This is a genomic window from Streptomyces sp. Rer75 (assembly GCF_013414305.1).
Taxonomy (GTDB): Bacteria; Actinomycetota; Actinomycetes; order Streptomycetales; family Streptomycetaceae; genus Streptomyces; species Streptomyces himastatinicus.
On sequence record NZ_CP058693.1, the window covers coordinates 862488 to 977830 of the forward strand.

The 115343-nt window shown below is 73.3% G+C and carries 99 protein-coding genes, 2 pseudogenes and 1 riboswitch (2 of these 102 cut by a window edge); of the genes and pseudogenes, 52 read left to right on the forward strand and 49 right to left on the reverse strand.

The annotated features are described in order from the left end of the window. The 4 genes from HYQ63_RS02955 to HYQ63_RS02970 all read left to right on the forward strand — a co-directional run. Positions 1–268: the 3' end of an aminotransferase class IV gene (locus HYQ63_RS02955; RefSeq protein ID WP_179939684.1), read on the forward strand. Its footprint begins 575 nt before the window's first position; 268 of the gene's 843 nt are visible here — the last part of the coding sequence; the start codon falls outside the window, past its left edge; it ends in the stop codon at positions 266–268. Beyond that, positions 265–768, forward strand: a complete 504-nt coding sequence (locus tag HYQ63_RS02960; RefSeq protein WP_179932364.1) for a carboxymuconolactone decarboxylase family protein — start codon at positions 265–267, stop codon at positions 766–768. The genes HYQ63_RS02955 and HYQ63_RS02960 overlap by 4 nt, the downstream gene beginning before the upstream one ends. A gap of 92 nt (positions 769–860) precedes the next feature. Continuing rightward, the gene (locus HYQ63_RS02965) at positions 861–1478 is read left to right on the forward strand and encodes a hypothetical protein (protein ID WP_257231565.1); all 618 of its coding nucleotides are present in this window, start codon (positions 861–863) and stop codon (positions 1476–1478) included. Between the two features lie 73 nt (positions 1479–1551). After that, a complete protein-coding gene (locus HYQ63_RS02970; protein WP_179932365.1) occupies positions 1552–1842 on the forward strand; it encodes a DUF1876 domain-containing protein in 291 nt (96 codons plus the stop codon). A gap of 17 nt (positions 1843–1859) precedes the next feature. Here the strand turns inward: HYQ63_RS02970 and HYQ63_RS02975 are convergent, their stop codons facing one another. Further along, positions 1860–2570 carry a FadR/GntR family transcriptional regulator gene (locus HYQ63_RS02975; protein WP_179932366.1) on the reverse strand — a complete coding sequence of 237 codons (711 nt, stop codon included), beginning with the start codon at positions 2568–2570 and terminating at the stop codon, positions 1860–1862. 156 nt (positions 2571–2726) lie between these two features. Between HYQ63_RS02975 and HYQ63_RS02980 the strand changes: the two genes are divergently transcribed. After that, positions 2727–3989: a cellulase-like family protein gene (locus tag HYQ63_RS02980; protein ID WP_179932367.1), complete on the forward strand. Its 1263-nt coding sequence runs from the start codon at positions 2727–2729 to the stop codon at positions 3987–3989. A 25-nt stretch (positions 3990–4014) separates the two neighbouring features. Here the strand turns inward: HYQ63_RS02980 and dgoD are convergent, their stop codons facing one another. Beyond that, a complete protein-coding gene (gene dgoD, locus HYQ63_RS02985; RefSeq protein ID WP_179932368.1) occupies positions 4015–5160 on the reverse strand; it encodes a galactonate dehydratase in 1146 nt (381 codons plus the stop codon). A gap of 180 nt (positions 5161–5340) precedes the next feature. On the opposite strand from dgoD, the gene HYQ63_RS02990 reads away from it, so the two are divergent. Genes HYQ63_RS02990 through HYQ63_RS03000 form a run of 3 tightly spaced genes read left to right on the forward strand, consistent with a single transcriptional unit; the run spans position 5341 to position 10382 of the window. Further along, the gene (locus tag HYQ63_RS02990) at positions 5341–7830 is read left to right on the forward strand and encodes a SpoIIE family protein phosphatase (protein ID WP_179932369.1); all 2490 of its coding nucleotides are present in this window, start codon (positions 5341–5343) and stop codon (positions 7828–7830) included. Between the two features lie 45 nt (positions 7831–7875). Further along, positions 7876–9219, forward strand: coding sequence for an MFS transporter (locus HYQ63_RS02995; RefSeq protein WP_179932370.1), 1344 nt, complete (start codon positions 7876–7878; stop codon positions 9217–9219). Beyond that, positions 9210–10382, forward strand: coding sequence for an anhydro-N-acetylmuramic acid kinase (locus HYQ63_RS03000; protein WP_179932371.1), 1173 nt, complete (start codon positions 9210–9212; stop codon positions 10380–10382). The genes HYQ63_RS02995 and HYQ63_RS03000 overlap by 10 nt, the downstream gene beginning before the upstream one ends. Before the next feature lie 6 nt (positions 10383–10388). On the opposite strand, the gene HYQ63_RS03005 is transcribed toward HYQ63_RS03000, so the two are convergent. The 5 genes from HYQ63_RS03005 to HYQ63_RS03025 all read right to left on the reverse strand — a co-directional run bounded on the left by HYQ63_RS03005 (position 10389) and on the right by HYQ63_RS03025 (position 17190). After that, positions 10389–12239: an ATP-binding SpoIIE family protein phosphatase gene (locus HYQ63_RS03005; protein ID WP_179932372.1), complete on the reverse strand. Its 1851-nt coding sequence runs from the start codon at positions 12237–12239 to the stop codon at positions 10389–10391. 43 nt (positions 12240–12282) lie between these two features. After that, a complete protein-coding gene (locus HYQ63_RS03010) occupies positions 12283–12969 on the reverse strand; it encodes a class I SAM-dependent methyltransferase (RefSeq protein ID WP_179932373.1) in 687 nt (228 codons plus the stop codon). A 144-nt stretch (positions 12970–13113) separates the two neighbouring features. Continuing rightward, positions 13114–14991 carry a molecular chaperone DnaK gene (gene dnaK / locus HYQ63_RS03015; protein ID WP_179932374.1) on the reverse strand — a complete coding sequence of 626 codons (1878 nt, stop codon included), beginning with the start codon at positions 14989–14991 and terminating at the stop codon, positions 13114–13116. Between the two features lie 67 nt (positions 14992–15058). Continuing rightward, positions 15059–16462 (reverse strand): Si-specific NAD(P)(+) transhydrogenase, encoded by a 1404-nt coding sequence (gene sthA, locus HYQ63_RS03020; RefSeq protein ID WP_179932375.1) that lies wholly within the window; start codon positions 16460–16462, stop codon positions 15059–15061. Positions 16463–16503: 41 nt separating this feature from the next. After that, on the reverse strand, positions 16504–17190 hold the full coding sequence (locus HYQ63_RS03025) for a YoaK family protein (protein ID WP_179932376.1): 687 nt from the start codon (positions 17188–17190) through the stop codon (positions 16504–16506). A 162-nt stretch (positions 17191–17352) separates the two neighbouring features. Between HYQ63_RS03025 and HYQ63_RS03030 the strand changes: the two genes are divergently transcribed. Then, on the forward strand, positions 17353–18387 hold the full coding sequence (locus HYQ63_RS03030) for a dipeptidase (protein ID WP_218929539.1): 1035 nt from the start codon (positions 17353–17355) through the stop codon (positions 18385–18387). Between the two features lie 59 nt (positions 18388–18446). Here the strand turns inward: HYQ63_RS03030 and HYQ63_RS03035 are convergent, their stop codons facing one another. Continuing rightward, on the reverse strand, positions 18447–19880 hold the full coding sequence (locus tag HYQ63_RS03035) for a cytosine permease (protein WP_179932378.1): 1434 nt from the start codon (positions 19878–19880) through the stop codon (positions 18447–18449). 92 nt (positions 19881–19972) lie between these two features. Next, complete coding sequence (locus HYQ63_RS03040) at positions 19973–20890, reverse strand: flavin reductase (protein ID WP_218929540.1); 918 nt, start codon at positions 20888–20890, stop codon at positions 19973–19975. 180 nt (positions 20891–21070) lie between these two features. On the opposite strand from HYQ63_RS03040, the gene HYQ63_RS03045 reads away from it, so the two are divergent. From HYQ63_RS03045 to HYQ63_RS03070, 6 genes are all read left to right on the forward strand, one after another. Then, a complete protein-coding gene (locus HYQ63_RS03045) occupies positions 21071–22246 on the forward strand; it encodes an LLM class flavin-dependent oxidoreductase (protein WP_257231567.1) in 1176 nt (391 codons plus the stop codon). Then, positions 22239–22865 (forward strand): amino acid synthesis family protein, encoded by a 627-nt coding sequence (locus HYQ63_RS03050; RefSeq protein ID WP_179932380.1) that lies wholly within the window; start codon positions 22239–22241, stop codon positions 22863–22865. Before HYQ63_RS03045 ends, HYQ63_RS03050 begins: the two co-directional genes overlap by 8 nt. Continuing rightward, entirely contained in the window at positions 22862–23413 is a 552-nt protein-coding gene (locus HYQ63_RS03055; RefSeq protein WP_179932381.1) for an amino acid synthesis family protein, read from the forward strand. Before HYQ63_RS03050 ends, HYQ63_RS03055 begins: the two co-directional genes overlap by 4 nt. After that, positions 23410–24231, forward strand: coding sequence for an alpha/beta fold hydrolase (locus tag HYQ63_RS03060; protein ID WP_179932382.1), 822 nt, complete (start codon positions 23410–23412; stop codon positions 24229–24231). The genes HYQ63_RS03055 and HYQ63_RS03060 overlap by 4 nt, the downstream gene beginning before the upstream one ends. Then, the gene (locus HYQ63_RS03065) at positions 24228–25715 is read left to right on the forward strand and encodes an aldehyde dehydrogenase (RefSeq protein WP_179932383.1); all 1488 of its coding nucleotides are present in this window, start codon (positions 24228–24230) and stop codon (positions 25713–25715) included. The genes HYQ63_RS03060 and HYQ63_RS03065 overlap by 4 nt, the downstream gene beginning before the upstream one ends. A gap of 105 nt (positions 25716–25820) precedes the next feature. After that, positions 25821–26501, forward strand: coding sequence for a GntR family transcriptional regulator (locus HYQ63_RS03070; protein ID WP_063731268.1), 681 nt, complete (start codon positions 25821–25823; stop codon positions 26499–26501). 41 nt (positions 26502–26542) lie between these two features. On the opposite strand, the gene HYQ63_RS03075 is transcribed toward HYQ63_RS03070, so the two are convergent. The 3 genes from HYQ63_RS03075 to HYQ63_RS03085 are packed head-to-tail and all read right to left on the reverse strand — an operon-like array spanning position 26543 to position 29716. Beyond that, a complete protein-coding gene (locus HYQ63_RS03075; protein WP_009712462.1) occupies positions 26543–27217 on the reverse strand; it encodes a GntR family transcriptional regulator in 675 nt (224 codons plus the stop codon). Between the two features lie 36 nt (positions 27218–27253). Continuing rightward, positions 27254–28324 carry an exo-alpha-sialidase gene (locus HYQ63_RS03080; RefSeq protein WP_179932384.1) on the reverse strand — a complete coding sequence of 357 codons (1071 nt, stop codon included), beginning with the start codon at positions 28322–28324 and terminating at the stop codon, positions 27254–27256. 12 nt (positions 28325–28336) lie between these two features. Next, positions 28337–29716 carry an MFS transporter gene (locus tag HYQ63_RS03085; RefSeq protein ID WP_179932385.1) on the reverse strand — a complete coding sequence of 460 codons (1380 nt, stop codon included), beginning with the start codon at positions 29714–29716 and terminating at the stop codon, positions 28337–28339. 209 nt (positions 29717–29925) lie between these two features. On the opposite strand from HYQ63_RS03085, the gene bglX reads away from it, so the two are divergent. The 5 genes from bglX to HYQ63_RS03110 all read left to right on the forward strand — a co-directional run bounded on the left by bglX (position 29926) and on the right by HYQ63_RS03110 (position 36191). Then, the gene (gene bglX / locus HYQ63_RS03090) at positions 29926–32238 is read left to right on the forward strand and encodes a beta-glucosidase BglX (RefSeq protein ID WP_179932386.1); all 2313 of its coding nucleotides are present in this window, start codon (positions 29926–29928) and stop codon (positions 32236–32238) included. Between the two features lie 184 nt (positions 32239–32422). Next, entirely contained in the window at positions 32423–33346 is a 924-nt protein-coding gene (locus HYQ63_RS03095) for an AEC family transporter (protein WP_179932387.1), read from the forward strand. Positions 33347–33587: 241 nt separating this feature from the next. Continuing rightward, positions 33588–34412 (forward strand): SigB/SigF/SigG family RNA polymerase sigma factor, encoded by an 825-nt coding sequence (locus HYQ63_RS03100; RefSeq protein WP_179932388.1) that lies wholly within the window; start codon positions 33588–33590, stop codon positions 34410–34412. Between the two features lie 154 nt (positions 34413–34566). After that, positions 34567–35403, forward strand: coding sequence for an SDR family oxidoreductase (locus HYQ63_RS03105; protein WP_179932389.1), 837 nt, complete (start codon positions 34567–34569; stop codon positions 35401–35403). A gap of 98 nt (positions 35404–35501) precedes the next feature. After that, positions 35502–36191, forward strand: coding sequence for an HdeD family acid-resistance protein (locus tag HYQ63_RS03110; RefSeq protein WP_179932390.1), 690 nt, complete (start codon positions 35502–35504; stop codon positions 36189–36191). Between the two features lie 416 nt (positions 36192–36607). Here HYQ63_RS03110 and HYQ63_RS03115 read toward each other — a convergent pair whose 3' ends face one another. Beyond that, positions 36608–37765 carry a hypothetical protein gene (locus HYQ63_RS03115; protein WP_179932391.1) on the reverse strand — a complete coding sequence of 386 codons (1158 nt, stop codon included), beginning with the start codon at positions 37763–37765 and terminating at the stop codon, positions 36608–36610. Between the two features lie 234 nt (positions 37766–37999). Here HYQ63_RS03115 and polX point away from each other — a divergent pair, with 234 nt between their 5' ends. Both polX and HYQ63_RS03125 read left to right on the forward strand, forming a co-directional pair. Further along, positions 38000–39745: a DNA polymerase/3'-5' exonuclease PolX gene (polX, locus tag HYQ63_RS03120; RefSeq protein ID WP_179932392.1), complete on the forward strand. Its 1746-nt coding sequence runs from the start codon at positions 38000–38002 to the stop codon at positions 39743–39745. Further along, entirely contained in the window at positions 39742–40536 is a 795-nt protein-coding gene (locus tag HYQ63_RS03125; protein WP_179932393.1) for a uracil-DNA glycosylase, read from the forward strand. Before polX ends, HYQ63_RS03125 begins: the two co-directional genes overlap by 4 nt. A gap of 71 nt (positions 40537–40607) precedes the next feature. Here HYQ63_RS03125 and HYQ63_RS03130 read toward each other — a convergent pair whose 3' ends face one another. Together HYQ63_RS03130 and HYQ63_RS03135 are read right to left on the reverse strand one after the other, a co-directional pair. Further along, positions 40608–42245: a S1 family peptidase gene (locus HYQ63_RS03130; protein ID WP_179932394.1), complete on the reverse strand. Its 1638-nt coding sequence runs from the start codon at positions 42243–42245 to the stop codon at positions 40608–40610. Between the two features lie 199 nt (positions 42246–42444). After that, a complete protein-coding gene (locus HYQ63_RS03135; RefSeq protein ID WP_179932395.1) occupies positions 42445–42804 on the reverse strand; it encodes an L-rhamnose mutarotase in 360 nt (119 codons plus the stop codon). Between the two features lie 205 nt (positions 42805–43009). Here HYQ63_RS03135 and aroQ point away from each other — a divergent pair, with 205 nt between their 5' ends. Continuing rightward, positions 43010–43483: a type II 3-dehydroquinate dehydratase gene (gene aroQ / locus HYQ63_RS03140; RefSeq protein ID WP_179932396.1), complete on the forward strand. Its 474-nt coding sequence runs from the start codon at positions 43010–43012 to the stop codon at positions 43481–43483. Between the two features lie 34 nt (positions 43484–43517). Here aroQ and HYQ63_RS03145 read toward each other — a convergent pair whose 3' ends face one another. Beyond that, entirely contained in the window at positions 43518–44306 is a 789-nt protein-coding gene (locus HYQ63_RS03145) for a DeoR/GlpR family DNA-binding transcription regulator (RefSeq protein WP_179932397.1), read from the reverse strand. Positions 44307–44479: 173 nt separating this feature from the next. Here HYQ63_RS03145 and HYQ63_RS03150 point away from each other — a divergent pair, with 173 nt between their 5' ends. Then, on the forward strand, positions 44480–45373 hold the full coding sequence (locus HYQ63_RS03150) for an SIS domain-containing protein (RefSeq protein ID WP_179932398.1): 894 nt from the start codon (positions 44480–44482) through the stop codon (positions 45371–45373). Positions 45374–45565: 192 nt separating this feature from the next. Continuing rightward, the gene (locus HYQ63_RS03155) at positions 45566–46408 is read left to right on the forward strand and encodes a class II fructose-bisphosphate aldolase (protein ID WP_179932399.1); all 843 of its coding nucleotides are present in this window, start codon (positions 45566–45568) and stop codon (positions 46406–46408) included. Positions 46409–46421: 13 nt separating this feature from the next. On the opposite strand, the gene HYQ63_RS03160 is transcribed toward HYQ63_RS03155, so the two are convergent. Beyond that, entirely contained in the window at positions 46422–46880 is a 459-nt protein-coding gene (locus HYQ63_RS03160) for a GNAT family N-acetyltransferase (RefSeq protein WP_179932400.1), read from the reverse strand. 110 nt (positions 46881–46990) lie between these two features. Between HYQ63_RS03160 and HYQ63_RS03165 the strand changes: the two genes are divergently transcribed. Beyond that, positions 46991–47404: an STAS domain-containing protein gene (locus tag HYQ63_RS03165; protein WP_179932401.1), complete on the forward strand. Its 414-nt coding sequence runs from the start codon at positions 46991–46993 to the stop codon at positions 47402–47404. Here HYQ63_RS03165 and HYQ63_RS03170 read toward each other — a convergent pair. The 4 genes from HYQ63_RS03170 to HYQ63_RS03185 form a co-directional block, all read right to left on the reverse strand. Further along, the gene (locus HYQ63_RS03170) at positions 47315–48304 is read right to left on the reverse strand and encodes a sigma-70 family RNA polymerase sigma factor (RefSeq protein WP_179932402.1); all 990 of its coding nucleotides are present in this window, start codon (positions 48302–48304) and stop codon (positions 47315–47317) included. The genes HYQ63_RS03165 and HYQ63_RS03170 overlap by 90 nt on opposite strands. Before the next feature lie 91 nt (positions 48305–48395). Then, positions 48396–48635, reverse strand: a complete 240-nt coding sequence (locus HYQ63_RS03175) for a DUF6296 family protein (protein WP_063731218.1) — start codon at positions 48633–48635, stop codon at positions 48396–48398. Between the two features lie 135 nt (positions 48636–48770). Next, on the reverse strand, positions 48771–53207 hold the full coding sequence (locus tag HYQ63_RS03180; RefSeq protein WP_179932403.1) for a cation-transporting P-type ATPase: 4437 nt from the start codon (positions 53205–53207) through the stop codon (positions 48771–48773). A 103-nt stretch (positions 53208–53310) separates the two neighbouring features. Beyond that, a complete protein-coding gene (locus HYQ63_RS03185; protein WP_179932404.1) occupies positions 53311–53607 on the reverse strand; it encodes a hypothetical protein in 297 nt (98 codons plus the stop codon). A gap of 19 nt (positions 53608–53626) precedes the next feature. Here HYQ63_RS03185 and HYQ63_RS03190 point away from each other — a divergent pair, with 19 nt between their 5' ends. After that, positions 53627–53920 (forward strand): hypothetical protein, encoded by a 294-nt coding sequence (locus tag HYQ63_RS03190; protein WP_179932405.1) that lies wholly within the window; start codon positions 53627–53629, stop codon positions 53918–53920. Positions 53921–54422: 502 nt separating this feature from the next. Continuing rightward, positions 54423–55022, forward strand: coding sequence for a LuxR C-terminal-related transcriptional regulator (locus HYQ63_RS03195; RefSeq protein ID WP_257231570.1), 600 nt, complete (start codon positions 54423–54425; stop codon positions 55020–55022). A 61-nt stretch (positions 55023–55083) separates the two neighbouring features. On the opposite strand, the gene HYQ63_RS03200 is transcribed toward HYQ63_RS03195, so the two are convergent. Continuing rightward, on the reverse strand, positions 55084–55872 hold the full coding sequence (locus HYQ63_RS03200) for an Fpg/Nei family DNA glycosylase (protein WP_179932406.1): 789 nt from the start codon (positions 55870–55872) through the stop codon (positions 55084–55086). Positions 55873–55966: 94 nt separating this feature from the next. Between HYQ63_RS03200 and HYQ63_RS03205 the strand changes: the two genes are divergently transcribed. Further along, positions 55967–57121: a PP2C family protein-serine/threonine phosphatase gene (locus HYQ63_RS03205; protein ID WP_179932407.1), complete on the forward strand. Its 1155-nt coding sequence runs from the start codon at positions 55967–55969 to the stop codon at positions 57119–57121. A 39-nt stretch (positions 57122–57160) separates the two neighbouring features. Here the strand turns inward: HYQ63_RS03205 and HYQ63_RS03210 are convergent, their stop codons facing one another. Continuing rightward, a complete protein-coding gene (locus tag HYQ63_RS03210; RefSeq protein ID WP_179932408.1) occupies positions 57161–57895 on the reverse strand; it encodes a Mut7-C RNAse domain-containing protein in 735 nt (244 codons plus the stop codon). 76 nt (positions 57896–57971) lie between these two features. Beyond that, on the reverse strand, positions 57972–58835 hold the full coding sequence (locus tag HYQ63_RS03215; RefSeq protein ID WP_179932409.1) for a YihY/virulence factor BrkB family protein: 864 nt from the start codon (positions 58833–58835) through the stop codon (positions 57972–57974). 1034 nt (positions 58836–59869) lie between these two features. Here HYQ63_RS03215 and HYQ63_RS44295 point away from each other — a divergent pair. From HYQ63_RS44295 to HYQ63_RS45855, 3 genes and pseudogenes are all read left to right on the forward strand, one after another. Continuing rightward, positions 59870–61027 carry a sensor histidine kinase KdpD gene (locus HYQ63_RS44295; protein WP_257232560.1) on the forward strand — a complete coding sequence of 386 codons (1158 nt, stop codon included), beginning with the start codon at positions 59870–59872 and terminating at the stop codon, positions 61025–61027. Next, a pseudogene (locus tag HYQ63_RS44300) lies at positions 60949–61152 on the forward strand (response regulator); the annotation flags it as partial. The gene HYQ63_RS44295 and the pseudogene HYQ63_RS44300, both read left to right, overlap by 79 nt. A 126-nt stretch (positions 61153–61278) precedes the next feature. Beyond that, positions 61279–62178, forward strand: a complete 900-nt coding sequence (locus HYQ63_RS45855) for a PP2C family protein-serine/threonine phosphatase (protein WP_373689197.1) — start codon at positions 61279–61281, stop codon at positions 62176–62178. Here the strand turns inward: HYQ63_RS45855 and HYQ63_RS03225 are convergent. From HYQ63_RS03225 to HYQ63_RS03250, 6 genes are all read right to left on the reverse strand, one after another. Beyond that, positions 62167–63057: a MauE/DoxX family redox-associated membrane protein gene (locus tag HYQ63_RS03225; RefSeq protein ID WP_179932410.1), complete on the reverse strand. Its 891-nt coding sequence runs from the start codon at positions 63055–63057 to the stop codon at positions 62167–62169. The genes HYQ63_RS45855 and HYQ63_RS03225 overlap by 12 nt on opposite strands. Then, on the reverse strand, positions 63054–63707 hold the full coding sequence (locus HYQ63_RS03230) for a cell wall protein (RefSeq protein ID WP_179932411.1): 654 nt from the start codon (positions 63705–63707) through the stop codon (positions 63054–63056). The genes HYQ63_RS03225 and HYQ63_RS03230 overlap by 4 nt, the downstream gene beginning before the upstream one ends. A 10-nt stretch (positions 63708–63717) precedes the next feature. Next, positions 63718–64140 carry a septal ring lytic transglycosylase RlpA family protein gene (locus tag HYQ63_RS03235; RefSeq protein WP_179932412.1) on the reverse strand — a complete coding sequence of 141 codons (423 nt, stop codon included), beginning with the start codon at positions 64138–64140 and terminating at the stop codon, positions 63718–63720. A gap of 75 nt (positions 64141–64215) precedes the next feature. Next, complete coding sequence (locus HYQ63_RS03240; RefSeq protein ID WP_179932413.1) at positions 64216–65373, reverse strand: acetyl-CoA C-acetyltransferase; 1158 nt, start codon at positions 65371–65373, stop codon at positions 64216–64218. 36 nt (positions 65374–65409) lie between these two features. Further along, a complete protein-coding gene (locus HYQ63_RS03245) occupies positions 65410–66033 on the reverse strand; it encodes a TetR/AcrR family transcriptional regulator (protein WP_373689019.1) in 624 nt (207 codons plus the stop codon). A 60-nt stretch (positions 66034–66093) separates the two neighbouring features. After that, complete coding sequence (locus HYQ63_RS03250; protein WP_179939695.1) at positions 66094–66882, reverse strand: SDR family oxidoreductase; 789 nt, start codon at positions 66880–66882, stop codon at positions 66094–66096. A 54-nt stretch (positions 66883–66936) separates the two neighbouring features. Between HYQ63_RS03250 and HYQ63_RS03255 the strand changes: the two genes are divergently transcribed. From HYQ63_RS03255 to HYQ63_RS03265, 3 genes are all read left to right on the forward strand, one after another. Next, positions 66937–68094: an acyl-CoA dehydrogenase family protein gene (locus HYQ63_RS03255; protein WP_179932414.1), complete on the forward strand. Its 1158-nt coding sequence runs from the start codon at positions 66937–66939 to the stop codon at positions 68092–68094. Between the two features lie 46 nt (positions 68095–68140). Beyond that, positions 68141–69121 (forward strand): acyl-CoA dehydrogenase family protein, encoded by a 981-nt coding sequence (locus HYQ63_RS03260; protein ID WP_179932415.1) that lies wholly within the window; start codon positions 68141–68143, stop codon positions 69119–69121. Positions 69122–69219: 98 nt separating this feature from the next. Beyond that, complete coding sequence (locus HYQ63_RS03265; protein WP_179932416.1) at positions 69220–70224, forward strand: LacI family DNA-binding transcriptional regulator; 1005 nt, start codon at positions 69220–69222, stop codon at positions 70222–70224. A 49-nt stretch (positions 70225–70273) separates the two neighbouring features. Here the strand turns inward: HYQ63_RS03265 and HYQ63_RS03270 are convergent, their stop codons facing one another. Next, the gene (locus HYQ63_RS03270) at positions 70274–71011 is read right to left on the reverse strand and encodes a PaaX family transcriptional regulator C-terminal domain-containing protein (RefSeq protein ID WP_179932417.1); all 738 of its coding nucleotides are present in this window, start codon (positions 71009–71011) and stop codon (positions 70274–70276) included. A gap of 136 nt (positions 71012–71147) precedes the next feature. Between HYQ63_RS03270 and HYQ63_RS03275 the strand changes: the two genes are divergently transcribed. The 4 genes from HYQ63_RS03275 to HYQ63_RS03285 all read left to right on the forward strand — a co-directional run bounded on the left by HYQ63_RS03275 (position 71148) and on the right by HYQ63_RS03285 (position 75172). Then, positions 71148–72803 (forward strand): acyl-CoA dehydrogenase family protein, encoded by a 1656-nt coding sequence (locus tag HYQ63_RS03275; RefSeq protein ID WP_179932418.1) that lies wholly within the window; start codon positions 71148–71150, stop codon positions 72801–72803. A gap of 786 nt (positions 72804–73589) precedes the next feature. Continuing rightward, the gene (locus HYQ63_RS44310) at positions 73590–73721 is read left to right on the forward strand and encodes a hypothetical protein (protein WP_257231571.1); all 132 of its coding nucleotides are present in this window, start codon (positions 73590–73592) and stop codon (positions 73719–73721) included. Between the two features lie 49 nt (positions 73722–73770). Then, positions 73771–74541: a DUF4239 domain-containing protein gene (locus HYQ63_RS03280; RefSeq protein ID WP_179932419.1), complete on the forward strand. Its 771-nt coding sequence runs from the start codon at positions 73771–73773 to the stop codon at positions 74539–74541. Positions 74542–74551: 10 nt separating this feature from the next. Beyond that, complete coding sequence (locus tag HYQ63_RS03285; protein ID WP_218929541.1) at positions 74552–75172, forward strand: MFS transporter; 621 nt, start codon at positions 74552–74554, stop codon at positions 75170–75172. Between the two features lie 78 nt (positions 75173–75250). Here the strand turns inward: HYQ63_RS03285 and HYQ63_RS03290 are convergent, their stop codons facing one another. Then, positions 75251–76102 (reverse strand): metallophosphoesterase, encoded by an 852-nt coding sequence (locus HYQ63_RS03290; protein WP_179932420.1) that lies wholly within the window; start codon positions 76100–76102, stop codon positions 75251–75253. A gap of 108 nt (positions 76103–76210) precedes the next feature. Here HYQ63_RS03290 and HYQ63_RS03295 point away from each other — a divergent pair, with 108 nt between their 5' ends. Next, positions 76211–76672, forward strand: coding sequence for a universal stress protein (locus tag HYQ63_RS03295; RefSeq protein ID WP_179932421.1), 462 nt, complete (start codon positions 76211–76213; stop codon positions 76670–76672). A 105-nt stretch (positions 76673–76777) separates the two neighbouring features. Continuing rightward, complete coding sequence (locus HYQ63_RS03300; protein WP_179932422.1) at positions 76778–77014, forward strand: dodecin; 237 nt, start codon at positions 76778–76780, stop codon at positions 77012–77014. Position 77015: 1 nt separating this feature from the next. Here HYQ63_RS03300 and HYQ63_RS03305 read toward each other — a convergent pair whose 3' ends face one another. The 5 genes from HYQ63_RS03305 to HYQ63_RS03325 form a co-directional block, all read right to left on the reverse strand. Then, positions 77016–78083: a phosphatidylinositol-specific phospholipase C domain-containing protein gene (locus HYQ63_RS03305; protein ID WP_179932423.1), complete on the reverse strand. Its 1068-nt coding sequence runs from the start codon at positions 78081–78083 to the stop codon at positions 77016–77018. A gap of 100 nt (positions 78084–78183) precedes the next feature. Beyond that, the gene (locus HYQ63_RS03310; protein WP_179932424.1) at positions 78184–80016 is read right to left on the reverse strand and encodes a transketolase; all 1833 of its coding nucleotides are present in this window, start codon (positions 80014–80016) and stop codon (positions 78184–78186) included. 74 nt (positions 80017–80090) lie between these two features. After that, complete coding sequence (locus tag HYQ63_RS03315; RefSeq protein WP_179932425.1) at positions 80091–81407, reverse strand: NAD(P)/FAD-dependent oxidoreductase; 1317 nt, start codon at positions 81405–81407, stop codon at positions 80091–80093. A gap of 297 nt (positions 81408–81704) precedes the next feature. Further along, the gene (locus HYQ63_RS03320; RefSeq protein ID WP_179932426.1) at positions 81705–82901 is read right to left on the reverse strand and encodes an FAD-dependent monooxygenase; all 1197 of its coding nucleotides are present in this window, start codon (positions 82899–82901) and stop codon (positions 81705–81707) included. Between the two features lie 165 nt (positions 82902–83066). Beyond that, positions 83067–83933, reverse strand: coding sequence for an Fpg/Nei family DNA glycosylase (locus HYQ63_RS03325; RefSeq protein ID WP_179932427.1), 867 nt, complete (start codon positions 83931–83933; stop codon positions 83067–83069). Positions 83934–84105: 172 nt separating this feature from the next. Between HYQ63_RS03325 and HYQ63_RS03330 the strand changes: the two genes are divergently transcribed. The 6 genes from HYQ63_RS03330 (at position 84106) to gntA (ending at position 94092) form a co-directional block, all read left to right on the forward strand. After that, positions 84106–85392 carry a hypothetical protein gene (locus HYQ63_RS03330; RefSeq protein WP_179932428.1) on the forward strand — a complete coding sequence of 429 codons (1287 nt, stop codon included), beginning with the start codon at positions 84106–84108 and terminating at the stop codon, positions 85390–85392. A gap of 81 nt (positions 85393–85473) precedes the next feature. Beyond that, entirely contained in the window at positions 85474–86526 is a 1053-nt protein-coding gene (locus HYQ63_RS03335; protein WP_179932429.1) for a LacI family DNA-binding transcriptional regulator, read from the forward strand. A 131-nt stretch (positions 86527–86657) separates the two neighbouring features. After that, positions 86658–88103 (forward strand): lipase maturation factor family protein, encoded by a 1446-nt coding sequence (locus HYQ63_RS03340; protein WP_179932430.1) that lies wholly within the window; start codon positions 86658–86660, stop codon positions 88101–88103. A 99-nt stretch (positions 88104–88202) separates the two neighbouring features. Continuing rightward, a complete protein-coding gene (locus tag HYQ63_RS03345; RefSeq protein WP_257231572.1) occupies positions 88203–92843 on the forward strand; it encodes an HAD-IC family P-type ATPase in 4641 nt (1546 codons plus the stop codon). Between the two features lie 146 nt (positions 92844–92989). Continuing rightward, the gene (locus tag HYQ63_RS44315) at positions 92990–93118 is read left to right on the forward strand and encodes a hypothetical protein (protein WP_257231573.1); all 129 of its coding nucleotides are present in this window, start codon (positions 92990–92992) and stop codon (positions 93116–93118) included. 221 nt (positions 93119–93339) lie between these two features. Continuing rightward, positions 93340–94092: a guanitoxin biosynthesis heme-dependent pre-guanitoxin N-hydroxylase GntA gene (gene gntA, locus HYQ63_RS03350; protein WP_257231574.1), complete on the forward strand. Its 753-nt coding sequence runs from the start codon at positions 93340–93342 to the stop codon at positions 94090–94092. 75 nt (positions 94093–94167) lie between these two features. Here the strand turns inward: gntA and HYQ63_RS03355 are convergent, their stop codons facing one another. Continuing rightward, a complete protein-coding gene (locus HYQ63_RS03355) occupies positions 94168–95184 on the reverse strand; it encodes a cation diffusion facilitator family transporter (protein WP_257231575.1) in 1017 nt (338 codons plus the stop codon). Positions 95185–95488: 304 nt separating this feature from the next. Here HYQ63_RS03355 and HYQ63_RS03360 point away from each other — a divergent pair, with 304 nt between their 5' ends. Continuing rightward, complete coding sequence (locus HYQ63_RS03360; RefSeq protein ID WP_179932431.1) at positions 95489–95740, forward strand: hypothetical protein; 252 nt, start codon at positions 95489–95491, stop codon at positions 95738–95740. A gap of 38 nt (positions 95741–95778) precedes the next feature. Here HYQ63_RS03360 and cobN read toward each other — a convergent pair whose 3' ends face one another. Continuing rightward, entirely contained in the window at positions 95779–99408 is a 3630-nt protein-coding gene (gene cobN / locus HYQ63_RS03365) for a cobaltochelatase subunit CobN (RefSeq protein WP_179932432.1), read from the reverse strand. A 52-nt stretch (positions 99409–99460) separates the two neighbouring features. Beyond that, positions 99461–99533: riboswitch (cobalamin riboswitch) on the reverse strand. Between the two features lie 180 nt (positions 99534–99713). Here cobN and cobG point away from each other — a divergent pair. The 3 genes from cobG to HYQ63_RS03380 are packed head-to-tail and all read left to right on the forward strand — an operon-like array spanning position 99714 to position 103353. Then, a complete protein-coding gene (gene cobG / locus HYQ63_RS03370; protein ID WP_257231576.1) occupies positions 99714–101171 on the forward strand; it encodes a precorrin-3B synthase in 1458 nt (485 codons plus the stop codon). Between the two features lie 8 nt (positions 101172–101179). Then, the gene (locus tag HYQ63_RS03375) at positions 101180–101821 is read left to right on the forward strand and encodes a precorrin-8X methylmutase (RefSeq protein ID WP_039940486.1); all 642 of its coding nucleotides are present in this window, start codon (positions 101180–101182) and stop codon (positions 101819–101821) included. Next, the gene (locus HYQ63_RS03380; protein WP_179932434.1) at positions 101818–103353 is read left to right on the forward strand and encodes a precorrin-2 C(20)-methyltransferase; all 1536 of its coding nucleotides are present in this window, start codon (positions 101818–101820) and stop codon (positions 103351–103353) included. Before HYQ63_RS03375 ends, HYQ63_RS03380 begins: the two co-directional genes overlap by 4 nt. A 12-nt stretch (positions 103354–103365) precedes the next feature. On the opposite strand, the gene HYQ63_RS03385 is transcribed toward HYQ63_RS03380, so the two are convergent. Continuing rightward, the gene (locus tag HYQ63_RS03385; RefSeq protein WP_179932435.1) at positions 103366–104124 is read right to left on the reverse strand and encodes a cobalt-precorrin-6A reductase; all 759 of its coding nucleotides are present in this window, start codon (positions 104122–104124) and stop codon (positions 103366–103368) included. 35 nt (positions 104125–104159) lie between these two features. Here HYQ63_RS03385 and HYQ63_RS03390 point away from each other — a divergent pair, with 35 nt between their 5' ends. Continuing rightward, positions 104160–105338: a cobalt-precorrin-5B (C(1))-methyltransferase gene (locus HYQ63_RS03390; protein ID WP_373689020.1), complete on the forward strand. Its 1179-nt coding sequence runs from the start codon at positions 104160–104162 to the stop codon at positions 105336–105338. A 17-nt stretch (positions 105339–105355) separates the two neighbouring features. Here the strand turns inward: HYQ63_RS03390 and cobM are convergent, their stop codons facing one another. The 9 genes and pseudogenes from cobM to HYQ63_RS03435 all read right to left on the reverse strand — a co-directional run. Next, positions 105356–106126, reverse strand: a complete 771-nt coding sequence (gene cobM / locus HYQ63_RS03395; RefSeq protein WP_179932437.1) for a precorrin-4 C(11)-methyltransferase — start codon at positions 106124–106126, stop codon at positions 105356–105358. Continuing rightward, positions 106123–107355 carry a precorrin-6y C5,15-methyltransferase (decarboxylating) subunit CbiE gene (cbiE, locus tag HYQ63_RS03400; protein ID WP_179932438.1) on the reverse strand — a complete coding sequence of 411 codons (1233 nt, stop codon included), beginning with the start codon at positions 107353–107355 and terminating at the stop codon, positions 106123–106125. The genes cobM and cbiE overlap by 4 nt, the downstream gene beginning before the upstream one ends. A 49-nt stretch (positions 107356–107404) precedes the next feature. Continuing rightward, a complete protein-coding gene (locus HYQ63_RS03405; RefSeq protein WP_179932439.1) occupies positions 107405–108154 on the reverse strand; it encodes an acyltransferase in 750 nt (249 codons plus the stop codon). A 59-nt stretch (positions 108155–108213) separates the two neighbouring features. After that, on the reverse strand, positions 108214–108936 hold the full coding sequence (locus HYQ63_RS03410; RefSeq protein ID WP_179932440.1) for a (2Fe-2S)-binding protein: 723 nt from the start codon (positions 108934–108936) through the stop codon (positions 108214–108216). Then, on the reverse strand, positions 108937–109932 hold the full coding sequence (meaB, locus tag HYQ63_RS03415) for a methylmalonyl Co-A mutase-associated GTPase MeaB (protein ID WP_179932441.1): 996 nt from the start codon (positions 109930–109932) through the stop codon (positions 108937–108939). Continuing rightward, complete coding sequence (gene scpA, locus HYQ63_RS03420) at positions 109932–112172, reverse strand: methylmalonyl-CoA mutase (protein ID WP_179932442.1); 2241 nt, start codon at positions 112170–112172, stop codon at positions 109932–109934. The genes meaB and scpA overlap by 1 nt, the downstream gene beginning before the upstream one ends. Next, a complete protein-coding gene (mutA, locus tag HYQ63_RS03425) occupies positions 112172–114070 on the reverse strand; it encodes a methylmalonyl-CoA mutase small subunit (protein WP_179932443.1) in 1899 nt (632 codons plus the stop codon). The genes scpA and mutA overlap by 1 nt, the downstream gene beginning before the upstream one ends. Positions 114071–114418: 348 nt before the next feature. Beyond that, positions 114419–114759: pseudogene (locus HYQ63_RS03430) on the reverse strand (cytochrome P450); the annotation flags it as partial. 444 nt (positions 114760–115203) lie between these two features. Continuing rightward, positions 115204–115343, reverse strand: the end of a protein-coding gene (locus HYQ63_RS03435; RefSeq protein ID WP_179932444.1) for an endo alpha-1,4 polygalactosaminidase. Its footprint extends 679 nt past the window's final position; only the last 140 of its 819 coding nucleotides appear in the window; its start codon lies off the right edge, out of view; the stop codon is at positions 115204–115206.

Here is a 115343-nt window from a genome sequence, read left to right on the forward strand (position 1 = left end):
CCTGCCGCTGCTGGCGGGCGTCACCTCGGCCCTGATCCAGGAGCGCGCGGCGGAGCTGGGGGTCCGTACCGAACACCGCCGGTGTCCCGTCCAGGAGCTGGACGGGCGCGAGGTGTGGCTGGTCAACGCGTTGCACGGGATCCGTCCCGTGACCGCATGGCTCGGCCGTCCGCTGCGCGCGGGACCGGCCCTGCGCGCCGCTTCCTGGCAGAGCTGGCTCGACAGCTGTGCCGATGTCCTCATGCCGACGAACGGAGTTCACCGATGACCGCGACCGCACCCGGCCCGCAGGCCACCACCGCCCGGCTGGAGCTGAAGAAGCTGGCCCCGAAGGTGTCCGCCGCGATGGGCGCCCTGCACGCGGCGGCCGTCGAGGCGGCGCAGGAGGCGAAGGTCGAGCCCGAGCTGCTCGAACTGGTCAGAATCCGCGCCTCCCAGCTCAACGGCTGCGCGTTCTGCCTGGACATGCACACCAAGGACGCCCGGGCCCGGGGCGAGACCGAGCAGCGCATCTACGCCCTGAACGCCTGGCGGGAGACCCCGTTCTTCAGCGAGCGCGAGCGGGCCGCGCTCGCCCTGACCGAGGCGGTGACCGACGTCCAGGACGGCCACGTGCCGGACGAGGTCCACCGGGCCGCGTGCGAGGTGTTCGACGAACCGCAGGTGGCGGCGTTGATCTGGGCCGCGGTCGTCATCAACGCGTACAACCGCACGGCGATCAGCGCCCGGATGGTGCCCGGCGCGTATCAGCCCGCCCCTCGCACCTGACCCACTGCCCGTCGCGTGGCGCCCCGTGCGGCACCCCCGGCGCCCGGCGGCGCCACGCGACGACGTCAGCACTTGCTGGAGGCCTTACGACCATGAACACCCACGGACCGCGGGGCGCTTTCGGACCCCATCCGCCCCTGCTGGGCCGTCCGGCCCGGGGGCGCAACCCGCTGCGCAGGCGGACGGACCGGGTCCAGTCCTGGTTCAGCCTGCTCTTCCTGCTGGTCCTCGTGCTCGGCCTGCCGATGGCCGCGGTCAGCGCGGGGAACGCCGCGCACGCGTCGCAGATGCGTGTCGTGCACGACCAGGAAGCGGCGCGGCACCAGATCACCGCGCGGCTCGCCGAGTCCCCTCCCGGCGGGCCGGGCCAGTCGGAGGCCACCGAGCTGAGGATGGCGAAGGTCAGCTGGACCGGTGACGACGGCGCCCGGCACGCCGGTGTGGCCACGGTGCCCGGCGATGCGGACGCGGGTACGGAGGTACGGGTCTGGGTGGGCCCGGACGGGGATCTCGCCCAGCCGCCCACCTCCCCCTCGACCGCGCGCACGATGGGCTGGTTCACCGGCATGCTGACCGCGGCGGCGGTGGCCGGGGCGGCGTTCGCGGGGCGGGCCCGGGTCCGGCAGGTGCTGGACCGCCGCCGGGACGCGCAATGGGAGGCAGAGTGGAAGGTGGTGGAACCCGCGTGGTCCGGCAGGAACCGTCGCTGACCGCTCTCCGGCCGCCGACCACTCCCCGGCCGCTCCGCCGCGGGTCCGGCAAGCGAGGTGATCGGAGCAGACGATGCCGCACACAGTGGAGTGGAAGGTCCATCTCTATCTCTTCGAGGACGACGAGGGCCGGACGAAGGCGCGCGTCGAGCTGGACACCGGTGCCGCGGCGCTCACCGGCCGCGGAACGGCACAGCGCAACCCGGAGGACCGGGACATCCCCGTGATCGGCGACGAGCTGGCCGCGGGCCGGGCCCTCAGCGATCTCGGGCACCAGCTCTTGCGGGCCGCCGAGCACGACATCGAGAGCGAGGAGCCACCGGCGCCGCGCAAGCCCCGGCCCGGATACGGCTGGGTGGTCTGACCTCGGGGCCCGACCGGTCAGTCACCGGGTGGCCGGGAGGCTGCCGCGCCGACGTCCTCGGCCGCCTTGGCGAGCAGATCGAGCATGGCCAGCTCCGCGCGCGGGGCGTCCCGGTCGCGCACCGCGTCCAGCACCCGGCGGTGGCTGGGCACGGGGTCGTCGGCGTCCCCGTGGGCGTGCACCAGCCGGTCGCGCTCGCGCAGCCCGGGTTCGAGGATCAGATCGAACCGGGCGAGGAGGTCGTTGCCGGTGGCGGCGAGCAGCGCCCGGTGGAAGGCGGCGTCGGCGTCCGCCTCGGCGGCCAGGTCGCCCCTGGCCCCTTCCATCGCGGCGAGCGCCGCGTCCAGCGCGGTCAGGTCGGCGTCGGTGCGGCGCAGCGCGGCGCGGTGGGCCGCGGCGGGCTCCACGACGGAGCGCACATCGGTGAGGTCGCGCATCAGCCGCTCGCCGTCGCCGCCCGCCATGCGCCAGCGGATCACATCGGCGTCCAGCAGGTTCCAGGCGGAGCGGGGGCGGACGTAGGTGCCGCGCTTCTGCCGGGCGTCGACGAGCCCCTTTCCGGCCAGCACCTTCAGGGATTCCCGCATCACGGTGAGGCTGACGTCCAGTTCGTCGCCGAGCGCCCGTACGTCCAGGACGTCGCCCTCGGCCCAGTGGCCGCCGACGATGCGGGCGCCCAGCCGCTGGACCACCTGGCCGTGCACACCGCGGCCGGAATAGGACGCCATGGGGTTCTCCTCGGGGGGGAAGTCACGTTGTCACGGGCACAGTTCCGGGCACTCCGGCCCTGAGCATTATTTATGAATACATCTTGACACCCCTCAGGCCCGCCCGGACGATGAACCGACCTCACCGACGAGCACGCCGACCGCGGGGAGCCCCCTGTGACGCAGTCGCCGCACGCCCATCTCCCGGCCACCCTCACCATCTCCCTGTGGGACTTCAGCTGGTACACCCGTACCGGCCCGGGCGAGCCCTTCGCCGATCTGGACCGCGCCTTCGAGGACGCCGTCGCCCGCGGCTACAACACGGTGCGCATCTGCGCGATGCCCTACCTGCTCTTCGGCTCGGGGCTCGACACCAGCCGGCTGCGGCTGCGCCCGCTGGGCGGCGACTACGGGCAGCGGATGCGCTGGTACGACGTGGGCGGGGTCACCGAGATCGACGGGCGCGCCCATCTGCGGGCGCTGTTCGAGGCGGCCCTGCGGCACGACTGCTACGTCATCCTCTCCAGCTGGGAGTACCAGCAGAGCCCGTCGTTCGCCGAGGACCGCGCCTGGTACGACGCCCTGATGGCGGTCGATCCCGAGCGGCGCGCCGAGGTGCTCGCGGACGCGCTGGCCGATCTGATCGACTTCCTCGTCGTCCACGGGCTGGACGACCGGATCGCCTTCACCGAGCTGCACAACGAGGTGCAGGGGACCCGGCTCACCGACGGTCTGCGGGGCGAGGACAGGGTCGTCGCGCTGCGCCCGCGGCTGGAGCGCGGTCTCGCCCGGTTCAGGGAGCGCCACCCGAACCGGCCGGTCACCGTCAACTACGCGATGGTGCCGGTCGGTTCGCTGCGCGGGGTGCCCCGCGAGGTCGACGTCGCCGTGTTCCATCCGTACGTCTACGGCGTGCTCGGCGAGCTGATCGACACCTTCGCGATCCGCGACCGCGCCCGGCCCTTCCCCCAGCCGCGGGCCCGCCGGGAGCTGCTGCGCCCCGGCGCGCCCGATCTGGCGGACTGGGTGCCGCCGGAGCGCGACCGGTGGCGGCTGGCGGCCACCACGGTCGGGCCGCGGGAGATCTACGTCCACGACTGGTGCGATCCGGCCAAGTGGGACGCCTGGCTGTACGAGCGGTACGCCACCCACCGGCTGGCGATGGAGCAGAAGCTGGTCACCTGGATCGAGGCCGCCGCGGACTGGGCGGCGGACACGGGGGTGCCCCTGGTCTTCGGCGAGGGCTGGATCGGCTACACACCGCTGCACGGCACGTTCGAGGAGGGCCCGGTGGGGGCCGCGTTCTGCCGCCGAGCCGTGACCGAGGCGGCGCGGGTCGGGGCGTGGGGCGCGGTGGTGTGCTCCAACGCCGCGCCGCAGCACCCGATGTGGCAGGACATCGCGCTCCAGCGGGAGTGCAACGCCGTCCTGCGCGGCTGAGCGCGGCGCGCTCACCCGGGCGCGGTCACCACTCGGCGAACGAGCCGTCCGGGTGGCGCCAGATCGGGCCGCGCCAGTCGGGGGCCGCCCCATCGGCGGCGCGCACGGCCCGCTCGTCGACCTCGATGCCGAGCCCGGGGGCGGTCGGCCGGTTGATGTGGCCCTCGTGGAAGCGGAACACCTCGGGGTCGACGACGTAGTCGAGGACTTCGGCGCCGTCGTTGTAGTGGATGCCGATGCTCTGTTCCTGGATCAGGAAGTTGGGGGTCGCGAAGGCGATCTGGAGGCTCGCGGCGAGCGAGACCGGGCCGAGCGGGCAGTGCGGGGCGAGGGGGATGTCGAAGGTCTCGGCGAGCGCGCCGATGCGCCGCACCTCGGAGATGCCCCCGGCGTGCGAGAGGTCGGGCTGGAGCACCGCGACCCCGGCCTGGAGCGCGGGCAGCACGTCGGTGCGCGAGTAGAGCCGTTCCCCGGTGGCGATGGGGACGGGCGAGGAGGCGACGATGTCGCCGAGCAGATGGGTGTACTCGGGAAGCACCGGCTCCTCGGCGAACAGCGGGCTGTACGGGGCCAGATGGGGCAGCGTCTTGCGGGCGGCCGCGGCGGTGAAGCGGCCGTGGAAGTCCACCGCGAAGTCCCGGTCCGGCCCCAGGGCCTCCCGCGCGGCGGCGGCGCGGGCCACGACGGCGTCGATGTCGGAGACGGTGGGCAGCCGGTTCATCCGCCCGGAGGCGTTCATCTTCACCGCGGTGAATCCCGCCTCGACCTGGGCGGTGACCGCCTCGCCGATCGCGCTGGGCTCGTCGCCGCCGACCCAGCAGTAGGCGCGGACCCGGTCCCGTACCGGCCCGCCGAGCAGGACGTGGACGGGCACGCCGAGGGTCTTGCCCGCGATGTCCCACAGCGCCTGGTCGAGCCCGGCGACCGCACTGGAGAGCACCGGGCCGCCCCGGTAGAAGGAGCCCTTGGTCATGAGCTGCCAGTGGTCCTCGATCCGCGCGGGGTCCTTGTCGACGAGGAGTTCGGCCAGCTCGTGGACGGCGGTACGGACGGTGGCGGCACGGCCCTCGACCACCGGCTCGCCCCAGCCGACGACGCCCTCGTCGGTCTCCACGCGGCACAGCAGCCAGCGCGGCGGGACGGCGAAGGTCTCCACACGGGTGATGATCACAGGTTGCTCCTCAGGAACTGGTTTTCAGCACGCTCCACCCGCCGTCGACCACCAGCGAGGCGCCGGTGAGGCCGACCCAACCGATATTAAATATGAATTAATGGCCGACGCCAAGGGGCCCAGTGAGCCGGGCGGAGTAAAATTCGCTGCACGTGCCGGTACGAGGCGAGAGCGCATGCAATGGGCGACACCACCTTCCGCGGATGGCCCCACCACCTCCCCGACCTGATCTCGGAGGCCACCTGTGTGGTGGACGAGCGGGGCGTGCTGACCGGCTGGAGCCTCGGCGCGCAGAACCTCCTCGGACACCGGGCCGAGGACGTGGTGGGACGCCCGGTGGCCGAGCTGTTCGCCCCCGGCGGCCCGGGGCCGCCCCGCTTCGACGCGCACACCTCCGCAGGAGGCGGCCCCGCGGTGCTGCGCCACCGCGACGGCCACGACGTACGCACCGTCCTGTGGGCCCAGCCGTGGTCCCCGGGCGACGGGCGCCCCCACTGGCTGCTCCAGGCCACCCGCGAGGAGGCGGTGCGCCGCCAGGACATCGGCCGCGCGCTCCTGGACGGCCTGGGCCTGGCCTCGCCCGTCGCCATGAGCGTCTACGACGCCCAGTGCCGCTGCCTGATGCAGAACGCCGCGCTGCGGCGGCTCAGCGGCGTCCAGGACGAGGAGCGCCTGGGGCGCACCCTGGGCGAGACGGTCTCGCGGGTGGACACCTCCGGAATCGAGGCGATGCAAGCCCGGGTGCTCCGCCAGGGCGTCGCGGTCGCCGACATCGAGGTTCGGGGCCGGGTGCCCTCCGACCCGGACCGGGAGCGCGTCTGGTCCAATTCGGTCTTTCCGCTCAAGGACCGCTCCGGCGAGGTGTTCGCCGTCTGCCACGCGGTGCTCGACATCACCGAGCGGCACCGCGCCCGGGAGCGGCTCGCGGTGCTGAACGACGCCAGCGCCCGCATCGGCTCCACCCTGGACCTGCTGCACACCGCCCAGGAGCTGGCGGACGTGGCGGTGCCCCGGCTCGCGGACTTCGCCTGCATCGACCTGATCGACTCGGTCTTCGACGGCGAGGAACCGCCCATCGGGGCGGTGGCGAGCGAGAGCGTGTTCCGGCGCGCCGCGCACCAGTCCATCGTGCCCGGCACCCCGGAGGCGGTGGCCGACGTGGAGGACGTGGACGTCCACGCGTCCGCCCCGGACTCCCCCTTCGCCCGCGCCCTGGCCACCGGCACCTCCGTCCTGGAGTCGGTGAACGGCCGGGATCCGGTCCCCGGCTGGCTCGCCGACGATCCGAAGCGGGCCGAGGGCATCAAGCGGTGGGGCATCCACTCCTGGATGGTGGTGCCGGTACGGGCGCGCGGCAGCACCCTCGGAGTGGCGGTGTTCCTGCGGCGGCAGCACACCGATCCCTTCGAGCAGGACGATCTGCTGCTGGCCGACGAGATCGTGGCCCGCGCCGCGGTGTGCATCGACAACGCCCGCCGCTACACCCGCGAACGCGGCACCGCCCTCGCCCTCCAGCGCAGCCTGCTCCCCCAGCGGCTCCCGGCCCAGGCGGCGGTGGAGGCCCGGTCGCGCTATCTGCCGGCCGGCAGCCGCCTGGGGGTGGGCGGCGACTGGTTCGATGTGATCCCGCTGTCCGGGGCCCGGGTGGCACTCGTCGTGGGGGACGTGGTCGGCCACGGCATGAAGGCCGCCGTCACCATGGGGCGGCTGCGCACCGCCGTCCGCACCCTGGCCGACCTCGACCTTCCTCCCGACGAACTGCTGGCCCACGTCGACGACCAGGTGCGGCGGCTGGTCGACGAACAGGCCGCCGAGGGCCAGGAGCCCGGCGATGCCACGGGCGCCGCGGCCGGTCCCGCGCCCGAACCGGCCATCGACGCCTGGGCCTTCGGCGCCACCTGTGTGTACGCGGTCTACGACCCCATCACCCGGCACCTCACCTTCGCCCGGGCCGGGCACCCCCCGCCCGCCGTCATCACCCCGGGCGGCCGCGCCGCGTTCCTGGACTCCGCGAACGGGCCGCCACTCGGCGTGGGCGGGCTGCCGTTCGAGGCCACCGAGGTCCAACTGCCCGACCACAGCCTCCTCGTGCTCTACACCGACGGCCTGGTGGAGTCGCGCGACCACGACATCGACGCCGGGCTCGACCGGCTGCGCCGCGCCCTGGACGACGGCTGCCGCGATCTGTCGCTGGACGCGGTGTGCGACACCGTCGTCTCCCGGCTGATCCCGGGTCACCCGTCCGACGACGTGGCGCTGCTGGTGGCCCGCACCCGGGCGCTGAGCGACGACCACTGCGCCGTCTGGGACCTGCCCGCCGAACCCGCGGTCGTCTCCCAGGCCCGGGCCCACGTGGCGCGCCAGCTGTCACGGTGGGAGCTGGGCCGTCTCGTGGACACCACCCAGGTCGTGGTCACCGAGTTGCTCACCAACGCGATCGTGCACGCCCGCAGCCCGATCCAACTGCGGCTGGTCAGAAACCAGTCGCTGATCTGCGAGGTGTCCGACAGCAGCGCGGCCGCCCCGCATCTGCGCCGGGCGGGGCGGCTGGACGAGGGCGGCCGCGGGCTGTTCCTCATCGCGCAGCTCAGCCAGCGCTGGGGCACCCGGTACTCCGGTGACCGCAAGACCATCTGGGCCGAGCAGCCGCTGAACGGTCCGCGCCGGTAGTCACTTCCGGTACGTACCCGCCCCGGGCGGGTACGGGATGGTGATGTGAGCGCTTCAGTCCCCGGTCCGGCCACGCGCCGCGCCCTGCTGGCGGGTTCGGTCGGCAACTTCATCGAGTGGTACGAGTTCGGTGTCTACGGCTTCTTCGCGACGGTCATCGCCGCGAACTTCTTCACCCCCGAGGGCGGCAGCGCCATCGAGGGCCTGGTCAAGACCTACGCCTCGTTCGGGCTCGCGTTCTTCTTCCGGCCCATCGGCGCCGCCGTCTTCGGCCGCGTCGGCGACCGGATCGGACGGCGTCCGACCCTGATCCTGGTGCTGCTGCTGATGACCGGCGCCACCACGCTCATCGGCCTGCTGCCCACGTACGACACGGTCGGCGCCGCCGCCCCGTGGCTGCTCACCCTGGTGCGGATCCTGCAAGGGCTGTCCGCGGGCGGGGAGTTCGGCGGGGCGGTGTCGCTCATGACGGAGTTCGCCCCGCCGGGGCGCCGCGGGCTGTACGGGGCGTGGCAGTCGTTCACCGTGGCGCTGGGGCTGCTCGCGGGTGCCGGGACGGCCGCCGTCCTGGCCACCGCGCTGAGCGAGGAGGCCCTGAACGACTGGGGCTGGCGGCTGCCGTTCCTGCTGGCCCTGCCGATCGGGCTGACCGCGCTGTGGCTGCGGCTGAGACTGGAGGAGACCCCGTCGTTCCGCACGACGAGCGCGCGGGCCGCGCCGGGTGAGGCCGCGGCCGGGCGCCGCGAGACGGCCGGGGCCATCGTGCTGGGCGCCGGGCGCATCATGGGTTGGGCCGCGGCCGGGTACACCTTCCTGGTCGTCATGCCCTCCTATCTCCAGGCCACCCTGGACGCCACGTTCCAGCAGGCGCTGATCGCCACCGTGGTGGCCAACGCGGGGTTCGCGGCCGCCATCCTCCCGGCGGGGCTGCTCAGCGACCGGATCGGACGGCGCCCGGTCATGCTGACCGGCGCCGCCCTGGTGACCGTGCTCGCCTTTCCGCTGCTCAACCTCCTTCAGGACCCGCACAGTTCGGCGCTCGCCCAGGGCGTGGCCGTCCTTGTGGCGGGCGCGGTGGTCGGGCTGATGGCGGGTCCCGGACCGGCGATGCTCGCCGAGATGTTCCCGACCCGGGTCCGGTACACGGGGCTCGGGCTGGCGTACGCGCTGTCGAACGCCGTGTTCTCGGGGTGCGCCGGGCTGATCATCACCGAGGCCATCAAACGGACCGGCGAGGCGGACATCCCCGCGTACTACGTGGCGGCGACCGGCGCCCTCAGCGTGATCGCCCTGGCCACCCTGCGCGGCGACACCCACCGGGGCACGCTGCGGGAGGAGGAGCCGCACCTGCCCCGGGACGATACCGAGGAGGAGACCCCATGCGCGTGATCGGACTGATGTCGGGCACATCGCATGACGCGGTGGACGCGGCGGCCGCCGATCTGGCCCTCGACGGCGACACCCTGGTGCTCGCCCCGCTGGGCCTGATCGGCGCCGCCTATCCGGACACGTTACGGGCGGCGCTGGCCGCCGCCCTGCCACCGGCGGCGACCACCATGGCGGACGTGTGCGCGCTCGACACCCGGATCGGCCAGGCGTTCGCCCGGCTCGCCGTCCGCGCCGACCGGGAGCTGTGCGACGGGCGTGCCGACCTGATCAGCTCGCACGGGCAGACCGTGTACCACTGGGCCGAGGACGGCCGGGTGCACGGCACGCTCCAGCTCGGGCAGCCCGCCTGGATCGCCGAGGCCACCGGCGTGCCGGTCGTCTCCGATCTGCGCAGCCGGGACGTGGCCGCGGGCGGCCAGGGCGCTCCGCTGGTCAGCCTGGTCGACACGCTGTGGCTGCGCGGGCGGCCCGGGGTGTGCGCCGCCCTGAACCTGGGCGGCATCGCCAACCTCACCGTGGTCCCCCGGGCCGGGGAGCCGCTGGCGTTCGACACCGGCCCCGCGAACGCCCTCATCGACGCGGCGGTCGGGGACCTGACGGATGGCCGGCTCGACCACGATGCGGACGGCGCCCTCGCCGCACGCGGCACCGTCCATCCCGGACTGCTGGAGCGGCTGCTGGCCGAGCCGTACTACGCGCTGCCGCCGCCCAAGACGACCGGCAAGGAACTGTTCCACCTCCCCTATCTGCGGGCCGCGTTGGCGGCCACCGGCCCGGTGGCGGACCACGACGTCGTCGCCACCGTCACCGAGCTGACCGCCCGTACCGTGGCCGACGCGGCGCGCTCCGTCCATGCCACCGAGGTGATCGCCTCCGGTGGCGGCGTCCGCAACCCGAGCCTGATGGCCGCGCTGCGCCGCACGCTCGGCCCCATCGCCCTGCGGGTCTCCGACGACCTCGGGTTTCCGGCCGCGGCCAAGGAGGCGTACGCCTTCGCCGTCCTGGGGTTCCTGACCGCCCACGGCCTGGCGGGCACGGTGCCGAGCTGCACCGGCGCCCGCCACCCCGGCATCCTGGGGTCGATCACCCCGGGGCGGCGGCCGCTCGTCCTCCCGCCGCCGGACCGGCCGGCGCCGTCCCGGCTGGAGATCTTCCGCCGGTGAGGGGCCTCAGTCCTCCGGGATCTCCATCCGGAGGTCCCGGGGCAGCTGCTGTTCGAACCACACCAGCTTGCCGGTGCTCAACCGGGTCGCACCCCAGCGCCGGGAGAGCTGGTTGACCAGGAACAGGCCACGGCCGCCCTCGTCGCCCGGGCGGGCGTGCAGCATCCTGGGCACGAACGGCGAGTCGTCGCCCACCTCGCAGCGCAGCACATCGGTGCGCAGCAGCCGCAGCGTCACCGGCCGGGAGGCGTAGCGGACGGCGTTGGTGACCACTTCGCTGACCATGAGTTCGGTCGGCTCCAGCAGCGAGTCCAGATGCCAGCGGTGCAGGGTGCGGCGGGTGAGCCGTCGGGCCCGGCCCGCGGTCTGCGGCTTCGGATCCAGGAACCAGTAGGCGACGTTGTACGACGGGATGCCGTCGAAGCGGGCGGCGAGCAGCGCGATGTCGTCGTCCCGGTCCCTGGGCCCGACGGCGCCCACCGCCGCGTCGCACAGCAGCTCCAGCGGCGGGGGGTCGAGCACCTGGGCGGTGGTGTGCAGCCGGTCGCGCAACAGCTCGACCCCGGTGGACACATCGGTGTCGCGGGACTCCACGAGACCGTCGGTGTACAGCAGCAGGGTGGCCCCGGTGGGCGCGAACATCTCCACGGTCTCGAAGCTGACACCGCCGACTCCCACCGGCGGGCCGGGCGGGATCCGCAGCACCCGGCCACGGCCTCCCGGCTGGAGCAGCACCGGGGGCGGATGACCGGCGTTGGCCATCAGCAGCCGGTGCGCGATGGGGTCGTAGATCCCGTAGAGACAGGTGGCCATGTGCTGGCTGCCCAGCCGCTGGGCCTGCTCGTCGAGGTGGTGCAGCACCTCGTCCGGGGACAGATCGAGACCGGCGAGGGTCTGCACGGTGGTGCGCAGCTGACCCATGATCGCGGCGGAGGTCACGGAGTGGCCCATGACGTCGCCGATGACGAGGGCGACACGGTTGCCGGGCAGCGGGATCGCGTCGTACCAGTCGCCGCCGATCCGCGCGGTCTTCGAGGAGGGGAGATAGCGGGTGGCCAGCCGGACGCCGATGGGTTCGGGCAGCGAGGCGGGCAGCATGGTGCGCTGGAGAGCGTCGGCGACGGACACCTCGCGCGCGTAGAGCACCGCCTTGTTCATGCCGAGGGCGGTGTGGGTGGCGAGCTGGGAGGCGACCAGCAGATCGTCGCCGGTGAAGGGCGGCCGGTCGGGGTGGCGTACGAGGACGGCGGCGCCCATGACGGTGTGTTCGCGGCCGCGCAGCGGGGCGATGATCAGCCGTCGGCCGGGCGGCACCGGGCCGGGGCCGCCCACCGCGGGGCTCAGCAGCTCGGCGACCGCGGCGGCGATTCCGGGGACGTCCCCGAACGCGGGGCGCCCGGCGGCCAGCAGTTCGGCGAGCCGGCCGGTGACGGTGAGCCGGGCGAACCCGGGCGGGGCTCCCGGCCCTGCCGCCGGTGCGGCTTCCGGTCCGGCTTCCGGTCCGGCGGCGTGCGGGCGCAGGACGAGCGGTCCTGGCGGCTCCTCGTCCCCGGCGGGCAGCGGTTCGCGCAGATGCACCACGGCCGCGTCGGCGAAGGCGGGCACGGCGGCCCGGCACAGCTCGTGCAGCGTCTCGTCGAGGTCCATGCCACGGGCGATCTGCCGGGTGGCGGTGTCGAGGTAGCGCAGCCGGTCGGTCTGCGGCCCGGTGCCGTACGCCGCCTCCTCCCGCAGATGCTCCACGCCGGGCGGGTCCGGGCCGGGCTGCGGCGGCGGGGACCGGCGGGAGGGCGCGGCGGGCCCCACGGCCCGGCCGCCCGGCCGGTCCGGGCCTTCCTGGGGGGTGGGGTGCGCCATCAGCTGTGCCGTTCGTCGCGGATGCGGTACGGACGCGGACTCCTCAGCCGCCCCGTCGGCACCGGAGGAAGATCTGTTCCTCGGGCGGGACGTCCGAGGAGGCCGGTGCGTAGGTGTAGGACGACTCGCCGACGATCTCGAAGCGGGCCGCCTCGATGACCTCGCGCAGATCGTCCCGCAGATAGCCGGTGACCCGGATGGTGGAGCGCAGGAAGGGGATCGAGAAGTCGTCCACGTCGGCCTCCACCATCGACAGGGCGAACAGCCCGCCGGGCGGCAGCAGGCGGTGGATGGTGCCCAGCGCGAGCGGGATCTCGGCGCGGGGCAGCATCAGCAGCGAGAAGAACGCCGTGACCGCGTCGAACCGGCCGAGGTCGAGCGGACCCCCGGGCCGCAGATCGGCGATGTCCGCCTGGTGGAAGGAGGCATCGGGGACATAGGACCGGGCGAGCCGCACCATCCCGGCGGACAGGTCGACACCGGTGACCCGGAACCCGGCGCCGGTCAGCTGGCGCGCGGTGGGCAGCCCGGTGCCGCAGCCCAGGTCGAGCACCCGGGATCTGCGCGGGAGCAGGCCGATCAGCCACTCGCCCGTGGCGAGCTGGCCGTCCTTGTGCGGGAACGCCTCGTCGTAGCGGTCGCCGATGGCGTCGAACGCCTCGGCCTGGCCGGTGCGATCGAGCCGAATGTTCCCGTAGCCGGTGTCGCCGGTCCCGTTGTTCACGGACACATCCCCGGAGTTTTCGATGTCACCCCCCATTCTCCTCGCATTCCGGGCCCGTGCCACGGCCCGGGCACACCTCCCCAGGGGGTGTCTCACCGATCATGCCGGGCTCCCGACGCCTGGCATGATCGGCGAGACATTCCCTAACGGTCAGCCGGTGCTCCCCTTCGGCTTCTCGTCGTCCACGATCTCCGCGTCCACGACCTCGTCGGCGTCCGCCTGCGACTGGTCCTGGCCTCCGCCGCCGCTCCCGCCCCCGGCCGGGGTCCCGGACTGCCCTTGCGCCTGGGCGTAGAGGGCGGTGCCGATCTTCTGTCCGACGGTGGCTGCCTTGTCGGTGGCGTCCCGGATCGCGGCGGTGTCCTCGCCCTTCAGCGTCTCCTTCAGCTCCGCGATCGCCGTCTCGGCCTCCTCCCGGACGTCTTGCGGCACCTTTCCGGCCTGGTCGCGCAGCAGCTTCTCGGTCTGGTACACGAGGGCTTCGGCCTGGTTGCGGGTCTCGGCGGCCTCGCGGCGCTTGTGGTCCTCCTCCGCGTACTGCTCGGCCTCGCGCATCATGCGGTCGATGTCGTCCTTCGGCAGCGCGGAGCCACCGGTGACGGTCATCCGCTGCTCCTTGCCGGTGCCCAGGTCCTTGGCGGAGACGTGCATGATGCCGTTGGCGTCGATGTCGAAGGCCACCTCGATCTGCGGCACCCCGCGCGGGGCGGGCGGCAGGCCGGTCAGCTCGAACATCCCGAGCTTCTTGTTGTACGCCGCGATCTCGCGCTCGCCCTGGAACACCTGGATCTGCACCGAGGGCTGGTTGTCCTCGGCGGTGGTGAAGACCTCCGAGCGCTTGGTCGGGATCGTCGTGTTGCGCTCGATCAGCTTCGTCATGATGCCGCCCTTGGTCTCGATGCCCAGGGACAGCGGGGTGACGTCCAGCAGCAGGACGTCCTTGACCTCGCCCTTGAGGACACCGGCCTGGAGGGACGCGCCGATGGCGACGACCTCGTCCGGGTTGACGCCCTTGTGCGGTTCCTTGCCGGTCAGCTCCTTGACCAGGCCGGTCACCGCGGGCATCCGGGTCGAGCCGCCGACCATGATCACATGGTCGATGTCGGAGGTCTTGACCCCGGCGTCCTTGATCGCCTGGTGGAAGGGGGCCTTGCAGCGCTCCAGCAGGTCCTCGGTCAGCTGCTGGAACTGCGAGCGGGTGAGCTTCTCGTCCAGGTGCAGCGGGCCCTCGGCGGACGCGGTGACGTAGGGCAGGTTGATCGCGGTCTCGGTCGCCGCGGACAGTTCGATCTTGGCCTTCTCGGCGGCCTCGCGCAGCCGCTGCACCGCCATCTTGTCCTTGGCCAGATCGACCCCGTAGTTGTTCTTGAACTGCTTCACCAGGTGGTCCACGACGCGCTGGTCCCAGTCGTCGCCGCCCAGGTGGGTGTCGCCGTTGGTGGCCTTGACCTCCACGACGCCCTCGCCGATCTCCAGCAGCGAGACGTCGAAGGTGCCGCCACCGAGGTCGAAGACCAGGATCCGCTGGTCGTTCTCCCGGTCCAGGCCGTACGCGAGGGCGGCCGCCGTGGGCTCGTTGATGATCCGCAGCACCTTCAGCCCGGCGATCTCGCCCGCCTCCTTGGTGGCGGTGCGCTGGCTGTCGTTGAAGTACGCGGGGACGGTGACGACCGCGTCCGTGACGTCCTCGCCGAGGTACGCCTCCGCGTCCCGCTTGAGCTTCTGGAGCACCCGCGCGGAGATCTCCTGCGCGGTGTAGCGCTTGCCGTCGATGTCGCCCGTGGCCGGGAAGTGCCAGCGCTCCTCCCCCATGTGGCGTTTGACCGACCGGGCGGTGCGGTCCACGTTGGTCACCGCCTGGCGCTTGGCCACCTCGCCGACCAGCACCTCGCCGTTCTTCGCGAAGGCGACCACCGAGGGGGTGGTCCGGGCGCCTTCGGTGTTGGTGATGACGGTGGGCTCACCGCCTTCGAGGACCGCGACCACCGAGTTCGTCGTCCCCAGGTCGATACCGACTGCGCGGGTCATCTCGAACCACCTCCCGATACGCCTCCAAGTATCCCAAAAGATGCGTTTCGGGGGCGGTGGGCCCGGGTCAGTCCCCGAGGTGGTCGACCTCGCGCATCCGGTTCGTCGCGTCGAGGGCGGCGACCTTGTAGGACTCGGCGAAGGTCGGATAGTTGAACACCGCGTCGACCAGGTAGTCGACGGTCCCGCCGCAGCCCATCACGGCCTGGCCGATGTGGATCAGCTCGGTCGCGCCGGTGCCGAAGCAGTGCACCCCGAGCAGCCGCCGGTCGTGCGGGGACACCAGCAGCTTCAGCATGCCGTGCCCGTCGCCGACGATCTGGCCGCGGGCCAGCTCGCGGTAGCGCGACACCCCGACCTCGAACGGCACCTTCGCGTCCGTCAGCTGGTCCTCGGTCCGGCCGATGAAGCTGATCTCCGGGATGGAGTAGATCCCGATGGGCTGGAGGTCGTGGATCGGGTTCACCGGCTCGTCGCACGCGTGGTACGCCGCGCTGCGGCCCTGCTCCATGGAGGTCGCGGCCAGCGCCGGGAACCCGACCACGTCCCCCACCGCGTAGATGTGCGGCACGGCCGTCCGGTAGTGCTCGTCCACCGCGATCCGGCCGCGCCGGTCGGCGGCGAGCCCCGCCCGCGCGAGGTCCAGGCCCTCGGTCATCCCCTGCCGCCCCGCGGAGTACATCACCGCGTCGGCCGGGATCTTCTTCCCGCTCTCCAGCACGGTCAGGGTGCCGCGCTCGTGCCGCTCGACGGCCGCGACCGTCTCGCCGAAGCGGAAGGTGACGGCGAGGTCCCGCAGCCGGTACCGGAGCGCCTCGACGATCTCGACGTCGCAGAAGTCCAGCATGCCGTCCCGCTGCTCGACCACGGTGACCTTGCTGCCCAGCGCGGCGAACATCGACGCGTACTCGATGCCGATCACCCCCGCCCCCACGATGACCATGGAGCGCGGCACCCGCTCCATGCTGAGGACGCTGTCGGAGTCCATGACCGTGCGCTCGTCGAACTCCACGCTCGCCGGGCGGGCCGGGCGGGTGCCGGTGGCGATCACGATGTGCCGCCCGGTCAGCAGCTGTTCCCGGCCGGAGGCGTCCGTCACGGCCACGGTGTGGTCGTCCACGAACCGTCCGGTGCCGGAGAACAGCGCCACCCGGTTGCGGGAGAGCTGATTGCGGACGACGTCCACCTCGCGGCCCACCACGTGCCGGGTGCGCGCCGTCAGATCCGCGACCGTGATCTCTTCCTTGAGCCGGTAGCTCTGGCCGTACAGATCCCGCTGGGTCAGCCCGGTGAGGTAGAGCACCGCCTCGCGCAGGGTCTTGGACGGCACGGTCCCGGTGTGCAGGGACACCCCGCCCACCATGTCCGGCCGGTCGACGACGGCGACCCGGCGGCCGAGCTTGGCCGCCGCGATGGCGGCCTTCTGACCGCCGGGGCCGGATCCGATGACGAGCATGTCGAAGTCGGTCACGGGAGGAGTCTGTCACCCGGGCACACCCGCCGGAAGGCCGCTCAACCGCTCAACCTCCCCCATACGGCGCCCCCTTGAGGGATGAAGGACCCCAGCAGGACCAGCGCGACCAGCCCGGCGGGCAGGCCGGGCGCGGCCGGAGCGGCGTACGTGACCAGCAGTCCGCCGAGCGCCGCGCCCACGACGAGGGACGCGAGCAGCGCCAGGCTGACCCAGCGCACCCGGCCGTCGCGGGCCACGTCGACCAGCAGCCCGGTCAGGGTGCCGGTGAGGTAGGTGGTGGACATCCCCGGCGGTCCGACGGCGCGCACCAGACCGCTCTGGCCGCCCATGGCGAGCGCGGCCACCGCGAGCAGCCCCAGCCGCGCGCCCCCGCCCGGGTCGCCGCCCGCCGTGGCCCACACCGCCCACAGCCCGCCGAGCGCGAGCACCTCCACGCCAAGCGCCCAGCGGGTCCGCCGTACGGGCCGCTCGCCCCGGACGATACGGGCGCTGAGCAGGGCGCCCGCGACGAAACCGGCCACCGCGACGGCGGCGTCCCGGGCCCGGTCCGGGTCCTGGACGCCCGCGGAGATGCCGAGGAGGGAGAGGTTGGCCGTCATGACGCTGGTGAAGACGCCGCCGAGGGCGAGGAAGCTGATCGCGTCCATCGCCCCGGTGGCCACGGTGAGCGCAACGGCGGCCGCCACCAGGCCGCCGTCACCGGTGGTCTTGTCGCCTTCCGCCATCGGCCACCTCCGGGCGCCCCGGGTGCCCCGCCCGGGGCGTGGGAAAACAGCGCGCCGCGATTCCGGGCCGGGGATCCGGGCCGGGATTCCGCTTCCCGTACCGCCACGACATCGTTAGGTTCGGGGTGCCCCGCCCCGTAACGCCCCCTGAACCGTGGAGGAATGCCACACGTGTCCCGCGAACTCCATCACCGCGCGGTCGTCGCCGACGCCCACAACGATCTGCTGATCGCCGTCGCCGCCCGGCCGCCGCGGCGCTGGGCGTCCTTCTTCCGGGAGCAGTGGCTGCCCCAGCTGCGCGAGGGCGGGGTGGACCTCCAGGTGCTGCCGGTCTTCATCGAGGACCGGTTCCGCCCCGAAGGCGCGCTGCGGGAGACGCTCCGCATGATCGAGTGCGCCCATACGCTGGCCGAGGGCAACCCGGACGAGGTACGGCTGTGCCTGGACGGGTCCGACATCGACGCCGCGCTGGCGGAGGGCAGGATCGCCCTGGTGCTGGCGCTGGAGAGCGCCCCCGGCCTCGACGCCGACGTGGAACTCATCCCGACCGTCCACCGCTTGGGCGTGCGGGTCGCGTCCATCGCCCACTGGGGGCGCAGCGCGCTGGCCGACGGCAGCGGCGAGGACGCCACCGGCAGTCGGCTGACGGCGGCCGGGGTGGAGGCGCTGCGGGAGATGGAGCGCCTGGGCATCCTCTTCGACGTCTCGCATCTGAGCGCCTCGGGCGTCGCCCATGTGCTGGAGCTGGCCACCCGCCCGGTGCTGGCCACCCACTCGTCGGCGCGTGCGCTGCTCGACCACCACCGCAATCTCACCGATGAGCAGATCCGCGGGATCGTGGCCACCGGTGGCATGGTGTGCGTGAACTTCCTCGGCGAGTTCCTGGCCACCGACCCGGACGAGCGCACGGTGGAGCGGCTGGCCGACCACATCGCCCACATCGCGGAGGTCGCCGGGCCGGACCGGGTGGGTCTGGGGCCCGACTTCATCAAGGAGGTCAGCGCCGATGTCAGCCCGCCGTGCTGCGAGGACCTGGAGTACGCCGAACTGGTCGTCCCGGGCCTCGAAGGGCCCCGCGGCCTCCCCCTGGTCACCGAGGCGCTGATCGACCGGGGCTTCTCCGAGGCCGCGGTCCACCAGATCCTCGGCGGCAATGTGCTGGACCTGTTCCGCAAGGAGCTGGGCCGCCCCGCGTGAGCCGCCGCGGAAGCGGGCGGCACCGCCACCGCGATGCCGCCCGCTCCTCTCGGGGCCGGTCAGGACCTCGCCACCGCCGCGGGTTCCGCGGGCGAACCGGCCGGGGTGTCGGCGTCCGCGCCTGCCCGTACCCACAGCGGCTTCAGCCGGTAGGTCAGCAGGTACAGCACCACGGAGGCGCCCGCGGCGACGTACATGCTCAGGTCGCCCGCGCCGGGGTACGCCGAGGCGAACGCCCCGGTGTACAGCTTGGACTCCCAGAAGGGTATGGACGCCACCACGCCGCCCGCCCAGGCGACGAAGCCCCAGGAGAGCACCCGCCCGCGGTCGTACAGTTCGGCGATCCGCGCCGGGTCGGAGCGGCCGCCCAGCCAGTAGTCCAGGAGCAGCACGGTGGCGAAGGGCGCGATGAAGTACGCGGTGAGGTTGAGGAACACGGAGAACTTCTCCTCGATCCCCGACTCGCCCCACAGGCTGATCACATAGGCCAGCAGACAGATGACGGTGACCGCCTGGGTCCGGGTGACCGGCACCTTCAGGGTCTGCACGGAGATCGCGCCGCCGTAGACGTTGAGGAAGTTCTGCGCGAGCGCCGAGAGACCGACCGCGATGAGCGCGGGGACGGCGAACGGCCCGGCCAGTTCGTGGAGGGCGGTGATGGAGTCGGTGCTGTTGGCGTTCGAGCCGACCAGGACGCCCAGGATGCCGAGCCAGGCGATGGTGACGAAATTGCCGAACCCGGTGTACCAGGCGGTGCGGTTGACCACCTTCGGGGTGTCCGGCAGATAGCGCGAGTAGTCCGAGGCGAACGGCGCCCAGGCGACGAGGAAGGAGAGGAACCAGCCGCAGAAGGTGATCCAGCCGCCCGTGTCACCGATGTAGCCGGACGCCTTCGGGTTGGCGTCGAAGGTGCCCGCGCCGCGCACCAGGGCCACGACCGTGATCATCACAAACAGCGGGGTCAGCACATAAGTGAGCACACGCTGAAGGAAATTGATCATGTTGTAGCCGAAGATGGACACCACCAGCTCGATGACGGTGAGCAGCAGTCCACAGAGCCAGTAGGGCAGATGCGTCAGCTCGGCGATCGCCTTGCCGCCGAGGATCACGGTGACCGAGGCCCAGCCGACCCCGGCGAACACATTGATGTACGCCACCGGCAGAAAGTTTCCGAAGAAGCCCAGCGGCCCGCGCGCCTGGATCTGCTGCGGCACCCCGAGCCGTACGCCCATCTTGGACATCACGGCCATCAGCACCGACCCGACCCCGGCCCCGACGACGATTGCCGCGACCGCGCCGGTGAAGCTGAGGCCCAGGCTGATCGCGCTGAATCCGAGCAGGATGATGGGGAAGTTGAGGCCGGCGGCGAACCAGACGAAGAACTGTGAGCTGGGTTTGCCGTGCCGCTCGTTGTCGGGGATGTGGTCGACCCCGAAGGGTTCGACTTTGGTGACGGCGCTGCCGTAGACCGGCGCCGCATCGTCGTGGGTCATGGGCGTGCTCCTGGGGACAGGGGGGAGATCTGGGCGTCAAGGGGTGGCGATGAGCGGAGGGAAGGGTGGGTCCAGGCGCGGCCGGGGGCGTCTCACCACGGCAAAGGCGCTGTGTTCGAGATATCGAAAAACCCACCGCCACTGTAGACCAGAGGTGCCAGGTCCTCGTGACGGGCCGCGACCACCCGGCCGGTGAAGACGGTGTGGCTGCCCGCTTCCAGCCGTTCGCCGATCTCCACCTCCAGCTGGGCGCAGGACCCGTCGATCAGCGGTGCGCCGTGAGCGCCCGCGGTCCAGGACAGCCCGGCGAACTTGTCGTCCGACTTGGACGCGAAGACCTTGGCGACGTCGAGCTGGTTCGCGGCAAGGATGTTGATGCCCAGATGGGTGGCCCGGTGCAGCGCGGGGTGGGTGGTGGAGCTGCGCTGCACGCACACCAGCACCATCGGCGGGTCCAGCGAGATGCTGGAGAAGGCGTTGACGGCCAGCCCCCTGGGCGTACCGGCGTCGTCGGTGGTCACCACGGTCACGCCGGTGATGAACTTGCGGTGCACCCCGCGCACCAGATCGGCGTCGACGGCGGCCTCCTGGGTGGTGGTGATGATCCCCAGCGCCTCCAGCAGTTGGCGGGGGTCCCAGGTCACCCATTCCTCGGCGATCACACCGCCGTCGAAGTGGGTGAACGTGGCGCCGGAGACCTCGACCGGGCGGCCGGTGGGCGGCACGCCGAGGAAGTCGCCGGTATGGCTGCCGGTGCTGCGCCAGCGGATCGCCAGCTCCTCGCCGTCCTCCACGATCTCCTCGATCTCGGTGTGCAGATCGGGGAACGCCTCGCGGATGGCGCGCACGGAGTTCTTGAACTGCTCGCGGTCCTGGGGCGCGGCGGCGGGGCCGCGGCGGCGTACGTAGCCGGGGCTGAGCAGTTCGTCGAGCGCCTCCACCCGGCCCTGGTCCCAGGCGGCCTGCCAGGCGGAGCGGATGCGGGCGGTGCGGTCAAGAGTGTGCGTCATGACGGATCCCTCATTCAGCTCTTGTATGGCAGAGGACGGTAGGAACGCCATCCACCACTGTCAACACCTTGGGACAAATGAGCCGGGAAAGAACCGCTCTCGCACCAAATACACAGGTCAAGGTTGTTGCCTGGACGTTAACCCTTGACGGGTCTCAACCGGACTCCTAGCCTCCCTGCCATGGCACAGCGTGACCCGGAAGAACAGGACGGACGCTGCATGCGATTCTCGATATTCCACAACCTCGGAGCACCGGGCCGGCTCGGCTCCTACGCCGAAGTCATGGACGAGGCCCGGGAGTTCGCGGTCGCCGCCGACCAGGCGGGCTTCTGGTCCACCTGGTATACCGAGCACCACTTCGGTCACGAGGCGATCGAGATCACCCCGAACCCGGTCCTGATGGGCGCCGACATCGCCGCCCGCACCGAGAACATCCGGATCGGCCAGGCGGCGAACATCGCCACCTTCTGGCATCCGCTGCGGCTCGCCGAGGACATCGCGATGCTCGACCAGCTATCCGGCGGCCGGGTCGAGGTGGGCCTCGGACGCGGGCTGTACGGGCGCGAGGCGCTCAATCTGAACGCGCTCGCCGATCCGCGCGACCAGGAGCAGAACCGCGCGCTGTACGACGAGACCGTGGAGATCCTCCGCAAGGCGTGGAGCGGCGAGTTCTTCTCGCACCACGGCCGCTTCTACGAGTTCCCCGCCCCGGGGGTGAAGTGGAACCACCCCCTCTCCCCCGCCACCCCGGACTACATGGAGGACGGGGTCATCACCAAGATGCAGGTCACGCCGCACCCGTTGCAGCGCCCGCATCCGCCGCTGTGGCAGGTCATCGACAGCCCGCGGTCGATCCGGGCGGCCGCGGCCGACGGGGTCCAGGGGATGTTCTGGCTGCCGCCGGTCTCGGCGCTCAAGGAGCGCTTCGAGCTGTACCGCTCCACCGCGAGCCAGGCGTCCGGCCGCCCGTACGCGCTCGGCGAGGGCATCGGCCTGGTACGGGACGTGTACGTCGCCGACACCATGGAGCAGGCCCGCGCGGACTTCGAGGAGGCGCTGATGACCACCTACCGGTGGATCATGCACTTCCGGGGTCTGGGCAACCTGATGGAGGCGGGCGAGGAGCTGACCGACGCCCACGAGCTGTCCTTCGACTTCCTGGCGGAGCGCAATCTGCTGGTCGGCACCCCCGAGTACGTCTCCGAGAAGATCGCCGAGCTGCGGGAGGAGGTGGGCTTGGAGCATCTGCTGCTGTGGACCACCCACCCCGGCCTGGAACACCGCAGGGCGATGCGCAGCCTGGAGCTGTTCGCGGAGAAGGTCATGCCGCGGTTCACCGGCGGCGGCCATGAGTGACCTGGGCCTGCGCAAGGTCGTCAGCGTCACCGACGAGCCGCTGCTGGAGCTGGGACGGCCGGTGGCCGTGCCGGTGCGCCGGGTCGCGGCGGCCGCGGTGATCCGTAACCCGTGGGCGGGCCTGGGCCTGGTCGCCGATCTCCAGCCCGAGGTCGAGCGGATCGCCCCGGGGCTGGCGCGGCTGCTCACCGACCGGGTGAGCGAGGCGCTGGGCGGCGTGGACCGCGTCGAGTCGTTCGGCAAGGCCGCGATCGTCGGCCTGAACGGGGAGATCGAACACGGCGGGGCGCTGATCCACACCCCGTTCTTCGGCAACGTCCTGCGGGAGCTGACCGAGGGCACCTCGATCATCGTGTTCAGCGACGACCGGCTTCCGGCGGGCGAACCGCTGACCGTACCGCTGTGGCACAAGACGGCGGCGGCCACCCGCTCGCACTACCAGACGTGCCAGATCCGCATCCCCGACGCGCCCCGGCCCGACGAGATCGTCGTCATCGCGGCCGGTGCCTCCGGCCCCCGGCCCAACGCGCGCATCGGGGACCGGGCCACCGATCCCGTCATCCGCCTCGCCGACCTCGAAGACCGCGAAGGCCCGAAAAACATGGAGACCGTGACGTGAACGTCCGCAAGATCATCACCTTCACCGAGGACATCCACAGCGAGGGCGGCCGCCCCGTGGACCCGCCCGCCCGGACCGCGGTGGTGCTCGCCATCATCGAGAACCCCTGGGCCGGGCAGGGCTATGTGGCGGATCTGCTGCCGGGCATCGACGAGGTGGCGCCGAAGCTCGGCGAGCTGCTGGCGCCACGGGTGGTCGAGGCGCTGGGCACGCCGGTCGAGGCGTACGGCAAGGCCGCCGTCGTGGGCCTGGACGGGGAGATCGAGCACGGCTCCGGGCTGATCCACACGCTGAAGTTCGGCGACCACTTCCGCCGCGCGGCGAAGGCGACCACCCTGCTGCCGGCCGTGGAGAAGCGCGCGGCCGCTGGCACGGTCTTCGACATCCCGCTCAAGCACATCACCGATGCCACGATCCGCTCGCACCACCAGAGCATCGAGGTGCGGGTGGCGGACGGACCGCGCGCCGACGAGATCGTGGTCGGGCTCGCGGCCGCCGCCCAGGGCCGCCCCCAGGCCCGGCTGGCCCCGCTCGCCACGGAGCAGTGAGCACCGTGGGTACGCCCGGCGCGCGCTCCACCACGCCGGTCGCGCTGGGCCACGAGACGCACGGCGCCGGGCCCGGCCTCGTCCTGCTGCACGGCGTCGGGCTCGACCGGAGGATGTGGGAGCGGTGCCTGCCCGCGCTCACGGCCCGGCACCGGGTCACGCTGGTCGACCTGCGCGGCCACGGCGCCTCCCCGGCCGCGGCCCCCGGGGTGTCGCTCGCCGAGCTGACAGCGGATGTCGCGGCCCTGCTGAGCGGGCCCGCGCACATCGTCGGCTTCTCGCTCGGCGCCCTGGTGGCCCAGCAGCTCGGCCTGGACCGGCCGGACCTCACCGCCTCGCTGACGCTGGTCAGCTCGGTGGCGGGGCGGTCGGAGGACGAGCGCGCGGCGGTGGCGCGGCGGCGGGAGGTGGCGGCCCGGGACTTCGGGGCGTCCGCGTGGGCGGCGGTCGACCGCTGGTTCTCGCCCGGCTGGCGGACCCAGGAGCCCAATCTGGCGCGCCGGGTGCTGGACACGCTGCTGGCCAACGACCCCGTCTCGTACCTCGCCTGTTACGACGTCTTCGCGACCGCCGACGCCGGGCTGTGGCCGCTGCTGCCCCGGATCACCGCCCCCACCCTCGCGGTGACCGGGGAGGACGACCCCGGCTCGACCCCGGCCATGTCGCACCGGCTCGCGCGGCGCATCCCCGGCGGCCGGGCGGTGATCGTGCCCGGGGCCCGCCATCTGCTGCCGCTGGAGTGCCCGGAGCGACTCGCCGACACGATCCTCACCCATACCGGAACCCCCACCGGACATCAGGAGTGCCACAGCTCATGAACCGCCTGCCGCGCCATGACCACTACATCGCGGGCGAGTGGACCGCCCCCGCCGACGGCGACTGGTTCGCCAGCGTCAACCCGGCCACCGCCGAGCCCTGGTACGAGGCGGCGAACGGCACCGCCGCCGATGTGGAGCGCGCTGTGAGCGCCGCCCGCGCCGCCTTCGAGGATCCGCGCTGGCGCGATCTGAGCCAGACCCGGCGCGGCCGGCTGCTGCGCACCCTCGGCGATCTGATCGGCGAACACGCCGAGGAGCTGGCCCGCACCGAATCCCTGGACAACGGCAAGCTGCTGCGCGAGATGCGGGCCCAACTCGCGGGCCTGCCCGAGTACTTCTATTACTACGCGGGGCTCGCCGACAAGATCCAGGGCGAGGTCATCCCGGGCGCGAGCCGCGAACTGCTCAACTACACCCTGCGCGAACCGGTGGGCGTGGTGGGCGCCATCACCCCCTGGAACTCCCCGCTGCTGCTCACCGCCACCAAGCTGGCCCCGGCGCTGGCCGCCGGGAACACGATGGTCATCAAGCCCTCGGAGCACACCTCGGCATCGCTGCTGGCGCTCGCCCCGCTCTTCGAGCGGGCGGGCTTCCCGCCGGGCGTGGTCAACGTGGTCACCGGCTTCGGCGCGACCGCGGGCGGCCCGCTGACCGAGCACCGGGACGTGGCCAAGGTGAGCTTCACCGGCTCCACCGGGACCGGCCGCCGGATCGCCCGTACCTGCGCCGACCGGCTGATCCGCTGCACCCTGGAGCTGGGCGGCAAGTCCCCCAACATCATCTTCCCGGACGCCGACCTGGGCTCGGCCGCCATGGGCGTGATCGCCGGGGTGTTCGCCGCCGCGGGCCAGACCTGTGTGGCGGGCAGCCGGGTGCTGGTGCACCGCGAGGTGTACGACGAGATCCTGGAGCGGGTGTCGGCACGGGCCGCCACCATCGCGATCGGCGATCCCCTCGACGACGCCACCGAGCTGGGCCCGCTGGCCATCGCCGAGCAGCTGGAGAAGGTCGAGTCGTACGTCGAACTGGGCCGCTCCGAGGGCGGAAAGGTGGTCTGCGGCGGGGCCCGGCCGGACACCGGTCTCGGCGGGTACTTCTACTCCCCCACCGTGTTCACCGGCGTCGACAACACCCTGCGGATCTGCCAGGAGGAGATCTTCGGCCCGGTGGCCACCGTCATGCCATTCGACTCCGAGGAGGAGGCCCTGTCCATCGCCAACAACTCGGCGTACGGCCTCGCGGCAGGCGTGTGGACCCGGGATGTGAACCGGGTGCACCGGATGGCCGCCCGGCTGGAGGCGGGCACGGTGTGGGCCAACACCTACCGTTCGATGTCGCCGATGTCACCCCGGGCGGGCTTCAAGAACAGCGGCATGGGCACCGAACACGGCACGGAGGTGGTCCGGGAGTACACCCGGCTGAAGAGCGTGTGGATCAACACCAGCGAGGAACCGGCCGGGGATCCGTTCATCCTCAGGTCGTGACGTAGGAACGGACGGGAGCGCTCTTGTATGGCAGATCACACGCGCCTGCCCTTGACCGACGGCGAGGTTGACGGGGAGAGAGCGCCCCGCCTACGGTTCCGTGCCATGCAACAACCCACAGGCAAGCGGCTTCAGCAGACCAGCATGCAGGCGCGGGTCGCCGAAGAGCTGCGGCAGATGATCATCAGTGGCGAACTGCCGCCCCGCTCCAGCCTGTCCGAGATGGCGCTGTCCGAGACCTTCGGGGTCAGCCGGACGCCCATCCGCGAGGCCCTCAAGCAGCTCCAGATAGAGGGGCTGGTCGAAGTCCGGCCGCGGGTCGGCACATTCGTCGCCGTACCGTCGCGCCGTGAGCTGACCGAGCTGTTCCAGATGAAGGAGCTGTTCGAGGGCGCCGCCGCCCGGCTGCTCGCCTTCCGTGGGAACGTGCCCGAGGTGGACCAGCTGGAGGCCAGCATGCGGGCGGCTGACCAGGCCGTCCAAGACGGCGACGCCGAACGGTACGCGGCACTGGTCCATGAGTTCCACGACCTGATCGTCAAGGGCGCGGACAACAGCAAGCTGGAGGGGCACTACCGCACCCTGATGAACCAGCTCGCCTACGCCCGGCTGGTGCGCACCTCGCTGTCCCGCCCCGGGCGGCTCATCGAGTCGGACTCCGAGCACCATCGCGTCCTCAGCCTGATCCAGGCCAAGGACGGCGACGGTGCCGAGCGGGTGATGCGCGAGCACGTCCGCGCCAGCCACCAGGCGCTGATGCAGGGCATGGACGAGCGCGGGGTCTGAAGGCCCCCGGCGCGGCGACCGGGGGCACGGTCCGCGGACGGTCAGCCGTCGGCGGAGGCCCGTGCGGCGCGCAGCGCCGAGCGGAGCCGGTTCTTGGCGCCGAGGAGGTGCTCCCGCAGGGTGGTGACGGCGGTCTCGGTCTCGCCGCTGCGCACGGTCTTCAGCAGGTCGACATGGGCCTCGGCGGAGGGGTGGAGATCGACGTCCTGGGCGTTGGTCACGTCGAGGACGACGCCGAAGGTGGGCCGGTACTGCTCCCAGACCGCGACCAGCCGGCGGTGCCCGGACAGCACGTAGAACTGGGAGTGGAACTCCAGGTCGGCGAGGGCGAAGTCGCTGGGCGCGGAGCGGTCGGCGGCGTCCCGCATCCGGTCGACGAACCCCTGGGCTCGGTCCCAGTCGCCGGGTTCGGCCCGGCCGATGGCGAGGGTGAGGGCGAGGGTCTCCAGGGATTCCCGCAGCGTGTACAGCTCGTCCACGTCGTCCTCGGTGAGCCCGGTGACGAAGACCCCGCGGCGGCGGGATTCGACCAGCCCCTCGGCTTCCAGCTGCCGCAGCGCGTCGCGGACGGGGCCGCGGCTGACGTCGTACTGCTCGGCGAGGGCACCTTCGACGAGGTGGGTGCCGGGGCGCTGTCGTCCTGAGATGATGAGGACGCGCAGTTCGTGTGCGACCAGATCGCCGAGGGACTGCTGCTGTAGCGAGGTGATGGGCACCGACGGGCTCCTTCTGGGGGGCGGAACGTCCTTCAGTCAACGGTTAACCGTTGACTCATTATTCCTCCTCAGGGCCGCTTCGGAAACGGTGGCGAAGGCGATGCCGCGCCGCTGCCAGGTGTACACGACGGCGACGCCGTCCGCCCAGGGCACGACCGCCGGGTAGGAGAACTCGCTGTGGCCGTCGGTCCGCACGCCCGTCTCGTCCGGGACGATGGCGCCGGGGCGGGAGACCGGGCGGTCCTCCAGCACCACCGCCCGGCGCCAGGTGATCCCGTCGCCCTCGGAGACGGACAGCACCAGCGGGGTACGCGCGCCCCACTCGGCGGCCACCGGGTTGTGCGCCAGCACCACCCGGCCGTCGGCGAGCCGTACGGCGTCCAGACCGCTGTTGTTGTTCGGTACGCCCAGCGGGCGCGCGGTCGACCAGGTGGCACCCCCGTCGTGGGAGGCGCTGCGGCAGACCCGGCCGCAGGAGCTGCGCAGCAGCATCCGCACCTCGCCCGGGGCGCTCTCCCACAGCGCGGGCTGGATGACCCCGGCGCCGGGGAACGCCGGGCGGTCCAGGGGGACGGGCGCGGAGCGCCGCCAGCTCGCGCCGCCGTCGTCCGAGCGGTCGGTGAACGCGTCCCAGCGGCCGCCGGCGCTCCGTGGCTCCTCGACGGACGCGGGCGCGAGCCAGCCGCCGTCGGCGAGGCGGATCGGCTTGTTCTTCACCGGTCCGCGGCCACCGGCCCCGTCCGCGCCCGGTACGAGCTCGGCGGGGGCGGACCAGCTCAGGCCGCCGTCCCGGGAGCGCAGCACCCGGGTGCGCCAGTCGGGGATGCGGTGGCCGGTCTTGTAGAAGAGCAGCACCTCGCCGTGGCCGGTGGCGAACAGGACGGGGTTCCAGTGCGGCAGCCCCGCCTCGTCCGCCACCTTCACCGGCGCGCCCCACCCGTCGCCGGTCCGCCGCGCCAGCCAGATCGCCACGTCGGCCGCGCCCTCCCGGCTTCCGGCGAACCAGGCGGCCAGCACATCGCCGTCCGGCAGCGAGAGCAGGGTGGAGGCGTGGCAGTGCCCGAAGCGGGGGTCGTCGCGCAGGACGAACTCGCGGTGGACGGTCATGGCCGGCTCCTGTCAGGGCGAGACCGCGTCGGTCTCCGGCACCTTGGCGTTCCCCGTGTCCGGCGCGGGCGCGGGCTCGGACCCGGCCGCCATCGCGGAGCTGGTGTCGACCAGGTCGCGGCGGGAGGTCTCGGGGGTGAAGAAGTACGCGGCGGCCGCCGAGACCAGGGCCACGGCGCTCGCGTACGCGGCCACCGGGACCCAGTTGTCGCCGCCGCCGGTGAGCGCGGTCGCGATGAACGGGGTGAGGCCACCGGCCACGATCGCGCCGAGCTGGGCGCCGACCGAGGCGCCGCTGTAGCGGACCTTGGAGCCGAACAGCTCGGTGAACAGGGCGGGTTGGACGGCGTTGCAGGCATTGTGGGCGAGGTTGATGACCAGGCAGTACGCCAGCACGATGAGCACCGCCGAGCCGGACTTCAGCAGCCAGAACGCGGGGAAGGTCAACGCCGCGGCGGCCAGGCCGCCGTAGACGTAGACCGGGCGGCGGCCCACCTTGTCGGACAGCGCGCCGAAGAAGCCGTGGGCGGGGAAGGCGAGCACCGAGGCGATCATGATGGCGGTGGTCAGCGTGGCCTTCGGGATGCCGAGGTGTTCGGGCCCGTAGGACACCGCGAAGACGGTCAGCAGGAAGAACGGCACGCTCTCGCTGAACCGCAGCGACATGATCAGCAGCACGCTCCGCCAGTCGTGGCGCAGCACGTCGAGCAGCGGCGCCTTGGCCTTGCCCTCCTCGTGCTTGACCTGCTCGAACACCTCGGATTCGCCGAGCCGGCCGCGCATCCAGAGGCCCACGCCCACCAGCACCGCGCTGCACAGGAACGGAACGCGCCAGCCCCAGGACTGGAACTGCCCGTCGGGCAGGATGCCCATCAGCGCGAACATGCCCGTGGCCAGCAGCTGTCCGGAGAAGCCGCCGGTGTTGGGCCAGGCGCTGAAGAAGCCGCGGCGGTGCGCCGGGGCGTTCTCGACGACCATCAGCATGGCGCCGCCCCATTCGCCGCCGACCATGAAGCCCTGGATGAAGCGCAGCACCACGAGAAGCACCGGTGCCCAGATGCCGATGGTGTCGTACGTTGGCAGAAGACCGACGGCGAAGGTGGCGGCGCCCATCCCGCACAACGTCGTGACCAGCGTGGTCTTCCGGCCGATGGTGTCGCCGAGGTGGCCGAAGACGAAGCCGCCGAGCGGGCGGGCGATGAAGCCGATGCCGAAGGTGGCGAACGAGGCGAGGGTGCCCGCGAACGGGCTCAGGCTCGGGAAGAAGAGATCGCCGAACACCAGCGCGCTGGCGAGGCCGTAGAGCAGGAAGTCATAGAACTCGATGGTGTTGCCGATGAAGCTCGACAACACGGTGCGACGGAGTTGGGCGGACGCGTGGCGTGAGGTCATGTGTTTCTCCTGCTCTGGGCCTCATTGCCCGGGACACTGGTTAACCGTTCACGGTTAACCGTGGCGATGAGTATGGGATCCCGCACCACGCCCGTCAATAGGCACCCTTGACGCCCCGGAAACGACTCCGTAACTTCAGTTCGACTTTTGAAAGATCGAACCGTCGAACACCCTCAGAACTCTTCAAAACTCTTCAAGGGGCGAAGAACATGAATGGTGTGCGCAGACGAACGGTGCTCGCCGCGGCCGGTGGCACGGCCATCGCGGGCAAGGCCGCAACCGGCACCGCCCAGGCCCGGGAGCGGCCGGGCCCCGGCGAGCGGCCCGCGGCGGAGCCCGCCCCGTACGAGGCCAAGGTCCAGGCCCTGCTGGGGCGGATGACGGTCGAGGAGAAGCTGGGCCAGCTCCAGCAGCTCGCCTGGACCGGCGACACCGGGCCCGGCGGCGGACAGACCGCCGAGGCGGAGAAGGCGGCCCGGCAGGGACGGCTCGGCTCCGTTCTCAACATTTACGGGGCGAAGACCACCAACACGCTCCAGCGGATGGCCGTCGAGGAGTCACGGCTGGGCATCCCGCTGGTGTTCGGGCTCGATGTCATCCATGGCATGTGGACCACCTTCCCCATCCCGCTGGCCCAGGCCGCGAGCTTCGACCCGGCGGTGGCCGCACGGGACGCCGAAGTGTCCGCGAAGGAGGCCCGTTCCAACGGGGTGCACTGGACGTTCTCCCCGATGATGGACGTCACCCACGAACCGCGCTGGGGGCGGATCTCCGAGGGCAGCGGCGAGGACCCGCATCTGACGGCCGCCCTCGCCGCCGCCAAGACCCGCGGCTACCAGGGCGAGGACCTGGGGGCGAAGGACCGGCTCGCGGCGTGCGCCAAGCACTTCGTCGCGTACGGCGGCGCCGAGGGCGGGCGCGACTACAACACGGTGGACGTCTCCGAGGCCCGGCTGCGCAACCTCTACCTCGGGCCCTTCCTGGCGGCCGTGGACGCCGGGGTGGCCACCGTCATGGCGAGCTTCAACACCATCGGCGGGGTCCCCGCCCACGGCAACCCACACACCCTCACCGACATCCTCAAGGACGAGTGGGAGTTCGGCGGCGTCGTCGTCAGCGACTACAACGGCGTTCAGGAAATGACGGTCCACGGCTTCGCCGCGGACCATGCCGACGCCGGACGGCTGGCGCTCAACGCCGGGGTCGACATGGAGATGGCCAGTACCACCCTCGCCGACCACGGCAAGCGGCTGCTGCGCAGCGGCGCGATCACCACCGCGCGGCTGGACGACGCGGTGGCCCGCATCCTGCGGCTCAAGTTCCGGCTCGGGCTCTTCGAACACCCCTACGTGGACGAGGACACGGCGATCGAGGAGCCCACCAAGGCGTCCCGGGCGGCGGCCCGCGAGACGGCCGCGCGCACCATGGTGCTGCTCAAGAACACCCCGGCCGGGAAGGAGAAGGGGGCGCTGCTCCCCCTCAGCCCGTCGGCCTCCTCCATCGCCGTCGTCGGGCCCTTCGCCGACTCCACCGATCTGCGCGGCTCCTGGGCCGGGCCCTGGGCGGACGCGTTTCCGCCGGTCACCGTCCTCGACGCGGTCAAGGACGCCGCGCCGAAGGCCCGGGTCACCCATGCCCCCGGTGTTGACCCGGCAGGCAAAGACTCCGGCGACACCGGCGGCATCGCGAAGGCCGCCGCGGTCGCCAGGGCGGCCGAGGTGGCGGTCGTCGTGGTCGGGGAGGCCTCGGCGCTCAGCGGGGAAGCGGCCGTACGCAGCGACATCAGCCTGCCCGGACAGCAGGAGAAGCTGATCGCGGCGATCGCGGACACCGGCACGCCCTTCGTCGTGGTCCAGGTCAGCGGGCGCCCGCTGACGATGGGCGGCTGGCTGGACTCGGCACCCGCGGTGCTCCAGGCGTGGCATCCGGGCATCGAGGGCGGAAACGCCATCGCGGACGTCCTGTTCGGCACCGTGAACCCGGGCGGCAAGCTGCCGGTGTCCTTCCCGCGCTCGGCCGGGCAGATCCCCATCTACTACAACCACGAGAACACCGGACGCCCCTACGACCCGGACAACAAGTACACCTCCAAGTACCTGGACCTCGCCGACGGCCCGCAGTTCGCCTTCGGCCACGGCCTCAGCTACACCACCTTCGACATCGGCGAGCCGAAGCTGTCCGTCAGCCGTATCGCGGCCGACGCGCTGCGCAAGGGCGACACCGTGGAGGTGGCGGTCACGGTGCGGAACACCGGGAAACGCGAGGGCGACGAGGTGGTGCAGGTGTATCTGCGCGACCCGGTGGCGAGCCTGGTGCAACCGGTGCGGCGGCTGTGCGGCTTCCGCCGGGTGACGCTCGGCGCGGGGAAGTCCACCACCGTCCGCTTCCGGCTGGGCGCCGAGGACCTGGGCTTCTGGACCCACGACCGGGACGGCACGTTCACGGTGGAGAAGGGCGAGATCCAGATCTACGCGGGCAACAGCGCACGGGCGAGGAGTGAACGGACCCTGACGATCACATAGTGGGACGGCGTCCCGTCTTCTGCACAGGCACACCGGGTTACTTGTAGGGTGCATGCTGACAACTCCAGCCCGGGAAGACACCGAAGATGACCGCCGCGCCCTGCCCCTTGCCCCGCATCCCGAGAAGCCACCCCGCTCCGCGGCACCTCGCGGTCCACCGGAACCCCGGCCGGGCGGAGGTCCCGTGGGCGGTGTGATCACCGGCTTCGGCGTCATCGCGAGCATCATCGTCACCGGCTATGTGCTCGGCCGCCGCGGAGCGCTGGGCGGGCAGGGCCGGGAGGTCCTGACCAAGCTCTCCTTCAACGTCGCCTCCCCCGCGCTGCTGTTCACCACCCTGGCCCACGCCGACCTCTCCGTCATCGTCTCGACCCCGCTGCTCGTCACGGCCCTGAGCACCTTCGTGGTGGCGGGCGCGTTCGTCGCGGTCGGCGCGGTGCGCAAGTGGAGCGTGGGCCGCACCACGATCGGCGCCCTGTGCGCGAGTTATGTGAACGCGGGCAACCTCGGCATCCCGATCGCCATGTACGTCCTCGGCGACGCGTCCCTCATCGCCCCGGTGCTGCTGTTCCAGCAACTGGTGATGACACCGATCGCGCTCACCGTCATCGACCTCAGCCGCCCCGGGGACCACCCGCCCTCGATGCTGCGCCGGCTGACCAGCCCGTTCCGCAACCCCATCGTGATCGGCTCGCTGTCCGGGGTCGCGGTGGCCGCCACCGGGTGGCGGGTGCCCGGGCCCCTCATGGAACCGTTCTCCCTGGTGGGCAGCATGGCCGTACCCGCCGTGCTGCTGGCCTTCGGGATCTCGCTACCGGGCAGTGCGCTGCCCGGGCGCGGCGAGGAGCGCGGCCCGGTGCTGCTGTCGGTGGCGCTGAAGTCGTTCGGCCAGCCGGTGGTGGCCTGGGCCATCGCGGCCGGTCTCTTCGGGCTCGCCGGGACCGCCCTCTTCGCGGCCGTCGTCACCTCCGCGCTCCCCGCGGCGCAGAACCTGTTCACCTACGCCGTGCGCTACGAGACGAGCACCATCCTGGCCCGCGAATCCATCCTGCTGTCCACGGTGCTGGCCGTACCGGTGCTCTTCACGGTGGCGGCGCTGCTGGGCTGAGGGCTCGGCGCCGCCGGGCCGAGGGCGGCGCCCGGCGGGGGTGTCCGGCCCGGAATCGGGTGGGGTTTACCCCTGGAGGCCCCGGGCAGGCGGTTATTCGTGCTTCGGACCGGAGGCACGCACCGCGGGAGCAGTCCGACCGCTCCAGGACGCGGCCACCGGTCCGTATCCTGCGCGCTCCCGCACGGCAGCGGCCACGGTCCCAGGCGACCCCGTCAGCCCCTTGCAGGAGGTGTGTGACATGACGACCGCAGCGCAGCACACGGCACGTCCCCGCTCCGGCTCCTCGAAGCACCCGCATGACGACGCCCCGGACACCAGCGCCGAGTTCCACGAGATGGCCCGCCTCCCCGAGGGCCCCGAGAAGGACGCGCTGCGGCAGCGGGTGGTGGAGGCGTGGATGCCGATGGCGCAGCGGCTGGCCCGCCAGTACCGCAACCGCGGCGAATCCCTGGAGGACCTGGAGCAGGTGGCCGCGCTCGGCCTGGTGAAGGCCGTCAAGCGGTACGACCCCGAACACGGCACGGCGTTCGCGGGATTCGCGGTGCCCACCGTCGTCGGCGAGATCAAGCGCCACTTCCGGGACCACCTGTGGGTCCTGCACGTGCCGCGCCGGGTCCAGGAGCTGCGCAACCGGGTGCGGGCCGCACACCGGGAGCTGTCCCACTCCCTCGACGACGCCACGGTGCCCACCGAGGCCATCGCCGAGCGCACCGGCCTCAGCGAGAAGGAGGTGCGCATCGGCATGGAGGCCATGGGCAGCTTCACCCCGCTGTCCCTGGACGCCCAGCTGACCGGCGCGGACGACGGCTACTCGCTGGCGGACACGCTCGGCGGCCAGGAGCCCGCGTACGACCGGGTGGTGGACCGCGAGGCGGTGCGCCCGGGGCTGGGGCGGCTGCCCGCCCGGGAGCGCCAGATCCTCTACCTGCGGTTCTTCTGCGACATGACCCAGAGCCGGATCGCCGAGCAGCTGGGCATCTCCCAGATGCATGTCTCCCGGCTCATCAACCGCACCTGCTCGACGCTGCGCGCCCAGGCCCTGGCCGAGCCGAGCGCCAACTGAACGGCGTGCCGCCCACCGCTCCCCCGCGTTGCGCCGCTGGAACGATGTGCATCGCCTCAGCGGGTGACCGTGGCGCCGTGGAGAGCGCCCGGCTCCGCTCCGGACTGCGAGGGTCGGGGCGCGGATCACCGTTGCCCAGCGAAGGAGTACGCCCGTGACCACCCTCCAAGGCCCGCCCGCGGTGTCCGACCTCAAGCTCCTCCGGGGCCAGAAGGCGCTGGTGACCGGGGGGAACTCGGGCATCGGCAAGGCGACCGCGATCGCCCTGGGGCGCGCCGGCGCGGATGTCGTCGTCAACTACGTCTCCGACCGGCCGTCCGCCGAGGCCGTCGTGAAGGAGATCGAGGGCCACGGTGTGCACACGTACGCCCACCAGGCGGATGTGTCGCAGGAGGACCAGGTGGTGGACATGGTGTCCGCCATGGTCGACCGGCTCGGCACGATCGACATCCTGGTCGCCAACGCGGGCCTCCAGCGTGACGCCCCGACGGTGGAGATGACCCTGCCGGACTGGGAGAAGGTGCTCTCCGTCAACCTCACCGGTCAGTTCCTGTGCGCCAGGGAGGCGGTCAAGGAGTTCCAGCGGCGCGGGGTCGTTCCGGAGGTATCGCGGGCGGCCGGGAAGGTCATCTGCGTCAGCTCGGTCCACCAGATCATCCCCTGGGCCGGACATGTCAACTACGCGTCGTCGAAGGGCGGCGTGGCGATGATGATGCAGACCATGGCCCAGGAGCTGGCGCCCGAGAAGATCCGGGTGAACGCGATCGCGCCGGGCGCCATCAAGACGCCGATCAACCGTGACGCGTGGGACACCGAGGACGCCAGGACCGCCCTGCTGGAGCTGATCCCCTACGGCCGGATCGGCGATCCGCAGGACATCGCGAACGCCGCGGTCGTCCTCGCGTCCGACCTGTGCGACTACGTCGTGGGCACCACGCTCTACGTGGACGGCGGGATGACCCTCTTCCCCGGCTTCGCCACGGGCGGCTGACCGCGGCGCCACCGGCCGCCACCGGCCACCACCAGGCGATTCGGCGCGCGTGGAGCGAGGATGGTGGTGTCACCGTTTCCTCAAGGAGGTGAACGACGATGACGTTCCCCTCGGACAACTCACGGGACGCCGACCAGCGGAATGAGCGCGGTGAGCGTCCCACCGGCCCGGAGGGGCCCTTCACCGGTCTCCTGGGCACCCTGTCGGACGCCGCCTGGCAGGTTCTGCTGACCGCGGGCCTGGCCGCGATCGTGCTGGGGCTGCTGGTGCTGGTGTGGCCGGCGGCCACCCTGGCGGTGGTCGGCGCCCTGTTCGGTGTCTATCTGTTGATCAGCGGCATCTTCCAGCTGGTCGGGGCCTTCGGGGCACACACCCCGCAGTCGATGCGGGTGCTCGGCTTCGTCAGCGGAGCGGTGAGCGTGTTCCTCGGCCTGCTCTGCTTCCGTGGTCCGGCCCAGTCGGTCCTGCTGCTCGCCCTGTGGATCGGATTCGCCTGGCTGCTGCGGGGTGTCATGCACACCATCACGGCCGTCCAGGACGAGGGGATCCCCGCCCGCGGCTGGCAGATCTTCCTCGGCGTCGTCAGCGCCCTGGCCGGAATCGTGCTGATCGTGTCGCCCTTCGGCTCCATCGCCGCGCTCACCCTGGTGACCGGCGTCTGGCTGATCGTTCTGGGCATCATCGAGGTCATTCACGGGATCCAGCTGCGAACCCGGCTCGGAGGCCAGGCGCCCCGCAAGGCACATCACGGCTTCCGGTTCCGCCAGCAGCCCCATCCGCAGCCGTAAGTAAAAACCGCCGCGACAGCCGCCCCGAGCGGCTGTCGCGACAACCAAGAGGGGGCTGGCTAGTGAGTCTGCACCCACCACGCCATCAGACCGATGGCCGCGGTGCCGCATGCATACGACGCGCCCCGCACGAAATTCGCGGCGGCGAGCCGACCGTATCGACGCCATCTACTACTGGAACGGCTGGGTACCGGTGGGCGAACCTCCATCGTCTGCTGCATTGGGAGCCCCTTTCGTGACCGTACGGACAGTGACTGTCCGACAGGGGGGAACGACGCGCTGAAGAAAGCATACAAAAGTGTGAACTTCCCTCAGGTGTCTGACTCGCCGAGAAAATAGCTTTCGACATGATTTCAGATCGCGTGCGCCCGGGGGCTCCTGACGGCACGGCGCTCAGTCCCGGCTCCTGACGCCGCTCAGCCCGGCCCGTGCCAGCGCAGCACCGCGCCCAGCCCTCCGGCGGGCCCCGCCAGGCCCTCGGGGACCAGCAGCACCTCGGTGTCGGCCACCGCCGCGGACCGCATCAGCGCGTCGTCCGCGCGCGCAGGTTCGGGCGCGCGCACGCCCAGCGCCCGCACCTGGGCCCGCTGCACCGCCACCTGATCGGCACCGGGGCCGATCCACACCTCATGGCGCATGTCGCCGCCCGCCTGGCCCAGCAGCAGGGTGGCCGCCTGATGGCTGCGCACCGCCTCCACCACCGCGGGCACCCCCTCCGCCGCCCCGCTCGGCGCGGAGCCGTCGTGGCCGGTCGCGGCGTGCCCGCCGGGGCGGCCGCGCCCGGCGCGGAAGAGATCGAGTACGGCTTCCAGATGGGCGCGGGCGTGGTCCGCGCGGGCATGGTCGATCTCCGCCTCCAGGAGGTCCCGGGCGGACCCGGGCGCCCGGCTGCCGTGCCGCGCCTCCACCGCCCGGTCCCGCAGCGGCTCGGGCAGCCGGTCGCGGACCGCCCTGCGCTCGCGCGGATCGCCCGCCAGCACCAGCAGGGGCGCGCCGCTGTCCGGCCACTGCCGTACCAGTTCCTCGGCGACGAGGTCCGCGGTGTGCTCCCAGCCGTTCTCGACCCGGTTGCGGTAGTGCCACTCGTACCGGTCGGCGGGCACCGACCGGTGGCCGCGGCCCCGTGGCGCCCCGCCCGTGGCGCGGCACACCGGGCGGGCTCCGCCCTCGTCGCGCAGCTCCAGGTCGGCGCCCGTCCGGTCGACGTACGCCACCAGGCACGACGGCCACTCGCCGCGCAGCGACGCCAGCGGCGCCACCCGGGGCAGCGGCGACCAGGATGTGACGACGTCGCCCGGGGACGCGGCCAGCGGCAGGTCGAGCACCACTTCGCCGTCCGACGCGAACAGCGCCCGTCCGGCGGAGGCGCTGGCCGCCCGCTCACCGGCCAGCCTGCTCACCACCGCCTCACGGGTGCGGGGGTCGGCGCCCTGGGCGGTCAGCTGACCGGCCACGAAACGCTCCCGCAGCCGGCGCCGCGTGGGGGCGTCCTCCGTCGCACGCGAGGTGTCGAGGTAGACGCACGCCCAGGGACCGGGACGATCGAACAACGGCTTCAGGAATCCAACGTCCATGACCTCCCCCAAACCGGGGAAACACACGACCCGGACGGGCGTCCGGATCGCCGCGCCACTTCGGCCGCGTAGGCCCGCGCCGCTTCGGCCGCGTGGGGCGCTACACGAACCAAGCATCCCTCCAGCTCTCCGGGATCGCCAGGGGGTGTCTTGTCGATCAGGCCGGATCAGCGAGCATGATCGGCAAGGCGCTCCCTGGGGCCGTCCGGCCGTACCGCGACTAGAATCTGTCCCATGGCTCGCTCCAACGAGGAGGTCGAAGCCCTCCTGCGCGAGTACGCCGATCTCCTCCTGATCACGGGCGGGGACGCGTTCAGGGCGCGCGCCTACGAGAAGGCCGCACGGTCGATCGGCGGCCATCCCACCGATGTGTCGGGGCTCGATGTGAAGGGGCTGCGGGAGATCCCCAACGTCGGCAAGTCGATCGCCGAGAAGGTCGTCGAGTATCTGCGCACCGGACACGTGCCCGCCGTCGAGGAAGCGCGCGCCGCCATCCCGGCCGGGGTGCGGGAGCTGACCGCGATCCCGGCGCTCGGGCCGAAGAAGGCCATGCTGCTGTACGAGGAGCTGAACATCGCCTCGATCGAGCAGCTGGCCACCGCGATCGAGGAACACCGGCTGCGCGACCTCAAGGGCTTCGGGCCGAAGTCCGAGGAGAACATCCTGCACGGCATCGGGCTGCTGCGGGCCGCGGGCGGCCGGGTCCCGCTCGACGAGGCCATGGACGTCGCCGACGACATCGTGGCCGCGCTGTCGCAGGTGCCGGGCTGTGAGCGGGCGGCGTACGCAGGGTCGCTGCGCCGCATGCGGGAGACCGTGGGCGATGTGGACATCCTGGTGGCGGCAGCCGAATCAGCTGCCTTCATGGACGCGTTCACCGCGCTCCCGTACACCACCGAGATCATCGCGCACGGCGAGAAGAAGACCTCGATCCGCACCACCAAGGGGCTCCAGGTGGATCTGCGGGTGCTGCCGCTCGACTCCTGGGGCGCGGGGCTGCTGTACTTCACCGGATCCAAGGCCCACAACATCCGCGTCCGCGCGATCGCGGTGCGCCACGGCCTCAAGCTCTCCGAATACGGCCTCTTCGAGACCAAGAGCGGAAAGAAGATCGCCTCCCGCAGCGAGGAGGACGTGTACGCGCGGCTCGGCATGGACTGGATCCCGCCGACCCTGCGCGAGGACCGCGGCGAGGTGAAGGCCGCGCTGGAGGGCCAACTGCCCAGGCTGGTCGGCGAATCCGATCTGCGTGGCGATCTGCACACCCACACCGATCTCACCGACGGCCTCGAACCGCTGGAGAACATGATCGCCACGGCGGAGCGGCGCGGTTACGCGTACTACGCCGTCACCGACCACGCGCCGAAGCTCTACATGCAGCAGATGACGAAGGAGAAGATCCTCGCCCAGCGGGAGCGGCTGCGCGCCATGGACCGCGGACGCGGCCGCCGGGACATGCGGCTGCTGCACGGGGTGGAGCTGAACATCGACGCCGACGGCGAGGTGGACTGGCCCGACGACTTCCTCGAGGGCTTCGACCTGTGCGTGGCCTCGGTGCACACGCAGTTCGGCCAGGACCGGGACACCATGACCCGGCGGTTCCTGCGGGCCTGCGAGAACCCGCACGTCAACATCATCGGCCATCCGACGACCCGGATCCTCGGCAAGCGGCCCGGCGTCGACGCCGACCTGGACGCGGTGTTCGCCGCGTGTGCCCGTACCGGCACCGCGCTGGAGATCAACGCGCATCCGAACCGGCTGGACCTGTCGGACGAGAACATCCTGCGGGCGAAGGAGCACGGCGTGGTGTTCGCCATCGACAGCGACGCGCACTCGACGCTGGACCTCGCCAATCCGCGGTACGGGGTGGGCATGGCCCAGCGCGCCTGGCTGACCACCGACGATGTCATCAACACCTGGCCGCTGACCCGGCTGCGGCGTTTCCTGCGCAAGGGATCGGGGCAATCGCGCGACGTATGACCGCAACGTTTTCCCCTTCCGAACCCGCCCGCCGGGCGCCCGGAGCCCGCACCCTCGCCGAGCTGGACGAACGGGTGAGCCGGTGCCGCGCCTGCCCGCGTCTGGTCGCCTGGCGGGAGGAGGTGGGCCGTACCAAACGGGCAGCCTTCGCCGACTGGGACTACTGGGCCCGGCCGGTGCCCGGGTTCGGCCCTCCGGACGCGGCGCTCGCCATCGTGGGGCTCGCCCCGGCCGCGCACGGCGGCAACCGCACCGGCCGGATGTTCACCGGCGATCGCTCCGGCGACTTCCTGTTCGCGGCACTGCACACCGTCGGCCTGGCCAACCAGCCCACCGCCACCCACCGCGACGACGGTCTCGCACTGCGCGGGGTCAGGATCACCGCGCCGGTGCACTGCGCCCCGCCCGCCAACCGCCCCACTCCCGGGGAGCGGGACACCTGCCGCCCGTGGCTGGTGCGGGAACTGCGGCTGCTCCGGCCGACCCTGCGGGCCGTCGTGGTCCTCGGGGCGTTCGGCTGGCAGGCCGCCCTGCCCGCGCTGAACGCCGCCGGATGGGCCGTGCCCCGGCCGCGGCCCGCGTTCGGACACGGCGCGCGGATCACGCTGGAGGCCACCGACGGGGGCGCCCCGCTGCGGGTGTTCGGCTGCTATCACGTGAGCCAGCGGAACACCTTCACCGGCCGTCTCACCCCGGCCGTGCTGCACGATGTGCTCGGCGCGGCGGCGGAGGCGGCCGGGCTGCTGCCTCCGCCAGCCGCTCCCCTGGCCTCCGCCCCGGAGGGCGGCTGACAGGGAGAAGGTGAGGCCCCGGGCACTGGGGCAGGAGGGCGCCCGGGGCCTCGTTCAGGGGGCGGGGCGGGTCAGTTGAGCCCGGCCCCACTGGCGGCGTCACCGGCGGCGTCACCGGCTCCGGCGCCGTCCTGGTCGTCGCCCGTACCGGCGCCCGCGCCGGCGTTGGCGCCCGCGTTCGCACCGGCATTCGCACCGGCGTTCGCAGCACCCGCGCCCGCGTTGGCACCCGCTTCGCCACCGGCACCGGCGTTCGCGGCGCCCTCGTCACCGGCACCGGCGTTCGCGGCACCTTCATCGCCCGCACCGGCGTTCGCGGCACCTTCGCCACCGGCATCGCCCGCGCCACCGGCGTCACCCGCGCCGCCGTCATCGGCGCCGATCACCGCGCCGGTGGCTTCCAGGGCGCCGGTCACCGGCTGGAAGAACGTCTCGCCGCCCTGGGTGCAGTCGCCGCTGCCGCCGGAGGTGAGGCCGACCGCCGCGTCCCCGGCGAACATCGCGCCACCGCTGTCGCCCGGCTCCGCGCACACGTTCGTCTGGATGAGGCCGTTGACGATGTCGCCGCCGCCGTAGTTCACCGTGGCGTTCAGGCCCGTGACCTCGCCGTCGCTGACGCCCGTCGTGCTGCCGGAGCGCTGCACCTCGAGGCCCACGCTGGCCTCGACGGCCCGGCCGATCGCCTGGTTGCTGCCGTCGGCGAGCTTGACCGCGCTCTCGGGCTGGGTGGTCGCGTCGTCGTACATGACGAGCGCGAAGTCGGTCTCGGGGAACTGGGTGTCCTGGACCGTGCCCAGCGCCTGGGCACCCGCCTGGTCCGCGGTCCAGGTCTCGGACTCGTTGCCGCAGTGGCCCGCGGTCAGGAAGCCGGGGGCTCCGTCGACGGAGACGTTGAAGCCGAGGGAGCAGCGGGAGCCACCGCCGAAGATGGCATCGCCGCCGACGAGACCGGCAGCGGCTTCGCCACCACCGCCCGCGCCACCGGCGGCCTCACCGGCACCGCCCGCGGCGTCTCCGGCGCCGCCAGCGGCCTCACCAGCACCGCCCGCGGCATCCCCGGCGCCACCGGCCGCAGCGTCTCCGGCGCCACCGGCACCCGCATCCCCGGCACCACCGGCGGCCGCGTCCTCCCCGGCGGCGTCGCCCGCCGCGTCACCGGCCCCCGCGGCGCCGCCGTTGGCACCCGGCTGGGCCGTGTCGCCGCCGTCGAACCTCTTGAACTCGCCCTTCGTCCGCTGGACGGACACCATGCCGTCCATCGCGTCCGTGGCCTTGGTCAGCGTGTCCCACTTGGCGCCGGTCACGGTCTTGTCCGCGGTCACCCGGACCTTGTTCGTCACCGGGTCGATGGACCAGGCGGTACCGGCTACCGAGGCGTCGGTGCTCAGCGTCTTGGTGGCGGCCTTCAGCTCGGACATGCTGTTCTGCACGATCTTGGCGACCGCGCCCTGGGCTTCCACGGTCTTCGCCGCGTCCTCGGTCATGACGTTCATGACCAGTTGGCTCGTGTCGTTGTTGAAGTACCAGCCAGCGCCGTTGTCACCGAGGTCTGAGGCGAGGCTCCTCGCGAGTTTCACTGCCGACGGGGACGAGAAGGTCTTCACGTCCGTCGTCTTGTCCTGGCTCGCATTGGCATTGGGCAGCAGAAGGGCGGCTGCCCCGAGCGCGACGACAGCAGCGCCGGAAACGGCGAGGGTCCGCTTGTTCACACGTCGGTGGTGGCTCAACACTGACCTCCAGTAGGGGGGCGCGGGGCATGTGCGGAGCGCCTGTTGCGTTCCGCCACGCCCTCGCGCAGGGCCACCACCGAGTACGGGAGGCGTTTACTCCGTTCTCACCATGACTCACAGTGTGATGAATGGCTGCGCCGAACGATCCGGAGCGGTAGGGTCCGCCGGTTCCGCACCCTCAGCCCCCATCCCCGCCCGCCCGGGCGGCCTGGGCGCGCAGCTCCCACACCTCCCCCAGGGCCATCTGCGCCGACCCTTCGACCGGCGAGCCCGCCGTGGTCTCGAAGTGATCGACGTAGGCGCCGATGAACTCCTGCCAGCGGTGGTTGACCGGGTCCTCGTCCAGCGCCGCCATCGCCGCGGCGAAGTCCTCGCAGTCCACGAGGTGGAAGAGATGGCGTCCGCTGCGCCAGATCCGCCAGTTGGTGATTCCGGCCCGCCCCAGCGACTCCAGCAGATCCGCCGGAACCGTGGCGTGCTCCCGTTCGTAGCCCGATTCCTGGCCCTCCTTGAGGACCGAGTGCAGCGCCACGCGCATCGGCATCTCCCTTCGTCCACTCTCATCACGGCATATGACCGGAGCCACTCTGCCCCCTCCGGCCCCGCCCGCCAACGGTCCGGCGGCCTCTCCTGCCCCACCGGGCGCTGGAAACGGCCGCCGCGATCTACGATGCCTCGCGGAGCGGCGCGATCGCCGGACGCCGCGCACCCGCTGATGACGACCACGGAAGGACCCCAACGCCATGGCCAACACCCCCGTGCGCGACCGTTCCACGATCTTGGTTCTCAACGGGCCGAACCTGAACCTGCTCGGCCTTCGCCAGCCGGAGATCTACGGCACCGACAGCCTCGCCGACGTCGAGAAGCTGGTCGCGGCGACGGCCGCCCCGCACGGGCTCACCACCGACTGCCGCCAGAGCAACCACGAGGGGCAGCTGATCGACTGGATCCAGGAGGCCCGCGAGCGGCACGCGGCCGTCATCATCAATCCGGCCGGTTACTCCCACACCTCGGTGGCCCTGCGCGACGCGCTGGCGACCTGCGACGACATGCCGATCCTGGAGGTGCACATCTCCAACATCCACCAGCGCGAGCCGTTCCGGCAGCACTCCTACGTCTCCGCGCTCGCCAGCGGCGTGATCGCCGGATGCGGCATCCAGGGCTACGCCTTCGCGGTGGAGCGGGTGGCCACGCTGCTCGCGGCCATGAAGAAGTGAACCTCAAGACCTGAAGAAGTGAGACCCGGGCCCGTCAGGCCCGGATGACGCGGACACCGGCCTCGGCGTACGGGGCGATCGCCTCCTCGGTGGCGCCGGTGTCCGTGACCAGCACCTCGATCGCGTCGAGCGCGCAGATCCGGGCGAACGCCCGGCGGCCCAGCTTGGAGCTGTCGGCCGCGACGACCACCCGGGCGGCGCGGTCGGCCATGAGGTGGTTGATTCCGGCCTCACCCTCGTGGTGGGCGGCCGCGCCCCGCTCGGGGTCCAGCGCGTCCACCCCGAGGATGGCCAGATCGAGGGAGACCTGGGCCAGCACCCCGGTGGCCAACGGCCCCATCAGCTCGAACGACTGGGGGCGGGCCACCCCGCCGGTAAGCACGATCTTGATGTGCGGGCGCACCGCCAGCTCATGGGCGATGTTCAGGGCGTTCGTCACGACGGTGACGGCCGGGCCGCCGCCCACGGAGCCGGACAGTTCGCCGCGGGTGGCGATGGCGCGGGCGATTTCGGTGGTGGTGGTCCCGCCGTTGAGGCCGACGACCGCGCCGGGCTCGACCATGCGGGCGACGGCGGCGCCGATCCGCTGCTTCTCCGAGGCGCGCCGGGCGGTCTTGTAGCGCAACGGAAGGTCGTACGACAGGTTGTGCGCGACCGCGCCGCCGCGGGTGCGGGTGAGCATCTGCTGCTGCGCGAGTTCGTCCAGGTCCCGCCGGATGGTGGCGGCGGACACCGCCAGCTCGGCCGCGGCCTCCTCGACCTCGATCCTGCCGTCCCTGCCGAGCAGTTCCAGCAGGGCGTTCCAGCGCTCGGGCCGTTTCACGCCGTCTCCTCGACCCCCGTCGTTCCGTCGCGGCTCACCCTACCCCGGGTGTTCGCACTCTGGACTTCTCTGCAAGATCATGCGCATTATCAGGCTGTAAGAAGCATCTTCGAGCATGCAGTGTGCAGGCGCACGTCCATCCGCGTCCGTCGGAAGCCGAGCCGGGGAGTCCCATGAGCCACACCGAGACCGAGATCGCGAGCCAGCCCGACTGCTGGCGCCGCGCCATCGAACTGGCCCGGGATCCGGACGGGCCGGTGCGTGAGGCACTGCCCCGGGCCGGTGAGCGGGTCGCCGTCGTCGGCTGCGGCACTTCGTGGTTCATCGCCCAGGCGTACGCGGCGCTGCGCGAGGCCGGGGGGCAGGGCGAGACGGACGCGTTCCCGGCGTCGGAGATGCCGACCGGGCGCGCCTACGACCGAGTGCTCGCGCTGTCCCGGTCGGGCACCACGACCGAGGTGCTGGATCTGCTCGGCCGGATACGGGGCGGGGCGCGCACCACCGTCATCACCGCGGTCCCCGGCTCCCCGGTCACCGGCCTGGCGGACGCCGCGGTCGTGCTCGACTTCGCGGATGAGCGGTCGGTGGTGCAGACCCGCTGGGCGACCAGTGAACTGGCCCTGCTGCGCGCCCACTTGGGCCATGACCTGGGCGGTCTCGTCGAGCACGGTGCGGCGGCGCTCGCCGCGCCGCTGCCCGAAGGGCTCGCGGAGGCGGGCCAGTTCACGTTCCTCGGGCGCGGCTGGACGTACGGCGTCGCGCAGGAGGCCGCGCTCAAGATGCGCGAGGCCGCGGGCGCGTGGACCGAGGCGTACCCGGTGATGGAGTACCGGCACGGGCCGATCAGCGTCACCGGCCCGCGCAGCGTGGTGTGGTGGCTGGGCGAGGGCCCGTCCGGGCTGGCGGAGCAGGAGGTCACCGGGCCCGGTGGCCGCCTCGTCGGATACGGCCGCGATCCGCTGGCCGAACTGGTGCTGGTGCAGCGGCTCGCGGTGGCGATCGCGGTGGCGCGCGGCCTCGACCCCGACCGGCCCCGGAACCTCACCCGCTCGGTGATCCTCGGTTGAGCGGGCGGAGCCAGGGGGTGTCTTGCCGATCATGCCGGGCTCCCGACGCCTGGCACGGCACCTCGCGGCCCCGCGCTCGTCGCACGCAGCGCCGCTGCGCTCTCCTCACGCGGGTTGCGATGCACCGCACCAGACGCCGCTCGCTGATCCGGCCTGATCGACAAGACACCCCCTAGGGAAGGGAGGCGGGCCATGCCGCTGGTGGCCACCGCTGAGATCGTCGGGCCTGCCGTACGGGGCGGGCTCGGCGCGGGTGCGTTCAATGTGATCCAGATCGAGCACGCCCAGGCGATCGTGGCCGGGGCGGAGGCGGCCGGAGCCCCGGTCATCCTCCAGATCAGCGAGAACGCGGTGCGGTACCACGGCGCCCTGGCCGCCATCGGCCGGGCCACCGTCGAGGTCGCCCGCGCCGCGCGGGTCCCGGTCGCGGTGCATCTGGACCATGCCACCGAACCCGGGCTGGTGCGGGAGGCACTCGGGCTCGGCTTCGGGTCCGTGATGTTCGACGCCTCGGCACGCGACTACGACGGCAATGTGGCCGCCACCGCCGCGGTGGCGGCCGACTGCCATGCGGCCGGGGTGTGGGTCGAGGCGGAGCTGGGCGAGGTGGGCGGCAAGGACGGGGCGCACGCGCCCGGCGCCCGGACCGATCCGGTCGAGGCCACCGCGTATGTCGCCGCGACGGGCGTGGACGCGCTCGCGGTCGCGGTGGGCACCTCGCACGCCATGGTGGTCAAGGAGGCGGTGGTGGACCTGGAGCTGGTCGCGGCGCTGCGCGCGGCCGTGCCCGTACCGCTGGTGCTGCACGGGTCCTCCGGGGTGCCCGAGGCGGATCTGACCCGTGCGGTCGCGGCGGGTCTGACGAAGGTGAACATCGCCACCCACCTCAACGTGGCCTACACCGGGGCGATCCGCGACCACCTCGCCGACCATCCCGAGGTGGTCGACCCGCGCCGCTATGTCGCGGCGGCGCGGGACGCGGTGGCCCGCGAGGTGACCCGTCTGCTGGCCCTGGTGCGCGCCGTACCGCGCTGAGGCTCCGCAGACGTCACGGCACGGCCTCCAGCAGCGGCAGCATCCGGCCCGGGATGGAGCCCGAGGCGGCCGTGCCGATGCGCCGCGCCCCCATGGCCAGGTAGAACGGCTCGGCATACGGATCGGCGTCGATGGTCAGCCGGGTGAAGCCGAGACGGCCCGCCCTCTCCAACACATGCCGGTACAGCAGCCGCCCCACCCCGCCGCCGATCGCGGGCGGGTCGACGAACAGCATCCCCACCCACCCCTGCGGGGCGGTGCCCTCCAGGGTGGCGAACCCCAGCACCCGCCCGTCCTCCTCGGCGACCGTGGTCCGACGGGCCGTCAGCTCGCCCTCGCGCATCGTCAGTTCCTCCCGGCAGGCGGCCAGGAACTCCTCGTCATACCCCCAGTGGCCCTTCGACCGCAGCGCCAGCTCGGTCAGCACCCCGGCCTCCTCCTCGCGCCCGGCTCTCAGCCGTCGTGTCGTCATGCGCCGATCGTGGCATCCGGCCGCCGGCGCGGCGATGAATTTTCCCGGCCCGGAGGGTCCCTTCTGATGAGCGCGCGCACCACCGCGCGCCCCACAACAGGAGGTGGACGTTGGCCGGTCCCGAGCCCGAGAGTCCCCCGCCCGCGCTTCCCCCGGCCGTCCTGGTCCTCGACCGGCCGCCGGAGACCCGTGCCGAGGTGGAGCGGCTGTGCGCACGGCTGGGCGAGCTGGTGCGCCACAGCACCCCCGGTCCCGTCATCGTGGACGTGGGCGCGGCACAACGACCGGTCCTGGCCATGGTCGAGACCCTGGCCCGGCTGCGGCTGACCGCCCGCCGCCTGGGGCGGGAGATGCGGCTGCGGAACACCGGCGGTGAGCTGGCCGAGGTGCTCGCCCGGACGGGGCTGGACGAGGTGCTGACCGCGCCCGCGACGTTACGAATCGAGCCGGGCGGGGAGGCCGAAGAGGGGGAACAGCCGCTCGGTGTCCAAGAACGAGTTGAGCCCGGTGATGCGCCCGGCTGATATCTCCAGGACCTGGAGCGCCCAGGGCTCATGGGCGCCGCCCGGTCCGCCCGGCCGGTACTGGCCGAAGGCCGGTGCCCCGTTCGCCACGGTAGGGACCAGCCGGGAGCCACGGCAGCCGATGCCGTGCCCCAGCAGCCAGGTGCGGATGTCGTCGTGGCCGCGCAGCCACAGGTCGTAGGGCGGCATGGACAGGGTGGCGTCCTCGTGCAGGAGCGAGGTGAGGGAGTCCAGGTCGTAGCGCTCGAAGGCGTCCACGTAGCGGGCGAGCAGCGCGCGCTGCTCCTCGTCCAGCGGCTTGACCGGATCGGTGTCGCTGATCTCGCTCGCGGCGAGCGTGGCCCGGGCCCGCTGGAGCGCGCTGTTGACCGACGCGACCGTGGTGTCCAGCAGCTCGGCGACCTCGGAAGCCTTCCAGGCCAGCACCTCCCGCAGGATGAGCACCGCGCGCTGGCGCGGCGCCAGGTGCTGGAGCGCGGCCACGAACGCCAGCCGCACGGCGTCCCGCTGGGCTGCGACCTCGGCGGGGTCCCCGCCGTCGGCCAGCACCTGCCCGTCGGGCACCGGCCCGACCCAGGTGGCCTCGGGCTGCGCGGTGAGGGTGGCGGGGGTCGCCGAGGAGACGGAGGTGAGGTCCATCGGGCGGGCCCGGCGCTTGCTGCCGTTCAGCATGTCCAGACACACGTTGGTGGCGATGCGGTACAGCCAGGAGCGCAGCGCCGACCGCCCTTCGAAGCGGTCCAGGCCCCGCCAGGCGCGGACCATCGTCTCCTGGACGGCGTCCTCCGCTTCGAACGCCGAGCCCAGCATCCGGTAGCAGTAACCGGTGAGCTGGACCCGGTACGGCTCCAGCTGGAGCTCGGCACCGGCCGTGCCGTCCACTGCCGCGACATCACTCATCGACGCACCTCGATCGTTTTGCTTCTGCGGACTCCCGTGGGAGGAAAGCTAGCGCGCGGCACTGACAAATCCCCTGACCTGCGACATCCGCTCAGGCCACCGGTCGGGCGCGCACCGTCGAGGCGTGCACCTGGTGCCCGCCGCTGGCGATCATCCGCACCTCGGCGCGGTCGCTGATCTCGGCCCGCACGATGCCGGTGTCGTCCGCGTAGACGGGGTGTCCGCCGGGCCCGCTGGAATCCGTGCGGTGCACCATCACGATGTCTTCGGCGTCCGGCGCCGGGGCGACCGGATCGGCGAAAATCAGCTCGTATCTCTCTCGTCGCGGCATCGCCCACTCCTCCCGCACGGAACCGCCCCCAATTCTCAAACCGGGACAATCAACACTATCGAACAGACGCGTCACCGCAAGAGGGTCACGGAAGCCGCCGACCAGGCGGTGCCGCAGAGCGCGGAGCCCCTCGGCTCAGGGCTCCGGTGCGGCCGCGCCGCGGGCCAGCGGGGCCATGGCCGAGCCGATGACCGTGGCCGCGGCGATGGAGCCGAGGGTGATCCCCCAGGCGAGCGGGCCGAGCGGGGTGCAGTCGAAGAACTGGCTCACGCCCGGCGTCTGGATGATCCCGGCGAGGACCGCGGCCGAGCCGAGTCCGGCGATCAGCACGTGCCGGTCCAGGCCCCCGGTGGTCAGGGTCTGCGCCAGCTGCGTACCGACCAGGGCGACCAGCGCCACCGTACTGGCCCGGCGCTTGCGGCCGGTGAGCCGCGCGCCCGTCCACGCCACGCCCGCACCGGCGGCCGTGATGATGCCGCGCAGCATCATCTCCCGGTTCAGCGCGGTGCCCAGGGAGCGGCTGGGGCCCTCCTTGAGCAGCCGCTCGCCGGTGTGCCCGGTCGGTTCGCGCACCGCGATGGCCAGCGCGGGCGCGAGGTCGGTCAGCAGGTTGACGAGCATGATCTGCCGGGCTGTCAGCGGGGTGCTGCCCCCGATGGCGGAGGCGAGGACGCTGAAGGTGACCTCGCCGAGGTTGCCGCCGATGAGGATGGCGAGCGCGGCCCGGACCGAGGCCCACATCGCCCGCCCCTCCATCAGGGCCGACACGATCGTCTCCAGCCGGTCGTCGCCGACGACGAGGTCCGCGGCGGCGGTCGCGGCGGGGGTGCCGCGCCGTCCCAGGGCGATCCCGATGTCCGCGAGCCGGATCGCGGGGGCGTCGTTGGCGCCGTCGCCGGTCATCGCCACGACCCGGCCGAGGCGCTGGTACGCCTGCACGATCCGGACCTTGTGGTGCGGGCTGCACCGGGCGATGACGTCCACGGTGGGCAGCAGTTCGTCCAGCTCGGCGTCGTCCATCTCGTCCAGGTCGGGCCCGACGCACACCTTCAGCTCGGTGGCCTCGATGACGGTGGCCGCGATGGACTCGGCGGTGGCCGGGTGGTCGCCGGTGAGCATCACGGTGTGCACGCCCGCCTCGCGCAGCCGCGCGGTCGCGGGGGCGGCGCTGGTGCGCACCGGGTCGGCCAGCGCGATGAACCCGCGGAAGACCAGGTCCCGTACGGACTCGTCGGTGAGCTGCTCCCCCGCCCGCATGGGGCGTTCGGCCACGGCCAGGACCCGGCGCCCGGCACCGGCCAGCTCCTCGGCGGCCGCGGTCAGTTCGGCGATGTCGTCCTCGTCCAGGGCGGTGCTCGCCGCCGTGCCGGGCGACTGTCTGCGGACGCAGCGCTCCAGCACGCTCTCCGGGGCGCCCTTCACGCTCAGCAGGGTGCCGCGCGCGGTGGCCCCGGCGGTGGCGTGATAGGCGCGGGAGGGCTCGAAGGGCAGCGCGTCGGTGCGCCGCCAGCGCGGTGCTCCGCGGCGCACCGCGACCCCGGCGCGGCGCGCCCCGGCCATGACGGCGCGGTCGGTCTGGTGGGCCATGGGCTCGGCCTGGCGGGCGGGCGGGGTGGCCCGCAGGGCGGCCGCGAGCACGTCCTTGCGCGGGGTGTCGAGCCGGTCGGCGGGCTGCGGGCCGCCGCCGTCACTGACCGCCGCGAGCTGGAGGGTGCCCTCGGTGAGGGTGCCGGTCTTGTCGAAGCACAGCACGTCGGCGCGGCCGAGCGCCTCGATGGTGCGCGGATTGCGGACCAGGGCGCCGAGGTCGGCCAGCCGCCGGGCGGCGGCGAGCTGTGCCGCGTTGACGAGGAACGGCAGGCCCTCGGGTACGGAGGCGACGGCGAGGTTGACCGCCGAGGCCAGGTTCTCGGTCAGCGGGAGGCCGTGCAGCAGCCCGGCGCCGGACACGGCGGCGGCCGATCCGATCGCGATGGGGACGCTGGAGCGGGTGAGCGCGGTGAGCCGCGCCTCGACACCGGTCACGGGTGCGGCGCGGCGGGCGGTGGCCAGGCTGCGGCCGACCTCGGTGGACGGCCCGGTGGCCACGACGATGGCCTGCGCGCGCCCGGCGGAGACGGTGGTGCCCTCGTAGAGCATCGAGCGGCGCCGGGTGATGTGCGCGGCGACCACCGGCGCCGGGTTCTTGGCCACCGGCAGGGATTCGCCGGTCAGCGAGGACTCGTCGACCTCCAGGCCGTCGGCCTCCACCACCCGGCAGTCGGCGGGGACGACGTCCTCCGGGCCGAGCGTGATGATGTCCCCGAGGACCAGGTCCCCGGCGGTGACCAGGCGTTCCGTACCGCCGCGGCGCACCCGGGCGCCGACCGCGGACCGGGCGAACAGCTCCGCGAGCGCCCGCTCGGTCCTGACCCGCTGGAAGCCGCCGACGAGCGCCGAGGTGGCGGTGATGGCCACGACGAGGGCCGCGTCGGTGCGCGACCCCACGGCGGCGGCGAGCGCGGCCCCGGCGGCGAGGACCGGGGTGAGCGGGTTGGCCAGCTCCTCGATGAACGCCGCCGGGAGGCTGGTGCCGGTCGGCTCTCCGGTGCGGGTGGGGGCCTTGCCGGCCCGGGTGGCGGCCTGCTCCGGGGTCAGCCCCTGGTCGGCGTCGGCCGACAGCCGCTCCAGCACCCGGGGGACGGGCATCAGATGCCAGGGGGTGGTGGTCACCGGGGGCACCAGCGGTCGGGAGAGCAGTTGCCGGGCGCGCCAGTTGCCGAGGCCGAACGCGATGGCCCCGGCCGTGGTGCCGGCCGCCGCGCCGCGCGCGGTGGCCTGTGCCCGCGGCGCCTTGAGGGCGGCGACCGCGCCGATGCCGCTGCCGCCGGCCGACAGCAGGGCGCTCTCCCGGTCCACCTGGGCGGCCACGCCGACCGCGTCCACGATGATTCCGGCCGACTCCAGGTCGGCGCCGACGAGCAGATGGGCGCCCCAGGCCGGGGGCTCGCCCTCGTGGTGGATCCCGACGCCGCAGTCGGACGCGCCCAGGGCCCGGCGGTTCCCGGACAGCAGCATCACGATGGCGCCGTCGGCCTGGAGGGCGCGTACGGAGGCCACCAGGCGGCGGCCCGCCGGTACCACCGCGTCGGCGAAGGTGAACGCCGCCGGGGGCTTCCGGTCGGTGGCGAGGACGATGCGCGCGCCCGCCCGGCGGGCGGCGGCCGCCACCGCCTCGGCACCCGGGACCGCCTGGGCGGCGAGCCCGGCGACCGCCTGGAGCCGGTGTCCGCGGGCCAGGCCGAGGGTCCGCTCGCTGCCCTTGCGGCGCAGCCTGCCCGCGGTCTGCCGACCGGTGCGGCCGGTCAGTTCGAGCTGGTCCAGCGGCCCCAGCACCCATCCGTTGTCGCGCCGGACCTGAAGGGGCTCGTCCGGGTCGAAGAGGTCGAAGAGCCGTCCGGCGACCCGCTCGGGGTCGGCGCCGCCGAGAAGTTCCAGGTCGATGGGCTCGTACCGGTCGCCGCGCAGCGCCGCCTCGTCGAGCAGCACGGTGTCGACCTGGCCGAGCCGCCGCAGGGCGCTGCGGTCCATGGCCAGGACGCCGCGCAGGGCCAGGAACCGGCCGAGGCTGGTGGCGAACCCCTCCCGCCCGGCGCCGGGCGCCTTCGGTATGGACGAGAACGCGACGGCCAGCCCCCGGCGCGGTCCGGCGAAGGGGACGGTGAGGGCGCCGGCGACCGCTCCGGCGGCCATGGACCGCTCCGCGAACCGCTCCATGCTGTCCTTCGGGGTGGGGCCGGGCCGCTCCACCACGATGGGCTTCGCGGCCACGTCCTGGGGCCCGTGCACCAGATGCGGCTCCATCGCCGCCCATGCCTCACCCTCGGCCGTGGCCTCCCGCCACAGGCCCATGCGCTGGGCCAGGTCCAGGACGAGCCCACCGCCACGGGTGGCCACGCCCTGGGCCAGCGCGCTCAGCACGGGCAGGGTCGCCTCGGTGGGCTCACCGCGGGTGATGGCCAGGGCCAGCCGCCGCAGCCGGGGGTGGTTCTGGATGGCGGATACGGACGCGCTGACCTCGGCCGGGAGCCTGAGCCACGGGAGCATCCGCAGGGCGGTGGCGACGCTCAGGCCCAGGACGTCCGCGACCACCACGGCGAGGGACTGGGCCTCCCGCGGCCCGCCCGAGGGGTGGCGGGGTTCCGGGGCCCATTCGTCGAACTCCTCGGTGGGCACGGCGGGGCCACGGGTCTCCGCGCGCTCGATCAGGGCGATCAGCTCCGGCTGGCGAGGGGGCGGTTTGGCGACGGCTACGACGACCCGCTCGGAGGGTGCGTTGACCCGTGCCCACAGCACGCCCGGGTGCTTTTCGAGGGCCTGTTCCACCCGGCTCGCCACCTGCTCCCCGCCGATCCCGTGCACGCCGTGCACCTCGATGTAGTAGCGGCCCGGGTACGACCACACCCCGCGGCTGGGCGGGTGGACCAGCCGGCCGACCGCGCCCGCGGCGTCCCGTACCCGTGTGGCCACTCCGTGGGTGAGGGGCTCCAGCAGCGGGGGTTTCGTCAAGTGCAGCCCAGGCATCGTCGTCATCGGTGAGACCTCCGGTGTGTCGGCGTCCGCGGCGCGGTTTCCGGGTGGAGCAGCCTGTCCGGTTGATTCCGATTACCCTGAAATGGGAAGAAGATTCCGGACGTCAATCATGTGTGGACGTGAGATCAGTGACCACTCCCACCAGCTCCCGCAAGCGCAGCACTTCCGCATCGGCACGGTCGTCGGCGCGCAGCGCCGGCAAGTCGACCCGGAGCCAGGCCGCCTCGAAGAGCCGGACCCCGTCGAAGAGCCGGACCCCGTCGAAGACCGCGGCCGCATCCAAGTCCGCGCAGCCCGGGAAGACGAAGGCAGCGAAGAGCACCCAGAGGTCGAAGACGGCGAAGGCGGCGAAGTCCGCGAAGCCCACCCCCCAGAAGGGCGACCACCAGTTCACCGTCACGATCCCCAGCCTCGGCCACGTGGCGCAGGCGACGCGGCTCGACCGCGCCGCGAGCGCGACCCATCTCGACCGCGTCGACGGCGACCGCATCGGTCGCGTGGCGAAGAACGCCGCGAACGTGGCGCTGATGCCGATCGCGGCGGCCCGCCGGGTGCTGCCCGCCAAGGGCGGACTCCCGCTGTACGCGGGGCTCGGAGTGCTGGGCGTCGCCGAGGTCATCGAATGGCCGGTGGCCGTGGGCGTCGGCGTCGGCTACGCGGTGCTGCGGCGCGGCGGAGTCATGGCACCACCGTCCGAGACCCGCAAGGTCTGACGCGGCGGACCCCCTTCCCCGGGCGACGGCGCCATGCGCACCGCCCGGGGCCGGGCGGCGGCGCGCCGAGCCGACGCACGTCTCCGGCACTCGACGGGGAATGGGACAGACTAGGGAATCCCCGAGACTTCACGATGCGCTCCCGATGCCCGCTTTCCCCGATCAGCGGGGCGTTTGACCGTTTCATCAGGCCAGGCGGGCAGGAAACGGGCAGAAGTTGACCACAAATGGGCAGCGGCAAGCAGCCGAAACGTTGGTATATACCATGAAGCGCATCTAACACCCGTCACTGGAACCGTCGTACAACTCGGTTCCGGCGCCGGTCCGGTGGCTGGTGGCAGGGCCGCGACCTCAGCTTTTCCGGTTTACGCGCGACATGCCGTTGTTGAGACAACAGAAAGCGGTGCCCTCCATGGCTCACCCCCACACCACTCAGGCCGCCCGCCGCGTGCCCGCACAGGCATCATCGGGCTTAACCCATGACCGGAACCGGGCCCGCGCCGTGACCGGACGCCACGCCACCGGCATGGCCACGCTCGCGCCGGACCTCCAAGTCCTCGCCGGAAACGAGGACTTCTTCCGACACTTCGGCGGAACGTCGGCCGAACTGTGTGGACGCAACCTCTTCGAACTGCTCGACCCCAGCGCCCCCGCCGTCCTGCGGGAGCACTTCCTGCGGCTGCACGACGGCCGGCGCACCCGCTTCACCGAGCGCGTGGTCGGCTACCGCTCCGGAGGCCGGGTGTTCTCCGGCGAGTTGACCGGTACGGCCGTCCAGGGCCCGTCCGACGCGCTGTCGGCCATCGTCGTCCTGGTCAAGCCGGATGACGAGAAGGCCGAGGACGACACCATGGCCCAGCACCGCAATCTGCTGTCACCACTGGAGGCGCAGATACTCGAAGGCGTGGCCACGGGCGCCTCGACCGTGCAGATGGCCGCCAAGCTCTATCTCAGCCGCCAGGGCGTCGAGTACCACGTGGGCTCGATGCTGCGGAAGATGAAGGCGCCCAACCGTGCTGCCCTGGTCTCGCGCGCGTACGCGGCGGGCATGCTGACCGTCGGCACCTGGCCGGCCCGGGTCCGCCCGGACTTCGTCAAGTGACGGATCGTCATATGGCTCCACCGTGCAGTGGCTCCGCAATGACGTGATGCCATCGGGCGGGTCAGGAGTGTTCCGGCTGGCAGCGCGGGCACCAGGTGCTGGTCCGCCCGGCGATCTTTCCGCGGCGCAGCGGGCGGCCGCAGCGCGGGCAGCGCGGATCCGGGTCGTCGCGGTGGCCGGTGAGCCAGGACGCCCGGGGCGGCACCTGCCCCGCCCGCACCGAGGTGCTCAGCACCCCGCGCAGCGCGGTGTGCAGCCGCCGCCGCTCGTCGGGCCCCAGGTCGCTCGTCCGGCTCTTCGGATGGACCCGCGCCCGCCACAGGATCTCGTCGCCGAGCAGATTGCCGAGCCCGGCCACGACGGACTGGTCGGTCAGCGTCGCCTTGACGCGTCCGCGCCGCCCCTCCAGCAGGCTGTCCAGCTCGGCCCGCCCCAGCGAGAGCGCGTCCGGGCCCTGCTCGCCGAGGATGCGGTCGATGTCGGCATCGGTGGCGGCGAGCCACAGGCCCCGCAGCTTGCGCTGGTCGTGGTAGCGGAGCTGATGGCCGTCGTCGAGGGTGAGGACGACACGGCCGAACCGTTCGGGCGGATCGTCCTCGGAGCGGCACACCAGTCCCCCGGTCATGCCGAAGTGCAGGATGAGCGTCGGGCCCCCGGCCGGGGCGATCAGCCACTTGCCGTGGCGCCGCGGAGCGGCGAACCGGCGGCCCTCCAGCTCGCGCTTCAGCCGCTGTGCGGTGACCCCGCGCAGCACCCCCGTATCGGCCACCTCGACGCGCTCGATGCGGTGCCCCTGCGCGCAGGAGGCCAGCGTGCGGCGGAAGCCCTCGACGTCCGGTAGCTCGGGCATAGCGCCAGATTACGCCGGGCCGGGGAGGGTGGCTCGGGGAAAAGTAAGGTGAGGAAAACCAAAAGTTTGCACGAGTCGGATAAAGTACCTGGTTATGCGATTCATCCGCTCCGGACCGGGGGCGAGCGGTCGCAATCAGACACTTTTCGCGATCGCGAGGTGCCTGCCGTTCGTGGTCATGGCGGTGGTCGTCACCATCGAGCTGACGCCCGCGCACGTGCTCTACACCGGCCCCCTCCTCACCCCGGCCCCGGCGCTGGCCGCGGTGACGATGGGACCGGTCGGCACCGGGGGCGTGGTGCTGCTGGCCGCCGCGATCAGCGCGCTCACCGCCACCCACAACGACGCCTGGGGCACCCAGCCGGTGTACGCGAACCTGCTGGCGCTGCTCGTGGTGTCCGTGGCGAGCGTGGCGGGCAGCGCCATCCGGGAGCGCAGGGACCGGGAGCTGAGCCAGGTCCGCCGGATCGCCGAGGTCTCCCAGAACGTGGTGCTGCGGCCGCTGCCCGCCCGGATGGGCGGGGTGCGCACCGCCAGCGTGTACATGGCGGCCGAGCGCGGGGCGCAGATCGGCGGCGATCTGTACGAGGCGGTGGGCACCCGCTACGGGGTGCGGCTGATCGTCGGGGACGTACGCGGCAAGGGGCTGGCCGCGGTGCGCTCCGCCGCGGCGATCCTGGGCGCCTTCCGGGAGGCCGTGCACTACGAACACGATCTGGTCGAGGTGATGGAGCGGTGTGCGGCGGCGCTGGGCCGCGAATACGAGCTCCTGGACCGGTCCCGGCTCCAGGACTGGGACGAGCGGGCCGAGCAGTTCGTCACCGTGCTGCTCGCCCAGGTGGTGCCCGACAGCTGTCTGGTCCAGCTGATCAACCGTGGTCACCCTCCGCCCCTGGTGCTGCACGACCGCAAGGTACGGACCCTGGGCCCGGTGCGCCCGCTGCCGCCGCTCGGCCTGGACGAGTTCCTGACCCCGCCGCCGATCGGCGTCGAGACCTTCCCGTTCGTCGTCGGCGACCGGCTGCTGCTGCACACCGACGGGGTCCTCGAGGCGCGCAACCACTGCAATGAGTTCTTCCCGCTGCCGCAGGCCATGGAGACCGTGGAGGGCGCCACCCCGACCGAATACCTGGACCGGCTGCGCCACGCGCTGGTCCACCACGCCGAGGGGCGGCTGGCCGATGACGCGGCGATGATCCTCGTCGAGCGGGCGACCGGGGCCGAGCCGGGGTGGCGCTCCGGCTCCTGAGGCCTCCTGATGTCTCCTGCTGTCTCCTGAGAGGCGGAACTACGGCACCGGGGCGCCGAACTCCGTCAGCGCGGCCGCCACGATCGCCTCCAGCCGGGCGTGGTGGGCGCCGCGCCAGTAGACGCGCTCGCAGGCGGCGCAGCGGGCGAACACGTCGTACGTGCTCCGCGTGCCGTGCTCCAGCCGCTCGTGGACCGCGTCCTTGTCGGCGTCCTCCAGAGGCCCGTTGCACGCCGTGCAGCGGGTCCAGGGGGCGAGGGACGGGGTGAACCGGCCCAGGACGTCACGCAGTTGCTCATCGGGCCGGTCGCTGTAGACATACGCCCCGGCCCACAGCTCGCGCCGCCGCAGCAGTCCCCGGTCGCGCGAGAGGAGCACCCGGCGCTGGGCAGCGGAGCGGGCGGCGAGCGCGGGGTCGCCGATGTCCTCGCTCTCGTACGCCGCGTCGACACCCAGCAGCCGGAGCCGGCGCGCCAGGGTGCCCAGGTGGACGTCGAGCAGGAAGCGCAGCGGCGCCCCCGGGACCCGCTGCGGCCGGACGACGGGGTGCACCTCCACGGACTCCCCCGCCCCCGGCACATGCGTCACGGCGGTCTCCCGGCCGTCGACGAGCAGCCGGCCGACCTCGGTGAGCGGAACCCCGAACGACTCGACGACATGGCCGAGGGTGGACGCGCCGTCGGTGATCACGGCCGTGCGTTCCCTGCGCCGTTCGGGGGCGGCGAAAAGCCGCAGTTCAGGGGCGAGGCTGAGCTGGATCTCCGGTCCGTTCACACCGCCAGCATGCCAGGCGCGACCGGCCGCGGGCGACGGTGTTCTCGCCCCCTGCCGCCGCCGGTTCCCGGCGGGGTCAGGCGCCGCCGGAGCGCTCCAGGCGCCGTCGCTTGCGGCGCCAGGTCACCAGCCGCAGATACTCCTCGTGCAGCAGCCGTCCGACGAGCGCGCCGCCGAACACCACGAAGCCGACGCCGACCAGCCAGGACTGCACGACCAGCACGGTGCCGACCGGGCCGTAGGACACCGCGCTGGAGGCGATCAGCGGCGAGAACACCAGCCGGGAGAAGATCCGCAGCCCCAGCAGCCCGACGCCCGTGGCCAGGGCGCCCGGCAGCAGGGCGCCCCAACTGATCCGCCCGCCGAGCAGCAACCGCTGCGACCACCAGAAGAAGAGCACCGTGCCGACGACGGCGACGGCCACCCGGGTGGGCCCGGTGCCGAGGTGGGACGAGAGCAGGAGGTAGCCGATGAACACGATGAGCCAGACCAGGTGGCGCCACACGGTGTGCCAGCGGCCGGGGGGCAGCTCCCACACCTTCTCGTAGCCGGTCTGCACCACCCCGCAGAAGGTCAGCCCGAAGAGGGCCAGCGTGGCCAGACCGAACGCGGTGGTGGTCTCCAGCGACCGCCTCGGCGGGGCGAACAGGTCCAGGACCTCGTCCCGCGAGGTGGGGGACACCCCGAGCCCCTCGGCCAGCCACTGGGCGAAGCCGTGCCGGTTCACCGGATCGGCCGCGGCGACCACGATCAGCAGCGGCACCAGCGTGAGGAAGCCGAGCGCGGCGAACCCCAACGCCCGGTGCATCAGCTCGAATTCGCTGCCCCGGCGCCATCCCCGCCCGGCCGGGGACCGGTGGAACGTGTGGTGCAGCCGCCGGAACCGCGCGCGGCGGGGCTGCGAGCGGTGACCGGAGTCGTCGGGGGACTGCTCGGACATACCACTCCCACTCCCCCACCACCGGTTCATGCGATATGCCCCAGTAAGTCGCGCATCGTCCAGCGTACTCAGTGCGGATGCCCGTGCAACCCACGGTGGCGACGGCCGCTCGTCCGGCGGCGGCACTGTGCCAGAATGTGAGAGGAAAGCTGACTCGATGAACGGGCCCGGGAAGCAGCGGACACCCGCCGGGGAGCTGTTCGCCGAGGGCGGTGCGCTCGGCAGCGTGATGAGCGGAATCGACTGGTCGGTGACGCCCCTCGGCACCACTGACGCCTGGCCTCCGCGGCTGGTCGAGGCGCTGCGCATCATATTGTTCACCGAGCAGCCGATGGCCGTGTTCTGGGGCCCCGAGTACACGATGCTGTGCAACGAGGCGTACACGGACATCATCGGCTCCAAGCATCCGGGGGCGCTGGGCCGGTCCGGCCGGGACGTCTTCCCCGAGAACTGGGAACTGTCCGCCGCTCCGCTCTTCGAGAGCGTATGGGAGAGCCGCAAGCCCTCCCTGGTGACCGACCGGGCCTTCGTCATCCAGCGCCGCGGTTTCCTGGAGCAGTCCTACTTCGACGTCTCCTTCCAGCCGCTGCTGCTGGAGGACGGCACGGTGGGGGGTGCTGTGCGTCGTCACCGAGACCACGGCGCGGGTGCTCAGCGAGCGGCGGCTGCGGCTGCTGGCGGGGCTCGGCGCGCGGACCGCCGGGCTGCGCACCCCGCAGAGCGTCGCCCGGACCGTCGCGGAGATGCTGGACATCCACCGGGACGACGTCCCGTTCACCGCCTTCTACCTGGTGCCCTCGCCCGGCAGGCTCCGGCTCGCCGCGTCCGCCGCCATCCCGGCGGAGGCCGCCGAGGCGGTCGGGGAGGTGCGGCTGGAACGGATCGAGGAGACGGCGGGCCTGGCGGCGCGGCTGGCGGCCGTCGCGGGCGACGCGGCACCGGCCCGGCTGCCGGGCGCGCTGTTCTCGATGCCCGGCGAGGAGGCGCTGGCCCATCCGCTGGTCCGGTCGGACACGGTGGAGGGCGTGCTGGTGATGGGCATCAATCCGCGGCTGCCCGCCACCGCCCCCTACCAGGACTTCTTCGAGGTGCTGGCGGCCACCGTCGGGGCGGCCCTGTCGGCGGCCCACACCCAGCAGGAGCAGCGGCGGCGCGCGGAGTCGCTGGCCGAGCTGGACCGCGCCAAGACGGTGTTCTTCTCCAACATCAGCCATGAGTTCCGTACGCCGCTCACGCTGATCCTCGGCCCGGTGCAACAGGCGCTGGCCGACGAGGACCGCCCCGCGCGGCGGTCCCAGCTGGAGTTGGCCGAGCGCAGCGCGCTGCGGCTGCTGAAGCTGGTCAACACCCTGCTGGATGTCTCCCGGGTGGAGGCCGGAGGGCTCAAGGGCACCTTCGAGCCGGTGGACCTGTCCCGTATCACCGCCGAGACGGCGGCCATCTTCCGCTCCTCCTTCGACATGGCCGGGCTGACCCTGGACGTGGACTGCCCACCACTGCCCGAGCCGGTGCACATCGACCGGGAGACGTGGGAGAAGATCGTCCTCAATCTGGTCAGCAACGCGCTGAAGTTCACCTTCACCGGCGGCGTCACGGTACGGATGGCCGCCGTCGGCCACCACGCCCGGCTCACCGTGAGCGACACCGGCAGCGGCATCCCTCCGGAGGAGCTGCCCCACCTCTTCGAGCGCTTCCACCGGGTGCGCGGGACACGGTCCCGGTCGCACGAGGGCAGCGGCATCGGACTGGCTCTGGTCAAGGACCTGGTCGAGCTGCACTCGGGCACCATCGCGGTGACCAGCGTCCCGGCCCGGGGCACCGAGTTCACGGTGGAGATCCCGTTCGGCACGGCACATCTGGAGGACGTACGGAGCGGGGCGCCGTCCGTACGGGGCGGAACGGGCGAGGCCGAGCGCGCCGCCGCCTACGCCCAGGAGGCGCGCCACTGGCTCGACACCGCGCCGCCCGAGCCGCTGGATGCGGAGTTCCCGGAGGCGCCGTACGCCCCGGGCCCGGCGGAGCCCGGCCCGGCCCGGCGGCCGCGGCTGCTGGTGCCGACGACAACGCCGACGTACGGTCCTATCTCGGCGATCTCCTCGGCCGCGAACACGACGTCCTCCTCGCGGCCGACGGCCGTGCCGCGCTGGACACCGCCCTGGCGCACCCCGTGGACCTGGTGCTCACCGATGTGATGATGCCGCGCCTGGACGGCTTCGGGCTGGTGCGGGCGCTGCGCGCCGACCCCCGGACCACCCGGCTGCCGATCATCATGCTGACCGCGCGGGCCGGGGAGGAGTCCACGGTGCGGGGGCTGGGTGCGGGCGCCGACGACTACCTCGCCAAACCCTTCTCGGCGCGTCAGCTGCTCGCCCGGGTCAGCGCCAACCTGGAGCTGTCCCGGCTGCGCGAACGGGTGCTCAGCGACAGCCGCAGGCAGACGGACATGCTCACCTCGCTGTCCCAGGCGAGCCTGCTGCTCTCCGTACCCCTGCTCGCGCACGGCAGGGCGCTGGGTGCCCTGGCCATCGCCCGGCGCGAGGGCGCGTACACCATGGCCGACCGGCAGTATCTCCAGGGCGTTGCCGGGCGGCTGGCCCTCGCCTACGACAACGCGGCCCGCTTCCGCAACGAGCGCCACCTCGCCCTGACCCTCCAGCGCGCCCTGCTGCCGCAAGCCCTCCCCCAGGTGCCGGGGCTGCGCACCGCCTCCTACTACGAGGCGAGCGCCAGCGGCGCCGAGATCGGCGGCGACTGGTACGACGTCATCGCGCTGCCCGACGGCGAGATGGGCCTGGCCATCGGCGATGTGATGGGCCATGACGTGGACGCCGCCACCGTGATGGGCCGACTGCGCTCCACCCTGCGCGGCTTCGCCCTGGACCGCGCCTCCCCCGGCGTACTGCTGGGCAAGCTGGACGCCTATCTGCGCTCCCTGGACGTCGACCACTTCGCGACATGCCTGTACGCGGTGTACGAACCACGCACCCGGCGGCTCCGGTACGCGGCCAGTGGCCATCTGCCGCCGCTGCTGGCGGCGGGCGGGACGACGAGCTTCCTCGACGTCTGCCCCAACGCCCCGCTGGGCCTCGCGGACGAGCCCCCGGTCGGCCACGAGACGCGGCTGCCGCCCGGCGCGGGGCTGCTGCTGTTCACCGACGGGCTGGTGGAGAACAGCCATCTGCCCCTGGACGACGGCCTGGCGGCGCTGCGGCGCGCCTGCGACGGGCTCACCCCGCCCGTCCTCGCCGATCCGCAGGCCTTCATCGACCGGGCACTGGGGCTGCTGGACATACCGGGCCGGGTGGACGACGACACGGCGCTGCTGGCCGCGTCAGCTCCGTAGGGGTTCGCCCGTGTCGGCGTCGAGGACGCTCACCCGCACCGCGGGCTCCCGTACCGCGTCCCGGCTCGCCTCCGCGTCCAGCGCGAAGAGCACCACCACCGGTCGCGCGGCGCCGCCGCGTGCGTGGACCCCGGCGTACTGGAGGATGCGCCAGCCGCCCTCGTCCCAGTGGTCCAGCAGCGCCGACCGCACCAGGGGTGAGGTGCTCTGCCAGGCGAGCGAGCGTTCCAGCAGCTCGACCGTCGCGGCCACCGGCACCCGCGCCCCGGCCGGGGTGCCGGGCCGGGTTCCGGCCAGCGGGTGTCCGGTGAGGCGCAGGCGCAGCCTGCGCCACGGCATCCACCACCGGCGGTCGGCGCGGAGTGCCACCAGCCCGGCCACCGCCACCAGGGCGCAGCATCCGGTGGCGGCCGGGTGGCGCGGCGCCGTGACCCACCAGGGGTGCCGGGCCAGCGCCACGGCGACACCGCCCGCCGTCACCACGGCGGCGCGGGCGAAGTCCCTGGCCCCCACCGGCCCGTCGTCCCGCGCCGTACAGCCGCACGAGGCGCCGGGCGCGGTCGCGCGGGCGTACCCGAGATAGCCGAGGAAACCGGCGCCGAGCACGGCGGCCGCCCCGCCCGCCGCCACCGACGGCGGCAGCGCCAACAGCGCGGCGCACAGCAGGAGTTCGAGGGCGCCGAGGGTGCGCAGGGCGAGCGCCGCGCGGCCGCCGCCGCGCAGCAGCCGGGCCAGCGCGGTCCGGTGCGCCAGCCGGGCCGTGCCGTGGCCGAAGAGCTTGCCCGCACCGGCCACGCCCAGCACCCCGGCGAGCAGCGGCGCGGCGAGATCGAGGGCGACGACGGCGAGGGAGGCGACGGCGGGCGCGGCGTCGCTCATCGGCGGTGTCCCGCGCCCGGCCCGACCGCCACCCGGACGATGTCCACGGAGTCGTCGGACGGCCGCCAGGCGCCCAGGACTTGGGCGCCCTGCCCGATGCGCAGCCCGGAGAGGTCGGCGGTGGGCGCGGCGCCGGAGTACGAGGCGCTGGAGGTCGCCGGGAGGAGGTTGCCGACGATCTCGTGGGATCCGTGCGCGAGGTGCAGCCGGGTCTTCTCGATGCCACGGATGGTGGTGTGGAGGTTCACGATGTTCACCCACACCGCGTCGGCGGCGACCGTGCCGTCGGGCATCGGGACGCCGCGTGCGTAGAGCCCGTCGCCGGTCTCGATCGACGCGGCCGTGGTGGCGCGCACCTTCCACACGCTGGTGGCGTTGGTGACCCGGACCCGGGCGTAGTCGCCGTAGGAGCCCGCCACTTCCAGCACACCGCCGTCGACGGAGGTGATCCGCCCCTCCACGAACGCGCCCGCGGGGACCGCGGGGTCCAGGGGGCGGCGCAGGGGCGCGGCGAACACGGCGTCGGCGTCCACGGCACCCAGCGCGGTCGCGCCGATGACTCCCGTACCGACGACGGTCGCGCCGCGCAGCGCGGCGGCGGTGAGGAAGCGGCGGCGGTCGAGGGGGTCGGACATCCGGTGTGCGCTCATGGGCCCGGCCTCACTCGTACAGGGAGACCGGCAGGGTGCCGGAGCTGAGGCTGCCGATGACGGAGAAGGCGGCGGGGGTCAGATCGATGACGCGGTTGCTGCGGCAGACGCCGTCGCAGCAGCTGGACTCGCCGCAGAAGCTCCGGGTGCGCGGACCGCAGTCGCTGACGGTGACGCAGACGGACGCGCCGGAGCACAGGTGGCGCACCTTGATGGCCGAGCCGCAGCCGCGCCGCGGCAGGTTCTCGCCGCACAGATCCGGCCGGGTGATGTCCCAGCACGCCTTGGACGCGTTGGGCCAGGCGGCCTGAAGCGCACTGGACTTGCAGGTGCCGCAGGCGCCGCGGCCCGCGGCGGCACACGGGCCCCAGGCGTTGCCACAGCAGAACCAGGTGGCTTCGCCGTTCCCGAGGCTGGTCGATCCGCACGCCATGCGGCCATCATGCGCGGGGCCGCGGGTGGCCGCCACGCGGAAGCGTCCGATCCGGGGGCAGCCTCCCGCCCGCGCTCACAACCGCTCGACGATCGTGACGTTCGCCTGGCCGCCCCCCTCACACATCGTCTGAAGGCCGTACCGCCCACCGGTGCGCTCCAGTTCGTGCAGCAGGGTCGTCATCAGCTTGGCGCCGGTCGCGCCCAGCGGGTGGCCCAGCGCTATCGCGCCGCCGTTGGCGTTGACCCGCTCCGGGTCGGCGCCGCTCTCCCGCAGCCAGGCCAGCACCACCGGCGCGAACGCCTCGTTGATCTCCACCAGGTCGATGTCGGCGATGGTCATGCCGGTCTTCTTCAGCGCGTACGCGGTGGCCGGGATCGGCGCGGACAGCATCCGGATCGGGTCCTCGCCGCGCACCGACAGATGGTGGATCCGGGCGCGCGGGGTCAAGCCGTGTTCCCGCAACGCCCGTTCGGACGCGACCAGCAGCGCGGCGGCGCCGTCGGAGACCTGGGAGGAGAGCGCGGCGGTGAGCCGTCCGCCCTCCATGAGCGGGGCGAGCGCGGCCATCTTCTCCAGGCTGGTGTCCCGGCGCGGTCCCTCGTCCACGCGGACGTCCCCGTACGGCACCACCTCGCGGTCGAAGCGGCCCTCGTCGATGGCGCGGAGCGCGCGCCGGTGGGAGCGGAGCGCGAACTCCTCCATCTCAGCGCGGCCGATCCCCCACTTCTCGGCGATCATCTCGGCCCCGTAGAACTGGCTGACCGGACGGTCGCCGTACCGCGCCCGCCAGCCCTCCGAGCCCGCGAAGGGCCCCTCGGTCAGCCCCAGCGGCTCGGCCGCCTGGCGGCTGGCGAAGGCGATCGGCACCTGCGACATGTTCTGCACCCCGCCCGCGACCACCAGGTCCTGGGTGCCGGAGAGCACCGCCTGCGCCGCGAAGTGCAGGGCCTGCTGGGAGGAGCCGCACTGCCGGTCGACGGTCACGCCCGGCACCTCCTCGGGCAGCCCGGCGGCCAGCCAGCAGGTGCGGGCGATGTCCCCGGACTGCGGGCCCACGGTGTCCAGGCAGCCGAAGACCACGTCCTCGACGGCGGCCGGGTCGGCGCCCGAGCGCTCCATCAGCGCGCGCAGGACGTGCGCGCCGAGGTCGGCCGGGTGGACGGACGCCAGCCCGCCCTTGCGGCGGCCGACGGGGGTCCGTACCGCTTCGACGATGAATGCCTCGGCCATGGCTGCTCCTCAAGGGTCCTTACGGGTCCATACGGATCAGGGTCGGGGGGTGACGCCGTCCAGGACCATCGACACGTACTGGCGGGCGATCTCCTCGGGGCTGTGCTGTCCGCCGGGCCGGTACCAGGACGCGGCGACCCAGACGGTGTCGCGCAGGAAGCGGTACGCCAGCCGGGTGTCGAGGTCGGCGCGGAACACCCCGTCGGCCACGCCCCGCTCCAGTGTGCCCAGCCAGGCCCGTTCGAACCTGCGCTGCGAGTCGGTGAGGTAGCCGAAGCGGGGCAGGGCGGCGAGCTGCCGGGACTCCTTCTGGTAGATCGCGACCGCGGCCCGGTGCCGGTCGATCTCCCGGAAGGATTCGGTGACGAGCGCCTCGATGGTCTCCCTGGGGCCGAGCCCGGCCCGCAGCACCTCGTCGTACCCCGCCCACAGCTCGTCGAGGAAGGTGGAGAGGATCTCGTCGACCATCGACTCCTTGGAGTCGAAGTGGTAGTACAGGCTGCCCGCGAGCATCCCCGCCTCGTCCGCGATCCGGCGGACGGTGGTCGCGTTGTAGCCCTGGGCGGCGAACACCTCGGCCGCCGTCGAGAGCAGTTCGCGGCGCCGGTCGGGGGACGGGCTCACGGTGGTCTTCTTGCTGTTCCCGCTGATTTTCGGCACGTTCCCATTCTCGCCTCACGGGTGCCGGGCTCCTGGGCGGCGGGCTGACGGCGGCCGGGCTCATGGGTGCCGACTGCTGACGGAGACCGTCTCGCCCGTCATGTACGACGCGTAGCCGCTGGCCAGGAAGACGATGACGTTGGCGACCTCCCACGGCTCGGCGTACCGGCCGAACGCCTCGCGCTCGGTCAGCTCCGCCAGCAGTTCGGGCGTGGTGACCTTCACCAGGTGCGGATGCATGGCGAGGCTCGGCGATACGGCGTTGACCCGCACCCCGTACGCGGCGGCCTCGACGGCGGCGCAGCGGGTGAGCGCCATGACCCCGGCCTTGGCGGCGGCGTAGTGGGCCTGTCCGGCCTGGGCGCGCCAGCCGACGACCGAGGCGTTGTTGACAATCGCGGCGCCGTGGGGGGCGTGGGCCTTCATGCGGCGGAGGGCGGCGCGGGTGCAGCGGAAGGTGCCGCCCAGGGTGACGTCGATGACCTTGTGCCACTGGTCGTCGGTCATCTCGGTGAGTTCGGCGGTGCCGCCGAGACCGGCGTTGTTGACCACGACATCCAGCCGTCCGTGGTGTTCCTCGGCGAGGTCGAAGAGCGCCGCCACCGCGTCCTCGTCGGTGACGTCGCAGGTCAGCCCGGCGACGCGGTCCGCTCCGAATTCCCCGGCGAGGGCGGCGGCCGTCTCGTCGAGGCGGCGTGCGTGGGCGTCACCGATGACGATCCGGGCGCCCTCCTCCAGGAACCGGCGGGCCGTGGCGCCGCCGATCCCGGCGCCCGCCGCGGCCGTGATGACGGCCGTGCGGCCGGTGAGCAGGCCGTGGCCGGGGACGTACGACGGCTTGTTGTCCATCACGGCGCCACGGTAACCTACCAAACACTTGTTAGGGAAGGAGCCCGGGGCCCGATGGATCTCGACCTGACCGAGCGGCAGGAGGCGTTCCGGGACGGGGCCCGGCGGTGGCTCGCGGCCCATGTGCCCGCCGCCCCGCTGCCGTCCCTGGAGACCGCCGAGGGGTTCGCCGCCCACCGCGCCTGGGAGCGAACCCTGGCGTCCGGCCGCTGGTCGGCGGTGACCTGGCCCGAGGAGTACGGCGGGCGGGGCGCGTCGGTGCTGGAGTGGCTGCTGTTCGAGGAGGAGTACTACGCGGCGGGCGCGCCCGGCCGGGTGAGCCAGAACGGCATCAGCCTGCTCGCCCCCACCCTCTTCGACCACGGCACCGCCGAACAGCGGGCCAGGATCCTGCCTCCGATGGCGCGCGGCGAGGTGGTCTGGGCGCAGGCCTGGTCCGAGCCGGAGGCGGGCTCCGACCTCGCCTCCCTGCGCTCCACCGCCCGGCGCACGGACGGCGGCTGGCTGCTGTCCGGCCAGAAGACCTGGTCCTCCCGGGCGGCCTTCGCCGACCGGGCCTTCGGGCTGTTCCGCAGCCACCGGGAGCCCGGGGCACCGCCCCACCGCGGGCTGACGTACCTGATGTTCCCCCTGGACGCGCCGGGCGTGACCGTACGCCCCATCGGCCGCCTCGACGGGAAGCCCGCCTTCGCCGAACTCTTCCTGGACGAGGTGTTCGTGCCCGACGAGGACGTCATCGGCGAGCCGGGGCAGGGCTGGCGGGTCGCGATGAGCACCGCGGGCAACGAGCGCGGGCTGACCCTCCGCAGCCCCGGCCGCTACACGGCCGCCGCCCGCCGCCTGGCCGCCCTGTGGCGGACGCGCGCCGCCGCCGGGGACGAGGCGTGCGCGGCCCTGCGGGACCGGGTGGCCGACGCCGTGATCCGCGCCCGCGCGTATGAACTCTTCGCCTACGCGGGCGCCTCGCGCCTGGCCGCCGGGGAGCGGCTCGGGGCCGAGTCGAGCCTCAACAAGGTCTTCTGGTCGGAGCTGGACATCAGCCTCCACGAAACGGCCCTGGATCTGCTGGGGCCGGGCGGTGAGCTGGCGGAGGACGGCTGGGCGGAGGGCTATGTCTTCGCGCTGGCGGGGCCGATCTACGCCGGGACGAACGAGATCCAGCGGGACATCGTGGCGGAGCGGCTGCTGGGCCTGCCGAAGGGCAGGCGGTGAGCGGCCCCGACGGATACGGCGAGACCGCGACGAAAGGCGACCGCGCATGAGATTCCTGCTGGACCAGGCGCAGAGCGAGTTCGGCCGCACCCTCGACCGGATGCTCGGCGCCGCGGACACCCCCGGCGCGGCCCGCGCGTGGGCGCGCGGGGAGCACGCGCCCGGCCGGGCGCTGTGGGGGCGGCTCGCCGAGGCCGGGGTGACCGCGCTCGCCGTGCCGGAGGCGTACGAGGGGGTGGGCCCGCTGCCGGTGGAGCTGGCCGTGGCCTGCGTCGAGCTGGGGCGGCACGCCGTGCCGGGGCCCTGGGCCGAGACGGCCGCGGCGGCGGTGCTGCTGGCGGCGTCGCCCGCGGCCGGGGACCGGCTGCCCCCGATCGCCTCCGGGCGGGCCATGGTCACCGTGGCGATGGCCGACGGCGGTCCGTACGCCCTGGACGCGGACGCCGCCGACACCGTCCTCGCCGTCCGCGGCGAGGAGCTGTGGCTGGCCCCGGGGCACGGCCCGGTGCGGGCCTCCCTCGACCCCGCCCGCAGGCTCGCCCCGCCGCTGCCCGGGGGCGAGCCCCTCGCCCGGGGCGCGGCCGTCGCCGCGGCCGCCGAGCGCGCCGCGGACTGGGCCACGTTCGCCACGGCCGCGCAGTCCCTGGGTGTCGGGCTGGCGCTGCTGGACCGGACCGTGGCGTACGTCAAACAGCGCACCCAGTTCGGGCGCGCGATCGGCTCGTTCCAGGCGGTGCAGCACCAGTTGGCGGATGTGCTCATCGGGCTCGAGTTCGCCCGCCCGCTGCTCCACGGGGCCGCGGTCGCGCTCGCGGCGGGCGGACCGGGGGCCCGGGCCGAGGTCGCCGCCGCCAAGGTGGCGGCGGGCGACGCGGCGTACGCGGCCGCGCGCACCGCCCTCCAGCTGCACGGCGCGATCGGCTACACGGACGAGTACGACCTGTCGCTGTGGATCCGCAAGGCCCGCGCCCTGCGGGGCGCCTGGGGCTCGCCCTCGGTCTGCCGCGCCCGCGTGCTCGCGTCCTGACCCCCCGCGTCACACTCGCGTCCTGACAAGGGGGCGCGCACCGGGCCATGCTGTACCGACGAGCAGCGGCGGCGAGGCGAACAGCGAGGTATGCCCGGATGCACCGGCCCCGGCCCACCCTGGAGAGCGTGGCCCTGCACGCGGGCGTCTCGCGTGCCACGGTCTCCCGCGTCGTCAACGGCTCGACCAGGGTCGCCGAGGACAGCCGGGCGGCGGTGCTGCGGGCCATCGAGGAGCTGGGGTACGTCCCCAACCAGGCGGCCCGCAGCCTGGTCACCCAGCGCACCGACTCCTTCGCGCTCGTCCTGCCCGAGGAGCCGGGCCGGGTCTTCTCGGACGACCAGTTCTTCCCCGGAGTGGTGCGCGGGGTCGGCCAGGAACTGGAGGACGCGGACAAGCAGCTGGTGCTGATGATGGCCCGCTCCCCCGCCAGCCGGGACCGCATCGAGCGCTTCGCCCTGGCACGCCACGTCGACGGGGTCATGGTCGCCTCCGTGCACGGCGCCGACCCGCTGCCCGCCGCGCTGGCCCGCATGGGCATTCCGGTGGTCTGCAACGAACGGCTGCTGGGACCGACGGCGCTGCCGTACGTGGGCGTCGACAACGCCGGGGGCGCGGCCCTCGCCGTACGGCATCTGCTCGGCTCCGGCCGCACCCGCGTCGTCACGGTCGCGGGCCCGCAGGACATGGTCGCGGGCATCGACCGGCTGACCGGCTACCGGACGGCGCTCAAGGAGGCCGGGCGGGAAGCGGTGGTGGCGGCCGGGGACTTCACGCAGGAGTCGGGCGCGGTCGCGATGCGGGAGCTGCTGGGGCGGGAGCCGGAGCTGGACGCCGTCTTCGTGGCCTCCGACCTCATGGGCCTCGGGGTGCTGCGGGCCCTGCGCCAGGCCGGGCGGCGGGTGCCGGAGGACGTGGCGGTGGTGGGCTTCGACGACGTACAGGCGGCGCGCTACGCGGACCCGCCGCTGACGACGGTGCGGCAGCCGATCGCGGAGATCGGGCGGCGGCTGGCGCGTCAGCTGCTGCGGCTGGCGGGCGGGGAGGCGATCGAACCGGCGGTGGTGCTGGACGTGGAACTGGTGCTGCGCGGCTCGGCGTAACGGGGCGGCTCGGCGTCAAAAGGGCTGCTCGGCGTGAACAGGGTCGCCACTACGTCGTGTACTGGCGCAGCAGCCCGCGGAACTCCGTCTCGAACGCGTCGTACCGCGCCCGCAGCTCGGCGCCCGGCCACCCCGGCGGCAGCAGTTCGTCCGGCAGCACCGGGTCCGTCAGCAGATGCCGCAGCACCGCCGCCGCCACCGTGAAGCCGTCGGCCGGGCTCCGCGCCGCGTCCAGGGCCTCGACCAGGCGGTGGGCGCGGTCGGCCCAGTCCGGCAGGTCCCAGAGCCGGGCCGCGAGGGCGGCGGGGTCGTCCTCGGGGGTGGCGGTGAAGCAGCCGCACTGCTCGGCGACCACGGGCGGGCGGGGGCGTACGAGGTTGGCGGGGCGCAGCCAGGTGCCCTCGCGGAGTTCGGCGAGCCGCAGTGCGGCCATCGCCTGGCGGAGCGCGGCGCGCTCGGGGGCGGGGCGGCGGTCGGGGGTGACGACGGCGATCTCCCAGGTGCCGTCCCAGCGCCGGGTGCCCGGCGCCCGGCTGTCGTCCTGGCGGGCCTGGCGGGCGAGCAGCCGGTCGGTGAGCCGGTAGGCGCCGCCGCGCTGTTCGAGGTCACCGGCGGCCACCATCCGGGTGAGAGCGACCCGGACCGTCCCCTCGGCCGTGCCGAACAGTGCGCCGACGCGGACGAGCGCGCGGGCGGGCAGCTGCGGCGGATGGTGGCCCAGCAGGGTGCTGAGCACGATCGAGCGCGCCGTCAGGGGGCGCAGCGTGAGCGTTCCGGTGTCGTCCATAACTGTGCGGAACCCTATCCATCACCGTCTCCCACCTACCATTACAGTTTCCCATCACGCATACTGAAACTGTAAGGACCGACAGGCGCTGAGAACCCGGCCAGGCCCCCCGAGGCAACCCCAGGAGACGCTTGCCATGAGCGCGACGCACGAAGTCCTCAACCAGGCTCCGCCCCTCGCCGGTTTCACCACGGCCGACGACCCCGCCCTGCTGGAGGCCCTGCACCGGGACGGCGCCGAATGGGCCGAGTCCCGGGTGCGGGAGGTGGGCGCGCGGGCCGGTTCCGCCGAGGTCCAGGACTGGGCGCGGATGGCGGAGGAGCACCATCCGGTGCTGCACACCCATGACCGCTACGGCCATCGCATTGACGAGGTCGAGTACCACCCCGCCTACCACCAGCTGATGACCGCCGCCGTGGAGAGCGGCCAGCACGCGGCGGCCTGGGCCGAGACCCGCCCCGGGCGGCACCTGGCGCGCGCGGCCACGTTCTACGCCTTCGCCCAGGCCGAGCCCGGCCACGGCTGCCCGATTTCCATGACGTACGCCGCGATCCCGGCGCTGCGCGCCGAACCGGAGCTGGCCGCCGCGTACGAGCCGCTGCTGACCGCCCGCACCTACGACTTCGGGCTGCGCGCCCCGCTCACCAAGCGCGGGCTGATCGCGGGCATGTCGATGACGGAGAAGCAGGGCGGCTCGGACGTACGCGCCAACACCACCGAGGCCGTGCCGTCCTCGGCGGACGACGGCACCTACCTGCTCACCGGCCACAAGTGGTTCACGTCCGCGCCGATGAGCGATGTGTTCCTGACGCTGGCGCAGGCCCCCGAGGGGCTGACCTGCTTCCTGGTGCCGCGCGTCCTGCCGGACGGCACCCGCAACGCCCTGTACCTCCAGCGGCTCAAGAACAAGCTCGGGAACCGCTCGAACGCCTCCTCCGAGGTCGAGTACGACCGCGCCGTGGCCTGGCGGATCGGCGAACCGGGGCGCGGGGTGCGGACGATCGTCGAGATGGTCAACGTGACCCGGCTGGACTGCGTGATCGGCTCGGCGGCGGGCATGCGCGCCGGGCTGCGGCAGGCGCTGCACCACTGCGAGCACCGCCGGGCCTTCGGCGCCGAGCTGATCGACCAGCCGCTGATGCGCAACGTGCTGGCCGATCTGGCGGTCGAGTCGGAGGCGGCCACCACGCTCGCGATGCGGCTGGCGGCGGCGCTGGACCGTGCCGAGGCCGGGGACGCGGGTGAGGCGGCGCTGCGCCGGCTGGGGCTCGCGGTCAGCAAGTACTGGGTGTGCAAGCGCGGCGCCACCCACGCCGCCGAGGCCCTGGAGTGCCTGGGCGGAAACGGCTATGTGGAGGACTCCGGCATGCCGCGGCTGTACCGGGAGGCGCCGCTCCAGTCGATCTGGGAGGGCTCGGGGAACGTCGCCGCCCTCGACGTGCTGCGCGCGCTCGGCCGGGAGACGGGCGCGCTGGACGCCGTCCTCGCCGAGGTGGACGCCGCCGCCGGGGCCGACGCCCGGCTGGACGCGGCCGCCGCCCGGCTGCGCGCGCTGCTGCCGCAGCTCGCCGATCCGGAGCGGGCCCAGGTCCTCGCGCGCCGCCTCGCCGAGCAGATGACCCTGGTCCTCCAGGGCAGCCTGCTGGTGCGGTACAGCCACCCGGCGGTCGCCGACGCGTTCTGCGCCTCCCGGCTGGACGGGGACTGGGGACATGCGTTCGGCACCCTGCCGCCCGGGACGGACACCGGCCCGATCCTGGACCGGGCCCGCCCCAAGGATCTGCGGGCGTAAACCTCACTCACCGAAACCTCCACATCTTTTCCCCTATTCGGGCGAATAGTTGGGCACATACGGCTGGCGGCGACCTGTTCGGCCGAACATCTCCTCGTGAATCGATGGCATCGCGCATGGCGTGCGGGGGTCCTGACCACGGCCCTGCTGCTCGCCTCGACGGGGGCGACAGCCTTGGCCGACGGGGGTGGTGACGGCCGGGCGGCCGAAACCGCCGCCCCGCGGCGGACGATCGACGCCCGGAGCGGGGCGGGGACGGGGGACGGGGATGCGGACCATGGACCGCGCACGAGGCTGAGGCTGCGGGTGCGGGTCCAGATCGGCCCGGGCTTCTGTCTGTGCGTCAGGGCGTCGGTGGCGGCGCGGCGGGGCTGGCTCGGGTTCCGGTACGGCTGGTGCCCGCCGCCCAAGCCGACGCCTACGCCCACGCCCAGCCCCACGCCGCCCAAACCCACGCCGACGCCCAGCCCCACACCCACGCCGACGCCCAGCCCCACCCCGTCGCCGACGCCTTCACCGACGCCGACCCCCGCGCCGACGCCCACGCCCACGCCCAGCGCGCCGCCTTCGGCCACTCCGGCGCCGAGCCCCACTCCGACGCGCACCCCCGCACCCACCCAGTCGGCGGGGCCCGCGCCCGCGCCCGCACCGTCCGTGCGACGCCCCGCGCCACCGCGCCCGGTCGCTCCGCCGACCCGGCCGCCCGAACCTCCGGCACCGCCCCCCGAGCCGGCTCCCGCGCCGAGCGAGACCCGCCGCGTCGAGGTGCACGCGTATCACAAGCCCGTGCGCCACGAACCCGACGGCGGAACCTCGTTGGTCACGTTCACCCTGCTGCTCACCGCGCCCGCGGTCCTCGCGGCCGCCGCCCTCCGCCCCCGTTCGCGCTCCGGCTCGCGCGGCGGGCGCCGCGGCTGACCCGCACACACCGCCGGCCGTCCCGGCCGATCCGTACCGGAGGTTACCCATGCCCGAATGGCTGATCCTGCTTCTTCTGATGGCCGGGATCTGCACGGCCGTCGTCGTCCTCGCGATCCTCAACGCCCGGCGGCTGGGCGACGACGACGATCCGAGCGAGACCCCCGACGTCCTCGACTACATGATCATGATGATCGGCGTGGTCTACGCGATCGTGCTGGGCCTGGCCATCGCCGGGGTCTGGGAGGCCCGCGGCGCCGCCCAGGACGGGGTGCGGACCGAGGCGCAGGCGCTGCACGAGGTGTCCGAGCGGGTGAGCGTCTACCCCCAGCCGGTGCGCGACCGCATCCGCGACGACGTCGACGCGTATGTGCGCCATGTGGTGTCCCGGGAGTGGAAGGTGATGGTCGACAAGGGCGAACTCACCGACCGGGGCACCGATCTGCTGGCCAGGCTGCGGCACGACGTCACCATGGCCAAGCCGCGGACCGACCTCCAGGCGCAGGCGTACCAGCCGATCGTGGACCAGGTCGCCGCCGTCGACGACGCGCGGGGCGCCCGCCAGCAGAGCGCGGGGCCGACGATGCCCGAAGTGGTCTGGGTCGGGCTGCTGTTCGGCGCGGCGCTGGTGATCGGGCTGGTCTTCACCCTCCAGATCCGCCGCTCGCCACGGGAGCTGATGCTGGCAGTGATGTTCACCGCCCTCATCATCTTCCTGCTCTACCTGGTGTGGGACTTCGACGAGCCCTTCGGGCGGACGGTCGGCGAGGCGACCACACCGTTCACCGATCTGTTCCCCGGCGTCCGGGGAGGCGCCTGATCCCGGGCGTGTGGCCGGGCCGGCCGGTCAGTGCCCGGCGCCCGGCTCCGCGTCGGACGGACGGCCGTGCTCGTCGTCGTACGCCTCGCGTGAGTGCGCGATCGCCTCACGGGCCGTGGTGTCGCTGGGCTTCGCGGTGAAGCTGAACAAGCGGTTCGGCGCCCGTACCGTGCTCGTCGCCGGTCTGCTGCTGGTCGCGATCGCGCTCGCTCTGCTGGCCCGGGTGCCGAGCGACGGGAACTACGCCGTCGACATCGTGCCGCCCTTCGTCCTGCTCGGCCTCGGTTTCGGTGCCGCCATGCCCGCCCTGATGGGGCAGGCCATGTCGGTCGACTCCCCCACCGACGCGGGTATCGCCTCGGGCCTGGTCAACACCACCCAGCAGGTCGGCGCCTCGATCGGCACCGCCGTGCTGGCCACGGTGGCCGCCTCCCGGACCGCGACGCTCCTCGAGGAACACAAGAGCCAGGCGGAGGCACTCACCGGAGGCTTCCAGCTCTCGTACGGCATCAGCGCTGCCTTCGTCGGAGTGGGGGTGCTCGTGGCGGCCCTCGTTCTGCGCACGCCCAAGGCCCCCGGTGAGCCCGAGCCGGAGCAGACGCCGGCCGACGCCACCGCGCCGGCGAGCTGAGGCCGCTCGCCCGGCCGCGGCGGCCCGCGCCCGCGCCGGGCCCGAGCCCCGGCACAGCCGCGGGCGGAGCGGCTCGGGTCAGGACACCGGCACCGGGAGCACCCGGCGCAGCGGGTCCTCGGGCAGCCGGCCGTGGGCCTTCCACTCGCGCGGGTAGCCGACCGAGACCTCCTGGAACTTCACCCCGTCCTCGACCGTGGTCCGCGGAATGTGCAGATGGCCGTAGACCACGGTCTCGGCGCGGAACCGGACGTGCCAGTCCGCGGTCAGCTCGGTGCCGCACCACAGGGCGAAGTCGGGGTAGCGCAGCACGCGGGTGGGCAGCCGGGTCATCGGCCAGTGGTTGATGAGCACCGTCTTCAGCGCGGGGTCGCAGGCGGCGAGCCGGGCCTCGGTCTCGGCGACCCGGGCGCGGCACCAGGCGTCGCGGGTCGGGTAGGGGTCGGGGTGCAGGAAGTGCTCGTCGGTGCAGACGACGCCCTCGTCGTGGGCGTGGGCGAGGGCGGCTTCCTTGGTGGTGAGGCCGTCGAGGCGGAAGGTGTAGTCGTAGAGCAGGAACAGCGGGGCGATGGTGAGCGGCCCGCCGATGCCCTCCCACACCGGGAACGGGTCCTCGGGCGTGACGATGCCCTTGCTGCGGCACATCTCCACCAGCGCCTCGTAGCGCGCCACGCCCCGGGCCTCCACCGGGTCCTTGGGGTGGGTCCACAGCTCATGGTTGCCCGGCGACCAGATGACCTTGGCGAAGCGCTCGCTCAGCAGCCCCAGTGCCCATTCGATGTCGGCGAAGACCTCGCCGACGTCCCCGGCGACGATCAGCCAGTCGTCCTCGGAGCCGGGCCGCAGCCGCTCCACGATCGCCCGGTTCTCCTCGTAGGCCACGTGCAGGTCACTGATGGCGAGTAGTTCGCCCCGGTGCGTGCCGCCCATTGTTTCTCCTGTCATACGGTCGGCGGTCATGTTTGCGCTCGCGGCGTCGTCACGCCGCGGGACGGACCGGATGATCACCGGTTCGCCTCTGGCGCTAGCCTCGCAGATGTGGTGGACAAACTTCCCGCGTCCTTCGAGCGCGGAACTGACGGTCCGAAGGTTATCGTGGTCGGCTTGGACGGCTCCGAGTCGTCCTGGCGTGCCGCCGCGTACGCCGCGGGGCTGGCCCGACGCCAGAACGCGCTGCTCGCCGTGGTGTACGTGCAGCCCGTGATGGTGGCCGGCGCGGCACTGGGCGCCTCCGTGGCGGACACCACGGGTGAGGTGGCCGAGGAGCTGCTGCGGGAGATGCGGGAGGCGACCGAGCGGCTGCGCGGGGCCTTCGAGGTGCGCTGGGAGTTCCATACCTTCCGCGGCGATCCGTACAACGGCCTGGTGACGGCGGCGGACGAGCTGAAGGCCGACGCGGTGGTGGTCGGCGCGTCCGAGCAGGCGGGGCACCGCATCGTCGGCTCGGTGGCGGTCCGGCTGGTCAAGGCGGGCCGCTGGCCGGTCACGGTGGTGCCGTGACGCACCGGGCAGGACACCCCCCGCCTCCGGCTCGCGGACCGGGGCGGGGTGAGGCACCGTGGGGAGAGGAGCAATCGGACCGCCCCAGGACGGGGGGAGACTGCCATGTCCCATACCTACCGGGTGACGGAGATCGTCGGCTCGTCCACCGAGAGCGTCGACGACGCGATCCGCAGCGGGATCAGCCGTGCCTCGAAGACGCTGCGCAATCTGGACTGGTTCGAGGTCGGAGCCGTCCGCGGGCACATCGAGAACGGCCGGATCGCGCACTACCAGGTGGGGCTGAAGGTCGGATTCCGGCTGGAGGACACCGACTCCGGCTCCGGTGATCTGCCCGGCTGATTCAGCCACGGGGGACGACGGCGGACAGCACGGACGGCAGCGGGTACCAGTCGGCGGTTGCGAAGCTGGCGTGCCGTGCGGCGAGGTCGTTCACCCGTGCCCGGGCCTGGGCCTCGGTGGGGCGGGTGCCGTCGATGGCGGGCGCGACGTTCTGCGCGTCCGTCATGGTCAGGACGTAGTGGTGGGTGTCGTACCAGGCGGTGTCGATGTTCCGGGTGACGTACGCGGAGGCGTCGCCGTCGAAGAACACGAACCACGGGCGGATCGCCGCGTCCTGGTAGCGGGTGCGCGGGTCGCCGGAGGCGGCGGTGTGGACGGCGGGGAAGGCGGCCGCCCGGCGGAGCTGTCCGGCGGCGGCGAGGTCGCGCAGGTGGGTGGCGTACTCGCGGTCGGTCCACAGGGTGTCGAGCGGGTTGTTCTCCTCGACGGTTCCCGGGATCAGCTCGACGATGAACTTGCCCGCGAGCGCGGACCGGGTCGGCCAGGCCCCGGCCCGTACCGCCTGGTCCAGGTCGGTGTGGTCGCCCACCACGTCGGCGGGGCGCAGCAGCGCGTCGCCGAGCGTGCCGGCCAGGAGCGCGTCGAGGTCGTCGGGGCCGCGGCCGCTCTTGTCGTAGAAGCCGTCCTTCAGCTCGGTCTTGATGACGATGGGACGGTGGCCGGGGTGGGCGTCGTGCCAGGCCCTCATGTCGGCGAGGCAGCCCGCCAGGCTCTGGTTGCGGGCCTTGGTGCGCAGTTCGGCCGGGGTGGCGGCGTTCTCGCAGTTGTTGTCGTTGCCGAGCGGGTTGCCGTGCGAGACCCGCCACCCGGAGCCGAACGCGTTGGTCCACACGTCGAGTTCGAGCAGGGAGGCGCCGGAGTCCAGCGCATCCGCGAAGTACGGGTACTTGGCCTTCTCGTACGCGTTGTGCACGCCCACGCCCGTGGTGGCGGCGTACGACGGCTCGGCCGCGGCGGCCGGGCTCGCGCCCTCCGCCGCCGTCAGACACAGTGCGGCGGCCGCCGCGGCGACCGCCACCGTGCGCGTGTGCCGCGCCCTGCCGGACGCGGATTCCCCCGAGTTGCCCATCTGCCCCCACCCCTGCCGCTGCCGTCACACGTGGGCAGCAGCGTACGGGAGGGGCTGACGGGTGACGAGAAGAGCTTCGTCACATAGGGGTGTTGCGGGGTCAGGCGCCCACGAGTTCGCGGGCCGCCGCGGTGATGGCCTCGGCGTCGATCCCCGCCCGGTTCAGCTGCTCGGCCGGGGTGCCGGACACCGGCATGGTCCGTACGGCGAGCCGCACGATGCGGGGCGCCGGGTGGCCGTCGGCGAAGGCGCCCTGGACCGCGTCGCCCACACCGCCCTCGGGGTGGTGGTCCTCGACGGTGATCAGACGGCCCGTCACCTCGGCGGCGGTGCGCAGCGCCTCGGCGTCGACCGGCTTGAGCGAGTACAGGTCGATGACGCGGGCGGAGATGCCGTCCTGGGCGAGCCGGTCGGCGGCGGCGATGGCCTCGTGGACGGTGATCCCGGCCGCGACGAGGGTGACCCGGTCGCTCTCGGTGGCGCGCAGGATCTTGGATCCGCCGATGGGGAAGCGCTCGGAGGACGGGTAGATGACGGGCGTTCCGCCGCGCGAGGTCCGCAGGTAGCGGATGCCCGACAGTTCGGCCATGGCGGCGGTCAGCTGGGCGGTCTGGTTGGCGTCGCACGGGTAGAGCACGGTGCTGCCGTGTACCGCCCTCATCGCCGCCAGGTCTTCCAGGCCCATCTGCGAGGGCCCGTCCTGGCCGATGGCGACCCCGGCGTGCGAGCCGACCAGGTTGAGGTCCGCGCGGCTGACGGAGGCCATCCGGACGAAGTCGTAGGCGCGGGTGAGGAAGGCGGAGAAGGTGCAGGCGTACGGGGTCCAGCCGCGCGTCTGCATGCCCACGGCGGCGGCCACCATCTGCTGTTCGGCGATGTAGAACTCGAAGTAGCGCTCGGGGTGTTCCTTGTGGAAGTACTCCAGCCGGGTCGAGTCGCCGACCTCGCCGTCGAGCGCCACCACATCGCCGCGGGCGGTGCCGACGGCGGCCAGCGCCTCGCCGAACGCGTCGCGGGTGGGGACGGTGTCGCCGGTGTTGAAGCGCGGCAGGCTCAGCGGGCCCTCCGACGTGGGCCGGGTGGGCTGCTCCGCGGGCGGGCCGAGCACCGGTACCGCCATGTTCCGTACGCCGCCGAGTTCGGCGATGGCCTCCTCGGGGTCCTTCAGCGGCTTGCCGTGCATGCCCTCGTGGTTCTCCACGGAGGCCACGCCGCGGCCCTTCTGGGTGCGGGCGATGATGGCGGTGGGGCGGCCGACGGTCGACGTCGCCTCGCCGTACGCGCGGTCGATCGCGGCGATGTCATGCCCGTCGATCTCGATGGTGTGCCAGTCGAAGGCGCGGATGCGGCGGGCGTAGGCGTCGAGGTCCCACTGGTGGCGGGTGGGTCCGCGCTGCCCGAGCCGGTTGACGTCGATGATGGCGATGAGGTTGTCGAGCCGTTCGTAGCCCGCGTGTTCGAACGCCTCCCACATCGAGCCCTCGGCCATCTCGCTGTCCCCGCACAGCACCCAGACCCGGCTGGAGACGTGATCGAGCCGCTTTCCGGCCAGCGCCATGCCGACGCCGTACGGCAGCCCCTGGCCGAGCGATCCGGTGGCCACGTCCACCCAGGGCAGTTCGGGTGTGGGGTGGCCCTCCAGCCGGCTGCCGAGCTTGCGGAAGGTGAGCAGTTCCTCGTCCTTGAGCGCCCCGGCCGCCTTGTAGAGGGAGTACAGCAGCGGGGAGGCGTGCCCCTTGGAGAAGATCAGGTGGTCGTTGCCCGGGTGCTCCGGCTTCTCGAAGTCATAGCGCAGGTGGTTGCCCATGAGGACGGCCATCAGGTCCGCCGCCGACATCGACGACGTGGGGTGGCCGGACCCGGCGGCGGCCGAGGACCGCACCGAGTCCACCCGGAGCTGCTGCCCGAGCTCGCTGAGCTGTTCGTGTCGCATTGTTCTCCTTCCAGGTACTTCCGGCGGCCCGGCCTTCCGGCGGTTCAGCCTTCAGCCGCAGGCGGGGCAGCGGTTCAGCCGCCGCCGCGGCCGAGCCGCGCGACCTCGGGGGACTCGGTGTCCAGCGGTACCGACCAGGACGGCACCAGGCCGAACTGCACCGCCTGCGGCGGCAGCGCCGCGTCCAGCAGCCAGTCGGCGGCCACCCGGACCCGGTTGCCGGGCATGGCCATCAGGTGGTAACCGCGGGTGACCGCGTTGGCCGCGGGGCCGGCCAGCGGGATGTGCAGCGGGTCAGCGGCCGCCTGGAGCCCGCCGAGGTCGACCGTGAACCCCAGGTCGTGGTGTTTGTACGGGCGCGGGGTGCCGCGTCCGAGGGAGGCGAGGATGTTGTGGGCGGCCGTCTTGCCCTGGCGCTGCGCGTGCTGCGCGGTCATCGCCGTGAACTCGCCCGGCCGGGTCAGGTTGGGCACCGCGGCGGCGTCCCCGCAGGCCAGCACCTCCGGATGGCCGGGCACGGCCAGATACTGGTCGACCCGCAACCGTCCGTGCTCGGTGGCCAGCCCGAGGTCCTCCACCAGCGGGTCGGGGCGCACACCGACGCACCAGATCAGCGACCGCGTGTCGATGAACTCGCCGTCGTCGAGCAGCACGCCGTCGGAGGTGGCCTCCTTGACCGAGGTGCCCAGCCGGACGTCCACACCGCGCCGCAGCAGCACCCGGTCCGCGGTACGGGACAGCCGCTCGTCCAGGCTGGGCAGCACCCGCTTCGCCACGTCGAGCAGGATCCAGCGGGGCCGGGGATCGTGGCGCAGCGCGACGTTCCGCCGGGCGAGCGAATCGGTGAACAGCACGCCGTGGGCCGCCACTTCGGTGCCGGTGTATCCGGCGCCCACCACCACGAAGGTGCGGCGCGCGGCCCGCTCGCGGGGGTCGCGGGTGTTGGCCGCCATCTCGATCTGGCGGGTGACGTGGTCCCGCAGGTACAGCGCCTCCGGCATGCCGCGGAAGCCGTGGGCGTGCTCGGCCACGCCCGGGATCGGCAGCAGCTTGTTGACGCTGCCGACCGCCAGGACGAGCCGGTCGTAACCCATCTCGCCGCGCCCGCCCTCGGGGTCGGTCCAGGTGACCCGGCGGCCGGTCAGGTCGAGGGAGTCGACGTTGCCCAGCACCAGCCGGACGTGCGGCAGGGTGCCGGTGAGGGACACCGACACCCGGCGGGGCTCCAGGACCCCGGCGGCCACCTCGGGGAGGAGCGGCAGGTACAGAAAGTAGTCGTTGGGGTTGATCAGGACGATCTCCGCCGCACGCCGCAGCGAGCGCGACAGCGTACGGGCGGCCTGGTAGCCGGCGAAGCCGGCCCCCACGATCACGATGCGTACAGGGCTCACACGGACTCCCGGGCACAACGAGGGCAGAGCGCTCCAAGTGCCCGTACAGGCCGAAACCAAACCTGGAGTGGTGCCAGGGCGTGTCCGCACAGTCCCGCCGGGCCCGCGACGCCTGGCACGCACGCTCGCTGCGTTGTCGGGCCCGTCCAAGTAGGCCCGCCCCCAGACTCCGTCCGGGAGGTGCCCCCGCGAGGACGACCCTCCGCCTTGCGATCGCACGCACCAGACGCCGCGGGCTGACCCGACGCGACTGTGCGGACACGCCCTAGGCCTCGGCCCGGCGGATAATCTCTGCCGCTATGCGCGGACCGGCTCGTCCCAGTCGATGCGGTAGCCGGTCAGCCAGTCGTCGCCGCCCGTGGTGCCCGCCCGGTCGAGTCTGCGGGCCATCGTGGCGTCCCGCAGGGCGCGCTTGACCGGCCCGGGGGCGTTGCGGCGGGCCAGGCCCGCGCTGTTCGCGGCCACCTTCTCGACCCGTTCCCGGCGCAGCCCCTCGTACGCGGCGAGCGCCGACCGCGGGCCGGGCAGATCGCGCAGGCACTTGGCGAGCACCACCCCGTCCTCGATGGCCATCGAGGCGCCCTGGGCGGCGTTGGGCGCGCAGGCGTGGGCGGCGTCCCCCACGATGACCATGCCCTCCTCGGACCAGACGGGGGTGGAGAGGAGGTCGTAGGCGGCGGTGGCGACGATGTTCTCGCCGGTGGCGCGGACGATGTCGGCGGCCGGGGTGGGGTCCTCGGCGAACAGTTCCGTCAGCCGCTCCCGCCACTGCCCGGGGGTGACGGCGGCCAGCTCCGCCTTGGACAGTTCGGCGGCCGGGGCGTTGCTGAACCACCACACCTCGCCGTCGGGTGCGGCGGTGCAGCCGAAGAACGCCTGCTTGCCGAAGACCATCGTGTAGGTGTCCGGGGCGGGCGGCGCGGCGGCTTCGCGGGTGTAGCCGCACACCGTGTGCTGTCCGGTGTAGCGGGGCCGGGGCGCGCCCGCGTCGATGGTCCGGCGGATGAGGGAGTGGATGCCGTCGGCGCCGATGAGGACGTCGCCAACGGCCCGGCCGCCGTCCGCGAAGGACCCCACGATCGTGCCGTCCGGGCCGGTCTGGGCGGCCAGCAGCCGCTTGCCGTACTCGATGCGCACGCCGCGGCGCACCGCCTCGTCGCGCAGCACCCGGGCCAGCGTGGCGCGGCGGATCGTGACCGCCCCGAGGCCGCCGTCCTGCGCACCGGCCATCGGCTTGTCGCCGAGCCGTTTGCCGGTGTTGCTGATGAACTCGACGCGGCTGGCCGGGAAGGCGCGCTCCAGGACCGGCCCATGGGCGTCGATGGTGCGCAGCGCCTCCAGGCCGTTGTTCGCGACGAGGAGGAACGCACCGCCCGTGTCGGTGGCGTCCGGGGGGTACGCCTCGTAGACGACCGCGTCGACGCCCGCCTTGTGCAGGGCCATCGCGGTGACCGTACCGGCGATGCCGCCACCGATGATCAGGGCCTTGGTCATGGTGCTCCGTGACAGAGGGTCGGTAAAAGGTGACAGCACCATAGGGCCCGGACGCGGGTCCCGGGGCGGGTTCGCGCAGGCCGGTGCGGATAGGCCCGCTCTCGCATGTGTGGGCGGCTGTATGGGCGGCTGCGTGGGCGGCTGTTTGAACGGCTATGTGAGCAGCTACTTGAGCAGCCGGGACATCCGGCGGTCGGCGAGCGGTTTTCCACCGGTCTGGCAGGTGGGGCAGTACTGGAGGGCGGAGTCCTTGAAGGACACCTCGCGCACGGTGTCGCCGCACACCGGGCAGGGCTCGCCGGTGCGGCCGTGCACCCGCATCCCGCTGCGCTTCTCGGCCTTGAGGTCCCCGGCCGCCAGCCCCCGGGAGCGTTCGACGGCGTCGCGCAGGGTGGTACCCATCACCTCGTACAGGACGGCGATGTCCTCCTCGGTGAGGTCCGAGGCGAGCCGGTAGGGCGACATCCGGGCGGCGTGCAGGATCTCGTCGGAGTAGGCGTTCCCGATCCCGGCGATGACGCTCTGGTCGCGGAGCACCCCCTTGATCCGGTGGCGTACGCCGCGCAGCAGCCCGGCGAACGCCTCCCGGGTGAAGGCGTCGTCGAGCGGGTCGGGGCCGAGGCGGGCGATGCCCGGCACCTCGCCGGGGTCGCGCACGCAGTACACGGCGAGCCCCTTGCGGGAGCCCGCCTCGGTGAGGTCGAAGCCGGAGCGCTCCGGTCCGGAGAGCAGCAGCCGCAGCGCCAGCGGGCCCCGGCCGGGGCGCGGCGGGGCCTCGGGCAGTCCGTCCTTCCAGCGCAGCCAGCCCGCCCGGGCGAGGTGGATGACCAGGTGGGGGCCGTCCGTGGCCAGGTCGAGGAACTTGCCGTGGCGGCCGGCCGCGGTGACGGTGCGGCCTTCGAGGGCGGTCAGCGGCGGGTCGTACGTCTTCAGCACGCTCACCGCGACGGGCAGGACGCGGGCGATCTCCCGGCCCACGGCGCGGTCGGCCAGGATTCCGGCGAGGGCCTCCACCTCGGGCAGCTCCGGCATGCCACCAGTGTGCCGCAGCACCGGCGGGTGTGCGCCCGGCCGCCCGCGCCCCACCCCCGTACCACTCCGGGCTGCGGGGTGCGTCCCCCTCCCCTACTGTCACTCTTGTCCCTTCACATGCTTGATGTTCTGTTTGCCCCATACATCTCGTTGCCCCGCACGGAGAGTCCCCATGCCCGACACCGGACAGCGTGAGCGGTCCGTACCGCAGTACGAGCCGTACGAGGCTCATGAGGCGTACGAAGGGGGCAGCCCCGAGACCGAACGGCTGCTCTTCGAGAAGCTGGCGCGCGAGCTGATGAGCGTCCAGCGGGCGCAGCAGCAGGCGTCGGGCGCAGCGCAGCTGCTGCGCACGTTCCACGCGAAGGCGGCGCTCGGCGTGGAGAACGCGCGGCTGCGCTTCCACGACAGCCTTCCGCCCGAGCTGTGCGTGGGGTACGCCCGGCCGGGCGCCGCGTACCCGGCCGTGGTGCGGCTGTCCAACGAGAGCGGCACCGCGCGCCACGACGCCACTCCCGATCTGCGCGGGATGGCGGTGCGGGTCCAGGTCGCCCCCGGGGAGTGCCACGATCTGCTGGCCACCAGCTTCCCGGTGTCCCATGCCGCCGACGCACGCGAGTTCGTGGCCTTCGCGAAGGCCACGGCGGGCGCGGACACCACCGTCGAGCGGGCGTTCGGGCTCTTCGTCAGGCTGCCGCTGGCCGTCGGCTGGGGAGCCGCCGACCGGATGCGCCGCAATGTGCAGACCGCCACCCGCTACGCGGTCGGCTCGCTGGCCCGCGAGACGTTCTGGAGCCGGGGCGCGATCCTGTGGGGCGCGGCCGGGCCCGTGCGCTACCAGCTGCGCCCGGCCCCCGGCGGCACCCCCGCGCCGCTTCCCGACAGCTCCGACCCGGACTACCTCCGCCATGAGCTGACGATGCGGCTGGCCACCGGCGATGTGTGCTTCGAGCTGTGCGTGCAGCGGTACGCGGACGAGCGCCGCACCCCGGTCGAGGACGGCTCGGTGGAGTGGCGGGAGAGCGACGCCCCGGTCGTCCCGGTGGCGCTGCTGACCGTACCCCGCCAGGATCTCGACACCGCCGCGGCCCGGTCGGCGGCCCGCCGGGTCGAGCAGCTCGCGTTCAACCCGTGGCACACCACGGCGGAGTTCCGGCCGCTGGGCAACCTCAACCGGGCCCGCAAGGCGGCGTACGAGGCGGCCGCCGCGCACCGTCTCGGGCTGTGCTCCAGCACCGCGCCGCCGCCCCGCGACACGGTCCTCGGGCTGCCGGTGCGGGCCGGGGCCCGGCTGGCCTTCGGCCTGGTCGACCGCTATGTGCCGTGGCACCGGCTGCCGGTGCCACCGGGGCTGCTCGACCTGGCCGCGCTGCGCCGGACGCTCCAGCGGCTCGGTCTGGTGGACGGCGATGTCGCCGACCCCGGCCTCCACGAAAGCCCGCCGCCGTCCGCTCGCTGAACGCCGCCGCGGCCCACTGGACCGGTTCACCACCGCGATATCGTGTGGCGATTCACACGGGCCGGACACGGGGGAGCGGTTATGGACAGCGAGGTCGGGGCGGAGCGGGGACGGCGCGTCACCATACGGGACGTGGCCGCGCGCGCCGGGGTCTCCAAGGGCGCGGTCTCCCTCGCCTTCAACGACCGGCCCGGGGTCTCCCCGGCCACCCGGGACCGCATCTTCGCGGCCGCCCGCGAACTGGGCTGGGCGCCCCATCTCTCCGCCCGCTCGCTGTCCAGCTCCCGGGTGGACACGGTCGGCCTGGCCATCGCCCGCCCGGCCCGGATGCTGGGTCTCGAACCCTGGTTCATGGAGTTCGTCTCGGGCATCGAGAGCGTGCTGGTCGAGCGGTCCTGTTCGCTGCTGCTGCGGCTGGTGCGGGACATGGAGGAGGAGATCGCGGTCCAGCAGGCGTGGTGGCGCGGGCGGCAGGTGGGCGGCTCGATCCTGGTCGACCTGCGCGACGGCGATCCGCGCGTCCCCGCGCTGCGGCGGCTCGGGCTGCCCGCGGTCGCCGCCGGGCACCCGTCCCTGGCGGGCGGGCTCACCTCGGTGTGGACCGACGACGCCACCGCGGTGGGCGAGGCGGTGCGCTATCTGGCGGCCCTCGGCCACCGCCGGATCGCCCGGGTCGGCGGCGCGCCCGCGCTCGGCCACAGCACCGTGCGTACGGCTGCCTTCGAGGCCACCTTGGGCGAGTTGGGGCTCGGGGCGGGGCGCACGGTGGCCACGGACTTCTCCGGCGAGGAGGGCGCGCGGGCCACCCGCGCCCTGCTGGCCTCGGGCGACCGGCCGACGGCCATCATCTACGACAACGACATCATGGCGGTGGCCGGTCTGTCGGTGGCGGCCGAGATGGGGCTCGCGGTACCGGCCGATGTGTCGCTGCTGGCGTGGGACGACTCCCAGCTGTGCCGCCTGACGCATCCGACGCTGTCGGCCATGAGCCACGACGTGTTCGGCTTCGGCGCGGAGGTGGCGCGGCGGCTGTTCGACGTCCTGGACCGGGCCGAGCCCCGCGCCCACCAGGCCCCCACCCCGGCCCTCACCCCCCGCGGCAGCACGGCGCCGCCACCGCACCGGACGGCCTGAACCGGTTCAGCCGCCCCGCCACCCCGATGGCCGCCGTGGGCCCCGAATGCCGCGCCGCGCTGCGGGCACTCGCCGGAGGTGGTACGGATAGCCGCAGGCCGCGGCGGCAACAGGCCCAGGGAGCAGCCCTTATGGAGTGGTTCACCTCATCCGGCTACTGGCTGAGCCGGTTGGTCTTCCAACGGGGGCTGGCCGCCATCTACCTCTTCGCCTTCCTGACGGCGGCCACCCAGGGCCGGGCCCTGATCGGCGAACGGGGGCTCACCCCGGTGCCCCGGTTCCTCGCGCGGGTGCCGTTCCGCCGCTCGCCCAGCCTCTTCCATCTGCACTACTCCGACCGCTTCTTCACCGTCTGCGCCTGGCTCGGCGCCGCGCTGGCCGCCGCCGTGCTGGCGGGGGCCGCCGACGACGTACCGCTGTGGGCCGCGATGGCGGCCTGGCTGGTGCTGTGGCTGCTGTATCTGTCGATCGTCAACGTGGGGCAGGTGTGGTACGGGTTCGGCTGGGAGTCACTGCTGCTGGAGGCCGGGTTCCTGGCCGTGTTCCTGGGGAACGAGCGGACCGCGCCGCCCGTCCTGGTCCTGTGGCTGCTGCGCTGGCTGCTGTTCCGGCTGGAGTTCGGCGCCGGGCTCATCAAGCTGCGCGGGGACCGCTGCTGGCGCGATCTGACGTGCCTGTACTACCACCATGAGACCCAGCCGATGCCGGGCCCGCTCAGCTGGTACTTCCACCATCTGCCGAAGCCGCTGCACCGGGTCGAGACGGCGGCCAACCACGTGGCCCAGCTGGTCGTGCCGCTGGCCCTGTTCACCCCGCAGCCCGCGGCGAGCGTGGCCGCGGGCATCATCGTGGTCACCCAGCTGTGGCTGGTGGCCTCCGGCAACTTCTCCTGGCTGAACTGGGCGACGATCCTGCTGGCCCTCTCCGCGGTCGACGGGCGGCTGGCCGCCGAGGTGCTGCCGCTGCCGACGCCGCCCCCGCTCGCCGCTCCCCCGGTCTGGTACGAGGTCCTGGTGGCGGCGGCCTTCGTCTTCGTCGTGGTGCTCAGCTACTGGCCCGCCCGCAATCTGCTCTCGGGCCGCCAGCTGATGAACTACTCCTTCAACCCGCTCCATCTGGTCAACACCTACGGGGCGTTCGGCAGCGTCAACCGCAGTCGGCAGGAGGTGGTGATCGAGGGCACCGCCGCAGCCGTGCTCACCCCGGACACCGTGTGGAAGGAGTACGAGTTCCGGGGCAAGCCGGGCGATGTGCGCAGGATGCCGCGCCAGTTCGCGCCGTACCACCTGCGGCTGGACTGGATGATGTGGTTCGCCGGGATCTCCGCGGCGTACGCCGGGTCGTGGTTCACCCCGCTCGTCGGCAAGCTGCTGGTGAACGACCGGGCCACGCTGAAGCTGCTGCGCGCCTCGCCCTTCCCTGACGAGCCGCCCACCCACATCCGGGCCCGGCTGTACCTCTACCGCTTCACCACCCGGCGGGAGCGGCGAGCCGGGGGCGGATGGTGGCATCGCACCCTCATCGGCGAGTTCCTGCCGCCGGTCCGGCTGGAGCAGGTGGATCCACCCGGCCCGTGACGCCCTTCCTCCATCCGGCCGTCCCTTCTGCTTACTTTCCAGGGAATCAGGCACACATATTGCTGTTTGGGGGTCTCGGCGACCGAGGGAGCGCGGCCGGTGCTGCCATTTGCGATGCTGTCCGATCTCCTCACCCTGCCGGTCCGCGGCGTCAGCGGCCTGCGGCTGCGCCTCGCGGACGCCGTCGACGTCCTGCGGGACACCGGTGAGCGACGCACCCGCCGCAGGGTGTGGGCGCGGGAGGGCCGGGCGCATGTGGAGGTGCGCGGGCTCACCGGACACGGGGAGGCGCACGACCGGCTGGCCGGGGAGCTGAGGGCCGCGCTGCACCGCCTGCACGGCGTCAACTGGGCCGAGGTGAACGCGGCCGTGGGCCAGGTGCTGATCGACTACGACGAGGACCATCTCGGCACCGACGACGTTCTCCAGGTGATCGAGCACATCGAGGAGGCGCACGGAACCGGCACGGACACGTTCCCGGCCGGACGCCCGTGTCCGCCGTACGACACCGCTCCCGCCACGCTGGCCGCCACCGCCCTCGTCGCCGACTGCGTGGGCCTGGTGACGGCCACGGTCCGGCGCGTGACGCTGCTGCCCGCGCTCACCCCCGCGCTGCGCGTCCCGGTGGTGATGGCCGAGGTCCAGCCGCGGCTGCGCGGTCTGCTGGAGTCCCGGCTCGGCCCCGCCCACACCACCCTGCTGCTCGGCGTGTCGGGCGCGGTGGTGCACGCGCTGACCAGGGGTGAGGCCCCGCTGGCGCTGGACGCGGTGCAACGCGTCCTGCAACTCGCCGAGATCCGCGGCCGCCAGGCCGTATGGCAGCGCCGCGAGCCCGATCTGGTGCCCGGCTCCGACGGGCTGCCGCCGCGCTCCCGTCCCCCCGCGCCCCGCCCGGCGCCGCTGCCCGCCGGGCCGGTCGAGACCTGTGTCGAGCGCACCTCGCTGGCGTCCCTGATGGGGGCGGGCGGGCTGCTGGCCTGGACGCGGGCTCCGGGGCGCGCCGCGGAGGCGATCCTGGCCACCGTGCCGAGGGCCGCCGCCATGGGCCGTGAGGCTTTCGCCGCCCGGCTGGGCGAGGCGCTGGCCCGCGAGGGCGTGGTGCCCATGGACGGCGCGGCGCTGCGGCTGCTGGACCGGATCTCGGCGGTCCTGATCGACTCGGGCGTGCTGTGCACCCACCGCCCGCGGCTGCTGTCGGTGGTCACCGTCGGCGACCTGGACGAGGCCGGGGCGTGGAGCGCCGCGCAGTCCGTCCTGGACCGCCGCTCGCTGCCGGAACTCTCCGGCCCCGGCCCCTGGACCCGCGGCCCCTGGCGGCTGGAGCGGCCGGACGACGTCCCCGCGGCACCCCCGTCGAGCCCGTCGGCGATGACCGTGGACCTGTGGGACCCGCACGGCAGGCGGCAGGCGCGGGTCCGCATCGGCTGCGAACTCGACCCGCTGACCGACGCCGTGGTGGCCGCCGCCCGCGCCGGTGCGGACCGTCTGGTCCTCACCGAGCACGCGAGCGCGGAGGAGATCGCCCCCTGGGCGGACGAGTTGCTCGCCCGCGGCACGGCGCTGCCCGACCGGGTGCGCGGACTCCAGACCGACGGCCACGGCGTGCTGCTGATCAGCGCCGAGGAGGACGCGGCGCTGGGCGCGGCCGACCTCGGCATCGGCGTCGTACGGCGCGGCGGGGCGCGGGTGTGCTGGTCGGCGGATCTCCTCTGCGGCCCCGGGCTCACCCAGGTGTGGCGCGTGCTGCGGGCGCTGGAGGACGCGCGCGAGGTCAGCCACCGGTCGGCCCGGCTGTCGACGGGCGGCTCCGTACTCGGCGCGCTCATCGCCGCCGCGGGCACCCGGCCGACCGCGGTCGGGTTCGCCACCTCCCCGGTGTACAGCGCGGCCTTCCTGGCCGTGCTCGGGGGGATCGGCGCGGCGCGCCGGGTGCACCGCCGTCCGCTTCCGGCGGAGCGGGTCCGCGGCAACTGGCACATGCTGGGCGCGCGGGAGACGCTGAGCGTGACCCGCGCGTTCCAGGAGCACCGGGCGGAGCCGTCGGCCTTCGGCGTGTCGCACCACGAGGGCGCCCAGGCGACGACACGCCCGGCATGGGCGGCCGGGACGCGCCCGGTGCGCAAGGCCGCGGCCAGGGTCGTACGGGCCGGGGCCGCGGGCGCCGCCGCCTCCCCCGTCGGCGCGCTGACCCGGGACGCCGCGGCGCTGGTCGGCGCGGTGCGCGAGGAGCTGCGCGATCCGCTCACCCCCGTGCTGGCGCTGGGCGCCGCGGCGTCCGCGGCGGTGGGGTCCGGGGTGGACTCGCTCCTGGTCGCCGGTGTCATGGCGGGCAACGCGCTGATCAGCGGCGCGCAACGGCTGCGGGCCGACCGCTCGCTGCGGGGCCTGCTGCTGACCGAGCAGCGGTACGCCCGGCTGGTCGACTGGGCCCCCGCGATGTCCCTGGCGGATGGGATGGCGGTGGACCGCGAGGCGTTCTTCGCCGGGCTGGCCGAGGCCCCGGTGCGGCGGACGAACGCCGAGGACCTGACGGTCGGCGACATCGTCGCGCTGCGGCCCTCGGACGTCGTACCGGCCGACGTCCGGTTGCTGGTGAGCGACCGGCTGGAGCTGGACGAGGCCGGGCTGACCGGCGAGTCGGGGCCGGTCGCCAAGGACCCCGCCGCCACGCCCGGCGCCGATCTGGCGGACCGGTCCTGCATGGTCTACCAGGGCTGCACCGTGCTGGCCGGGACCGGCTACGCGGTGGTCGTGGCCGCCGGATCGCAGACCGAGGCGGGGCGCGCCGCCGCACTGGCCGGACGCGCCACCGCTCCCCTGGGCATCGAGGGCCGACTCGCCGCGCTGACCAGGGTCGCGCTGCCCGCCACCGGGCTCGGCGGCGCCGCCGTCACCCTGCTGGGGCTCCTGCACGGCGCACCGGTGCGGGAGGCCCTGGCCACGGGAGTGGCCGTCGCGGTGGCCGCCGTGCCCGAGGGGCTGCCGCTGGTGGCCACCGTGGCGCAGTCCGCCGCGGCGCGCCGCCTCTCGCACCGCGGGGTGCTGACCCGCTCGCCCCGGGTGCTGGAGGCACTGGGCCGGGTGGACACGGTGTGCTTCGACAAGACCGGCACGCTGACCGAGGGGCGGCTCTCCGTGTCCCGCGTGGCGGCGTACGACCACGACCTGCCCTTCGGCAGCCCGCTGGGCCGCCGCATGCTGCGCACCGCGGCCCGGGCCTGTCCCGGGCCCGAGGGCGGCCGGGCGCTGGCCCATGCCACCGACCAGGCCGTGGTGGACGCGGCGGCGGCGTACGGCGACGGGGACGACGCCTGGCAGCCGGTGTCCGAGCTGCCCTTCGAGGCCAGCCGCGGATTCTCGGCGTGTCTGGGCACGGAGTCCGGGCGGCCGCGACTCGCCGTCAAGGGGGCGCCCGAGGTCGTGCTCGACCGGTGCACCTCCGCCCTGGGCCCGGTGGCGGCGGGCGGCCCCGTACCGCTGACCCCCGAGCGGCTGCGTTCCACCGAGCGGCTGCTGTACTCGCTGGCCTCCGACGGGCTGCGGGTCCTGGCGGTGGCCGAGTCCGTCCCCGGTACGGCCGAGGTGCCCGACGCTCCCGACACGCCGGGGGCGGCGCTCGCCGAGCTGGCGCGCGGGCTGACCCTGCTGGGCTTCATCGCCATCGCCGACACCACGCGGCCGGGCGCCGCGGAGACCGTCAAGCGGCTGACCGACGCCGGGGTGAGCATCGCCATGATCACCGGCGATCATCCGACCACGGCCGCCGCCATCGCCCGAGAGCTGGGCATTCCCGACTCCGGCCCGGTGCTCACCGGCGCGGAGCTGGACACCCTGCCGGAGAAGGAGCGGGTCGAGCGGATCGCCCGGACCACCGTCTTCGCCCGGGTCTCCCCCGAGCACAAGGTCCGCATCGTCCAGGCGCTGCGGCAGGCCGGGCGGGTGGTGGCCATGGCCGGCGACGGGGTCAACGACGCGGCCGCGATCCGCCTCGCGGACGTGGGCATCGGTCTCTCGGCCCATGGCTCGACCTCGGCCCGGGCCGCGGCGGACCTGGTCCTCACCGATCCGGACCCGACCCGCATCCTGGACGCGCTGCGGGAGGGCCGGGCGCTGTGGCGCAGCGTGCGGGACGCGGTGGCGATCCTGGTCGGCGGCAACGCGGGCGAGGTCGCCTTCACCGTGCTGGGCGCGGCGGTGGCGGGCCGGGCGCCGCTCGGTACCCGTCAGCTGCTGCTGGTCAACCTGCTCACCGACATGCTGCCCGCGCTCGCCGTCGCCCTGGCCCGGGCCCGGGAGAACACCGCGGGGGAGGGCCCGGCCGGGGAGGATCCGCTGGCGGGCGGCCCCTCCCCCGCGCTGCTCGGCTCCGACCTGGGCCGGATCCTGGCCGTGCGCGGCACCGCCACCACGCTGGGCGCCGCGGCGGCGTGGAGTTGCGGGCGGATGACGGGCCGGGCCCGGCGGGCGAGCACCATGGGGCTCGCGGCGCTGGTCGGCACCCAGCTGGGCCAGACGTTCATCACCGACTGGCACAGCCCGCTGGTGCTGGTCACGGGGGTGGCGTCGGCGGCCGTCCTGTTCGCGGTCATCGAGACGCCGGTGGTCAGCCACTTCTTCGGCTGTACGCCGCTGGGGCCGGTGGCCTGGACGGTGGTGGGCGTGTGCTCGGCCGGTGCCACCCTGGGCGCCGCCGCCGCACCGCGGCTGCTCTTCTCCCGGCGGGTCCCCTTCACGGTCTAGAGAGGGCAGTGCGTCTCACCGGAAGCTTGTCGCTGTTCACCCGTTTTTCACCTTACGTGCGCGGCCTGCTTGCCCGCCCGGGTCAGGCTCCGGAAGTGGAAGCGGATGACTTGCTTCCACATACGTTCCGTCCCGTGAGGTAACCCATGGCCGAGATCCTGACGACCGCCCTGGCCAAGCTGGCCCGCATGGCCCTGGAAGCGCTGCTCGCACAGCTCGCGAAGTCGCTTCTGACCGTCGTGTTCAAGCCGCAGACCGCCCCGGCCGCCGCCTGAAACGACCGTTATTCGGCGACCGTTCGCCACGAACATCCCACCGTGGGCGATTTCTTCGGTACGAAGCTCGCCACGAATTTCGTTGATCGGCCTCGGCCCGTCACAATCACCAAGTGACCTTCCCCGTCCTCCAGCGGACTCGGTCCTTCCGGGTACCGCCGGTGAGGGGTGGGCGCTTTCGGATGCGTGAAGGAGATGACCTGCTGCGAGGAGGCACGTAGGTGGAAGAAAGGCTGGCCATGACGGTGGATGCGCGTGGTGACGTCGAGGAGTTCATCCTCGGGGAACGGTTCGCGTGCCTGGCGGGGCGTTCCGCCTGGCGCCGGGGAGGCATCACTCACCGCCACTATGACCTGCTGGGGGGCGAGGATTCCGCCCGGCTGCTGGCGCTCGATCTCGCGGAGTTCGTGAGTTCGGCGGACTGGAGCGCACGGACGTTCACCAGTTTCATCGCTACCTTCGAGCAACCGCGCGGGGTCGATGAGCTGCGGTTCGAAGAGCTCCTCTGGCAACAGCTGCAACTGCTGCACGAGCAGGACGCGGATTTCCATCACTGGGCGGAGGGTTATTCGTCCGATCCGCAGTCCCCGGAGTTCGCGTTCAGCGTGGCCGGCCATCCCTTCTTCGTGATCGGCCTGCACGAGACCCACCGCCGGTTCGGCCGCAGGCCGCCCTTCCCGATGCTGGCCTTCAACTCCCACGAACAGTTCGACCGGATCAAGGGCGCCGGGATGTGGGACCGGCTCGCGGAGAAGATCCGCAAGCAGGACATCCAGCTCCAGGGGGACATCAACCCCAACCTGTACGAGTACGAGGAGCTGTCGGAGGCCCGCCGGTACTCGGGCCGTCCCAAGCCGGCCGACTGGCAGTGCCCCTTCGCCGCCCGGGAGGCCGCACGGCAGGCCGAGCGGGAGCGCATGGCGGAGCGGGAGCTGACCGTTTCGGCGGCCGCGTCCGTCACCGGCACCGGCTGACGTTCCGCGGACGGCGGTGACGCCGCTGGGCCCGGGAGCGGACGACGCCCCCGGGCCCTGTGCGCGTGGCCGTGGTCAGTGGTCGTGCGCCGCCGCGCGGTGGACCGGGCCGTGGGCGGTCAGACAGTGCTCGACCAGCGGTTCGTCCGCGCGGCGGTGCTCGTCCCCGTCCACCCGGGGCCGCGGGGCCAGGGTGTCGAGGTGGTCCACTTGGAGCGTGGTGTGGGTGATGCCGTACTCCTCGCGCAGCACCTCCTCCAGCCCCTCCCGGACCGCGTGGCAGTCGCCCTCCGCCGCGACCAGGACATGGGCGGACAGCGAGACCTCGCCCGAGGTGATCTGCCAGATGTGCAGATCGTGCACCTCGGCCACCTCGGCGTGGGAAGCCAGCAGGCCCCCGATCTCATCGGGCTCGACCCCGGCGGGAGCCGCCTCCAGCAGCACGCGCCCGGAGGCCCGCAGCAGTTCCACGCCCGCCTTGATCATGAGAACGACCACGATGAGACCGGCGATCGCGTCGGCCCGGGCGTAGCCGGTGGTCACCACGACCAGTCCGGCGATCGCGGTGGCGATGAAGGCGTAGAGGTCGTTCAGCACATGCTGGAAGGCGCCTTCGATATTCAGCGAGGAGCGGTTCGCCTTCGACATGCACCACGCCGCCACGATGTTCACCACGACCCCGGCGAGCGCGACGATCAGCACCAGACCACCGGTCACCTCGGGCGGATCGATCAGCCGCTCCACCGCTTCATAGCCCAGGTATGCGCCGAGCAGCAGCAGGGAAAGCCCATTGGCCTGCGCGGAAAGGATTTCCGACCGCTTGAGCCCATAGGTATAGCCGCCGCGGGCAGGCCGGGCCGAAAGCCGGATCGCAATGAGCGCGAGGACGATCGAGGCGGCGTCGGTGAGCATATGGGCCGCGTCGGAAAGCAGCGCCACCGAACGCGCGATCACCCCGACCACGACCTCCACCAGCATAAAGCCGGTGATCAGCGCAAGAGCGATGGACAGCCACCGGCGGTCGGCGTTCTCCGCCACACCGTGCGTGTGCCCGCCATGACCCTCACCGTGTCCGTGCGTATGGGCTCCCACCCGCTCCTCCTCGGCTCGCCTTATGGGCAACGGCAATTGAACAGCACTTCGGAGAATTCTCCAAAGGCTGCAATGGACACGGTTATCAGGTGGCATTGCCTTATGAATTCGGCAACGCTTTTCATTGTCGTGCCGGGGCGTCACACCGGGAAAATGCGCGGTGCACCGGGCTCCTGAACGGACGTCACCCGGGTGGACGATCACGGGTCGCTGATGCGTACGAGGCCACGCCGGTGCGGGTGAGGTCGGCGCGAAGAAGGTGACCCCGCGGGGCGCGGCGCGTTGGCCGAACATGACGACGACGATGCGACGCCGTTCTCTCTCGCAGCCGAGCAGAGCGCTGGACCGGAGCACCGAAGGCGGAACGGTTCACCAGACGCTTCACCAGTCGAGCTGCGTACCGATCTACGCGGCGCTGGTCGAGCGCTGGTCGTCCGCGGGGCGGGCGGTGCCCGGGGCCTACGACCGCGAGTGGACCGAACTGGTCAACTGTCCGCCCTGGCCGGACCGGATCCGGGCGGCGGCCCGGCCGGCGGCACAGTCCTCCGCGGGCTGAGCCACCGCCCGTCCGGTCACTCGGGGAATCGCCGGGGATCAGTCGTCCCCGCCCTCCAGGCCGCCCTCGGTCTCCAGGAACAGCTCCCGGACCCGCTCCAGCACCTCCGGGTCCGGCTGCTCCCACAGACCGCGGCTCTCGGCCTCCAGCAGCCGCTCGGCCATGCCGTGCAGCGCCCAGGGGTTGGCCTCCTCCAGGAACGCGCGGTTCTCCGGGTCGAGCAGATAGGTCTGGGCGAGCTTGTCGTACATCCAGTCGGCGACCACGCCCGTGGTGGCGTCGTAGCCGAAGAGGTAGTCGACGGTGGCGGCCAGCTCGAACGCGCCCTTGTAGCCGTGCCGGCGCATCGCCTCGATCCAGCGCGGGTTGACCACCCGGGCCCGGAAGACCCGCGAGGTCTCCTCGTGCAGGGTGCGGGTGCGCACCGTCTCGGGGCGGGTGGAGTCGCCGATGTACGCGGCCGGGGCGGTGCCCTTCAGGGCGCGCACGGTGGCGACCATGCCGCCGTGGTACTGGAAGTAGTCGTCCGAGTCGGCGATGTCGTGCTCGCGCGTGTCGGTGTTCTTCGCGGCGACCGCGATCCTGCGGTACGCGCTCTCCATCTCCTCGCGCGCCGGGCGGCCCTCCAGCCCGCGGCCGTAGGCGTAGCCGCCCCACACCGTGTAGACCTCGGCGAGGTCGGCGTCGGTGCGCCAGTCGCGGCTGTCGATGAGCTGGAGCAGCCCCGCGCCGTACGTGCCCGGCCGGGAGCCGAAGATGCGGGTGGTGGCGCGGCGCTCGTCGCCGTGCTCGGCGAGGTCGGCGCGGGTGTGGGCGCGCACGTAGTTGACGTCGTCGGCCTCGTCCAGGGACGCGGCGAGCCGTACGGCGTCGTCCAGCAGCCCGACGACGTGCGGGAAGGCGTCGCGGAAGAAGCCGCTGATGCGCAGCGTGACATCGACGCGCGGGCGACCCAACTGGTCGGCGGGTACGGGTTCGAGTCCCGTCACGCGCCGCGACGCGTCGTCCCACACCGGGCGGATGCCCATCAGCGCCAGCGCCTCGGCCACGTCGTCGCCGGAGGTGCGCATCGCGCTCGTCCCCCACAGCGACAGGCCGACCGACCGCGGGTACTGGCCGTCGTTGTCGGCGCGGTAGCGCTCCAGCAGCGAGTCGGCGAGCGCCTGGCCGGTCTCCCAGGCCAGTCGGCTGGGCACGGCCTTGGGGTCGACGGAGTAGAAGTTGCGGCCGGTCGGCAGGACGTTGACCAGGCCCCGCAGCGGCGATCCGGACGGCCCGGCCGGGACGAAGCCGCCGCTCAGGGCGTGGACGGCGTGGTCGATCTCGTCGGTCGTGGCGGCCAGGCGCGGTACGACCTCGCGGGCGGCGAACTCCAGGATCGCGGTGACCGCGGTCCGCTGGGCCTCGGGCAGCTCCAGGGCGGCCTTCTCGGCGGCCTCCGGGGCCCAGTCCGCGTCCTCCATCGCCTGGACGAGGGCGCGGGCGCGCTCCTCGGCCTCGTCCGCGCCGGTGCGGGTGGCGGCCGACTCGTCCAGGCCCAGCGCCTCGCGCAGCCCGGGGAGCGCCGACGTACCGCCCCAGATCTGGCGGGCGCGCAGGATGGCGAGGACGAGGTTGACGCGCTCGGGTCCGGTGGGCGCGCCGCCGAGGACGTGCAGACCGTCGCGGATCTGGGCGTCCTTGACCTCGCACAGCCAGCCGTCGACGTGCAGCAGGAAGTCGTCGAAGCCCTCGTCGTCGGGCCGCTCCTCCAGCCCCAGGTCGTGGTCGAGCCGGGCGGCCTGGATCAGGGTCCAGATCTGGGCGCGGATGGCGGGGAGCTTGGCCGGGTCCATCGCGGAGATGGCGGCGTACTCGTCCAGCAGCTGTTCCAGCCGGGCGATGTCGCCGTAGGAGTCGGCGCGCGCCATCGGCGGTACGAGGTGGTCGACCAGGGTGGCGTGGACGCGGCGCTTGGCCTGGGTGCCCTCGCCGGGGTCGTTGACCAGGAAGGGGTAGATCAGCGGCAGGTCGCCGAGTGCGGCGTCGGGTCCGCAGGCGGCGGACAGGCCCGCGTTCTTGCCGGGCAGCCACTCCAGGTTGCCGTGCTTGCCCAGGTGCACCATGGCGTCGGCGCCGAAGCCGCCGTCGGCCTCGGGGGTCGCCATCCAGCGGTAGGCGGCCAGGTAGTGGTGCGAGGGCGGCAGGTCGGGGTCGTGGTAGATGGCGATGGGGTTCTCGCCGAAGCCGCGCGGCGGCTGGATGACGACCAGGAGGTTGCCGTGGCGCAGCGCGGCGAGGACGATCTCGCCCTCCGGGTCGCGGCTGGTGTCCACGAACATCTCGCCGGGCGGCGGGCCCCAGTGCTCCTCGACCGCGTCGCGCAGCTCCTGCGGCAGCGTGGCGTACCAGCGGCGGTAGTCGGCGGCGGGGATGCGGACCGGGTTCTTGGCCAGCTGCTCCTCGGTGAGCCAGTCCTGGTCGTGGCCGCCCGCCTCGATGAGGGCGTAGATCAGGTCGTCGCCGACGCCGGAGGCCAGGCCCGGGAGCGCGCCCTCGCCCTCCTCGGGGCCGAAGTCATACCCTTCGGCGCGCAGTCGGCGCAGCAGGGCGACGGCGCTGGCGGGGGTGTCGAGGCCGACCGCGTTGCCGATCCGGGAGTGCTTGGTGGGGTAGGCGGACAGGACGAGCGCGAGGCGCTTGTCGGCCGCCGGTATGTGCCGGAGCCGGGCGTGTCGTACCGCGATTCCGGCGACACGCGCGGCGCGCTCGGGGTCGGGGGCGTAGACCGGCAGGCCGTCCTCGTCGACCTCCTTGAAGGAGAACGGCACGGTGATCAGCCGCCCGTCGAACTCCGGGACGGCGACCTGGGTCGCGGCGTCCAGCGGCGAAAGGCCCTCGTCGTTCTCCTCCCACGCGCTGCGCGGCGAGGTCAGGCACAGCGCCTGGAGCACGGGGACGTCGAGCGCGGCGAGCGCGCCCGCGTCCCACGCCTCGTCGTCGCCGCCCGCCGACGCCTCGGCGGGGCGGGTGCCGCCCGCGGCGAGCACGGTGGTGACGACGGCATCGGCCGCGCCGAGGGCCTCGATCAGCTCGGCCTCGGGGGACCGGAGCGAGGCGACGAACAGCGGCAGCGGGCGGGCCCCGGCGTCCTCGACGGCCTGGCACAGCGCCTCCACGAAGGCGGTGTTGCCGCTCATGTGGTGGGCGCGGTAGTAGAGCACGGCGATCGTCGGGCCGGTGACGTCCTCGCGCGCGGTGCGCTCCAGCGGCCCCCAGGTGGGGGCGGGGGCGGGCGGTTCGAAGCCGTGGCCGGTGAGCAGCACGGTGTCGGACAGGAACCGGGCCAGCTGGTCCAGGTTCGCGGGTCCGCCGTGCGCGAGGTAGGCGTGCGCCTCGGCGGCGATCCCCACGGGGACCGTGGACGCCTCCATGAGCTGGGCGTCAGGGGCCTGTTCACCGGTCAGGACGACGACCGGCAGGTCGCCCGCGAGCAGGGTTTCGAGGCCGTCCTCCCAGGCGCGGATGCCACCGAGCAGCCGCACGACGACGAGTTCGACACCGTCGAGGAGCCCGGGCAGATCGTCGAGCGCGAGCCGCGCCGGGTTGGCGAGGCGGTACGGCACCGGGCCCGTGGCCGCACGGGCACTGAGCAGGTCGGTGTCGGAGGTCGACAGCAGCAGGATCATGGCTCAGCGCCTTCCTCGGGGTCCGCGCCCCGGGCGGGTTGGAAGACGGCGGGAGTTCCTGGCTCGCGCGGCGGGCTGCCGTGCTCACAGTGGCGGGACCGCACCGGATTCGCACCGGTTTCCTCCCCCAGGTGGTGCCTCGCCGACCATGCCGGGCTCCCGACGCCTGGCCTGATCGGCACGACACCCCCTGGACGCCGTCTTAAGCGTCAGGCGGGCCAGACGGCCCGCCGCAGAGCATAGTAGGCGTTGCTGACCTGGCACGGGACAGTGCGGGCCGACCGGACGTCGGTATGCTCGCCGCCATGTCCCTCCCCCCGACAACCATCCCACCTGCGGATGAAGCGCCCTCGCCGCGGGCGCGCGGACGCGATGACGCCTGCCCCGGCGCGCTGCGGCTGCACCCGGCGGACGACGGCTCCCTGGCCCGCGTCCGGATACCGGGCGGCCTGCTGACGGCCGGTCAGGCGCGGGCGCTGGCAGGGGCGAGCGAGGAGCTGGGGGACGGTCGGCTGGACCTCACCTCGCGGGGCAATCTCCAGGTCCGCGGCCTGGACGCGGCATGCGGCGGCGAGCTGGCGGCCGCGTTGCGGGCCGTCGGGCTGCTCCCCTCCGACCGGTTCGACCGGGTGCGCAACATCGTGGCGTCCCCGCTGGGCGGCCTCGACGGCGCCGGATGCGGCGATGTCACCGCGTGGGCACGGGAGTTGGACGTCGCGCTGTGTTCCGGGACACGGGAAGAGTTGTCCGGCTTGTCGGGTCGTTTCCTGTTCGCGATGGACGACGGCCGGGGCGATGTCGCCGCACTCGGCGCGGATGTGACATTGATCGCAACGCGGAACGGCGGAGCGGTGCTGCGGGTGGGGTCCGGCGCGCCGGGGCCGGAGTCCGGTCCCGGGGCCGACCTGGAGGTGCGGGGGCGGGACGCGCCGCGCGCCGCCGCGCTGGCCGCCGTGGAGTTCCTGGCCCGGGCCGGGGCGAGCGGTACGCGGGCGTGGCGGGTACGTGAACTGCCCGCGCAACACGCCGTGACCGCCGACGGCTTGGCGGCGCGGCTCGCGGACGAGGGCGTCGAAGCCGTACGTATCGGACGGAGCGGACCGGTCGGCGAGCCCGGCGCGCCGCCCGCGCCGGGCGTCGTGTCCGGGCCGGACGGGAGCCACGCCGTGTCGGTCCTCGTTCCCCTGGGCCGGGCCGGCGCGGCGCAGTGGCGGCTGCTCGCCGGGCTCGCCTCCCGGGGCGGGTCGGGTGAGCTGCGTGTGACACCCTGGCGCGGCGTGGTGCTCCCGGGGTTCACCGCGGACGGCGCGGCGGACGCGGCGCGGGAGGCGGCCGACGCGGGGCTGGTGACCGATCCGGGCTCCCCGTGGGTCGGGGTCGGCGCGTGCACGGGACGGCCTGGCTGCGCCAAGTCCCTGGCCGATGTGCGCGCCCACGCGGCGCGCGCGGTGGCGGACGCCCCCCGCTCCCCCGACACGCCGCAGGGTTCCCCCGACACGCCGCCGGTGTACTTCTCCGGCTGCGAGCGGCGCTGCGGCCACCCCGGCGGCCGCTGGGTGGACGCGCTGGCCACGTCCGGTACGGACTACCGGCTCACCGTGCGCGACACGCGGGAGCCGGACGGCGCGACAGACGGCGGCACGACCGGCGGCGGCACGACCGGCGGCGGCGTGACCGGCGGCGGCGTGACCGGCGGCGGCGTGACAGACGTGGCAGCAGAGCAATTGGCCGACGCCGTGGCGACGGCCCGCGGAACGGCATGATCAACGACATGATCGAGGACACAGTGTTCGACTACGAGAAGGACGGGGCGGCCATCTACCGTGCCTCCTTTGCCACCATCCGCGCCGAGGCGGACCTGGGCGGCCTCCCCGCCGACGTCAGCCAGGTCGTGGTGCGGATGATCCACGCATGCGGCATGGTCGACCTGGTCAAGGACCTCGCGTACACGCCCGAGGTGGTGACGCGGGCCCGGGAGGCGCTGCGCGCCGGGGCGCCCGTGCTCTGCGACGCGCAGATGGTCGCCAGCGGCGTCACCCGCAAGCGGCTGCCCGCCGACAACGACGTGGTGTGCACGCTGTCCGACCCCGCCGTACCGGAGTTGGCGCGGCGCATGGGCACGACGCGCAGCGCCGCCGCGCTGGAGCTGTGGCGGGACCGGCTGGAGGGGTCGGTCGTGGCGGTCGGCAACGCGCCCACCGCGCTGTTCCGGCTGCTGGAGATGATCGAGCAGGGCGCGCCGCGCCCGGCCGCCGTCATCGGCGTACCGGTCGGGTTCATCGGCGCCGCCGAGTCCAAGGAGGCGCTGGCCGGACACCCGGCGGCGCCCCACCATCTGGTGGTGCGCGGCCGACGCGGCGGCAGTGCCATCGCCGCGGCCGCGATCAACGCGATAGCGAGCGAGGAAGAGTGAGCGAGCAGCAGCGACAGGCGACGCCCGCGGCGAAGGGCCGGCTGTACGGCGTGGGCCTCGGCCCCGGTGACCCGTCCCTGATGACGGTACGGGCGGTGGAGGTCATCGCCGGGGCCGATGTGGTCGCGTACCACAGCGCCCGGCACGGCCGCAGCATCGCCCGCTCCATCGCCGAGCGGCATCTGCGGCCCGACCACATCGAGGAGCGGCTGGTCTACCCGGTCACGACGGAGGGCACCGACCATCCGGGCGGCTACCGGGGCGCCATGGAGGAGTTCTACACGGAGGCGGCGGCGCGGCTCGCCGCGCACCTCGACGCGGGGCGCACGGTCGCGGTGCTGGCCGAGGGCGATCCGCTCTTCTACGGCTCGTACATGCACATGCACAAGCGGCTCGCCGACCGCTACGCGACCGAGGTGATCCCCGGCGTCACCTCGGTGAGCGCGGCCGCCGCCCGGCTCGGCGCGCCGCTGGTGGAGGGCGAGGAGGTGCTGACGGTCCTCCCGGGCACGCTGCCCGAGGAGGAGCTGACGGCGCGCCTCGCGACGACCGACGCGGCGGCGATCATGAAGCTCGGCCGCACCTTCCCGACCGTACGGCGCGCCCTGGAGCGTTCGGGGCGGCTCGCCGACGCGCGGTACGTGGAGCGCGCCACGATGAGCGCGGAGCGCACCGGGGCGCTGGGCGAGGTCGACCCGTCGTCGGTGCCGTACTTCTCGGTGGCGGTGCTGCCGAGCCGTATCGACGCACCGGGCGCCCCGGCCCCCTCCGCGTCCGGGCGCCCGGGCGAGGTCGTGGTGGTGGGCCTCGGCCCGGCCGGTCCGCTGTGGCTCACCCCCGAGGCGCGCGGTGAACTGGCCGCCGCCGAGGACCTGGTCGGCTACACCACCTATCTGGACCGGGTCCCCGTACGCCCCGGGCAGCGGCGCCACCCCTCCGACAACAAGGTCGAGGCCGAGCGCGCCGAGTTCGCCCTCGATCTCGCCCGGCGCGGTCGGCGTGTCGCGGTGGTGTCCTCGGGCGACCCCGGCGTGTTCGCCATGGCCACCGCCGTGCTGGAGGCCGCGTCCGAGGAGCCGTACCGCGACGTCCCGGTCCGTGTGCTGCCCGGCATGACCGCGGCCCACGCCGCGGCCGCCCGCGCGGGCGCGCCCCTCGGCCACGACTACGCCGTGGTCTCCCTGTCCGACAGGCTCAAGCCCTGGGAGGTCATCGCCGAACGCCTGCGCGCCGCGGCCGCGGCCGACCTGGTCCTCGCCCTCTACAACCCCGGCTCCCGCAGCCGGGTCTGGCAGGTCGGCAAGGCGCGCGAACTCCTCCTGGAACACCGCGCGCCGGACACCCCGGTCGTCCTGGGCCGCGACATCGGCGGCCCCGAGGAGAGCGTCCGCATCATCCGCCTGGCCGACCTCGACCCGGCCGACGTGGACATGCGCACGATCCTCCTGATCGGCTCCTCCCAGACGCGCACCGCCCGCCGCGGCGACGGCACCGAGATCGTCTGGACCCCGCGCCGCTACCCCGAGGGGTGACGGCCCCCGGCGTCAGGCCGGGGTCGTACGGAGCCAGGCGACGGCCTCGGCGGGGGTCCGGGCCACCGGGACGCCCTCCGGGGCGGGCGGGCGCCGGACGACGACCACGGGGATTCCGGCGTCGCGGGCCGCGGCCAGCTTGGGGGCCGTGGCCCCGGCGCCGCTGTCCTTGGTGACCAGGACGTCGATGCGGTGGCGGCGCAGCAGGGCGGTTTCGCCTTCGAGGGTGAACGGGCCGCGGTCGAGGATGACCTCCATGCGGGGCGGAACCGGTGGCTGCGGGGCGTCGACCGAGCGCATCAGGAACCACGGGGCGGTGAGGTGGGCGAAGGCGGCCAGTCCCATGCGGCCGGTGGTGAGGAAGACCCGCTCCCCCAGCTCCGGCAGCAGCCGCGCGGCCTCCTCCAGTGAGGCCGCCGGGTGCCAGCGGTCGCCCGGGCCCGCCACCCAGCCGGGGCGGCGCAGGGCGAGCAGGGGAACATGGACGGCGGCGGCCGCACGGGCCGCGTTGTGACTGATCGTGTCGGCGAAAGGATGGGTGGCGTCGATGAGCGCGTCCACCTGGTGCTCGCGGAGCCAGCGGGCCATGCCCTCGGGGCCCCCGAACCCGCCGATCCGCACCTGCCCGGCGGGCAGTCGCGGTTCGGCGACCCGGCCCGCGAGGGAACTGGTGACGCGCAGGGCGGGATCGCCGTCCAGCTCCGCGGCGAGTCGGCGGGCCTCGGTGGTGCCGCCCAGGATGAGCACGTGGCGCGCCGGTGCGCTGTTCATCGGATGCCTTTCGTCGCCGGTGCGCCCGTCATCGTATGCGCGGCGGGTGGACCGTGGCTGAGCCGGAGACCGGGGCGAGCGGGGGCCGCGGGGCGAGCGGGGGCCGCGGGGCGCAGCTGGAGCGCACCGGGCTGCGGCACGGCTGGACCACGGGGGCGTGCGCGACGGCCGCGACGACGGCCGCGTACACCGCGCTGCTCAGCGGCGAGTTCCCCGATCCCGTGACCATCGCGCTGCCGAAGGGCCAGCGGCCCGCGTTCGCGCTGGCGGCCGAGGAGCTGGGCGCGGACCGGGCCATGGCCGCGGTCGTGAAGGACGCCGGGGACGATCCCGATGTGACGCACGGCGCGCTGGTACGGGCGACCGTACGGGCCCTGCCCCCGGGCCGCGGCGTGGTGTTCCGGGCCGGGCCCGGCGTCGGCACCGTCACCCGGCCCGGGCTGCCGCTCGCGGTGGGCGAACCGGCCATCAACCCCGTGCCGCGGCAGATGATGAGCGACCACGTCGCCGAGGTCGCCGCCCGCCACGGCGGCAGCGGTGACGTCGAGATCGAGATCTCGGTGGACCACGGCGAGGAGATCGCCCGCAGCACGTGGAATCCCCGGCTGGGCATCCTCGGCGGGCTGTCCATCCTCGGGACGACCGGCATCGTGGTGCCGTACTCCTGCTCGGCCTGGATCGACAGCATCCGGCGCGGGGTGGACGTGGCGCGGGCGGCGGGGCGGCGGCACGTGGCGGGATGTACGGGGTCGACCTCCGAGAAGGTGGCGGTGGCCGAGCACGGGCTGCCCGAGGACGCCCTGCTGGACATGGGTGACTTCGCGGGCGCCGTGCTGAAGTACCTGCGCCGCCACCCGGTGGACCGGCTGACGGTCGCGGGCGGTTTCGCCAAGCTCTCCAAGCTCGCCGCGGGCCACCTGGACCTGCACTCCTCCCGCTCCCAGGTCGACAAGGCCTACCTCGCCGATCTGGCCCGCCGCGGCGGCGCGGACGAGGAACTGGCCGCGGCGGTCGCGGCGGCCAACACCGGCCTGGAAACGGTGCAGCTGTGCGCGGCCCGGGGCGTGCCCCTCGGCGATCTGGTCGCGGCAGCGGCCCGTGACACGGCGTTGGGCGTCCTGCGCGGGGCCCCGGTCGCGGTCGACGTGATCTGCATAGACCGCGCGGGCACGATCGTGGGCCGCGCCGCCTCCCGCGGACCGCGGGAGGTCTGACGCACCCACGCGAGCGCTCAGCTGCCGGGCGTGTCACACGGGGGGTGGGGGCGGTCGCGCTCCGGGGAGTAGAGGTGGCTGTCGCGGAACTGCTCGGCGGCCAGGGTGCGGCCCACCATGATGACAGCCGTGCGCACCACACCGGCCGCCTTCACCTGGTCCGCGATGTCCGCCAGGGTGCCGCGCAGCACCAGTTCGTCGGGGCGGCTGGCCATGGCGACCACGGCGGCCGGGCAGTCGGCGCCGTAGTGCGGGAGGAGCTCGTCGACCACGCGGTCCACGTAGCGGGCGGCGAGGTGCAGGACGAGCAGGGCGCGGCTGCGGCCGAGGGTGGCGAGGTCCTCGCCGTCGGGCATGGGGGTGGCCTGCTGGGCGATGCGGGTGAGGATGACGGTCTGGCCGACGGTCGGCACGGTCAGCTCCCGGCCCAGCGCCGCGGCCGCGGCCGCGAAGGCGGGGACGCCGGGGACGACCTCGTACGGGATCCCGGCCGCGTCGAGGCGCCGCATCTGCTCGGCGACAGCGCTGAAGACCGACGGATCGCCGGAGTGGAGGCGGGCCACGTCGTGGCCCGCCTCGTGCGCGGCGGCGAACTCGGCGGTGATCTGGTCGAGGTCGAGCCCGGCGGTGTCGACGAGCCGGGCGTCCGGCGGGCATTCGGCCAGCAGTTCGCGCGGTACGAGGCTGCCCGCGTAGAGGCACACCCGGCAGCGCCCGAGGGTCCGCGCGCCGCGCAGGGTGATGAGATCGGCGGCGCCGGGGCCCGCGCCGATGAAGTACACCGTCATCGTGTTTCTCCGCGTTTGGTGGTGGACCACTGGGTGACCGGCATCGCCTGGCGCCATCCCGTGAAGCCGCCCACGGGGGTGGCGTGCGAGACGGCGAGGCGGACCAGGTCGCCGCCGTGGCGGGTGTACCAGGTGGTGAGCAGGGCTTCGGATTCGAGGGTCACGGTGTTGACCACGAGGCGGCCGCCCGGCGGGAGGGCGTCCCAGCAGGTCTCCAGCAGGCCGGGGGTGGTGGCGCCGCCGCCGACGAAGACGGCGTCGGGCGTGGGCAGGCCGGTCAGGGCGGCCGGGGCGGCGCCGGTGACGACACGCAGCGCGGGGACGCCGAGGGCGGTGGCGTTGCGGGTGATGCGGTCGGCGCGCACCGGATCGCGTTCGACGGACACCGCGCGGCAGGCGGGGTGTGCGCGCATCCACTCCACGCCGATGGAGCCGGAGCCGCCGCCGACGTCCCACAGCAGTTCGCCCGGGGCGGGGGCGAGGGCGGCGAGGGTGGCGGCGCGGATGTGGCGCTTGGTCAGCTGGCCGTCGTGTTCGTACGCGGCGTCCGGCAGCCCGGGGACGGCGGACAGGTGCCGGGTGTCCGCCGCCGGGGCGCAGTCGAGGGCGATGACGTTGAGGGGGTCGCCGGGCGGGTGGGGCCACGCCTCGGCGGTGCCCTCGACGGCGTGTTCCCGCGCGCCGCCCAGCTGTTCCAGGACCCGCATCCGGGTCGGGCCGAAGCCGCGGTCCCGCAGCAGCCCGGCGACCTCGGCCGGGGTCCCGGCCCCGGCGCTGAGGACGAGCAGCCGACGGCCCGGGTACAGGGCGCGGGACAGGGTGGCGAGGGGGCGGCCGACGAGGCTGATCACCTCGGTGGCCTCCTGCGCCCAGCCGAGCCGCGCACAGGCATAGGAGACGGACGACGGATGCGGCAGCACCCGCAGCGCGCCGGGGCCCAGCAGCTCGGTGAGGGTGCGGCCGATGCCGAAGAACATGGGGTCGCCGCTCGCCAGCACACAGACCCGGCGCCCGGTGTGTTCGGCGAGCAGCCCGGGGACGGCGGGGCGCAGGGGCGACGGCCAGGGCAACCGCTCGGCGGCGCAGTCCGGTGGCAGCAGGTCGAGTTGGCGCGGTCCGCCGATGACGACCTCGGCCGTGCGCAGCGCCTCGCGACCGGCCGGGGCGAGCCCGTCCCATCCGTCGGCGCCGATGCCGATGACGGTCAGGGGGGTGGGTGGTGGGCTCACAGGTGTTCCTCGTAGTGGTTCGGGGGGCGGCTGCAACTCTACTGACCTGCTACGACGCTCCCGCCTCCGGCTCCGCCTCGGCCAGCGCCAGCAGCTCCGCCGCCGTCATCCCGGCCGGTATCGGCTCGGGCGCGGGCGTCCGCAGCGGCGGCTGCCAGCCGTCCTCGGGGGCCCACCGCCGGATGACGCGGGCGGGCGCCCCGGCGACCACGGCGTGGTCGGGCACCTCGCCCCGTACGACCGCCCCGGCCGCCACGACGACGTTGCGGCCCAGCCGCGCCCCGGGCAGGATCACCGCGCCCGCGCCCAGCCAGCTTCCGGAGCCGATCTCGACGGGGGCGGAGCGCGGCCACTGGCGGCCGATGGGCTGGTGGGGGTCGTCGTACGAATGGTTGTCGCTGGTCACGTAGATGTACGGGCCGCAGAACACGTCATCGCCGAACACCACGGCCCGGGAGGCGATGACATGGCTGCCGCGGCCCAGGACCACGCCGTTGCCGATGCGCAGAACCGGATCGGGGCCGAGGTCCACACCGGGCATCATGCCCGCGGTGAGGGTCACCTGTTCGCCGACCACGCAGTGCTCGCCGAGTTCGATCCACGCTTCGCCGAAGATGGTGCCCTGGGGGAACGCCAGCCGAGTGCCGGTGCCGATGCGGGCGAAGCGGTACGGGCCGGGCCGCTCGGCGGTGACCGCGCCCGCGCTCTGGACGGCTCGCCATCCGCGGTGCACCAGCCGGGAGGTGGCACGGCGGCGCCACGCCCGCCAGGATGAGAACACGTTCTCGTTCTTCGGCATGTGCACACCGTATCCGGCCGCCCGGCACCGCGGTACGCGGTCACCGCCGCACGACGCGGTCACCGCCGCAGGACGCAGTCACCGCACAGGCCGCCGCCCGGCACCCGGTAGTACAGGCAGCAGGTGTGGCGCCGGAAAGCGAGCGGCGCGGTGGTCAACTCCCCCGTGTCACACAGCGGCGGGTACGCGAACTGGGCGCGGGCCACGGCCATCGCCCGCTCCCCCGCCTCGTATCGGCCCCGCGCCCGGCACCAGTCGTGCAGCACCCGCAGCGAACCCACCAGCGCCGAGGCGGCGTTGCCCCACAGCAGGCGGTCCGAGACCCGGTACGCGCGGCCGACGGCGTGGTGCAGCGGCGTCAGATGCGCGTACGCGGACTCGGCGAGCTGTCCGGCGAGCCCGCCGGGTTCGCCCTTCGCCCGCGGCGGGCCGGTCCACCACAGGTCGTCGGGGGCGGTGCGCGCGGGGTTCCACCACAGCTGGTCGGGGCGGAGGTCGTACACGGTGCCGGAGAGGGCCGCGGGGCCGAGCGCGAGCGACCATACGCGGGCGGCGAGCCCCTGGAAGGCGAGGGAGGCCGCGACCCTCGGCTCCTCGGTGCCCAGGCTCGCGGCGACCGCCTCCACCCGGCCGCGCAGCAGGGGCGCGGCGGTGCCCTCCCCGGTCAGCCGGTAGGCCTCGCCGATCCGCGCGTAGCCCTCCTCACGCGGATCGCGGGAGGCGGAGCCGGTGCGCAGGGCGAAGAACGGCCCCACCTCGGCGGCCCATCCCACGGTCGGCACTCAGCCGTCGGCCGGGGTACGGAACGCCTCCAGCAGCCGGTCCGCGGCCAGCGTCGCCGTCAGCGTGCCGTCACGGACCTCCTGTTCGAGGCCGGGCGCGAGGCGGCGCACCTCGGGGTGGGCGTGCAGCCGGGCGAGCAGCTGGTCGCGCACCATGGACCAGGTCCAGCCGACCTGCTGGTCGCGGCGCTTGGCCTCCAGCGCGCCGGTGGCCTCCAGCACCCGGCGGTGCTGCTCCAGCCGCTCCCACACCACGTCGAGCCCGGTGTTCTCGCGCGCCGAGCACGTGAGCACCGGCGGGTTCCACGGGGCGTCCGGGGGCTGCAACAGCCGCAGCGCGCCCGCCAGTTCGCGGGCCGCGGACTTGGCGTCCCGGGCGTGCGGACCGTCCGCCTTGTTGATGGTGACGACGTCGGCCAGCTCCAGCACGCCCTTCTTGATGCCCTGCAACTGGTCGCCGGTGCGGGCCAGGGAGAGGAGCAGGAAGGTGTCGACCATGCCCGCGACGGCGGTCTCTGACTGGCCCACGCCGACGGTCTCCACAAGCACCACGTCGTAGCCCGCGGCCTCCATCACCACCATGGACTCGCGGGTGGCGCGGGCGACCCCGCCGAGCGTCCCGGCGCTCGGCGAGGGCCGTACGAAGGCGTTCGGGTCGACGGCCAGCCGCTCCATCCGGGTCTTGTCGCCCAGGATGGAGCCGCCCGTACGGCTGGAGGACGGGTCGACGGCGAGCACCGCCACCCTGTGGCCGAGCCCGGTGAGCATGGTGCCCAGGGCATCGATGAAGGTCGACTTGCCCACCCCGGGCACCCCGCTGATGCCGACCCGCCGCGCCCCGCCGGTGTGCGGCAGCAGCTCGATCAGCAGCCGCTGGGCGAGGTCACGGTGGTCGGCCCGGGTGGACTCGACGAGGGTGATGGCGCGGGCGATGTACGCACGCTTGCCGTCGAGCACGCCCTTGGCGTACTCGTCGATGTCGATCGTCCGCGGCATTACAGCTCGTGGCCGAGGTCGGCGGCCAGCTTCCGCACCAGGTCGTGGGCGGCGTCCGGGATGACCGTGCCCGGCAGGAAGACGGCGGCGGCACCGGCCTCGTGCAGGGTCTGGACGTCCTGCGGCGGGATGACGCCCCCGACGACGACGGTGATGTCCTCGCGGCCCGCCTCGGCCAGCTGCTCGCGCAGCGCGGGCACCAGCGTGAGGTGGCCGGCGGCCAGCGACGAGACGCCGACGATGTGCACATCGGCCTCCACCGCCTGCCGGGCGACCTCCTCCGGCGTCTGGAACAGCGGGCCGACGTCGACGTCGAAGCCCAGGTCGGCGAAGGCGGTCGCGATCACCTTCTGGCCGCGGTCGTGCCCGTCCTGGCCCATCTTGGCGACCAGGATGCGGGGGCGGCGGCCCTCGGCGCTCTCGAACTTCTCCACCAGCGCACGGGTGCGGTCCACACCGGACGACGGTCCGGCCTCGTCTCGATACACACCGGAGATGGTACGGATCTGGCCGGAGTGGCGGCCGTAGACCTTCTCCAGCGCGTCGGAGATCTCCCCGACGGTGGCCATGGCGCGGGCGGCGTCCACGGCGAGCGCCAGCAGGTTGCCCTCCAGCCCGCTGCCGGGGCCGGATTCGGCGGCGGCGGTGAGCGCGCGCAGCGCGTCCTGGCAGGCGGTCTCGTCGCGCTCGGCGCGCAGCCGCCGCAGCTTCTCGATCTGCTGGGCGCGCACCGAGGAGTTGTCGACCTTGAGGACCTCGATCTGCTCGTCACTGTCGACCCGGTACTTGTTGACGCCGATCACCGGCTGGCGCCCGGAGTCGATCCGCGCCTGGGTGCGGGCCGCGGCCTCCTCGACGCGCATCTTGGGGATGCCCGCGTCGATGGCCTTGGCCATGCCCCCGGCCGCCTCGACCTCCTCGATGTGCTGCCAGGCCCGCCGCGCGAGGTCGTGGGTGAGCTTCTCGACGTAGGCGCTGCCGCCCCACGGGTCGATCACCCGCGTGGTGCCCGACTCCTGCTGGAGCAGCAGTTGGGTGTTGCGGGCGATGCGGGCGGAGAAGTCGGTGGGCAGGGCGAGGGCCTCGTCCAGGGCGTTGGTGTGCAGCGACTGGGTGTGGCCCTGGGTGGCGGCCATGGCCTCGACACACGTACGGGTCACGTTGTTGTAGACGTCCTGCGCGGTCAGCGACCAGCCGGAGGTCTGCGAATGGGTGCGCAACGACAGCGACTTGGGGTTCTTCGGGTCGAACTGCTTGACCAGCTTGGCCCACAGCAGCCGGGCCGCCCGCAGCTTGGCGATCTCCATGAAGAAGTTCATGCCGATCGCCCAGAAGAACGACAGCCGCGGCGCGAACGCGTCCACGTCCATCCCGGCGTCGAGCCCGGCCCGCAGGTACTCCACCCCGTCGGCGAGGGTGTACGCCAGCTCCAAGTCGGCCGTGGCCCCGGCCTCCTGGATGTGGTAGCCGGAGATGGAGATGGAGTTGTAGCGCGGCATCCGCTGCGAGGTGAAGGCGAAGATGTCGGAGATGATCCGCATCGACGGCTGCGGCGGATAGATGTAGGTGTTGCGGACCATGAACTCCTTGAGGATGTCGTTCTGAATGGTCCCGGCCAGCTTCTCGGGCGGTACGCCCTGCTCCTCGGCGGCCACGATGTAGAGCGCGAGGATGGGCAGCACCGCGCCGTTCATCGTCATCGACACCGACATCCGGTCCAGCGGGATGCCGTCGAAGAGCTGCCGCATGTCGTAGATCGAGTCGATGGCCACGCCCGCCATGCCGACGTCACCGGTCACCCGGGGGTGGTCGCTGTCGTAGCCGCGGTGGGTGGGCAGGTCGAAGGCGACCGACAGGCCCTTCTGCCCGGCCGCCAGGTTGCGGCGGTAGAACGCGTTGGACTCCTCCGCGGTGGAGAAGCCCGCGTACTGCCGGATCGTCCAGGGCTGGTTGACGTACATCGTCGGGTACGGGCCGCGCAGATACGGCGCCACGCCCGGGTAGGTGTCCAGGAAGTCCACCCCGTCCAGGTCCTCCGCGGTGTACAGCGGCTTGACGCCGATGCCCTCCGGGGTGTCCCACACCAGGTCCTCGACGCCCTTGCCGACGCTGTCCTGCACCGCGGCGGCCCAGGCGGCGGAACCGGCACCGCCTCGGCACGCCGCCTCGTCGGCCGGTCCCTCGAACTCGACGGCCGAGAAATCCGGGATCCCGCCCGCTTCCACCGGACTGCCGCCCATCACCGCACCCCCATGATGTCCAGAGCCGAGGACAGCACCTCGACCGCGTCACAGCCGGCGAAGACGAAACCGTCCACCCCGGCCCGCTCGTACTCGTCTTGAAGTGTCCCAGGCCGTCCGGCCAGCAGGACCCGGGCCGCCCCGGCGGCCTTCAGCCGCTCGGCGACGGCCACCGCCTGCTCCGCGTACACCTTGTCGCTGGAGCACAGGCACGCCACCGTGGCGCCGCTCGCGGCGAACGCCTCGGCCACCGACTCGGCGTCGACCGTGGCCGGTTCCTGCACGGCCTCGATGCCGCCCGCCTGGAAGAGGTTGGTGGCGAAGGAGGCGCGGGCGGTGTGCACCGCCGCGGGTCCCAGCGCGGCCAGGAACACCCGGGGCCGGGCACCCCGGTCGGCCAGATGCGCGTCGGAGCGGGCGCGCAGCGCCTCGTACGCCTCGTCGCGGCGCACCCGCGGCAGCCCGCCGCCGGACCGCTCGGGCGCGGCCTCGCGCCGGACCGGCGGCTCGGCCAGGTTGGGGAACTCGCTCACACCGGTGATCGGCTCCTTGCGGCGGGCGAGGTCGCGCGAGCGGCGCTCCCAGGTCGCGGCCAGCCGGTCGCGCACCAGGCCGGAGGCGAGGGCGGCGGCCAGTCCCCCGGCCCGCTCGATCTCCTGGAACCAGGCCCACGCGGCGCGGCAGATCTCCTCGGTCAGCGACTCGACGTACCAGGAGCCGCCGGCCGGGTCGATCACCCGGGCCAGCCCCGACTCCTCCAGGAGGATCGTGGAGGTGTTGCGGGCGATACGGCGGGCGAAGTCGTCCGGCAGGCCGATCGCGCTGTCGAACGGCAGCACCGTGACCGCGTCGGCGCCGCCGACCCCGGCGGCCAGGCTCGCCACGGTGGTGCGGAGCATGTTCACCCAGGGGTCGCGCCGGGTCATCATCACCGGCGAGGTGACGGCGTGCTGGCGCTGGGCGCACTCCGCCGAGCCCGTCGCCGCCCCGCACGCCTCCGCCACCCGCGCCCACAGCCGCCTGGCGGCGCGCAGCTTGGCGATGGTGGTGAACTGGTCGGCGGTGGCCGCGTAGCGGAACTCCAGCTCGGCACAGGCCGCCTCGACCGTCATCCCGGCCCCGGTCAGCGCGCGCAGATACGCCACCCCGGCGGCCAGCGAGCAGCCCAGCTCCTGGGCCACCCCGCCACCCGCCTCGTGGTACGGCAGCGCGTCCACGGTGAGGGCCCGGACGCCGCGGTGGTCGCGGTAGCAGGTGACTGCCAGGTCGGCGGCTGCGGCCAGGTGGGCGGGCAGGTCCGCGTCCCGGCCGGTGCGGGCCACCAGGCCCAGCGGGTCGGCGCCCAGGTTGCCGAGCGCGGCGTGCGGCGGCACCTGACGGTCGGCGTACAGCCGCAGCAGGGCGCGGGCCGCGGCCTCGAAGTCGGGGCCCGCGTCGAGGACGACGGGGGCGAGGTCGAGGTAGACACCGGCCAGGGCCTCGGGCAGCGCGTCGACGGCCACCCCGCCCTCGCCGACCGCGAGCCACACCGACCCCGCGCCGTTCTCCAGGTCCGCGAGCACGGCCCGGTTGGTGGTGCCCGCGTCCGGGTGCGCGTGCCGCTGGCGTACGTCCCAGCCGGAGACCGCGGATCCCGCGGCGCGCGCGCCGCGCAGATACGGGGCGAAGCCCGGGTAGCCGGGGTGTCCGGGGTCCTGGGGGGCGTCCTGGGACGTGTAGAGGGGGCGGACGGTGATGCCGTCCTCGACCTCGGTCGCGAGGGCGTCTTCGGCGTGTACGCCCGTGGCGTCCGACGCGCCGGTTTTACGCAGCACGCCTTCCACGAGGCGATGCCACTCGTCTCGCGTCACATCCGGGAACTCATCGGCTAGGGGAAGCCCGTCGGGCAGGACCGTCATGAAAGGGAGGCTAATGGCCTCGGCTAAAGCCGCAGCAGAGGGTAGGGATGTGAGCTTACTCTCGGCCCCGGATGCCCGGTTCCGCCCGATTACCGGTCGGTAAGTCAGGGGTTTATGGGGGCCGTAGGGGTTGCCGTGACATCCGGCGCGAGTGCGGTCTGCGGGTGCTGTCCGGGGGTGCCCGCGGCGCGCTCGCGACCGCGGTGAGGAGTGTGCTCACGCCGAGAGAGAAGTGCTCTCACACAGAGGCCCGCCCGGTGCGACGGGGGATGCACACCGGGCGGGCTCGATGACCTTTTTACCGCATCCACCGAGGGTTATGCATCAAAAACTTGTTCGCCCCTTCGCTCACCAGGTCACAGGGAGCGAGATCAGGCCATGTGCACGGATCGTCGGCCGCCACCGCAGCTCCTCCCCGGCGCCTCCGGCCGCAGCCCCGGAAAACGGGACAACGGCGTGGCCAGAGCGATGTCGGTCTCCATCCGGGCCAGCGGTGCGCCCAGGCAGTAGTGGAGGCCATGACCGAGGGCAAGGTGCCCGGATCGGCCAATATGCGGATTGAGAGCGTCCGGGTCCTGGAAGTGCGCCGGACCGCGGTGCGCCGAGGCCACGGAGAGCAGCACGGTCTCCCCGGCGGGGACCGTCACACCGCCGATCTCGATGTCCTCCGAGGGAAAGCGGCGGATTGCGCGGCCGTATCGACGGCGGTGTCGGCGGCGGTATCGGCGGTGTGCGGCATGACTCCACCCCTGGGGGCCGCTGGGGCCCGTTCGTCGGACGCGGTGGCCGGGAGGCGGCGTCGGGGCTGAATCTCCCCGACGCCGCCTGCGCCACGGGCGGCCCCGACCCCCGTCCAGGGCCACCTCGCTCTTGGTCCCCCCGATCACCGCCGCAGGCCGTTGTCCGTCTGCTTGAATCAGCAAACCGCGTCTGAGCGCCGCTGCTTCCCCTTCGGCAGCAAGTTGCCAATCCCCGCACCGAGGCCCTTGGGCCTTGACACGCGCGATCTCGGGGCGCTGGACGGATATGACACCGAGCCCGCGCGGTATCGCGCGGGCACGGGATTCGGGTCCGGCCGGGTCCTTGGCAGAATGGCCGGATATAGCACCAGAAGAGGGGGCCGCGGACGGCGCTCAGCAGGGGCGGCGCCAGGGGTCCAGGTCCAGCCGCTTCTGCATCGAGCTGAGGCGCAGCCGCTTCGCGGTCGGGCAGAAGTCCCCCGGCTTCAGGGCGTACTCGACGTGGAAGACCGCCTTCTTCCGCCGGATGAAGG

Coding starts and splice junctions, on each gene's coding strand:
- HYQ63_RS03310 (WP_179932424.1), bottom strand. CDS start 80,016: ATGCGACACGAACAGCTCAGCGAGCTCGGGCAGCAGCTCCGGGTGGAC.
- HYQ63_RS03180 (WP_179932403.1), bottom strand. CDS start 53,207: ATGACGACGATGCCTGGGCTGCACTTGACGAAACCCCCGCTGCTGGAG.
- meaB (WP_179932441.1), bottom strand. CDS start 109,932: ATGCCGCGGACGATCGACATCGACGAGTACGCCAAGGGCGTGCTCGAC.
- mutA (WP_179932443.1), bottom strand. CDS start 114,070: ATGACGGTCCTGCCCGACGGGCTTCCCCTAGCCGATGAGTTCCCGGAT.
- HYQ63_RS03050 (WP_179932380.1), top strand. CDS start 22,239: ATGAGTGACCTGGGCCTGCGCAAGGTCGTCAGCGTCACCGACGAGCCG.
- HYQ63_RS03360 (WP_179932431.1), top strand. CDS start 95,489: ATGCGACGCCGTTCTCTCTCGCAGCCGAGCAGAGCGCTGGACCGGAGC.
- HYQ63_RS03265 (WP_179932416.1), top strand. CDS start 69,220: ATGCACCGGCCCCGGCCCACCCTGGAGAGCGTGGCCCTGCACGCGGGC.
- HYQ63_RS03085 (WP_179932385.1), bottom strand. CDS start 29,716: ATGACCTCACGCCACGCGTCCGCCCAACTCCGTCGCACCGTGTTGTCG.
- HYQ63_RS03115 (WP_179932391.1), bottom strand. CDS start 37,765: ATGGACGTTGGATTCCTGAAGCCGTTGTTCGATCGTCCCGGTCCCTGG.
- HYQ63_RS03405 (WP_179932439.1), bottom strand. CDS start 108,154: ATGCCGAAGAACGAGAACGTGTTCTCATCCTGGCGGGCGTGGCGCCGC.
- HYQ63_RS44315 (WP_257231573.1), top strand. CDS start 92,990: ATGGCCGAGATCCTGACGACCGCCCTGGCCAAGCTGGCCCGCATGGCC.
- HYQ63_RS03305 (WP_179932423.1), bottom strand. CDS start 78,083: ATGGGCAACTCGGGGGAATCCGCGTCCGGCAGGGCGCGGCACACGCGC.
- HYQ63_RS03000 (WP_179932371.1), top strand. CDS start 9,210: ATGCGCGTGATCGGACTGATGTCGGGCACATCGCATGACGCGGTGGAC.
- HYQ63_RS03040 (WP_218929540.1), bottom strand. CDS start 20,890: ATGACGCACACTCTTGACCGCACCGCCCGCATCCGCTCCGCCTGGCAG.
- HYQ63_RS03125 (WP_179932393.1), top strand. CDS start 39,742: ATGACCGCAACGTTTTCCCCTTCCGAACCCGCCCGCCGGGCGCCCGGA.
- HYQ63_RS03065 (WP_179932383.1), top strand. CDS start 24,228: ATGAACCGCCTGCCGCGCCATGACCACTACATCGCGGGCGAGTGGACC.
- HYQ63_RS03170 (WP_179932402.1), bottom strand. CDS start 48,304: ATGAGTGATGTCGCGGCAGTGGACGGCACGGCCGGTGCCGAGCTCCAG.
- HYQ63_RS45855 (WP_373689197.1), top strand. CDS start 61,279: ATGCTCACCTCGCTGTCCCAGGCGAGCCTGCTGCTCTCCGTACCCCTG.
- HYQ63_RS03230 (WP_179932411.1), bottom strand. CDS start 63,707: ATGAGCGCACACCGGATGTCCGACCCCCTCGACCGCCGCCGCTTCCTC.
- bglX (WP_179932386.1), top strand. CDS start 29,926: ATGAATGGTGTGCGCAGACGAACGGTGCTCGCCGCGGCCGGTGGCACG.
- HYQ63_RS03135 (WP_179932395.1), bottom strand. CDS start 42,804: ATGCGCGTGGCGCTGCACTCGGTCCTCAAGGAGGGCCAGGAATCGGGC.
- HYQ63_RS03290 (WP_179932420.1), bottom strand. CDS start 76,102: ATGGGCGGCACGCACCGGGGCGAACTACTCGCCATCAGTGACCTGCAC.
- HYQ63_RS03155 (WP_179932399.1), top strand. CDS start 45,566: ATGCCGCTGGTGGCCACCGCTGAGATCGTCGGGCCTGCCGTACGGGGC.
- HYQ63_RS03100 (WP_179932388.1), top strand. CDS start 33,588: ATGACGACCGCAGCGCAGCACACGGCACGTCCCCGCTCCGGCTCCTCG.
- HYQ63_RS03260 (WP_179932415.1), top strand. CDS start 68,141: ATGAGATTCCTGCTGGACCAGGCGCAGAGCGAGTTCGGCCGCACCCTC.
- HYQ63_RS03375 (WP_039940486.1), top strand. CDS start 101,180: ATGATCGAGGACACAGTGTTCGACTACGAGAAGGACGGGGCGGCCATC.
- HYQ63_RS02975 (WP_179932366.1), bottom strand. CDS start 2,570: ATGGCGTCCTATTCCGGCCGCGGTGTGCACGGCCAGGTGGTCCAGCGG.
- HYQ63_RS03225 (WP_179932410.1), bottom strand. CDS start 63,057: ATGAGCGACGCCGCGCCCGCCGTCGCCTCCCTCGCCGTCGTCGCCCTC.
- HYQ63_RS03280 (WP_179932419.1), top strand. CDS start 73,771: ATGCCCGAATGGCTGATCCTGCTTCTTCTGATGGCCGGGATCTGCACG.
- HYQ63_RS03255 (WP_179932414.1), top strand. CDS start 66,937: ATGGATCTCGACCTGACCGAGCGGCAGGAGGCGTTCCGGGACGGGGCC.
- HYQ63_RS03325 (WP_179932427.1), bottom strand. CDS start 83,933: ATGCCGGAGCTGCCCGAGGTGGAGGCCCTCGCCGGAATCCTGGCCGAC.
- aroQ (WP_179932396.1), top strand. CDS start 43,010: ATGGCCAACACCCCCGTGCGCGACCGTTCCACGATCTTGGTTCTCAAC.
- HYQ63_RS03080 (WP_179932384.1), bottom strand. CDS start 28,324: ATGACCGTCCACCGCGAGTTCGTCCTGCGCGACGACCCCCGCTTCGGG.
- HYQ63_RS03390 (WP_373689020.1), top strand. CDS start 104,160: ATGCGCGGCGGGTGGACCGTGGCTGAGCCGGAGACCGGGGCGAGCGGG.
- HYQ63_RS03150 (WP_179932398.1), top strand. CDS start 44,480: ATGAGCCACACCGAGACCGAGATCGCGAGCCAGCCCGACTGCTGGCGC.
- HYQ63_RS03320 (WP_179932426.1), bottom strand. CDS start 82,901: ATGACCAAGGCCCTGATCATCGGTGGCGGCATCGCCGGTACGGTCACC.
- cobG (WP_257231576.1), top strand. CDS start 99,714: ATGTCCCTCCCCCCGACAACCATCCCACCTGCGGATGAAGCGCCCTCG.
- dnaK (WP_179932374.1), bottom strand. CDS start 14,991: ATGACCCGCGCAGTCGGTATCGACCTGGGGACGACGAACTCGGTGGTC.
- HYQ63_RS44295 (WP_257232560.1), top strand. CDS start 59,870: ATGGGCATCAATCCGCGGCTGCCCGCCACCGCCCCCTACCAGGACTTC.
- HYQ63_RS03335 (WP_179932429.1), top strand. CDS start 85,474: ATGGACAGCGAGGTCGGGGCGGAGCGGGGACGGCGCGTCACCATACGG.
- HYQ63_RS03025 (WP_179932376.1), bottom strand. CDS start 17,190: ATGGCGGAAGGCGACAAGACCACCGGTGACGGCGGCCTGGTGGCGGCC.
- polX (WP_179932392.1), top strand. CDS start 38,000: ATGGCTCGCTCCAACGAGGAGGTCGAAGCCCTCCTGCGCGAGTACGCC.
- HYQ63_RS03330 (WP_179932428.1), top strand. CDS start 84,106: ATGCCCGACACCGGACAGCGTGAGCGGTCCGTACCGCAGTACGAGCCG.
- HYQ63_RS03175 (WP_063731218.1), bottom strand. CDS start 48,635: ATGCCGCGACGAGAGAGATACGAGCTGATTTTCGCCGATCCGGTCGCC.
- HYQ63_RS03160 (WP_179932400.1), bottom strand. CDS start 46,880: ATGACGACACGACGGCTGAGAGCCGGGCGCGAGGAGGAGGCCGGGGTG.
- HYQ63_RS03045 (WP_257231567.1), top strand. CDS start 21,071: ATGGCACAGCGTGACCCGGAAGAACAGGACGGACGCTGCATGCGATTC.
- cobN (WP_179932432.1), bottom strand. CDS start 99,408: ATGATCCTGCTGCTGTCGACCTCCGACACCGACCTGCTCAGTGCCCGT.
- scpA (WP_179932442.1), bottom strand. CDS start 112,172: ATGGGCGGCAGTCCGGTGGAAGCGGGCGGGATCCCGGATTTCTCGGCC.
- HYQ63_RS03200 (WP_179932406.1), bottom strand. CDS start 55,872: ATGCCCGAGCTACCGGACGTCGAGGGCTTCCGCCGCACGCTGGCCTCC.
- HYQ63_RS03385 (WP_179932435.1), bottom strand. CDS start 104,124: ATGAACAGCGCACCGGCGCGCCACGTGCTCATCCTGGGCGGCACCACC.
- HYQ63_RS03005 (WP_179932372.1), bottom strand. CDS start 12,239: ATGGCGCACCCCACCCCCCAGGAAGGCCCGGACCGGCCGGGCGGCCGG.
- HYQ63_RS03070 (WP_063731268.1), top strand. CDS start 25,821: ATGCAACAACCCACAGGCAAGCGGCTTCAGCAGACCAGCATGCAGGCG.
- HYQ63_RS03215 (WP_179932409.1), bottom strand. CDS start 58,835: ATGTCCGAGCAGTCCCCCGACGACTCCGGTCACCGCTCGCAGCCCCGC.
- cobM (WP_179932437.1), bottom strand. CDS start 106,126: ATGACGGTGTACTTCATCGGCGCGGGCCCCGGCGCCGCCGATCTCATC.
- HYQ63_RS03035 (WP_179932378.1), bottom strand. CDS start 19,880: ATGACCCACGACGATGCGGCGCCGGTCTACGGCAGCGCCGTCACCAAA.
- HYQ63_RS02965 (WP_257231565.1), top strand. CDS start 861: ATGAACACCCACGGACCGCGGGGCGCTTTCGGACCCCATCCGCCCCTG.
- HYQ63_RS03250 (WP_179939695.1), bottom strand. CDS start 66,882: ATGGACAACAAGCCGTCGTACGTCCCCGGCCACGGCCTGCTCACCGGC.
- HYQ63_RS03205 (WP_179932407.1), top strand. CDS start 55,967: ATGCGATTCATCCGCTCCGGACCGGGGGCGAGCGGTCGCAATCAGACA.
- HYQ63_RS02970 (WP_179932365.1), top strand. CDS start 1,552: ATGCCGCACACAGTGGAGTGGAAGGTCCATCTCTATCTCTTCGAGGAC.
- HYQ63_RS03300 (WP_179932422.1), top strand. CDS start 76,778: ATGTCCCATACCTACCGGGTGACGGAGATCGTCGGCTCGTCCACCGAG.
- HYQ63_RS03275 (WP_179932418.1), top strand. CDS start 71,148: ATGAGCGCGACGCACGAAGTCCTCAACCAGGCTCCGCCCCTCGCCGGT.
- HYQ63_RS03340 (WP_179932430.1), top strand. CDS start 86,658: ATGGAGTGGTTCACCTCATCCGGCTACTGGCTGAGCCGGTTGGTCTTC.
- HYQ63_RS03240 (WP_179932413.1), bottom strand. CDS start 65,373: ATGGCCGAGGCATTCATCGTCGAAGCGGTACGGACCCCCGTCGGCCGC.
- HYQ63_RS03270 (WP_179932417.1), bottom strand. CDS start 71,011: ATGGACGACACCGGAACGCTCACGCTGCGCCCCCTGACGGCGCGCTCG.
- HYQ63_RS03235 (WP_179932412.1), bottom strand. CDS start 64,140: ATGGCGTGCGGATCGACCAGCCTCGGGAACGGCGAAGCCACCTGGTTC.
- HYQ63_RS03030 (WP_218929539.1), top strand. CDS start 17,353: ATGCCACACGTGTCCCGCGAACTCCATCACCGCGCGGTCGTCGCCGAC.
- HYQ63_RS03110 (WP_179932390.1), top strand. CDS start 35,502: ATGACGTTCCCCTCGGACAACTCACGGGACGCCGACCAGCGGAATGAG.
- HYQ63_RS02990 (WP_179932369.1), top strand. CDS start 5,341: ATGGGCGACACCACCTTCCGCGGATGGCCCCACCACCTCCCCGACCTG.
- HYQ63_RS02960 (WP_179932364.1), top strand. CDS start 265: ATGACCGCGACCGCACCCGGCCCGCAGGCCACCACCGCCCGGCTGGAG.